Origin of the sequence: Amycolatopsis sp. NPDC051071, from assembly GCF_040682875.1 — a bacterium.
In the GTDB taxonomy this organism is placed as follows: domain Bacteria; phylum Actinomycetota; class Actinomycetes; order Mycobacteriales; family Pseudonocardiaceae; genus Amycolatopsis.
Window position 1 is genome coordinate 1 of record NZ_JBFBBY010000012.1, and the last position, 94,776, is coordinate 94,776.

At 68.9% G+C, this 94,776-nt stretch carries 80 protein-coding genes, 3 pseudogenes and 1 riboswitch; of the genes and pseudogenes, 42 read left to right on the forward strand and 41 right to left on the reverse strand.

Annotated features, from left to right (window positions below; all coding sequences use genetic code 11):
- The first annotated feature begins 228 nt into the window (after positions 1-228).
- The 4 genes from AB0M65_RS06310 to AB0M65_RS06325 all read left to right on the forward strand — a co-directional run bounded on the left by AB0M65_RS06310 (position 229) and on the right by AB0M65_RS06325 (position 3,299).
- Positions 229-1,113 carry an arginase family protein gene (locus AB0M65_RS06310; protein WP_364022291.1) on the forward strand — a complete coding sequence of 295 codons (885 nt, stop codon included), beginning with the start codon at positions 229-231 and terminating at the stop codon, positions 1,111-1,113.
- Positions 1,110-1,799: a dienelactone hydrolase family protein gene (locus AB0M65_RS06315; protein WP_364022294.1), complete on the forward strand. Its 690-nt coding sequence runs from the start codon at positions 1,110-1,112 to the stop codon at positions 1,797-1,799. The genes AB0M65_RS06310 and AB0M65_RS06315 overlap by 4 nt, the downstream gene beginning before the upstream one ends.
- A 234-nt stretch (positions 1,800-2,033) precedes the next feature.
- Complete coding sequence (locus tag AB0M65_RS06320) at positions 2,034-2,831, forward strand: PIG-L family deacetylase (RefSeq protein ID WP_364022297.1); 798 nt, start codon at positions 2,034-2,036, stop codon at positions 2,829-2,831.
- A gap of 9 nt (positions 2,832-2,840) precedes the next feature.
- Positions 2,841-3,299, forward strand: coding sequence for a YfbM family protein (locus AB0M65_RS06325; protein ID WP_364022300.1), 459 nt, complete (start codon positions 2,841-2,843; stop codon positions 3,297-3,299).
- A gap of 57 nt (positions 3,300-3,356) precedes the next feature.
- On the opposite strand, the gene AB0M65_RS06330 is transcribed toward AB0M65_RS06325, so the two are convergent.
- Positions 3,357-3,755, reverse strand: coding sequence for a RidA family protein (locus AB0M65_RS06330; RefSeq protein ID WP_364022303.1), 399 nt, complete (start codon positions 3,753-3,755; stop codon positions 3,357-3,359).
- A gap of 57 nt (positions 3,756-3,812) precedes the next feature.
- Here AB0M65_RS06330 and mtnA point away from each other — a divergent pair, with 57 nt between their 5' ends.
- Positions 3,813-4,775, forward strand: a complete 963-nt coding sequence (gene mtnA, locus AB0M65_RS06335; protein WP_364022306.1) for an S-methyl-5-thioribose-1-phosphate isomerase — start codon at positions 3,813-3,815, stop codon at positions 4,773-4,775.
- Here the strand turns inward: mtnA and AB0M65_RS06340 are convergent.
- The 3 genes from AB0M65_RS06340 to AB0M65_RS06350 form a co-directional block, all read right to left on the reverse strand.
- The gene (locus tag AB0M65_RS06340; RefSeq protein WP_364022309.1) at positions 4,772-5,977 is read right to left on the reverse strand and encodes a GNAT family N-acetyltransferase; all 1,206 of its coding nucleotides are present in this window, start codon (positions 5,975-5,977) and stop codon (positions 4,772-4,774) included. The two genes, mtnA and AB0M65_RS06340, sit on opposite strands and share 4 nt — an antisense overlap.
- 68 nt (positions 5,978-6,045) lie before the next feature.
- Positions 6,046-6,261 (reverse strand): ferredoxin, encoded by a 216-nt coding sequence (locus AB0M65_RS06345; protein ID WP_364022312.1) that lies wholly within the window; start codon positions 6,259-6,261, stop codon positions 6,046-6,048.
- Between the two features lie 2 nt (positions 6,262-6,263).
- Positions 6,264-7,454, reverse strand: coding sequence for a cytochrome P450 (locus tag AB0M65_RS06350; RefSeq protein WP_364022315.1), 1,191 nt, complete (start codon positions 7,452-7,454; stop codon positions 6,264-6,266).
- A 112-nt stretch (positions 7,455-7,566) separates the two neighbouring features.
- Between AB0M65_RS06350 and AB0M65_RS06355 the strand changes: the two genes are divergently transcribed.
- Together AB0M65_RS06355 and AB0M65_RS06360 are read left to right on the forward strand one after the other, a co-directional pair.
- Positions 7,567-8,133: a TetR family transcriptional regulator gene (locus AB0M65_RS06355; protein ID WP_364022318.1), complete on the forward strand. Its 567-nt coding sequence runs from the start codon at positions 7,567-7,569 to the stop codon at positions 8,131-8,133.
- A gap of 60 nt (positions 8,134-8,193) precedes the next feature.
- Complete coding sequence (locus AB0M65_RS06360) at positions 8,194-8,544, forward strand: hypothetical protein (RefSeq protein ID WP_364022321.1); 351 nt, start codon at positions 8,194-8,196, stop codon at positions 8,542-8,544.
- Here AB0M65_RS06360 and AB0M65_RS06365 read toward each other — a convergent pair.
- The 3 genes from AB0M65_RS06365 to AB0M65_RS06375 all read right to left on the reverse strand — a co-directional run bounded on the left by AB0M65_RS06365 (position 8,471) and on the right by AB0M65_RS06375 (position 12,986).
- A complete protein-coding gene (locus AB0M65_RS06365; RefSeq protein WP_364022324.1) occupies positions 8,471-9,727 on the reverse strand; it encodes a cytochrome P450 in 1,257 nt (418 codons plus the stop codon). The two genes, AB0M65_RS06360 and AB0M65_RS06365, sit on opposite strands and share 74 nt — an antisense overlap.
- Before the next feature lie 238 nt (positions 9,728-9,965).
- Positions 9,966-12,734, reverse strand: coding sequence for an FAD-binding and (Fe-S)-binding domain-containing protein (locus AB0M65_RS06370; RefSeq protein ID WP_364022327.1), 2,769 nt, complete (start codon positions 12,732-12,734; stop codon positions 9,966-9,968).
- A 78-nt stretch (positions 12,735-12,812) separates the two neighbouring features.
- Positions 12,813-12,986 carry a hypothetical protein gene (locus AB0M65_RS06375; RefSeq protein WP_364022330.1) on the reverse strand — a complete coding sequence of 58 codons (174 nt, stop codon included), beginning with the start codon at positions 12,984-12,986 and terminating at the stop codon, positions 12,813-12,815.
- 198 nt (positions 12,987-13,184) lie between these two features.
- Between AB0M65_RS06375 and AB0M65_RS06380 the strand changes: the two genes are divergently transcribed.
- Complete coding sequence (locus AB0M65_RS06380; protein ID WP_364022333.1) at positions 13,185-13,460, forward strand: hypothetical protein; 276 nt, start codon at positions 13,185-13,187, stop codon at positions 13,458-13,460.
- Between the two features lie 41 nt (positions 13,461-13,501).
- On the forward strand, positions 13,502-14,068 hold the full coding sequence (locus AB0M65_RS06385) for a GNAT family N-acetyltransferase (protein WP_364022336.1): 567 nt from the start codon (positions 13,502-13,504) through the stop codon (positions 14,066-14,068).
- 116 nt (positions 14,069-14,184) lie between these two features.
- On the opposite strand, the gene AB0M65_RS06390 is transcribed toward AB0M65_RS06385, so the two are convergent.
- Positions 14,185-14,814: a YigZ family protein gene (locus AB0M65_RS06390; RefSeq protein ID WP_364022339.1), complete on the reverse strand. Its 630-nt coding sequence runs from the start codon at positions 14,812-14,814 to the stop codon at positions 14,185-14,187.
- Positions 14,815-15,365: 551 nt separating this feature from the next.
- On the opposite strand from AB0M65_RS06390, the gene gltB reads away from it, so the two are divergent.
- The 4 genes from gltB (at position 15,366) to AB0M65_RS06410 (ending at position 24,101) form a co-directional block, all read left to right on the forward strand.
- On the forward strand, positions 15,366-19,907 hold the full coding sequence (gltB, locus tag AB0M65_RS06395; protein WP_364022342.1) for a glutamate synthase large subunit: 4,542 nt from the start codon (positions 15,366-15,368) through the stop codon (positions 19,905-19,907).
- Positions 19,900-21,351 carry a glutamate synthase subunit beta gene (locus AB0M65_RS06400; RefSeq protein ID WP_364022345.1) on the forward strand — a complete coding sequence of 484 codons (1,452 nt, stop codon included), beginning with the start codon at positions 19,900-19,902 and terminating at the stop codon, positions 21,349-21,351. Before gltB ends, AB0M65_RS06400 begins: the two co-directional genes overlap by 8 nt.
- 250 nt (positions 21,352-21,601) lie before the next feature.
- Positions 21,602-23,005 carry a Dyp-type peroxidase gene (locus AB0M65_RS06405; protein WP_364022348.1) on the forward strand — a complete coding sequence of 468 codons (1,404 nt, stop codon included), beginning with the start codon at positions 21,602-21,604 and terminating at the stop codon, positions 23,003-23,005.
- Between the two features lie 310 nt (positions 23,006-23,315).
- Positions 23,316-24,101 carry a DeoR/GlpR family DNA-binding transcription regulator gene (locus AB0M65_RS06410; RefSeq protein WP_364022351.1) on the forward strand — a complete coding sequence of 262 codons (786 nt, stop codon included), beginning with the start codon at positions 23,316-23,318 and terminating at the stop codon, positions 24,099-24,101.
- Here AB0M65_RS06410 and AB0M65_RS06415 read toward each other — a convergent pair.
- On the reverse strand, positions 24,091-24,984 hold the full coding sequence (locus AB0M65_RS06415; protein ID WP_364022528.1) for an ROK family protein: 894 nt from the start codon (positions 24,982-24,984) through the stop codon (positions 24,091-24,093). The genes AB0M65_RS06410 and AB0M65_RS06415 overlap by 11 nt on opposite strands.
- A gap of 207 nt (positions 24,985-25,191) precedes the next feature.
- Here AB0M65_RS06415 and AB0M65_RS06420 point away from each other — a divergent pair, with 207 nt between their 5' ends.
- Positions 25,192-25,401: a CbtB-domain containing protein gene (locus tag AB0M65_RS06420; protein WP_364022354.1), complete on the forward strand. Its 210-nt coding sequence runs from the start codon at positions 25,192-25,194 to the stop codon at positions 25,399-25,401.
- A 14-nt stretch (positions 25,402-25,415) separates the two neighbouring features.
- A complete protein-coding gene (locus AB0M65_RS06425) occupies positions 25,416-26,249 on the forward strand; it encodes a CbtA family protein (RefSeq protein ID WP_364022357.1) in 834 nt (277 codons plus the stop codon).
- On the opposite strand, the gene AB0M65_RS06430 is transcribed toward AB0M65_RS06425, so the two are convergent.
- Entirely contained in the window at positions 26,230-27,039 is an 810-nt protein-coding gene (locus AB0M65_RS06430) for an SDR family NAD(P)-dependent oxidoreductase (protein ID WP_364022360.1), read from the reverse strand. The two genes, AB0M65_RS06425 and AB0M65_RS06430, sit on opposite strands and share 20 nt — an antisense overlap.
- A gap of 58 nt (positions 27,040-27,097) precedes the next feature.
- Here AB0M65_RS06430 and AB0M65_RS06435 point away from each other — a divergent pair.
- Positions 27,098-27,658: pseudogene (locus tag AB0M65_RS06435) on the forward strand (TetR/AcrR family transcriptional regulator); the annotation flags it as partial.
- A 33-nt stretch (positions 27,659-27,691) separates the two neighbouring features.
- Here AB0M65_RS06435 and AB0M65_RS06440 read toward each other — a convergent pair.
- Together AB0M65_RS06440 and AB0M65_RS06445 are read right to left on the reverse strand one after the other, a co-directional pair.
- The gene (locus AB0M65_RS06440; protein WP_364022363.1) at positions 27,692-29,149 is read right to left on the reverse strand and encodes a cobyric acid synthase; all 1,458 of its coding nucleotides are present in this window, start codon (positions 29,147-29,149) and stop codon (positions 27,692-27,694) included.
- Complete coding sequence (locus tag AB0M65_RS06445; protein ID WP_364022366.1) at positions 29,146-30,078, reverse strand: cobalamin biosynthesis protein; 933 nt, start codon at positions 30,076-30,078, stop codon at positions 29,146-29,148. The genes AB0M65_RS06440 and AB0M65_RS06445 overlap by 4 nt, the downstream gene beginning before the upstream one ends.
- A gap of 36 nt (positions 30,079-30,114) precedes the next feature.
- Between AB0M65_RS06445 and AB0M65_RS06450 the strand changes: the two genes are divergently transcribed.
- Genes AB0M65_RS06450 through AB0M65_RS06465 form a run of 4 tightly spaced genes read left to right on the forward strand, consistent with a single transcriptional unit; the run spans position 30,115 to position 32,911 of the window.
- On the forward strand, positions 30,115-30,720 hold the full coding sequence (locus AB0M65_RS06450; RefSeq protein ID WP_364022369.1) for a bifunctional adenosylcobinamide kinase/adenosylcobinamide-phosphate guanylyltransferase: 606 nt from the start codon (positions 30,115-30,117) through the stop codon (positions 30,718-30,720).
- Positions 30,721-30,729: 9 nt separating this feature from the next.
- Positions 30,730-31,749 (forward strand): nicotinate-nucleotide--dimethylbenzimidazole phosphoribosyltransferase, encoded by a 1,020-nt coding sequence (gene cobT / locus AB0M65_RS06455; protein WP_364022372.1) that lies wholly within the window; start codon positions 30,730-30,732, stop codon positions 31,747-31,749.
- A complete protein-coding gene (locus tag AB0M65_RS06460; RefSeq protein ID WP_364022375.1) occupies positions 31,746-32,492 on the forward strand; it encodes an adenosylcobinamide-GDP ribazoletransferase in 747 nt (248 codons plus the stop codon). The genes cobT and AB0M65_RS06460 overlap by 4 nt, the downstream gene beginning before the upstream one ends.
- Before the next feature lie 53 nt (positions 32,493-32,545).
- Positions 32,546-32,911 carry a hypothetical protein gene (locus AB0M65_RS06465; RefSeq protein WP_364022378.1) on the forward strand — a complete coding sequence of 122 codons (366 nt, stop codon included), beginning with the start codon at positions 32,546-32,548 and terminating at the stop codon, positions 32,909-32,911.
- On the opposite strand, the gene AB0M65_RS06470 is transcribed toward AB0M65_RS06465, so the two are convergent.
- On the reverse strand, positions 32,892-33,524 hold the full coding sequence (locus AB0M65_RS06470) for a hypothetical protein (protein ID WP_364022381.1): 633 nt from the start codon (positions 33,522-33,524) through the stop codon (positions 32,892-32,894). The genes AB0M65_RS06465 and AB0M65_RS06470 overlap by 20 nt on opposite strands.
- On the reverse strand, positions 33,521-33,796 hold the full coding sequence (locus tag AB0M65_RS06475; protein WP_364022384.1) for a hypothetical protein: 276 nt from the start codon (positions 33,794-33,796) through the stop codon (positions 33,521-33,523). Before AB0M65_RS06475 ends, AB0M65_RS06470 begins: the two co-directional genes overlap by 4 nt.
- 398 nt (positions 33,797-34,194) lie before the next feature.
- Between AB0M65_RS06475 and AB0M65_RS06480 the strand changes: the two genes are divergently transcribed.
- A complete protein-coding gene (locus AB0M65_RS06480) occupies positions 34,195-35,232 on the forward strand; it encodes a DUF222 domain-containing protein (protein WP_364022531.1) in 1,038 nt (345 codons plus the stop codon).
- A gap of 198 nt (positions 35,233-35,430) precedes the next feature.
- On the opposite strand, the gene cobC is transcribed toward AB0M65_RS06480, so the two are convergent.
- Genes cobC through AB0M65_RS06500 form a run of 4 tightly spaced genes read right to left on the reverse strand, consistent with a single transcriptional unit; the run spans position 35,431 to position 40,340 of the window.
- Positions 35,431-36,438 (reverse strand): Rv2231c family pyridoxal phosphate-dependent protein CobC, encoded by a 1,008-nt coding sequence (cobC, locus tag AB0M65_RS06485; protein ID WP_364022386.1) that lies wholly within the window; start codon positions 36,436-36,438, stop codon positions 35,431-35,433.
- On the reverse strand, positions 36,431-37,753 hold the full coding sequence (locus AB0M65_RS06490; protein WP_364022389.1) for a cobyrinate a,c-diamide synthase: 1,323 nt from the start codon (positions 37,751-37,753) through the stop codon (positions 36,431-36,433). Before AB0M65_RS06490 ends, cobC begins: the two co-directional genes overlap by 8 nt.
- A gap of 5 nt (positions 37,754-37,758) precedes the next feature.
- Entirely contained in the window at positions 37,759-38,373 is a 615-nt protein-coding gene (gene cobO, locus AB0M65_RS06495; protein ID WP_364022392.1) for a cob(I)yrinic acid a,c-diamide adenosyltransferase, read from the reverse strand.
- Positions 38,373-40,340 (reverse strand): putative cobaltochelatase, encoded by a 1,968-nt coding sequence (locus tag AB0M65_RS06500; protein ID WP_364022395.1) that lies wholly within the window; start codon positions 40,338-40,340, stop codon positions 38,373-38,375. Before AB0M65_RS06500 ends, cobO begins: the two co-directional genes overlap by 1 nt.
- Before the next feature lie 125 nt (positions 40,341-40,465).
- Here AB0M65_RS06500 and cbiE point away from each other — a divergent pair, with 125 nt between their 5' ends.
- The 5 genes from cbiE to AB0M65_RS06525 are packed head-to-tail and all read left to right on the forward strand — an operon-like array spanning position 40,466 to position 47,254.
- Positions 40,466-41,602 (forward strand): precorrin-6y C5,15-methyltransferase (decarboxylating) subunit CbiE, encoded by a 1,137-nt coding sequence (cbiE, locus tag AB0M65_RS06505; RefSeq protein ID WP_364022398.1) that lies wholly within the window; start codon positions 40,466-40,468, stop codon positions 41,600-41,602.
- Complete coding sequence (gene cobM / locus AB0M65_RS06510) at positions 41,599-42,360, forward strand: precorrin-4 C(11)-methyltransferase (protein ID WP_364022400.1); 762 nt, start codon at positions 41,599-41,601, stop codon at positions 42,358-42,360. Before cbiE ends, cobM begins: the two co-directional genes overlap by 4 nt.
- Complete coding sequence (locus tag AB0M65_RS06515) at positions 42,357-43,367, forward strand: Gfo/Idh/MocA family oxidoreductase (protein ID WP_364022403.1); 1,011 nt, start codon at positions 42,357-42,359, stop codon at positions 43,365-43,367. The genes cobM and AB0M65_RS06515 overlap by 4 nt, the downstream gene beginning before the upstream one ends.
- Positions 43,364-44,116, forward strand: a complete 753-nt coding sequence (locus tag AB0M65_RS06520) for a cobalt-precorrin-6A reductase (protein WP_364022406.1) — start codon at positions 43,364-43,366, stop codon at positions 44,114-44,116. Before AB0M65_RS06515 ends, AB0M65_RS06520 begins: the two co-directional genes overlap by 4 nt.
- Positions 44,117-44,149: 33 nt before the next feature.
- Complete coding sequence (locus tag AB0M65_RS06525; protein WP_364022409.1) at positions 44,150-47,254, forward strand: arabinosyltransferase domain-containing protein; 3,105 nt, start codon at positions 44,150-44,152, stop codon at positions 47,252-47,254.
- Positions 47,255-47,400: 146 nt separating this feature from the next.
- Here AB0M65_RS06525 and helR read toward each other — a convergent pair whose 3' ends face one another.
- Together helR and AB0M65_RS06535 are read right to left on the reverse strand one after the other, a co-directional pair.
- Positions 47,401-49,575: an RNA polymerase recycling motor ATPase HelR gene (helR, locus tag AB0M65_RS06530; RefSeq protein WP_364022412.1), complete on the reverse strand. Its 2,175-nt coding sequence runs from the start codon at positions 49,573-49,575 to the stop codon at positions 47,401-47,403.
- Between the two features lie 104 nt (positions 49,576-49,679).
- On the reverse strand, positions 49,680-53,345 hold the full coding sequence (locus tag AB0M65_RS06535) for a WD40 repeat domain-containing protein (RefSeq protein ID WP_364022415.1): 3,666 nt from the start codon (positions 53,343-53,345) through the stop codon (positions 49,680-49,682).
- 93 nt (positions 53,346-53,438) lie between these two features.
- Between AB0M65_RS06535 and AB0M65_RS06540 the strand changes: the two genes are divergently transcribed.
- A complete protein-coding gene (locus AB0M65_RS06540) occupies positions 53,439-54,068 on the forward strand; it encodes a response regulator transcription factor (RefSeq protein ID WP_364022418.1) in 630 nt (209 codons plus the stop codon).
- Here the strand turns inward: AB0M65_RS06540 and AB0M65_RS06545 are convergent.
- From AB0M65_RS06545 to AB0M65_RS06555, 3 genes are read right to left on the reverse strand one after another with little or no spacing between them, the layout of a single operon-like run.
- Entirely contained in the window at positions 54,059-55,564 is a 1,506-nt protein-coding gene (locus tag AB0M65_RS06545) for a precorrin-2 C(20)-methyltransferase (protein ID WP_364022421.1), read from the reverse strand. The genes AB0M65_RS06540 and AB0M65_RS06545 overlap by 10 nt on opposite strands.
- Positions 55,561-56,184, reverse strand: a complete 624-nt coding sequence (locus AB0M65_RS06550) for a precorrin-8X methylmutase (RefSeq protein ID WP_364022424.1) — start codon at positions 56,182-56,184, stop codon at positions 55,561-55,563. The genes AB0M65_RS06545 and AB0M65_RS06550 overlap by 4 nt, the downstream gene beginning before the upstream one ends.
- Positions 56,181-57,263: a precorrin-3B synthase gene (locus tag AB0M65_RS06555; RefSeq protein ID WP_364022427.1), complete on the reverse strand. Its 1,083-nt coding sequence runs from the start codon at positions 57,261-57,263 to the stop codon at positions 56,181-56,183. The genes AB0M65_RS06550 and AB0M65_RS06555 overlap by 4 nt, the downstream gene beginning before the upstream one ends.
- A 99-nt stretch (positions 57,264-57,362) precedes the next feature.
- Between AB0M65_RS06555 and AB0M65_RS06560 the strand changes: the two genes are divergently transcribed.
- The 4 genes from AB0M65_RS06560 (at position 57,363) to cobN (ending at position 63,678) form a co-directional block, all read left to right on the forward strand.
- A complete protein-coding gene (locus AB0M65_RS06560; RefSeq protein ID WP_364022430.1) occupies positions 57,363-58,271 on the forward strand; it encodes an ABC transporter ATP-binding protein in 909 nt (302 codons plus the stop codon).
- Positions 58,268-59,119, forward strand: coding sequence for an ABC transporter permease (locus AB0M65_RS06565; protein ID WP_364022433.1), 852 nt, complete (start codon positions 58,268-58,270; stop codon positions 59,117-59,119). The genes AB0M65_RS06560 and AB0M65_RS06565 overlap by 4 nt, the downstream gene beginning before the upstream one ends.
- Positions 59,120-59,122: 3 nt before the next feature.
- Positions 59,123-59,368 carry a helix-turn-helix transcriptional regulator gene (locus AB0M65_RS06570; protein ID WP_364022436.1) on the forward strand — a complete coding sequence of 82 codons (246 nt, stop codon included), beginning with the start codon at positions 59,123-59,125 and terminating at the stop codon, positions 59,366-59,368.
- A gap of 602 nt (positions 59,369-59,970) precedes the next feature.
- A riboswitch (cobalamin riboswitch) is annotated at positions 59,971-60,043 on the forward strand.
- Between the two features lie 53 nt (positions 60,044-60,096).
- Positions 60,097-63,678, forward strand: coding sequence for a cobaltochelatase subunit CobN (gene cobN / locus AB0M65_RS06575; RefSeq protein WP_364022439.1), 3,582 nt, complete (start codon positions 60,097-60,099; stop codon positions 63,676-63,678).
- 201 nt (positions 63,679-63,879) lie between these two features.
- On the opposite strand, the gene AB0M65_RS06580 is transcribed toward cobN, so the two are convergent.
- Positions 63,880-64,968 carry a dihydrofolate reductase family protein gene (locus AB0M65_RS06580; RefSeq protein ID WP_364022442.1) on the reverse strand — a complete coding sequence of 363 codons (1,089 nt, stop codon included), beginning with the start codon at positions 64,966-64,968 and terminating at the stop codon, positions 63,880-63,882.
- Between the two features lie 184 nt (positions 64,969-65,152).
- Between AB0M65_RS06580 and AB0M65_RS06585 the strand changes: the two genes are divergently transcribed.
- The 3 genes and pseudogenes from AB0M65_RS06585 (at position 65,153) to AB0M65_RS06595 (ending at position 68,828) form a co-directional block, all read left to right on the forward strand.
- Positions 65,153-66,391: a DUF222 domain-containing protein gene (locus AB0M65_RS06585; RefSeq protein WP_364022445.1), complete on the forward strand. Its 1,239-nt coding sequence runs from the start codon at positions 65,153-65,155 to the stop codon at positions 66,389-66,391.
- Between the two features lie 438 nt (positions 66,392-66,829).
- A pseudogene (locus AB0M65_RS06590) lies at positions 66,830-67,132 on the forward strand (transposase); the annotation flags it as partial.
- 118 nt (positions 67,133-67,250) lie between these two features.
- Positions 67,251-68,828, forward strand: a complete 1,578-nt coding sequence (locus AB0M65_RS06595; protein WP_364022448.1) for an ABC-F family ATP-binding cassette domain-containing protein — start codon at positions 67,251-67,253, stop codon at positions 68,826-68,828.
- Between the two features lie 180 nt (positions 68,829-69,008).
- On the opposite strand, the gene paaE is transcribed toward AB0M65_RS06595, so the two are convergent.
- From paaE to paaZ, 6 genes are read right to left on the reverse strand one after another with little or no spacing between them, the layout of a single operon-like run.
- Positions 69,009-70,094: a 1,2-phenylacetyl-CoA epoxidase subunit PaaE gene (gene paaE / locus AB0M65_RS06600; protein ID WP_364022452.1), complete on the reverse strand. Its 1,086-nt coding sequence runs from the start codon at positions 70,092-70,094 to the stop codon at positions 69,009-69,011.
- Positions 70,094-70,582 carry a 1,2-phenylacetyl-CoA epoxidase subunit PaaD gene (gene paaD / locus AB0M65_RS06605; RefSeq protein ID WP_364022455.1) on the reverse strand — a complete coding sequence of 163 codons (489 nt, stop codon included), beginning with the start codon at positions 70,580-70,582 and terminating at the stop codon, positions 70,094-70,096. Before paaD ends, paaE begins: the two co-directional genes overlap by 1 nt.
- Complete coding sequence (gene paaC / locus AB0M65_RS06610; protein ID WP_364022458.1) at positions 70,576-71,433, reverse strand: 1,2-phenylacetyl-CoA epoxidase subunit PaaC; 858 nt, start codon at positions 71,431-71,433, stop codon at positions 70,576-70,578. Before paaC ends, paaD begins: the two co-directional genes overlap by 7 nt.
- 1 nt (position 71,434) lies before the next feature.
- Entirely contained in the window at positions 71,435-71,719 is a 285-nt protein-coding gene (paaB, locus tag AB0M65_RS06615) for a 1,2-phenylacetyl-CoA epoxidase subunit PaaB (protein WP_005168080.1), read from the reverse strand.
- Entirely contained in the window at positions 71,719-72,678 is a 960-nt protein-coding gene (paaA, locus tag AB0M65_RS06620; protein WP_364022461.1) for a 1,2-phenylacetyl-CoA epoxidase subunit PaaA, read from the reverse strand. The genes paaB and paaA overlap by 1 nt, the downstream gene beginning before the upstream one ends.
- Positions 72,675-74,714 carry a phenylacetic acid degradation bifunctional protein PaaZ gene (gene paaZ / locus AB0M65_RS06625; RefSeq protein ID WP_364022464.1) on the reverse strand — a complete coding sequence of 680 codons (2,040 nt, stop codon included), beginning with the start codon at positions 74,712-74,714 and terminating at the stop codon, positions 72,675-72,677. The genes paaA and paaZ overlap by 4 nt, the downstream gene beginning before the upstream one ends.
- Positions 74,715-74,916: 202 nt before the next feature.
- Between paaZ and AB0M65_RS06630 the strand changes: the two genes are divergently transcribed.
- From AB0M65_RS06630 to AB0M65_RS06640, 3 genes are read left to right on the forward strand one after another with little or no spacing between them, the layout of a single operon-like run.
- Positions 74,917-75,348 (forward strand): hotdog fold thioesterase, encoded by a 432-nt coding sequence (locus AB0M65_RS06630; protein WP_364022534.1) that lies wholly within the window; start codon positions 74,917-74,919, stop codon positions 75,346-75,348.
- Entirely contained in the window at positions 75,345-76,628 is a 1,284-nt protein-coding gene (gene paaK / locus AB0M65_RS06635) for a phenylacetate--CoA ligase PaaK (protein ID WP_364022467.1), read from the forward strand. Before AB0M65_RS06630 ends, paaK begins: the two co-directional genes overlap by 4 nt.
- Positions 76,628-77,218, forward strand: coding sequence for a TetR/AcrR family transcriptional regulator (locus AB0M65_RS06640; RefSeq protein WP_364022470.1), 591 nt, complete (start codon positions 76,628-76,630; stop codon positions 77,216-77,218). The genes paaK and AB0M65_RS06640 overlap by 1 nt, the downstream gene beginning before the upstream one ends.
- 188 nt (positions 77,219-77,406) lie before the next feature.
- On the opposite strand, the gene AB0M65_RS06645 is transcribed toward AB0M65_RS06640, so the two are convergent.
- The 4 genes from AB0M65_RS06645 to AB0M65_RS06660 all read right to left on the reverse strand — a co-directional run bounded on the left by AB0M65_RS06645 (position 77,407) and on the right by AB0M65_RS06660 (position 78,988).
- Positions 77,407-77,670 (reverse strand): hypothetical protein, encoded by a 264-nt coding sequence (locus AB0M65_RS06645; RefSeq protein WP_364022473.1) that lies wholly within the window; start codon positions 77,668-77,670, stop codon positions 77,407-77,409.
- A 111-nt stretch (positions 77,671-77,781) separates the two neighbouring features.
- Positions 77,782-78,492, reverse strand: coding sequence for a hypothetical protein (locus tag AB0M65_RS06650; protein ID WP_364022475.1), 711 nt, complete (start codon positions 78,490-78,492; stop codon positions 77,782-77,784).
- Positions 78,444-78,677 carry a hypothetical protein gene (locus tag AB0M65_RS06655; RefSeq protein WP_364022478.1) on the reverse strand — a complete coding sequence of 78 codons (234 nt, stop codon included), beginning with the start codon at positions 78,675-78,677 and terminating at the stop codon, positions 78,444-78,446. Before AB0M65_RS06655 ends, AB0M65_RS06650 begins: the two co-directional genes overlap by 49 nt.
- A gap of 59 nt (positions 78,678-78,736) precedes the next feature.
- Positions 78,737-78,988 (reverse strand): hypothetical protein, encoded by a 252-nt coding sequence (locus AB0M65_RS06660; RefSeq protein ID WP_364022481.1) that lies wholly within the window; start codon positions 78,986-78,988, stop codon positions 78,737-78,739.
- A gap of 22 nt (positions 78,989-79,010) precedes the next feature.
- Here AB0M65_RS06660 and AB0M65_RS06665 point away from each other — a divergent pair, with 22 nt between their 5' ends.
- Positions 79,011-79,676 carry a helix-turn-helix domain-containing protein gene (locus AB0M65_RS06665; RefSeq protein WP_364022484.1) on the forward strand — a complete coding sequence of 222 codons (666 nt, stop codon included), beginning with the start codon at positions 79,011-79,013 and terminating at the stop codon, positions 79,674-79,676.
- Here the strand turns inward: AB0M65_RS06665 and AB0M65_RS06670 are convergent.
- On the reverse strand, positions 79,603-80,631 hold the full coding sequence (locus AB0M65_RS06670) for an AraC family transcriptional regulator ligand-binding domain-containing protein (protein ID WP_364022487.1): 1,029 nt from the start codon (positions 80,629-80,631) through the stop codon (positions 79,603-79,605). The genes AB0M65_RS06665 and AB0M65_RS06670 overlap by 74 nt on opposite strands.
- 77 nt (positions 80,632-80,708) lie before the next feature.
- Here AB0M65_RS06670 and AB0M65_RS06675 point away from each other — a divergent pair, with 77 nt between their 5' ends.
- Positions 80,709-81,809 carry a winged helix DNA-binding domain-containing protein gene (locus AB0M65_RS06675; RefSeq protein ID WP_364022490.1) on the forward strand — a complete coding sequence of 367 codons (1,101 nt, stop codon included), beginning with the start codon at positions 80,709-80,711 and terminating at the stop codon, positions 81,807-81,809.
- 87 nt (positions 81,810-81,896) lie between these two features.
- Complete coding sequence (locus tag AB0M65_RS06680; RefSeq protein WP_364022493.1) at positions 81,897-83,390, forward strand: NAD(P)/FAD-dependent oxidoreductase; 1,494 nt, start codon at positions 81,897-81,899, stop codon at positions 83,388-83,390.
- On the opposite strand, the gene AB0M65_RS06685 is transcribed toward AB0M65_RS06680, so the two are convergent.
- From AB0M65_RS06685 to AB0M65_RS06700, 4 genes and pseudogenes are all read right to left on the reverse strand, one after another.
- Positions 83,377-84,231: a LysR substrate-binding domain-containing protein gene (locus AB0M65_RS06685; protein ID WP_364022537.1), complete on the reverse strand. Its 855-nt coding sequence runs from the start codon at positions 84,229-84,231 to the stop codon at positions 83,377-83,379. The genes AB0M65_RS06680 and AB0M65_RS06685 overlap by 14 nt on opposite strands.
- A gap of 204 nt (positions 84,232-84,435) precedes the next feature.
- Positions 84,436-84,681 (reverse strand): annotated as a pseudogene (locus tag AB0M65_RS06690) (BTAD domain-containing putative transcriptional regulator); the annotation flags it as partial.
- Positions 84,567-84,947 (reverse strand): winged helix-turn-helix domain-containing protein, encoded by a 381-nt coding sequence (locus AB0M65_RS06695; protein WP_364022496.1) that lies wholly within the window; start codon positions 84,945-84,947, stop codon positions 84,567-84,569. The pseudogene AB0M65_RS06690 and the gene AB0M65_RS06695, both read right to left, overlap by 115 nt.
- Positions 84,948-85,115: 168 nt before the next feature.
- Positions 85,116-86,618, reverse strand: a complete 1,503-nt coding sequence (locus tag AB0M65_RS06700; protein WP_364022499.1) for a glycosyl hydrolase family 18 protein — start codon at positions 86,616-86,618, stop codon at positions 85,116-85,118.
- A 162-nt stretch (positions 86,619-86,780) separates the two neighbouring features.
- On the opposite strand from AB0M65_RS06700, the gene AB0M65_RS06705 reads away from it, so the two are divergent.
- Positions 86,781-89,177 (forward strand): Tex family protein, encoded by a 2,397-nt coding sequence (locus tag AB0M65_RS06705; protein WP_364022502.1) that lies wholly within the window; start codon positions 86,781-86,783, stop codon positions 89,175-89,177.
- Positions 89,178-89,246: 69 nt separating this feature from the next.
- On the opposite strand, the gene AB0M65_RS06710 is transcribed toward AB0M65_RS06705, so the two are convergent.
- Positions 89,247-90,977, reverse strand: coding sequence for an acyl-CoA dehydrogenase (locus AB0M65_RS06710; RefSeq protein ID WP_364022505.1), 1,731 nt, complete (start codon positions 90,975-90,977; stop codon positions 89,247-89,249).
- A 24-nt stretch (positions 90,978-91,001) separates the two neighbouring features.
- A complete protein-coding gene (locus AB0M65_RS06715; RefSeq protein ID WP_364022508.1) occupies positions 91,002-92,327 on the reverse strand; it encodes a serine hydrolase domain-containing protein in 1,326 nt (441 codons plus the stop codon).
- Positions 92,328-92,633: 306 nt separating this feature from the next.
- Here AB0M65_RS06715 and AB0M65_RS06720 point away from each other — a divergent pair, with 306 nt between their 5' ends.
- Positions 92,634-94,460 carry a DEAD/DEAH box helicase gene (locus tag AB0M65_RS06720; protein ID WP_364022511.1) on the forward strand — a complete coding sequence of 609 codons (1,827 nt, stop codon included), beginning with the start codon at positions 92,634-92,636 and terminating at the stop codon, positions 94,458-94,460.
- Positions 94,461-94,776 lie beyond the last annotated feature (316 nt).

The window sequence follows — 94,776 nt, forward strand, 5'->3', positions numbered from 1 at the left end:
GTGTGTGTCGGTGTGTGTCGGTTTGTTTCTTGTGGGGTCCCCATAGGACACTTTTCGTCCTATGGGGACCCCTCATGACACTTGGCGACGGGTCAGGGTCAGGGTCAGGGTCAGGGGGAGCCCGGCAGCGCGCCGTCAAGATGAGCCTTCGCCCACAGTGAGCCTTCGCCCGACCCGACCCGAAGGGATTGACTGCGCGACACCAGGCGTCACTACTACGGTGGGGGCATGGGGAATCTCGTGCTGCTCGACGCACCGTCGAACCTCGGCCTGCGCCCACCCGCCGAAGGGGTGGTTCCTGGCTGCTACAAGGCGCCGGGTGCGCTGCGTGACCATGGTCTGCTCACGCGGCTGGGCGCGACCGACGGCGGAGTGGTCACTCCGCCGCGTTATCTGCCCGACTGGTCGCCCGAAAGCGGTGCCCGCAACGCCGCCGGTATCGCCGGCTACACGGCGGCGCTCGCCGGACGGCTCGCGAAGATCCGTGCGGACGGTGGTTTCCCGGTCGTGCTCGGCGGCGACTGCTCGATCGCGCTCGCCGCGATGCTCACCCTTCGCCGCGAAGGGCGCTACGGGATCGTCTACTTCGACGGTCACGACGACTTCCGGCATCTCGGCAACTCGGGCCACGTCGCTTCCGTCGGCGGTGAGGCACTGGCCGTCGTGACCGGCAGGGGCGCTCCGGAACTGGCCGATGTGGACGGACTTTCGCCGTACGTCCGTGACGAGGACGTCCTCGTTCTGGGCGTGCGTGAGGAAGAATCCGCCGAAGCGCGCGAAGCCGGCCTTCGCACGATCACCAGCCAGCGGATCATGGCCGACGGGACGGACGGCGCCCTCGCCGCCGCACGCGAGGTTTTCGCGCCACTGGACGGTTTCTGGGTCCACGTCGACATCGACACCCTCGATCCGGAGTTCGTGTCCGCTGTGGACAGTCCCGATCCCGGCGGGCTCAGTCCGGACGTGCTCGTCGACCTCCTGCGCGGACTGGTCGCGATCCCCGGCGCGGCCGGGCTGGAACTGACCATTTTCGATCCCGACCTCGACCCCGACGGTACGCAAGCCGCGCTGGTGGCGGAGTGCCTCGTGCGTGCGCTGGAAGGAAAACGATGACCAAGGTGACCGTCGCCGACGGCGCGTTCGAAGCCCCGCTCTGGCTGCCCGAAGCCGGCACCGGCCCTGGCCTGGTGCTGATCCAGGAGATCTTCGGCCTCGACGACTACCTCAAATCGGTCGCCGCCGACCTGGCCGCGCTCGGCTACGTCGTCGCGGTGCCCGAACTGTTCTGGCGCACCGCACCCGGCTGGTCGGCCACCCACGACGAAGCGGGGATTTCGGCGTCGATGGAGGTCGCCGGGAAACTCGACCCGGCACGCGCGGTCGGCGACGTCCTCGCGACCTTGGCGATGCTGCGCTCCCTGCCCGGAACCGGTGGCCGCGCGGGTGTCTTCGGCTTTTGCCTCGGCGGCTCGATGGCCTACGCGGCCGCCGCCGACGGCGACCCGGACGTCGCCGTTTCGTACTACGGCTCGACCGTGCCGGGGCAGCTCCCGTTGCTGGACAAGATCACCTGCCCCATCCAGTTCCAGTTCGGCGGGGCCGATCCGTACATCCCGGTGGAGGGAGTGCGGAAGCTGGCCGACGCGGTGGCTTCCCACGACGGTGCGGAAATCACCATTCACGACGGCGCCGGGCACGCGTTCCACAACCATGTCGCGCCGATGTTCCACCAGCCCGAGCCCGCCGCCGCGGCTTGGGCACTGACACTGGAGTTCCTGGGGCGAACCTTCCCGGCTTGAGTGGCCATGGACCGCTCAGGCGACTGAAGGCGGGCCGCTCACTCGGACGGCTCGTTCACCACCGGGTCACCGAGCCCAGCGCGGCGGAGAACTCCTCGAACGCCAGCAGCCGGGAAGCGACCTCCCGATCCTCCTGGCCACCCACCACGCCGGAACCTCCACAACGACCACCCGGATGCTCGCGGGCTCGGCGCGCACCGGAATATGTCGGTGCCTCCGGGTAGTTTCCCCACCATGGCCACATTGGTAAGTTTTCACGCCCATCCCGACGACGAGTGCATCGTCGCGGGCGGCGTCATGCGTAAGGCCTTCGAGGAAGGTCACCGTGTCGTGCTCGTCGTCGCGACCAGGGGTGAGGTCGGCGAGGTGCCGGACGGGTTCCTCGACGACGGAGAGGAGTTGTGGCAGCGCCGCGTCCAGGAGACGCACGCTTCGGCGGAGGTGCTGGGGGCCAAGCGCGTGGAGTTCCTGGGGTACACCGATTCCGGCATGATGGGCGAGCCGCGCAACGACGTGCCGGGCACGTTCTGGCAGGCCGACGTCGAGGAGGCCGCGCAGCGCCTGGCGACGATCCTGCGTGAGGAGCAGGCCGACGTCCTGACCGTGTACGACGACAACGGCGGTTACGGGCATCCGGACCACATCCAGGTGCACCGTGTCGGGATGCGCGCGGCCGAACTGGCCGGGACACCGCGGGTCTACGAGGCCACCAGCAACAGTGACGAAATGCGCCGCGGGATGGAAGAAGCCGTGCGGACCGGGCAGATCAAGGCCGAGGACCTCCCCGATTTCGACGAGGGCGGCGCGGAGTTCGGCAAGCCGGAAGCGGTGCTGACGGCACGGGTCGACGTCGCCGCGTACCTGCCGCAGAAGCGGGCCGCGATGCGTGCGCACGCCAGTCAGATCAGCGAGGACTCGTTCTTCCTCGCGATGCCCGACGAGGGTTTCGCGCAGGCGTTCGGCGTCGAGTGGTTCATCCGCGCGGGTCAGGGGCCGGGTATCACCGAGACCGACATCATGGCGGGGCTGTAGCCGATGGGGATGTGCGGTACGTACCTACAGGTCACGTCCGAGGAACTGCGTGAGCTGATCGAGAAGCCCGATCGGTACTGGGAGTACGCCGAGAAGGCCCAGGGCACCGAGCGGGCGGCGGATATCGACAAGGCGTGGCACGCGCTGTGGTACCTGACCGGGAAGGCCGGGTTCGAGGTCGATTTCGTGCTGGGCGGGACGCTGCTGGAGGAAGCCGACAGCGATGGGCCGCCGCGGTACTTCACCGCCGCCGAAGTACAGACTGTCTCGGCAGCGCTGTCGAAGACCGGGTTCGACCAGCTTTCGAGCGGCGTCGAACTCGCGGAACTCGACACCAACGAGATCTACCCGCGGCTCTGGGACGGCCCCGAAGCACTGGACTATTTGCGGGGCAACTACGAGGACCTGGTGACCTTCTTCGCGGGCGCCGCGAAGGCCGATGCCCCGGTGATCACCATCATCACCTGACCACCCCGCGATCCGGCACCGGCCAGGACACGGCCCGGCGCCGGATCGCGGCGAGGATCAGGCCGTGGCGGCGGTGACGTCGAGTTCGACGAGCTGTCCGGGGTAGCCGAGCCGCGCGACGCCGAGCAGGGTGCTCGCGGTCGTGAAGGCCGCCCCGATCTCCGACTCGACGAACCGGTCCCATACCGCCGAAAGCACGTCGGCGTCCGGCGTCACCACGTAGATCACCGTGCGCACGACGTCGGCCGGGGTCGCCTTGGCGAAAGCGAGCGCGGCGGCGGTGTTCGCGACGACCTGGTCGACCTGGGCGAGCACGTCACCCTCGACGACCTTGCCGTCTTCGGCGAGCGGGCACTGGCCGGCGAGGTGGACGTCGCGGCGTCCCTCGACGATGGTCACGTGGTGGTAGGTGGGCGTGGGATGCAGACCGGGCGGATGGTGGCGTTCAATGGTCACGAACCGCATCCTCATCGAACCGGCCGAGACCGGACAACTGGATTTCCCGGGGGAACCATGCGCAGAACGATCGACTGGACCGGCGACGCGGTCGCGATCATCGACCAGACCGCGCTGCCCGCCGAGTACCGCGTGCTCGAACTGCGGACGGTCGGCGAACTGGTCGACGCCATCCGGAAACTCGCGGTCCGCGGCGCCCCGGCACTCGGCGCGGCCGGTGCGCTCGGGGTGGTGCTCGCGTCCCGTGCGGGAGGCGACGTCGAGGCCGAGGCGGAACGGGTCGCGAAGGCCCGGCCGACCGCGGTCAACCTGAGCTGGGGCGTCTCCCGCGCACTCGCGAAGCTTCCGGAGGGGCCGGACGCCGTTCTCGCCGAAGCGCTGGAGATTCTCGACGAGGACGAGCGCATCAACCACGAAGCTTCCCGGCTGGCCGCCGAAGTGGTGCTCGAACACTGCGAGCGGCGGCCGTTGCGGCTGCTCAGCCACTGCAACGCCGGACGCCTCGCGACGGTCGCCTGGGGCAGCGCGCTCGGCGTCGTCTGGCATCTGCACACCCGAGGCCTGGTCGAGTCCGTCCTGGTCGACGAGACCCGGCCGCTGCTGCAGGGTGCGCGCCTGACCGCTTGGGAACTGGCCGAAGCCGGTGTCCCGTACCGGATCCAGCCCGACGGCGCGGCCGCCGCGGCGATGGCGCGCGGCCTGGTGGACGCCGTGCTCGTCGGCGCCGACCGGATCGCCGCCAACGGCGACGTCGCCAACAAGATCGGCACCTACGGGCTGGCGATCGCGGCCAAGCACCACGGGATCCCGTTCGTGGTCGTCGCCCCTTCGTCCACTGTGGACAGCGCGATGCCGGACGGCGCCGGGATCGTGATCGAGGAACGCGATCCCGGCGAGATCCTGAACTTCGGTGGCCGGAGGGTGGCACCCGAAGGCGCGGAGGTGTTCAACCCGGCCTTCGACGTGACGCCGAACGCCCTGATCACCGCCGTGGTGACCGAACAGGGCATCCTCCGCTAGAAGGATTCCAGGCAGGACGGCTCACGGTCGGTGGCGAACGCCGCCGTCGCCCGCGACACCGCACCGGCCGTCCGCTGCCGGATCCGCCCGGCCGCGGCCAGCGTGCTCGGCCGGGTCCCGCCGAGGAAGATCGCGCCGAGGTCGATCACGTCCAGTTCGAGATCGGGCGCGTCCTCCACCCGGGTGACAGCGGCGTTGCCGTCGGCGTCGGTGACGAGCCGCCAGTTCCCCGCGTTCCACGGGCAGAACGCGTCCTCGACACCGAACACCAACTCCACCGCGGCGCTGTAGCGGCGGGTCTTCAGCGCGCGGTCGACGTCGACCAGCCGGACCCACAGGGAGTCACCGGCGGAGCGGGAGATCTTGCGGGGATCGGCCAGCAGGTGGATGAGCGGCTCGTCGAGGGCGGCGAACGCCTCGATGGTCGCGATCAGGTCGTAGTCGAGCAGAAAGCGGTACAGCGTCGCGTACGCCTCCGGCGTGGTCGCGACCAGTTCCAGCAGGTTCAGCGTCCCGCGCGGGCCTTCCTCGTGCCAGTCGCTCCGGACGCGATAGATCGCGTACCCGTCCGGCAGGATGGCGAACTTGAGCGCGGTCGCGCCGTGACGCCGGTACTCCGGATCGTCGAGGATGAACTCCCACGCGGACGCGGGCCGGTCGAGCGCGCCGACCCGCAGTGGCGCTTCCTTCTCGTAGATCGCCTTGATCAGCGGGATCGCCTGCTCGCGCGGAACCTCGCGCACGCGCTCGGCTTCGAGTTCGACGCCGGGCCGGTATGCCGCCTTCGCCTGGACCTTCGCCCGGTAGAACTGCGCCGCGAGGCCGTAGCCGAAGCGGGGGTAGATGACCGATTCGGACGCCCACAACGCGGCGATCGGCTCGCCGCCGTCCTCGTGCAGGCCATGCAACTGCGCCCGCATGACGCGGGTGAGCGCGCCCCGCCTGCGATGCCCGGGAGCGACGCCGACCGACGTCACCGCGCCGAACGGCGTCTGCCCTGCTCCGGGAACGGTGATCTTGCGGGTGAGCAGTTCCCCCGTCCCGATCAACTCGTCGCCGTCGAAGACGCCGTGTGAACGGTCGGGCTCGAACACCAGCTCTTCGCGGTGCTTCAGCCCATCCGTGGGATCGCTGAGGAACGCACTCGCGAGCAACTCCGCGAACGCGGGCAGGTCGTCGGTGGTCAGGGTACGGAGGGTCAAGCTGTCATCGCTCACCCCGCCGTATTACGCCCCTCGGCCGACGACCGCCACGCATTAACGGGCGGAAATCAGGGCCGAGGCCCGATCACCTCACCCATTTCCTTGACCTCGATCGCCATCGCCGGGCAGGAATCCGCCGCGTCGAGCACGATCTCGTCCGGCGTCACCTCACCCGTCAAGACGGTCGCCGTGGCACCTTCGAGTTCGAAAACCCCCGGCACCAGCGAAGCGCACATCCCCGAGCCGATGCATGTTCCTCCATCGACCTCGACATTCCAGCTCATCGTCACCATCCGATCGGCATTGAGCGGGGCCCCCGCACCAGCATCTGCGTCTTCCACACGATATCGCCGTCGAGGCGCAGTCCGGGGAGATCTCGCAGCAATGCCCGCAACGCCTCCTGCAATTCCAGCCTGGCCAGCGGCGCACCGAGGCAGTGGTGCACGCCGTGGCCGAAACCGAGGTGGGGATTGGCCTCCCGGCCGAATTCGAGGCTTTCGGCCGTCGTGAACTGGAGCGCGTCCCGGTTGGCGGCACCGATCGCGACCATCACCGGCTCGCCTTCCTTCACCAGCACGTCACCCACCTGGATGTCTTCGCTGGCGTAGCGGGCGAACCCGGCGCCGGCACCCAAGGGGATGAACCGCAGCAGTTCCTCCACCGCGGCCGGGATGAGGTCCAGGTTCGCACGCAGGCGCGCCAGCTGCTCGGGCTGTTCGAGCAGCGCGTAGACGAAGTTGGGGATCTGGCTCGCGGTGGTCTCGTGCCCGGCGATCAGGATGCCGATGCACATGTCGACCAGTTCCAGCTCGCTCAGCCTGTCCCGGACGTCACGCGCCTCGATCAACGCGGTCATCAAGTCGTCCTGTGGCTGGGCGCGGTGCTCTTCGACGAGCCCGTGCATGTACGCGCGCAGTTCCTCCTGGTTGGCCATCATCTGTTCGGTGGTCAGCGGGCTGGTCGACAGTGCGGCGTCGCTCCAGACACGGAACTTCGGCCTGTCCTCGACGGGCACGCCGAGCAGTTCGCAGATGACCGCGACCGGGATCGGCAGCGCGTAGTCCTCGACCAGGTCGGCGGGCTGCCCGGCGGCCTTCATGTCCTCGATGAGGCCGGCCGCCAGATCCGCGACCCTCGGCCGCAGCAGTTCGACGCGGCGCATGGTGAACGCCTTCGCGACCAGTGTGCGAAGCCGGGTGTGGTCGGGCGGGTCCATGCTCAGTATCCCGCCGGGGCGCCTGCCCGGCGCCATCCGCGGCTCGTCCTTGTCCACCGACATCGCGCGGGAGAACCGGCGGTCGCCCAGCACGAAGCGCGCGTCGGCGTACCGGGTGGCGAGCCAGGCGGGCTCACCATGCGGAAGACGTACACGGATCATGCCCTCGGCGTCGCGGGCGGCGGCGTAGGCCTCGTTGAGGTCGAGACCCGCGTCTTCGTTGAAGGGATAGGCGACGGGTTCGGTGTGAGTGGTGGTCATTTGTCCGGAAACCCCCCGGGTGGCAGTTTGTAAGCAACTGCTTACAACGCTAGCCACCATCACGGAAAGCGTCAATGCGCCTACCGTGCGACATCCGGCTAGCCTGTCCCTGATGATGGAAGAACCGCAGGTCCGCAAGCGCGACGCGGCCGCCACCAAGGCCGCCCTGCTCGACGCGGCGGCGGTCCTGTTCGGTGAGCGCGGCTTCGATCGCACGACCGTGCGTGACATCGCGAAACTCGCCGGCGCCAACCAAGCCCTGCTGTTCCGCTACTTCGGTTCGAAGGACGCGCTCTTCGAGGAAGTCCTGGCACGCGGCGGGCGCGAGCAGATCGCCAGCACGCCGCCGGGTGAACTGCTCGGGACGGCGTTGCGCGGCATGCTGGAATCCGACACCCGCCGCGACCGCACCCTCGACGCCTACCTGCGCTCGACCGGGCACGACAGCGCCGCGACCGCGGTCCGGCGGCAACTCGGCGAGGAATACGCGAAGGTACTGGCGACGCTCACCGACGCGGGCGACGCCGACCTGCGGGCCGACCTGATCCTGGCCTGGCTGCTCGGGATCGGCCTCGTCCGCGAGATCACCGGCAAGGAACCCCTTGCCAGCGCGGATCCCGACGACGTCTGCCGCCTCGTGCTCGGCGCGGCGCGGACGCTGCTGGAGCGCAGCGGTTAAGCGGTCGCCGCCCCCGAAGCCGAGTTCAAAGCACTGACCAGGCAAGGCCTGCTCCCGGCGGTGACCTCACTGACCGGGTCGCTCGGCCTCGGCGAGGTCGTCCCGTTCACCGAGGGCTCGCTCCACGACGGCGAACGCCTCCGGCTGGCCGGTCTTTTCGACTTCGAACCGGCCATGCGCGGCGCGGCCGAGTACGACTTCGTCGCCGTCGGGCTGTTCGTTTCGGGTGGGGACAAGGACTTCCTGCGGCGGCTCCTCTCCGGATACGGCGTCACGCCGGACGAGGAGTTCTCACGACGCTGTCTGGCGTACGCGCTTTTGCACGTCTACAGCAACTTCACCTGGTATCTGAGGGTGCTCCCGGCGCCGGAGGAACCGACGCTGGAGAGCCTCGCCCGCGCTTGGTGGTAGCCCACGTCACCGGCACGGCTTCCGGGCCGCGAATCGAAAGCGGCGGGCGCCATACGATCTCCGCGTGCGGGACGGCGACGTCCAGTCCGGGAAGCCCGTCGAGCAGGGTCCGCAACGCGATCTCCCCTTCGAGCCGGGCGAGTGCCGCGCCGAGGCAGAAGTGGACGCCGTGCCCGAAGCCGAGTTGCGGCGCGTTGCGGCGCCGGATGTCGAACCGCGAAGCGCCGGGGAACGCGGTCTCGTCCCGGTTCGCCGCCCCGGTGTGCGCGAGCACGGCCTCACCGCGCCGGACCAGGACACCACCGAGTTCGACGTCCTCCAGCGCGACGCGGAGAAGCGACGCGTCGGCCGGTCCGTCGTAACGCATGATCTCCTCGACCGCACCCGCCGTCAGCCCGGGATCCGTGCGCAATGCGGCGAACTGCTCCGGATTCCGGGAAAGCAGCACGATCCCGGTGGCGATCAGGCTGACCGTGGTCTCGTGCCCGGCCAGCAGAAGCTGCGTGGCCAGATCGATCAGCTCGGGTTCGGTGAGCCTGTCGCCGTCTTCGTCACGGGCGTGGACGAGGGCGCTCAAGAGGTCCTCGCCAGGGGTCTTCCGCTTGACGGCGACGAGGGCCGCCATGTCGTCCGCCCCGTCGCGGCGTGCCTGAGCGACCTCTTCGGGAGTGTGCGAGACCGGCGTGACGATGACCCGCGACCATTGCTTGAACCGTTCCCGGCCACTGAAAGGGACACCGAGGATTTCGCACATGACCGCCGTCGGCAGCGGGAAGGCGAACATCTCGACGAGGTCCACGGGCGGCCCGTGCTCGGCCATCGCCCACGACAATCCGTCGGCGATCTCCTGGATCCGCGGCCGCAGCCCGGCGATCCGCCGGACGGTGAACGCCTGCGCCGACAGTTTCCGCAGCCGCGTGTGGTCCGGCGGGTCCATGTTCAGAATGCTGTGGTCACCGGTGGAGAAATCCCCCGGCTCGATGAGGCACGGCGCGCCGGGGCCGAGCAGGTCGCGTGAGAACCGCGCGTCCGAGAACACCAGGCGGACGTCCTCGTACCGGGTCACCAGCCAGCCTTCGCAGCCGCTCGGGAAAACCACCCGCGACATCGGCGGATACTCGGCGTAGATCGCGCCCACCGGGGTCGCGGCGTACCTCTTGGCCGCGGGATACGTAGCTGTCATGGGCCGATGATGAGCGGTGGGCCGCACCGCCGGAAGGCTCCGGCGGTGCGGCCCACCGAAGAGCCGAAGATCCTTCTCACCGCGTGATAATCCCGCGCGGGGAAGCCCGCACCGGGCTCGAAGGCAGCCGGACGCCGTAGGGCGATCTCGACGAGTTGCCGCGGCGTGTAGGTCGCGTACTCACTCAGCGCCTCGGGATCCTCCGTGTGGTTGGCGACGCCGCCGGTCCGGAAAGGCTCTAGCGAGGAAGCGCTCGCCGGAGCAGTTCCGCCAGATGCAGTGCCCGGCGTCCGTCGAGTTGCTCGATTTGTGTCCGGCAGCTGAACCCGTCCGCGACCACTTCGGTGCCGTCGGCCGCGGCGCGGATCGCGGGTAGCATCCGGTCCTCGGCGCAGGCGACGGAAACGTCGTAGTGCCCCCGTTCGAAGCCGAAGTTGCCGGCCAGTCCACAGCAGCCGGAGTCCATTGTGGAATTACGGACACCCGCGGCCCGCAGCGCGGCCTCGTCGGCGCCGAAGCCGAGGACGGCGTGCTGATGACAATGGACCTGGCTGAGTGCTTCGACGTCCAGTGAACGGAACTCGAGCGGCGAGTCCTCGATGAGTTCGGCGAACGTCCTGGTCTGCTCGGACAGGAGTTTCGCGATCGGGTCGTCCGGCAGCAGCGCCGGAAGGTCGCCGCGGAAGAGGGCCGTGCAACTCGGTTCGAGCCCGGCCACCCGGTAGCCTGCCCGCAAATACGGTTCGAGTACGGAAACCGTGTGGCGCAACACCTTCTTCGCGACGTCGAGTTGCCCGGTGGAGATCAAGGTGAGCCCGCAGCACACGCCGCGATCGGGCAGGACGACGTCGTACCCGGCGGCGGTGAGCACTTCGGCCGCGGCGTCGAGGACGTCCGGGGTGAGGTAGTTGTTGAAGGAGTCCGGCCACAGCACCACCGGCCGGGCGCCGGTCGCCCACCGGCGGAGATCCTCGCGGCGGCGGGTGAACGGCGTCCGCGCGAACGTCGGCAGTTCCCGTTCCGGCGCGATCCCGCCGAGACGTTTCAGCAGACCGGACAACCGCCGCGACATCGTGTTCGCCAGCCGTGGCGCCAGAGCCGCCGCGCGGAACCAGAGCGGAAGCCAGCCCATCGAGTAGTGCGATGCCGGGCGCAGCCGTCCCTTGTGGTGCTGATGCAGGAATTCCGCCTTGTAGGTCGCCATGTCGACATCGACCGGGCAGTCGGACAAGCACCCCTTGCACGACAGGCAGAGATCCAGCGCCTCCGCGACCTCTTCCGAACGCCAGCCATCGGTGATCAGTTCGCCGTTCACCATCTCGGCGAGCAGATGCGCGCGTCCCCGTGTCGAGTGTTTCTCCTCGCGGGTGACGCGGTAACTCGGGCACATCACGCCGGGACCGGTGGTGTCGCGGCATTTCCCGACGCCGACACAGCGTCGCATCGCCTGCCCGAAGCTGCCCTCGTCCTCCGGGTACGCGAGCGCGGTGACATCTTCGAGTTCCAGTGGCGCGCGCCGGACACGCAGATCGGCGTCGACCGGCCTCGGGTTGACGAGGATGCCGGGGTTCATCATCCCCGCCGGGTCGAAGATCCCCTTGAACCGCTCGAAAAGCGCGAGGATCTCGCGGCTGTACATCCGGGGCAGGAGCTCCGAGCGCGCCTGGCCGTCGCCGTGTTCGCCGGACAGCGAGCCACCGTGCGCGGCGACCAGGTCCGCCGACTCTTCCAGGAACGACCGGAAACCGGCGATCCCTCGCGGGGAAAGGAGATCGAAGTCGAGGCGCAAATGGAGGCAGCCCTCGCCGTAGTGACCGTAGACGACACTTTTGCGGCCGTGTTTTCGCATGAGTTCCTTGAACTCATGCAAGTAGGCACCCAGCCGCGCGGGTGGGACGGCGGCGTCCTCCCAGCCGGGCCAGGCTTCCTCGCCACCGGCCAGCCGGGTCGCGAGACCGGCGCCCTCCTCCCGGACGCGCCACAGCCGCTTTTGCGCGGCCGCGTCGTCGAGCAGCGCGGACCCGGTCAGCGCGCCACCCAGCTCGGCGATCAACGCCCGCGCCTTCTCGGGGTCGGCCATCTCGACGAACAGCCAGGCACCACCCGGCGGCAAACCGTCGGCACGGCCGGGTTCGAGCAGCGCGACGAGGTCCGCGTCGACGCCTTCGACGGTCAGCGGCGACCAGGGCAGGATCGCCGGAACGGCGTCGGCCGCGGCGATGTCGGATGCGAAGCCGAGCACCGCGAGCACCTTGCGTTTCGGCTGCTCAGCCAGCGAGACTGTCGCTTCGAGCACCGTCACGCAGGTGCCCTCGCTGCCGACGAGAGCCTTGGCGACGTCGAAACCGTTCTCCGGCAGCAGGTGTTCCAGCCCGTAACCGGACACCCGCCTGCTGAAGGTGGACAGTTCGGTACGCAGTAAGGCCAGGTTGTCCCGGACGAGCGCGCGCAACTCCGAGAAGACCCGGCCCTCGGTGCCGGGCAAGGCCGCACGGGCGTCCACTTCGGACGGTGTGGTCGGCCCGACGGTGAACCGGGTGCCGTCGTAGAGCAGCACGTCCAGCTCGCGGACGACGTCGACAGTGCGGCCGTAAGCCACCGAATGCGACCCGCAGGCGTTGTTGCCGATCATCCCGCCGATCGTGCACCGCGAATGCGTCGACGGGTCGGGGCCGAACCGGAGCCCGTGCGGCGCGGCGAGCGCCTGGAGGTCGTCGAGGACGGTCCCGGGTGCCACCCGCGCCGTCCGCGACACCGGGTCGAGGTCGAGCACGCCGCCGAGGTGCCGTGACGTGTCGATCACGACGCCCGGCCCGCAGGAGTTGCCGGCGACACTGGTGCCGCCACCGCGGACGATCACCGGAAGCCCCGCCTCCCGGCAGGCGGCGACGGCCTCGATCACCTCGTCGACGCTCCGCGGCAGTACAACGCCCTGAGGGACGTGCCGGTAGTTGGAGGCATCGGTCGTGTACAGCGCCAGTGTCGCGGCGTCCGCCAGGATCTCCACGGGTCCATTCAAGACAATGCGGGCCTCGGACGCATAGTGGCACCCTCTCCGGTCGGGTATGTCCCGAAGCTGCCTCCTCTAGGTGAGCTGGTTGTTGGCCGGGCCGACGACGAGAGGTGCGTTGACCTCGGCGCCATGGCCGAGCACCCCGCCGACGGCCGCCGGGATCAGGACGTCGATCAGCTCCACTCCTTCTTGGTGGATCGGTTGTCGAAGCGGAAAGAAATCGCCGGATTCGGCGAGTTCGATCATTTTCCGGCATCTGCGCAAGACCGAGCCGTCACCCCTGCCGCTACGAATATCAGGTGACAACCCCTAGGTCTTCACCCTTGAATACACGACACACCACCCCTAAGTTCGCCCGAAATCCGGGACTTCGCACCGGAGAAGACGGAAACTGTCGGGGGTATGGGTTTCACTGTTCAGAGCGGAACAGAAAGGAGGCGCGCCATGGACGTTCGGACAGAGCTGAACCATCGTGAGCGGGCCACCCTGAGAGCCGTGGCCGATGGCCACGCCGAAATCAGCTGCAGCTGCGAGCCGGACCTGTTCGTCGACGGTCTCGCCTGCTGCGACCAGCACACCGCGCACCGCCTGGCCCACCTCGGCCTGGTGGCACCCGCCCGGGGCGGGCAGTGGGGCGAACGCGTCCCCGCCCTGCTCACCGAGGCCGGAGCGCGGGCCTTGGGGGGCACGCTCGCCACACCAGGGCTGGCCGCCGCCTAAAAGCGTTTGCCGGGGTGCGGCGGGGGCGCCACGATCGGCTGATGCGCGTGTTCCTGGAGACCGAGCGGCTCCTGCTGCGGCAGTTCACCGAGGCCGACGTCGACGAGCTGTTCGCGCTCTACGACGATCCCGGCGTCATGCGGTTCCTCAATGGGGGCAAACCCGCCGACCGGGCGGAGATCATCGAACTCGACCTTCCCGCCTTTCTCGGTTACTACGAGCGCTTCCCCGGTTACGGGTTCTGGGCGGCAATCGAGAAATCCAGCGGGGCATTTCTGGGGTGGTTTCATTTCCGGCCTCTGCGTGGTCATCGGACGGATGACCCGGAGCTGGGCTATCGGCTGAATCGGTCGTCCTGGGGCAAGGGGTATGCGACCGAAGGTTCGCTCGCGCTCCTGGACAAGGGCTTCACCGAACTGGGGGCGCACCGGATCTGGGCGGCGACGATGGCGGTGAACCTGGGGTCGCGGCGGGTGATGGAGAAGATCGGGATGCGGCACGTCCGGACCTATCACCAGGAGTTCGACGACCCGATTCCCGGGACCGAGGAGGGCGAGGTCGAGTACGCCATCACGCTGGAGGAGTGGCAGGCTCGCTCGTCCGGGTGACGGGACCCGGAGCTCGCGTGTTCGCCCGCCAAGCACGCGAGTTCCGCCTCTGAGCACGCGAGTCCCGCCTCCAAGCACGCGAGTCCCGTGCTTGAGCACGCGAGTTCGGTGTCCGCTCACAGGGTAGGGAGCCAGGTCTCCCCGATCTCCTCGGCGAGGGCCTCACCGCCGGTCAGGTCGGCGAGCCAGGCGTGGAACGCGTCCCCCTGGTCCGGCGCGAGCCCGACGTCGAAGTGCGCGACGTCCTCGAAGCGCGTCGCGTGCAGCAGGTACGGCGACGAGCGGATGTCGTTCTCCAGCCGTCCGGCCCGGTCGTAGTCGACGACGACCTCCACCAGCCGCAACCGCCGGTACTCGCGGACCCCGATCACGTCGACGGCTTCGGAGACGGCCTGGCCGTACGCGCGGATCAGGCCGCCGGCGCCGAGCAGCACACCGCCGAAGTAGCGGGTCACCACCGCGACGGTGTCGGTCAGTTCGCGGCGGCGGAGTACCTCGAGCATCGGGGTGCCCGCCGTTCCCGCCGGCTCGCCGTCGTCACTCGAACGCTGTGCGCGGCCGTCGGCGCCGAGGACGAACGCGTGGCAGTGGTGCCGGGCCGCCGGATCGACCCTCTTCCGGGTGGCGATCACCGCACGGGCGGCGTCTTCCGAGGTCACCGGGGCGAGCGCGCAAAGGAAGCGCGAACGCCGGATTTCGATCTCGTGGACCCCGGTGCCCGCCACGGTGAGATAACGATCCGCCATCGGCCAAGCTTCTCAAACCGGGCGCACCGCTCTGCCGTTCGGGCGATTCGGTGGTCACGTCCGGTCACGGCGACAGCGGCGAAACCCACTCCAATGCGCGATCCAAGTCACACTAACGGGGGACGTGAACGACCGTTCACGCAGGTCAGCGCCGTGGTGCCCCACTCAGTGGACATGTCGTTCCAGCCAGTGGGCTGATGAGGTTTGAAGTCAACGCCGACGTGGCATTTCCCACCCCGACCAACCGACGTATGTCGATAACAGCGATTTCACACTATCGTCATAAGACCGGCGAACCCGGGAGTAACACCTGCGCCCCGCCTGCCACCCACCACAACGGCCTGGCGGCACGCGGCGCACTCGCAGTACCGATAAGCGCATCGGCCGCCCAGTGCAGTGCGGCTCTACGAGTCCTGCCCCCGTTTCGCGGGCAGGATCGTTCCCTCTCGACTGACCAATCGCGGTCCCGGACCACTCCGTTAACTGGTTCAGCTACGAACCACCCGAACGGAGTGGTACCGGTCGCGCCGACGCCTGGGAGGCGGCCAGCCGTGACCCCCCGTGCCAGCAACAAGGGCAGCAAGGCCCCCGAAGGCCTGTATGACCCGGAGTTCGAACATGACGCCTGTGGTGTCGCGTTCGTTGCCGACCTCTCCGGTAAACGCGATCACGGCATCGTCGCCAAAGCACTGATCGCGCTGCGGAACCTCGAACATCGCGGGGCCCGCGGCGCCGACCCGGAGACCGGCGACGGCGCCGGGATCCTGATCCAGGTGCCCGACGAGTTCTACCGTGACGTCGCCGGCTTCGAACTGCCCGAACCCGGCGAGTACGCCGTCGGCACGGCTTTCCTTCCCCAGGAAGAAAAGCCGCGCGGCCTGGCGATGACGACCATCGAGCGCATCGCCGCCGAAGAGGGCATGCGTGTGCTCGGCTGGCGGGATCTGCCCGTCCACACCGAACACGTCGGGACGGGCGCGGCCGAGACGATGCCGCATTTCAGCCAGCTGTTCCTGTCCGGTCGACAGGACGCGCTTTCCGGCCTGGCGCTGGAGCGCGCCGCGTTCGTGGTGCGCAAGCGCGCCGAGCACGAGCTGGTCGAGGACGACGTCTACTTCCCGAGCCTTTCGTCGCGTACGATCGTCTACAAAGGAATGCTCACCGAGCCGCAGGTCGGGAAGTTCTTCGCCGACCTCACCGACGAGCGGGTCACCAGTGCCATCGGCCTGGTGCACTCCCGCTTCTCCACCAACACGTTCCCGTCGTGGCCGCTGGCGCACCCATACCGGTACGTCGCCCACAACGGCGAGATCAACACCCTGCGTGGCAACCGGAACTGGATGGACGCACGCGAGGCGCTGCTCGAATCCGACCTGATCCCCGGTGACCTCAAGCGGATCTTCCCCGTCATCACCCGCGGCGCGAGCGACTCGGCGTCCTTCGACGAGGTGCTGGAGCTGCTCCACCTCGGCGGCCGGTCGCTGCCGCACGCGGTGCTGATGATGATCCCGGAGGCGTGGGAGAACCATCAGGAGATGGACCCGGCGCGCCGCGCGTTCTACGAGTTCCACTCGACGCTGATGGAGCCGTGGGACGGTCCCGCGCTGGTTTCCTTCACCGACGGCACCCAGATCGGCGCGGTGCTCGACCGCAACGGCCTGCGCCCCGCCCGGTACTGGGTGACCGAAGACGGCCTCGTCGTCCTCGCCAGCGAGGTCGGCGTGCTGGAGCTGGACCAGGCCACGATCGTCCGGAAGGGACGGTTGGAACCGGGCCGCATGTTCCTCGTGGACACTGAGGCAGGCAGGATCGTCGAGGACGAGGAGATCAAGAACGAGCTCGCCACCGAGCACCCGTACGACGAATGGGTCGAGGACGGGCTGCTCCCCCTCGAAGGACTTCCCGGGCGCGAGCGTGAGATCCCGCCGCACGCCGCCCTCGTACGCCGTCAGCAGGCTTTCGGCTACACCGAGGAAGAACTCGACGTCCTGCTCGAACCGATGGCCCGCACCGGCGCGGAGCCGATCGGCTCGATGGGCAACGACTCCCCCATCGCGTCGCTGTCGAGCCGCCCGCGGCTGCTCTTCGACTACTTCATCCAGCTCTTCGCCCAGGTGACCAACCCGCCGCTGGACGCGATCCGCGAAGAGCTGGTCACCGCGCTCGGCACCCAGCTCGGCGCGCAGCCGAACCTGCTGGAGGCCGACGCGAAGTCGTGCCGCCGGATCGTGCTGCCGTTCCCGGTGCTCGACAACGACGAGTTCGCGAAGCTGGTGCACGCCAACGACGACGGCGACCTGCCCGAGTTCCAGTCGGTCTCCGTGCAGGGCACCTACGACGTCCACGGCGGCGGCGAGGCGCTCGTGCGGCGGCTCGACGAGATCCGCGCCGAGGTGTCCGCGGCCATCGCCGAGGGCGCGCGGCTGATCGTGCTGTCCGACCGCGGGATCGACGAGGACCACGCCGGTATCCCGTCGCTGCTGCTCACCGGCGCGGTGCACCATCACCTGGTGCGTGAGAAGACCCGTACGCAGGTCGGCCTCATCGTCGAGGCAGGCGACGCGCGCGAGGTCCACCACATCGCGCTGCTGATCGGCTACGGCGTCGCCGCGGTGAACCCGTACCTGGCGATGGCGACCGTCGAGGAGATGGCCGACCATGGCCTGATCGCCGGTGCCACCGCCAAGCAGGCGACCGCGAACCTGATCAAGGCGCTGGGCAAGGGCGTCCGCAAGACGATGTCGAAAATGGGAGTGTCCACAGTGGCCTCTTACACCGGCGCGCAGATCTTCGAAGCGGTCGGGCTCGGTGCCGACGTCATCGAGAACTGCTTCACCGGCACCACTTCCCGCCTCGGCGGCGTCGGCTTCGACACGCTCGCGCTGGAGGTCGCCGAACGGCACCGTCGCGCGTTCCCCGCCGACGGGTTCCGCGCGAACCACCGCGAGCTGGAGACCGGCGCGGACTACCAGTGGCGCCGCGACGGCGAGCCGCATTTGTTCAACCCGCAGACGGTGTTCAAGCTGCAGCACTCCACTCGCGCCGGGAAGTACGACGTCTTCAAGGAGTACACGCGGGCCGTCGACGACCAGGCGCAGAAGCTGTACACACTGCGCGGGCTGTTCGACTTCAAGTTCGGCACGCGGCCCCCGGTGCCGGTCGAGGAGGTCGAGCCGGTCTCCGAGATCGTCAAGCGGTTCGCCACCGGCGCGATCTCCTACGGGTCGATTTCGGCGGAGATGCACGAAACGCTGGCCATCGCGATGAACCGCCTCGGCGGCAAGTCGAACACCGGTGAGGGCGGCGAGGATCCGGACCGGCTGTACGACCCCGAGCGCCGCAGCGCGGTGAAGCAGGTCGCGAGTGGCCGGTTCGGTGTCACCAGCGAGTACCTGGTCAACGCCGACGACATCCAGATCAAGATGGCGCAGGGCGCGAAGCCCGGCGAGGGTGGCCAGCTGCCCGGCGCGAAGGTGTACCCGTGGATCGCGAAGACGCGGCATTCCACGCCGGGGGTCGGGCTCATCTCGCCGCCGCCGCATCACGACATCTACTCGATCGAGGATCTGGCGCAGCTGATCCACGACCTCAAGAACGCCAACCCGGCCGCGCGTATCCACGTGAAGCTCGTGTCCGAGGTCGGCGTCGGCACGGTCGCGGCCGGCGTTTCCAAGGCACACGCGGACGTCGTGCTCATCTCCGGGCACGACGGCGGCACCGGCGCTTCGCCGCTTTCGTCCATCAAGCACGCGGGTGGCCCGTGGGAACTCGGGCTCGCCGAGACGCAGCAGACGTTGCTGGTCAACCGGTTGCGCGACCGGATCGTGGTGCAGACCGACGGCCAGCTCAAAACCGGCCGCGACGTCGTCATCGCCGCGCTGCTCGGTGCCGAGGAGTTCGGTTTCGCGACCGCCCCGCTGGTGGTTTCCGGCTGCATCATGATGCGTGTCTGCCACCTGGACACCTGTCCGGTCGGCGTCGCGACGCAGAACCCCAAACTGCGTGAGCGGTTCAGCGGCAAGGCCGAGTACGTGGTGAACTTCTTCGAGTTCATCGCGCAGGAGGTCCGGGAGTACCTGGCGGAGCTGGGTTTCCGGTCCATCGCCGAGGCCGTCGGGCATGCCGAGATGCTCGACAAGCGCAAGGCGATCGACCACTGGAAGGCCGCCGGGCTCGACCTGTCGCCGATCTTCCACGTACCCGACATGGCCCCGGCCGGTCTGCGTCACCAGCAGACGGTGCAGGACCACGGGCTGGAGAAGGCACTCGACAACACGCTGATCCAGCTGGCCGAGGGCGCGCTGTCGTCCGGGGACAAGGTGCGGCTGGAACTGCCGGTGCGCAACGTGAACCGGACCGTCGGCACCATGCTCGGCCACGAGCTCACCAAACGGTGGGGCGGCGACGGCCTGCCGGACAACACGATCGACGTCACCTTCACCGGCACCGCGGGTCAGTCGTTCGGCGCGTTCGTGCCGAAGGGCATCACCCTGCGGCTCTACGGCGACGGCAACGACTACGTCGGCAAGGGCCTGTCCGGCGGACGGCTCATCGTGCGGCCGCCCGAGGTGGCGCGGTACAACGCCGAAGAGCACATCATCGCGGGCAACGTGATCGGCTACGGCGCGACCAGTGGCGAGATCTTCATCCGCGGCAAGGTCGGCGAGCGGTTCTGCGTGCGCAACTCGGGTGCGCTGGCCGTGGTCGAAGGCGTGGGCGACCACGGTTGCGAGTACATGACCGGCGGCCGGGTGATCGTGCTCGGCAGTGTCGGCCGCAACTTCGCGGCGGGGATGTCGGGTGGCATCGCCTACGTGTTCGATCTGCCCGCGCACCGGGCGAACCCGGAGATGGTCGACATCGACCCGCTGGATTCGGCCGACGCGGACTTCCTGCGCGAGACGCTCGAAAAGCATTACGACGAAACGGAATCCGCGGTCGCGCGTGCGCTGCTCGCCGATTGGGACGCCGCCGTCGACCGGTTCGGCAAGGTCATGCCGAAGGACTACAAGCGTGTGCTCGCGGCGCAGGCCAAGGCCGAACGTGACGGGCGTGACGTGAACGAGGCGATCATGGAGGCCGCACATGGCTGACCCCAAGGGCTTTCTGACCACCACGCGCGAGACGCCGAAAAGCCGTCCCGTCGACCTGCGCCTGATGGACTGGCGTGAGGTGTACGAGGACTTCGCGACGTCGAAACTGCAGAAGCAGGCCGGGCGCTGCATGGACTGCGGCATCCCGTTCTGCCACCAGGGCTGCCCGCTCGGGAACCTCATCCCCGAATGGAACACCCTGACCTGGCGCGATGACTGGCGTGAAGCGGCCGACCGGCTGCACGCGACCAACAATTTCCCGGAGTTCACCGGGACCCTTTGCCCGGCGCCGTGTGAGACAGCGTGTGTGCTCGGGATCAACGACGATCCCGTGACCATCAAGCGGGTCGAAATCTCGATCATCGACCGGGCCTTCGAGGAAGGCTGGGTCACGCCGCAGGAGCCGGTCGCGCGTACCGGCAAGAAGGTGGCGGTGGTCGGATCCGGGCCGTCGGGACTCGCCGCGGCGCAGCAGCTCACGCGCGCGGGCCACAACGTCGTGGTCTTCGAGCGAGCCGACAAGATCGGCGGGCTGCTGCGCTACGGCATCCCCGAATTCAAGATGGAGAAGCACCGTCTCGACCGCCGTCTGGACCAGATGCGCGCGGAAGGCACGGAATTCCGGACGTCGGTGAATGTCGGCGTCGACCTCACCGTCGAGGAACTCCGGTCGTCGTACGACGCCGTGGTCCTCGCCGGTGGCGCGACGGCGTGGCGCGACCTGCCGATCGAGGGCCGTGAGCACCAAGGCATTCATCAGGCGATGGAGTTCCTGCCGCCGGCCAACCGCGTCGCGGCCGGCGAGCTGGACGTCTCGCCGATCAGCGCCGAGGGCCTCGACGTCGTCGTCATCGGCGGTGGCGACACCGGCGCGGACTGCGTCGGCACCTCGCACCGCCAGGGCGCGAAGTCGGTGACGCAGCTGGAGATCATGCCGAAACCCGCCCTTTCGCGGTCGGACGCGCATCCCTGGCCGACGTATCCGATGATCTACCGCGTCACTTCCGCGCATGAAGAGGGCGGAGAGCGGCTCTACTCGGTCAACACCCAGGAGTTCGCGGCCGACGCCGACGGGCGCGTGCGTGCGCTGAAGCTGGTCGAGGTGCGCAGCGAAGGCGGCAAGTTCGTCCCGGTGCCCGGAACGGAACGCGAACTCCCCGCGCAGCTGGTGCTGCTCGCGATGGGCTTCGTCGGCCCGGAGCGGGAAGGCCTGCTGGAGGCACTCGACGTCGAGCTGGACCAGCGCGGCAACGTGGCCCGCGACAAGTCGTTCAAGACCAGCGTCGACAACGTGTTCGTGGCGGGTGACATGGGCCGGGGCCAGTCGCTCATCGTCTGGGCGATCGCCGAAGGCCGCTCCGCGGCGGCCGGGGTGGACGCCTTTCTCACCGGGCGCGACGTCCTGCCCGCTCCCATCGCCCCGACGGACCGGCCCCTCTCCTAGCCCTCCCCGCGTTTAGTCCTCTACTTGCGGTAGTTGCACGTGCATCTACCGCAAGTAGAGGACTACTTGCATGAGGTAACCGTGCCGTTAGTTCTTTCGGGTGATAAAGCGGCCGAAAGAGGGTACTTACGGGTGAAGACGGCGACCTTTCGGTATCGGTTGTATCAGGGAGTACGACTCGAACGGCGGTGGGGACCGGCAAGACCTGCCCGGGGCCGCCGCGCGAGTTCCCGGGTAGGGGGTTCCTTGAATGACGATCGACTTGACCGTGCCGTTGGAATGGAAGCTGGCGACCGGCGACGCCGCGGCGATGCTCGAAGAACTACAGCCGAATATTCTCAAGGCACATAGCCGCGACCATTTTTCCGCGCTGTTCCTACGCTTTTCGGAGCCCGCGAGCGCGAAAACGTTCCTTGCCTCGCTCGTCCCGCTGATGAAGTCCGCTAAAACGCATCTGACCGAGGTCGAGCGATTCAAGACCGAGGGTGTGAAGGGTTCGCCGTACGTCGGCGCCGGACTGACCGCCGCCGGCTACCGGTTCCTGGAAATCCAGGCACCGCAAGACGAATCCTTCCTTCTTGGCATGCGCTCGCAGGAGACCCGCGAGAAGCTGAGCGACCCACCTCGTTCCACCTTCGACAGCGGATACCACGACGAGATCCACGCCGTCGTCATTGTCGGCGACGCGGCCGACGCTCCGATGACCGCACGCCGCAACGAGGTTCTCGCACTGATTCCGCCGACCATTTCCGTGGTCGCCGAGGAAACCGGACTCGGCCGGGTGAACGCCCAAGGCGAAGGTATCGAACATTTCGGCTATGTCGACGGCCGGAGCCAGCCGCTCTTCCTCGTCGAAGACGTCCGTGCGGAAAAGGCCGAAACGGACGGGATCACCGTGTGGAATCCAGAGGCCCCGCTGAACCAGGTACTCGTCGCGGATTGTGCGGCCCCCGATCCCGGCGTGCATTTCGGCAGCTACTTCGTTTTCCGCAAGCTGGAACAGAATGTGCGGCGGTTCAAGCAGGCCGAAGCGGATCTGGCCGACACACTCGGTCTTTCCGGCGAGGATCGGGAACGCGCGGGTGCGATGATCGTCGGCCGGTTCGAGGACGGCACCCCGGTGACCGCGCAACGGGAAGACGGCGAGGAAAGCCCGGTACCCAACAATTTCGACTACGGAAGTGACGCCACCGGCTCGAAATGCCCGTTCCAGGCGCATATCCGGAAGACGAACCCACGCGGGAGCGGCGGCGCCGAGGATCCTCCGCAGGAACGCCTGCACCTGATGGTGCGACGCGGCGTGCCCTACGGCGAGCGGGCCGACGACCCGAACGCCGACCTGCCGCCGTCCGCCCGGCCGAGCGGCGGGGTCGGCCTGCTGTTCATGGCGTTCAATGCGGTGCTGGGCAACCAGTTCGAGTTCACCCAGACGGTATGGGCGAACAACGCGTCGTTCCCGGTCCCGCCCGACGGGTTCAAACCGCCGGGCCTCGACCCGGTCATCGGACAGGGCCCGCGGCCGGAGTCCGCCTACACCAGGGAATGGGCGGGCACCGAGACGACGACCGCGGACCCGATCCCGCAGGCGGTGACCCTCAAGGGCGGCGATTACTTCTTCATGCCATCGCTGGCCTTCCTGCGCCAACTGGGCTGATCGGGCCTCCGGGTTCCTCACACGCTGTGGCCGATTCCGGTGATCGGGTGACGGTTATCCGCTAAACGTCACCGGAACGGACGCAAAGCGGATATCGGTCCGGAGTCAGCGGCGATAGCGTGCGAGATGGGCCGGTCCTGGGCGTACCGGCCACGGAGCGGGTGCCGGTCACACTGGGGGTGGCCGGCGCCCGCTCTTCCCATTTCTCCTCGAAGTCCCAAACCTGCCGCTTCCCCTCCGCTCGCATCGCGACGCGTAGTACTTTGTCCGGTGCGGTAAGCGACGGTCGCGCTTCGGGGAGGGAGCTCGAATGAATCGGCATGAACGGCTGACGGCCTTATTGGATATGGTGGGAGAGCGGGAGAAAGTCGACGTCGAGGTCTCGGCGGGCGAACTCGGGGTCTCCCCCGCGACGATCCGGCGTGATCTCGATCATCTGGCGGGCCGCAATCTCGTGGTCCGTACCCGCGGCGGCGCCGTCGCGAGCAATGTCGCCTATGACCTTCCGTTGCGGCACAAAGCCGCGCGCAACGCGCCGGAGCAGCAGCGGATCTCCGCGGCCGCGGCGAAAATGGTCGACCCCGGCATGGTGGTCGGCCTCAACGGCGGCACCGCGAGTACCGAAGTGGGCCGCGCGCTCGCCACCCGGCCGGATATGGGCGAGCCGAGCGGCTCCCCGCTGCTCACGGTGGTGACGAACGCGCTCAACATCGCCCACGAACTCGCCGTGCGGCCGAATATCAAGATCGTGGTGACCGGCGGGGTCGCCCGGCAGCAATCGTTCGACCTGTCCGGGCCGCTTTCACATTTGTTCCTCGATCAGATCTCGCTGGATCTGGTGTTCCTCGGAGTGGACGCCTTCGACCCGGTGCACGGCGCGCAGGCACACCACGAAGGTGACGCGAGCACGAACCGGCTGATGGCTGCCCGAGCGAGACAGGTGGTCGTGCTCGCCGACAGCGGGAAACTCGGCGGGCACGCCTTCGCGAAGATCTGCGCGACCGCCGATGTCGACGTTCTCATCACCGACGGCCGCGCGGATCCCGAGCGAGTGCACGCCTTCGAAGACGAAGGCGTGCGGGTGGTCAAGGCTTGAGCCGGTCCAGCGCGAGCAGCGCCGCGCCGAGCCTGCCCGCCTCGTCGCCGAGCTGCGCGATCCGCAGTTCCGGCATCCGCTGGAACTGCAGGTTCGCCGCCAGCCAGACGCGGACCGGTTCGAGCACGTAGTCACCGGCGGTGAAAAGGCCACCGCCGAGTACGACGACCTCGGGTGCGAGCAACGTGACCAAGGTCTTGATGCCGTGACCCAGCCCTTCGAGTGCGTCGTTCACAACGGAGATCGCGGCCTCGTCGCCATGGCGGGCGGCGTCGACCACCTGCTCGGCGCCTTCGGCCGGACGTCCGGTGTGCTCGTTGTAGCGGCGGGCGATGGCCGACGCCGAGGAGATCGCCTCGAGACAGCCTGTCGCGCCGCATCCGCAGGGCAGCCGGTGGCCGACGTCGATATGCCCGATCTCACCGCCGAGCCCGCCGGCGGCGTACAGCTTCCCGCCGAGCTGGAGCGCGGCCGCGATCCCGGTGCCGACCGGGATGAAGGCCGCGTCGGTGCAGCCTTTGCCCGCGCCGACGCGGAACTCCGCGAGCCCGCCCGCGCGGACGTCGTGCCCGAACGCGAACGGAATTCCCAGCCTGCGGTCGAGCATCTCGCCGAACGGGACATCGCGGAAGTCGAGGTTGGCCGAGAACCGGGCCACCCTGCCGACCTCGTCGACGATGCCAGGGATGACCACGCCGACCGCGTCCGGTTTGCCGGTGCCCGCCTGTTTGCCCAGGGTGTTCACGATCCGCGCGACCTGGTCCGCCAGTGCCTCGCCGTCCGCTCCGCGTGCGGTCGGTTCGCGCAGGCTGGCCAGGTCCTTCAGGTCCGCGTCGTACAAAGCCGCCTTGATGGACGTTCCGCCGACATCGAGTGCCGCCACCGCTGGTGTCATAACCGCGATTCTCACATTGACCGGATGGTTTGCGGAGACCTACTCTCAACCAGCCAGACGACGGCACCCGGAACGCGGTGAGATTCCGCGCGGTCGCGCCACTGTGACCCTGAACCGGACGGTTCGGGGAAGCCAGACCCGGCGCCGTCGTGTCACCCCTGAAGAGGCCGCGCTAGCCCGAGGAGGTCCACCGCAATGTCGTCACAAGCGGTATCCGCAGTTCCCGTCCCGATCCGGATCCCGATCCGCGAGATCCTGCCGTGGGCGGTTCTCGTCATCCTCCTTTCGTTGATCACCCTGTACTTCATCAGCGCCGAACAGGGCGCGGTGTCGGTGTTCGCGAACTCGTACGTCCACGAGTTCGTCCACGACGGCCGGCACCTGCTGGCCTTCCCCTGCCACTAGGCGGCGCGCGCCCCATGATGAGGTCCTTACTGGTCCGCGGCATGCTCGCGGGCCTGATCGCCGGTGTCCTGGCGACCCTTTTCGCGTACTTCTTCGGTGAGCCTTCGGTCGAGACCGCCATCGGTCTCGAAGGCACCGCCGCCCATTCCCACAGTGCTTCCGACGGCCACAGTGCTCCCGACGCCCACAGTGCTCCCGACGCCCACGGTTCGGCGGCACACGATCCGGCGGCACACGGGGCCGCCACCCCCGCCGAACCTGAGGAAGAGGAGCTCGTCACCCGTGGCGTGCAGAGCACCGTCGGCCTGCTGACCGGCGTCGGGCTGTACGGCGTCGCCGTCGGCGGCCTGTTCTCGCTCGCGTTCGCCTTCGTCTACGGACGGCTCGGCACGCTGCGGCCCCGGCTGACCGCCGCCCTGCTCACCGCCGGCGCCTTCGTGGTCGTGTTCCTGGTGCCGTTCCTGAAGTACCCGGCGAACCCGCCCGCCGTCGGGCAGGCGGGCACCATCGGAAGCCGGACCTCGCTGTACTTCGGCTTCGTCGCGCTTTCCCTGCTGATCGGCATCCTCGCCGCGGCGTTCGGCCGGAAGCTGGCCGACAAGCTCGGCGCCTGGCGCGGCGGGCTGCTCGCCGCGGGCGGATACGTCGTGCTGATCGCGGTGGCGGCGGCGCTGCTGCCGTCGATCGACGAAGTGCCCAACGGGTTCCCTGGTTCCACCCTGTGGACCTTCCGGCTGGCTTCGATAGGCACCCAGTTGGTGCTGTGGACCGTACTCGGCTTGACCTTCGGCGCCCTGGTCGAGAAGGCCTTGGGCCGCCAGGAAGTCACTAGCCCGCAGCCCGGCTGACCGATTCCCAGGACCGCCATTCCGTGACGCGCTCCTGGTGCAGTTCCACGATGACGTCGAAGTCCCCGTCGCCGAGCAGCAGGCGGCGGGGCGGCGCGTCGCTCGCCACCAGCTGGAGGATCGCCTCGGCGACCTTCACCGGGTCTCCGGGGACGCCGTCGGCGTATTTCGCCATCAGCGCCACCCGCACCGGGTCGTAGGCGGTGCTCATCGGTGACATCTTCAGGCTGGCGCCCATGAAGCCGGTCGCGTAGATCCTCGGCTCGACCAGGGTCACGTGGATGCCGAAGCCCGCCACCTCCTGCGCGAGCGCGTCACTGAGGCCTTCGAGAGCGAATTTGCTCGCGTTGTAGAGCCCCATGGTCGGCACCGCCATCAAGCCGCTCACGCTCGACATCTGCAGGATCCTGCCCGCCCCTTGCTTCCGCAGCACCGGGAGCACGGCCTGGGTGACCCACAGCGTGCCGAAGAAATTCGTCTCCATGATGGCGCGTGCGTCGTCCTCGCCGACCTCTTCGACCGCGCCCATCAGACCGTGACCGGCGTTGTTGACGACGATGTCGAGCCGCCCGAACGCCTTCGCCGCCTTCTCGACCGTCGCGAAGACCGCGGCTCTGTCCGTGACGTCCAGCGGCAGGATGACCAGTCTGCCTTCGCTCGCGGCCACCAGATCGTCCAGGACCTCGGGGCGGCGCGCGGTGCCGACGACGTTGTCCCCGGCTTCGAGGGCGTGCTCGGTGATGAGGCGGCCGAAACCGCGGCTGACGCCGGTAATGAACCAGGTACGCATGATGACTCCCAGATTTGGCGAGACGGACCGTCTCGTCTCGTTGTGCTACCATACCCGCATGGCTGGAAACGTCAAGGCCCCGGATCCGACCCGGCGTAACGAACGCTCTCGACAGGCCATCCTGACCGCGACGACCGAACTGCTCGGGGAGGTGGGCTACCCGAAGCTGGCGGTGGAGGCGATCGCGTCGCGGGCGGGGGTCGGGAAACAGACGATCTACCGGTGGTGGCCGGACAAGGGCGCGCTGGTGCTGGACGCGTACCTGACGCTCGTCCAAGGCGCGGGCGAGCTGACCTTTCCGGACACCGGCGATCTCGAAGCCGATCTGCGCACGGTGCTCCGGTCCACTGTGGACCCGCTGAACGACGAGGGATACGAGGCGTTCTACCGCGCGTTGCTGACCGCGATCCAGGGCGACGCGAAGCTTTCGGCGGAACTGGACGAGCGGCTCATGCGGCCGTGGCTGGAGGCGACCCGCTCACGGTTCCGGGTGGCCGCCGCGGTGGGGTTGATCAACGGGGAGGACATCGAGGCGGGGGTGGATCTGTTCTACGGGGCGGTTTACTACCGATGGCTGCTGAGGACCGGGCCGCTCACCGAGGAGTTCGGCGAAACGGTGGTCCGGCTGGTGCTGCGCGCGCTGGAGCCAGGGTCAAGCGCCGGGCGGCACGAAGGGCAGGTCAGCAGGGACGCCCGTCTCGATCAAACGCAGGAGACTCCCGGTGTCGACATGGTCCTCGACGGCGTCGGCGAGCCGTTCCAGCATGCTCTCCCGGAGCAGGCCGAAACCAGGAGCACCGTCGACCGGTGACCAGTCGGCGACCTCGCCGAGCCAGGCACGGCGGAAGCCGTCGTTCTCGAAGGCGCCGTGCCACATCGTGCCCCATACCGGCCCCCGCCGGTAGCCGTCCAAAAAGGACTCGGCGGGTCCGGTGGCCGAGACGGCGCCATGGTGGATCTCGTACGCCTCCACCGGCTGACCACGCCATTCACCCGACGGCCGGGCCAGCACCTTGTCGGCACTGAACGAGACCTTGGTCGGCAACAGGCCGAGACCGGGCACGACTCCGGCACCCGACTCGACGTCGTCCTCGATCTCGGCGGCCAGCATCTGGTAGCCACCGCAGATCCCGAGCACCGGGTGGCCGGCTTCGGCCCGTGCTTGGACAGCGGCGGCCAGGCCCCGGGCACGCAGCCACTCCAGGTCGTCCACGGTCGCGCGGGAACCGGGCAGGATCACCACATCAGCGGAAAGGACCGTGTCCGGATCAGCCGTCAGCATGACCGAGACACCGGGCTCGGCGGCCAGCGCGTCGACGTCGGTCGCGTTGGAGGCACGAGGGAAACGCACGACAGCGACGCGCAGGGAACCGCCGGTGGCGCCCCAGCCCGCGGCGGCCAGCGCGTCCTCGGAGTCGATCCACACCTGGTCGAGCCACGGCAGGACACCGAAGACCTCACGGCCGGTCAGCTTCTCCAGCGTGTCCAGCCCGGGCCGGAGCAGGCCGACATCACCGCGGAACTTGTTGACCAGCCAGCCCGAAACCAGGGCCTGGTCTTCGGCCGACAGGAGCGCCAGCGTGCCGAACATCGCGGCCATCACGCCGCCGCGGTCGATGTCCCCGACGACCACCACCGGCAGGCCGAACCGCCGTGCCAGGCCCATGTTGACGTAGTCGCCCGCACGCAGGTTGATCTCGGCCGGGCTGCCCGCGCCCTCGCAGAGCACGACGTCGAACCGCTGTTTCAACGAAGAAAACGTGTCGAAGGCGATTTCGGCGAGTCCGGCGCGGCCGGTCGCGTACTCCCCCGCTTCCAGCGTGCCGAACGGTTTCCCGAGCGCGACGACGTGACTGCGCCGGTCGCTGCCGGGTTTGAGCAGCACCGGGTTCATCGCGGCTTCGGGCTCGACCCTGGCCGCCCGCGCCTGCAGCCATTGCGCGCGGCCGATCTCCGCGCCGTCCGCGCACACCATCGAGTTGTTTGACATGTTCTGCGACTTGAACGGCGCGACCCGCACCCCGCGGCGTGCGAGCCAGCGGCAGAGCGCGGCGGTCACCAGGCTCTTGCCAGCGTCCGACGTCGTCCCGGCGACAAGCAGTCCGCTCACCGCGTGACCGCCACCGCGACGGCGAGCGCGGCGAGACCGACAACCTTCGACAGCCGGACCGCGCGACGCACGTCCACCGGCTCCGGCTCACGGCCGTCGCCGAGGACGCCGCGGCGTTCGGTGCGGCCGTCGTAGCTGTTCGTCCCGCCGAGCCGGACGTCGAGCGCGCCGGCGAAGGCGGCCTCCACCTGGCCCGCGTTGGGGCTCGGATGGTGCTTGCCGTCGCGGCGCCAGATCCGGAACGCGGACTTGGCGAACCCGCCCGCCAACGGCGCCGACGCCACGGTCAGCGCCGCGCCGACCCGGGACGGCACCAGATTCGCCAGGTCGTCCGCCCTGGCCGAGGCCCAGCCGAAATTGGCGTACTTCGGCGACCGGTAGCCGACCATCGCGTCGAGCGTGTTGAGCGCGCGGTAGCCCAGCAGGCCAGGGATCCCGGCGACGGCTCCCCACAGCAGCGGCGCGACGACGGCGTCCGAGGTGTTCTCGGCGATCGACTCGGTGGTCGCACGCGCCAATTGTTCCGTGTCGAGCCCGGTGGCGTCGCGGGCGCAGAGATGCGAGAGCCGCTGTCGTGCCCCCGGCAGATCGCCGTCGTCGAGCAACCGAGCCATCCGCGTGCCCTCGGCCGCGAGCCCCCGGCCGCCCAGGACCACCCAGGTGGACGCCGCCGTGAGCGCGAATCGCGCGAACGGGTGTTTCCGGGTCAGGAATTGGGCGGCGACCCCCATTCCGGTGACGGTCCCCGCGCAGACGGCGGTGTACGCCGCGCCCCGTATCTTCGAATCAGCCCATATCCGCTGCTCAACGGCTTGCGCGGCCCGGCCGAAGCCCGCGACCGGATGCCCGCGGCGTGGATCTCCGAAGACGGCGTCGGCGACATAACCGGTAACGAGTCCGGCTGCGGTGGCGGCTTGTCGGAGTGGCACGTGGCGAACGGTAGCGCGTGCACGAGAATGCGGGGTATGACCAAGCTGACGCATCGCCTCGCGGGGTATCTGGAGACCCTCGCGCGGGCACTTCGCCGCTATTCGCGCGACGACGGCAAGGTGCTGATACTGGGCGGCGTCCGCTCTGGGAAATCACACCACGCCGAGCGGCTCGCGGCTCGCCACCCGCACCTGACCTACGTCGCGCCCGGGTTGCCGCCGAGCGCCGACGATCCCGAGTGGGCCGCCCGGGTGGCCGCGCACCGCGCGCGGCGGCCGGGCAACTGGAAGACAGTCGAGACCACCGACCTGGCCACGGTGCTGCGGACGGCGACCCATCCACTGCTCATCGACTGCCTCGGCACCTGGATCAGCCGCGTGCTCGACGAGGTCGGCGCGTGGGAGCAGCGCAAGGGCTGGGAACGACGGCTCGACGACCGGCTGGAGGACTTCCTGGCGGCGTGGGCGCAGGCGAACGTGCCGGTGATCGCGGTCAGCAACGAGGTCGGCAGCGGTGTGGTGCCCGCGACGGTGTCCGGGCGAGTGTTCCGTGATGTGCTGGGCGCGTTGAACAACCGGGTGTCCGCCGAAGCCGACCGGACCGTACTGGTCGTCGCCGGGCGGCTACTCGATCTGCCTTAAGGAGCAACCATGCGCTTCACCATCGCCACCCCGGACGCCGAAGCCGCGGCAGCCGCGCGGACCAGGCTGGACGGCCTGGTCAAACCGCTGGGGTCGCTCGGGCGGCTCGAAGACCTCGCCGCGTGGCTCAGCGCCGCACACGGCGCCGTCCCACCTCGGCCACTCGACGACGTCCGGGTGGTGGTGTTCGCCGGGGACCACGGTGTTTCCGGGATGTCCGCGTATCCGCGCGAGGTCACCGCGGCGATGGTCCGGGTGTTCCTGGCAGGAAAGAGCGGCGTCGGCGTCCTCGCCGGGCTGGCCGGGGCGAAGGTGCGGGCGCTGGACATCGCGGTGGACTGGGACGGCGCGGACGTGCCCGCCGAGGTCACCGCGCACAAGGTGCGCCGGGGTTCCGGCTCGATCGACGTCGAAGACGCGCTGGACGCGGGCGAAGCGGTGAAGGCGTTCGAGCACGGGCTCGCGATCGCGGACGAGGAGATCGACGGCGGCGCGGATCTGCTCATCCCCGGCGACATGGGGATCGGCAACACGACGATCTGCGCGGCCGTGGTCGCCTCGGTGCTCGGCATGGCGGCAGACGATGTCGTCGGCACGGGCACGGGGATCGACGAAGACGGGCGGGCGCGCAAGGTCGCCGTCGTCGAAGCCGCGCTTCAGCGGGCCGGCGCGGTGGAGGATCCCTTCGCGTTGCTGACCGCGCTCGGCAGCGCCTGTCTCGCCGCCACGGCGGGTTTTCTGGTGCAGGCGGCCGTTCGTGGTGTACCGGTACTGCTCGACGGCGTTTTCTCCGGTGCCGCGGCGCTCGTCGCGCGTGCGATCGCGCCGGGTGCCGAGCAGTGGTGGCTGGCCGGACACCGGTCGACAGAGCCTTCGCAGGCGTACGCGTTGAAGGCGCTTGGCCTGGAGCCGATCCTCGACCTCGGGCTGCGGCTCGGCGAGGGAAGCGGCGCCGTGCAAGCGGTACCGACGCTGCGGGCGGCGCGGGCGATCCTCGCGGAGATGGGTCTGCTGGCGGATCTCACTTGATCTTGGACGCACTGAAAATGGCCGTCGGCACGCTGACGACGGTCCGGGTGCCTGCGCCGGGAGTGATCGACCGGCGGGTGGCGGGCGGCGCGATGGTGCTCGCTCCGCTGGCCGTCCTCCCTCTCGCTGTCGTCGCTCCCGTACTCGTCTATTCAGGGGAACTGGTCGGGCTGCCCGCGTTCGCGTCGGCGGCGCTGGCGTTGGGTGCCGTCGCGCTCGGGAGTCGCGGGCTCCATCTCGACGGCCTCGCCGACACCGCCGACGGGCTCGGCGCGTCCTACGACCGTGAGCGCGCGCTCGAAGTCATGCGACGGGGTGATTCCGGGCCGACCGGGATCGCGACCCTGGTGCTGGTGCTGCTCGTCCAAACCGGGGCTTTGTCCGGGGCGATCTCGGCCGGGCACGGGATAGCGGCCGCCGCGATCGCGATCGCCGCCGGACGTGGCGTGCTTTCCCTGTGCTGCGCGCGCGGCGTCCCGTCGGCCAGGCCCGAAGGGCTGGGCGCGACCGTCGCCGGTTCGGTGCCGGTGTGGGCGTCCGTGGCGGTGTTCGCCGTACTCGCGGGTTCGGCGGCACTGGCGCTCCCGTGGTGGCAGGGGCTGATCGCGGTGGCGCTGGCCTATCTGGCGGCGTCCGCGCTGCTGGTGCGCTGTGTCCAGCGGCTGGGCGGGGTTACCGGGGACGTACTCGGGGGCTGCGTCGAAGTCGCCGTCGCGGGGGCTTTGCTGGCTTTGTCGTTCTGAGGAGGCAACTTCCCGGGCCGTTCACGCGTGGACGCGGTGAACGGGAGGGTCCGATGCGCACGGTCAGGTGGCTCTTGGCGGCGTTCGCCGTACTGGTGCTGGTGGGCGCCTTGATGGCGCTGCCTCGCACCGAAAAGGTGCCGGAAAGCCTCCCGGTCGCGGTGTTCCCCGCCGAGGAGAGATCGCTCCCGTTCGACCTGTACACCCATTGCGGCGTCGACGAAGCACGCGTCGACAACGTCTACTTCGAGGCCGAGCGGCCACTGTCCGGCCCGCCGAACGATTGGGGTAACCCCTATCAGCACGGCACGATGACCTTGCCGCGGCCGGGCCGGGCGGTGTTCCAGGACTCCCTCGGGCACGAAGTGACGTTCCGCGCGCGGCCGGGAGCGACCGGGTTCAAGCAGACTTGCGACTGACCTCGTCCGCGGTCAGCTTCTCGTCGATTTCGGGGAGCCAGAAGCACAGTTCGAAAGTCTTCATCCCGGCCCAGAGGGCGAGTTTGCGTCCCTGTGAGACCAAGGTGAGCGACGCGAGCAGGAGCAGCGCCGCCATCCCGGCGGCGATGAACGGATGCCTGCCCGCGAAGATTTCGACGATGGCGGCGATCGCCCCGAACAGCAGTGGTGGCGCGCAGTTGCGGACCATCAGCCCGGACGCGCGCAGCCGCGAAACGTCGACCGCGATGTCCTTGTCGTGCAACTGGATCGCCCCCAGCAGGAGATGCGGGCTCTCCTTGAGGTACAAGCGATCCTTGGCCGACGGCATCCGGCGGACGAACTCCTCGGCCGCGTTCCGCCTTCGCCTGCGCGGCACCACCCGCTCCAAGGCCTCGCCGAGCGGATAGGCCAGATAGCCCAGCAGGAAACTCAGCACCACGATCACGACGACCAGCACCACGGTGGGCACGCCACCGACGCTCGCCGCGGTCAGGACATGCAGTTTCGCCCCCAGGTAGCCGAAGAACGCCATGTAGAGCGCGCCGGGGATGGTGTAGGCGAAAAGGTCGAAGACGCCGATCGCGAAGTTCACCGGCTCATCCAACCACCATCGCCCCCGCCGCGGTCAGGAGCGGACGTCGTACTCCCTGTGATAGTCGGCATGGATGTCGTCGGCCGTGCTGTCGTCCAGTTCGCCAAGGTCACCGGCACCAGGCCGGTGACGGTACGGCGGACGGTTTCGCTGCGGGACATGTCATGCGGTCCGGAGATCGTGGTGCCGTTGACCCGCAGGACGACGTCGTCGCGCGTGTCAGTGTCCTGCCGGTTCAGACAGTTAAGGCTCTTGATAGGCAGTTCGGCCATTTTTCCTTCTTCGGATTCGGCGAGAATGGGTGTTCTCTCTGGAGAAAGGGGCTGAGCCCCGTGGCTGGATACACGATCCGGGGCGCTGCGAGTTCGCCTAGATCCGGGGGGGATCCGGTGCGGCAGAGAGGTTCGACCCTACCTCAGCAGCAAGGGCGCACCTCTGGTCATGCCGAAATCCACCGTTCACTCTCCGCGTAAAGCCGATCACAGATTCAGTCGACGTCGAACGTACGTTCGAGTATGATCAAGGCATGACCCAAACACTCATCCATAATCCGAAGGCCACTCGCTTTCTGGACGCCGCGTTCGCCGAAGAGGTTGTGCTTCGGCAGGCGCAGGGTCGTCAGGTGCGTGCGCTAGCCGAGTTCGCCGCGCTCGGTGGATCACGAAGATCGGTGACCGAGGAGGTCGCTTTGCGCTTCTCGGTCTCCCGCAATCAAGCGTTCCGGCTACTCGAAATCTCGCGCGAACTGGTCTCCCGACTGCCGAACACGTTGGCAGCCCTGGACTGCGGCGACATCGACCTGTTCAAGGCCTCCAAGGTCACGCTCCTCACACGGGAGGTCTCCGACGAGGTCGCCGCCCTGGTGGACGCGTTCATGACCACACGTCTTGCCGGACGTAATCCCGGAGCGATCCGCGGCTCGGCCAACTACGCGATCCAGAAATACGATCCCGCCGGCTATCGGGAACGGGCCGCGAAGAAACGCGCGCTGCGGCATATCTCGCTGAAACACGACGACGAGACCATGTCCACGCTGTCCGGATACCTCCCCTCGGAAGTCGCCAGCTCCATCTACGCCTCCATGGACCGCGCCGCGCAAACCCGGCGGGACAAGGACAAATCCCGCACCCTCGACCAGCACCGCGCCGACATCTTCGCCGAACGCCTCCTCGCCGAAGACGGCCACGGCAAACCGCGAGCGCACATCCACGTCTATGTCGACTTCCTGACACTCGTCGGTGCCCGCAACGACCCCGCGACCCTCGCGGGCTACGGCCCGATCCCTGACTGGCTGGTCCGCGAGATCGCCTCACAACCCGAATCGACCTGGTCCAGGTTGATCACCGACCCCGCCACCGGCCAGCTCCTGGAAGCCGGACCCGACAAGTACCGATCGCCGGCCTCACTCGCCCGACTCATCAAAGCCCGAGACCGCGAATGCACCCAGCCAGGGTGCCACCGCCCTGCCGAATTCTCCGAGATCGACCACATCATCACCTGGGCACAGAACGGCAAAACCAACCACCACAACTGCCACGGCCACTGCGAAATCCACAACCAGCTCCGCAACGAACCCGGCTGGACAGCCCAACCCACCGGCAACGGCGGCATGATCATCACCACCCCGTCCGGCCACACCTACACCACAGAACCCGAACCACTCCACGACCCACGACCCGAACCCGAGACTGACGAGCCGTCGTCCTGAGAACCCCTGCGACCAAACGAGTCCTCAGGATGATCTTCCAGGCGCGAGGCCCCATCGGAGCCGCTCCACGTGACCAGTCGCCACTGGGATCGCACTCGATCGCGTTCTTCCACGACGACCGGCTCATTCGGCTTCTTTTCCGACCACGCCGCCGACGGTGACGACACCTTCGGCTCTTGTCCCCCAAAGCATCTCAACTCACAGCACAGCAGCGAGGGCCGCCAAGAACCCGTCCACCGTCTCCCGGTCCCGAACGGCGATCCGAAGGTACCGCGAGTCCAACCCCGGGAAGGTATCCCCTCGCCGTACCGCGAACCCGTTTTTTCGCAAGCGGATTCGGACCTTGTCCGCGCTGGGTAGCCGGACGAGCACGAACGGCCCCCTCGGCTCTCCCAGCACCTCGACCCCCACCGCGGTCAGCCCCGACACCAGGTACTCCCGGTCCGACTCCGCCGCCACGGCCAGCTTTTCGGCTTCCTCCAGCGCCGCCGGACGGGAGCAGGCCACCACGGCGACGGCGGCGAGCGAGGACACCGACCAGGGTGGCTGCACTGCACGCAGACTGTCCACAACGGACTCATCGGCCAGGATGTACCCGGCGCGCAGCCCGGCGATCCCCCAAGTCTTCGTCAGGCTGCGAAGGACGGCGAAGCCCGGTTGCCCCGCGACGCTTTCGGTCTCGCCGGGGACGGCGTCCAGGAAGGCCTCGTCGACGACGACCAACCGGCCCGGACGGCCGAGGGCGAGCAAGTCCGCGGCGGGGTGCAACACCGACGTCGGGTTCGTGGGGTTGCCGATGAAGACCAGGTCCGCGTCTTCGGGAACCTGCCCCAGTCGGAAGCCGTCCTCGGGCGACAGCACCGCCCTGCGCACAGGGTGACCGGCCGCGCGGAGAGCGGCTTCGGGCTCGGTGAACTGGGGATGCACGACCGCCGCTTGGGCGGGACGCAACGCGTTGGCCAGCAACGTGAAAGCCTCGGCCGCCCCGGAAGTCACCAGGACTCGCGACACCGGAAGCCCGTGCCGCTGGGCGACCGCGGCGGTGGCGGCCGTGACATCGGGATAGGCAGCCAGGTCGTCCAGGGCCGCCGCGAGTTCGGCGCGCAGCCAGGCGGGCGGGGCCGGGAGCCGGACGTTGACGGCGAGATCGACCAGACCTTCGCCGACCTCGCGATCGCCGTGGTGCCCGAGATCGTAGTCAGCCATGAGCGTGTACCGCGGCAGCGAACCGCTCGGCGAGTTCGGGATACCCCGCCCAATGAACGTGCAGGTAGGAGGCATGCAGTGACGCCGACGCGAACCCGTCGGGGGTGCGATCCCAGCCCCAGGCCGGGGTCGGGCCGCTGCCGGGTTCGATGACCGTGCGGTGGAACTCGTGCCCGGTGACCCGCTGCCCGGCGACGGTCAGCACGGTGTCCGCGGGCGAGAACGCCTTGCGATAGCCCAGTTTCCCGCGTTTGGTCATCGAAGCCGACGCGTCGAGGACGCCGGTCATCGGCAGCCCGTCGATGTCCTGGCACAGGTAGAGCAAGCCGGCGCATTCCGCCACGACGGGCATTCCGTCGCCGATGGCTCGCGCGACCGCTGTCCGCAGCGGGACGTTCGCCGACAGTTCCTCGGCGTGTACCTCGGGGAAGCCGCCGCCGAAGTACAACCCGGCGCACCCGTCGGGGAGTTCTTTGTCCTGCAAGGGATCCACGTCGACGACGTCGACACCGGCGGCGGTAAGCAGTTCCACGGCCTCGGTGTAGCGGAAGGTGAACGCCGGACCGGCCGCGGCGGCGACCACGGTGCGCGGACCGTCGTGGGAGAGCGAAGGCCGCCAAGGCTCACCCGAAAGACGAGACGCCGAACGCGCGATCCGGACGATCTCGCCGAGGTCGACGCCTTCGCTGATCCACCCGGCGAGTTCCGGCAGCAGCCGCTCCGATTCGGTCGCCCGCTCCGCCGCCGGGACGAGACCGAGATGACGGCTCGGCGCGTGGATCTCTTCGTTGCGGTACAACGTTCCCAGCAGCGGGACGCCGGTCGCTTCCAGCGCGGTGACGATCTCGTCCGCGTGCCGCTGCGAGCCCAGCTTGTTGAGGATCACGCCCGCCAGCCGGACGCGGGTGTCGTACTGCGCGAACCCGAGCACGGTCGCCGCGACGCTGCGAGATGCCGCCGAGGCGTCCACGACGAGCACGACCGGCGCGTCCAGCAGCCGTGCGACATGCGCTGTCGACGCGTAGCCCTCGGTGCCGAGCGCGCCGTCGAAAAGGCCCATCACGCCTTCGATGATCGCGACGTCCGCCCCGGCGGATCCGTGCAGCAGCAACGGGATCAGCTGCTCTTCGCCCTGCAGGAACGGATCGAGGTTGCGGGCGGGCCGCCCGGTCGCGAGGGCATGATAGCTCGGGTCGATGAAATCGGGACCGACCTTGTGCCCGGACACTGCGAGTCCCCGCGCGCGCAACGCCGCCATCAGCCCCGCGGCGATCGTGGTCTTGCCGTGTCCGGATCCGGGTGCGGCAATGACCACGCGAGCTACCACTCGATCCCCCGCTGGCCCTTTTGCCCGGCGTCCATCGGATGCTTCACCTTGGTCATCTCGGCGACCAGGTCCGCGGCCTCGATCAGTTCCGGCGGCGCGTACCGCCCGGTGATCACCACGTGCTGGTGCCCTGGCCTCGACGTCAGCGTCGAGACGACGTCGTCCACTTCGAGCCAGCCCCATTTGAGCAGGTAGCTGAACTCGTCCAGGACGTAGAAGTCGTGGGTCTCCGCGGCCAGGCGGCGTTTGATCTCGGCCCAGCCCTCGCGCGCGTTGGCGGCGTGGTCCTCGTCGGATCCGGACTTGCGCGCCCAGCTCCAGCCCTCGCCCATTTTGTGCCATTCGACCGGCCCACCCTGGCCGGTGTCGTCGTGCAGCTTGCCGAGCGCGCGGAACGCGGCTTCCTCGCCGACACGCCACTTCGCCGACTTCACGAACTGGAACACTCCGATCGACCAGCCCTGGTTCCACGCGCGCAACGCCATCCCGAACGCGGCCGTGGACTTGCCCTTCATGTCGCCGGTGTGCACGGCGAGCAGGGGACGGTTGCGTCGCTGACGCGTGCTGAGTCCGTCGTTCGGCACGGTCTCCGGTTTGCCATGAGGCATTACGCGGCCCTCCCCGAGAGGCGAGTGCGGACGGCGCCAGCGAGCGTGTCGGCGGCGACTTCGGCGACCGGAACGTGTTCCGCGTCCAGGTGTCCGGCCAGTTCGGCGGCGAGCCCGAGCCGCATTTTCCCGCTCTCGCAGTCCATCACGACCGCAGTCACGTTCCCGGCCAGCAACCCGGCCGCCTGCTGTGCCCGCTTCACGGCGTCGGCTCCGCTGGTCGCGCGGCCGTCGGTGACGACGACCAGCAGCGGACGGCGCCGCGGATCCCGGACCGCCTCGATCCGCAGAACCCGCGCGGCCTCAAGGAGTCCTTCCGCCAGCGGGGTCCGGCCGCCGGTGGCGAGACCGTCCAAACGGGACGCGGCGGCGTCGACACTGATCGTCGGCGGCAAGGCCAATTCGGCTCCCGAAGCGCGGAAGGTCACCAGGCCCACCTTGTCCCGCCGCTGGTAGGCGTCGAGCAGCAGCGACAGCACGGCGGTCTTGACCTCACGCATCCGCTGCCGCGCACCCATCGAGCCGGACGCGTCGACACAGAACAACACCAGGTTGCCTTCGCGCCCTTCTCGCCGTGCGAACCGCAGGTCCTGCGCCCGCACCACGAGCCCGGCGCCACCGCGGCCGCGGGAACGCTGATGCGGCGCGGCCGCGCGTACGGTCGCCAGCAGATGCGGATGACCCTCCTTGACCCCGGCCGGCTGGACACCGATCGTCCGCCCGTTGTCGGTGATCGCGCGGGACCGCCGTCCGGCGGCGCCTTCCCCGGTGCCCTTGACCTCGAAACGCCTGGCTCGGAAGGTGTCCCCGGCACGGACCGGTTTCTGGTCCCCGCCGCTTTGCCCGCCGCTCGATGGCTCCTTCTGTGGCGACTCGGCGCCGTCGGCGTCACCTTCTGAAGGAGGCGGCGGGGTGCCCGAACCGGGGCCGTCGTCGTCCGGACCTTCGGGGCCTTCCGGCTCGGCGTCCTGCAATGCCTGCTCCAGCTGCTCCTCGGAGATCCCGGGCGCGTCGAAGGGATTCCGGCGACGGCGATGCGGCAGCGCAAGCCGGGCCGCGACCCGGATGTCCTCGGTGATCACCTCGGTGCGCCCGGCCCAGGCGGCGTGCGCGACGGCGGTCCGCGCGGTCACGATGTCGGCCCGCATGCCGTCGACCTCGAAGGACGCGCAGATCTCGGCAATTTGCCGCAGCGCGTCGTCCGGCAGCTTCACCGACGGCAGAAGGCGTTGCGCCGCCTCGATGTCGGCCGCCAGCCCGGCGTCGGCCGCGGCGTACTGGCCGGCGAAGCCGTCGGGATCCGCCTCGTAGGCGAGCCGCCGCCGGACGACCTCGACGCGTAGTTCGGGATCACGGCTGGAGGCGACCTCGACGGTGAGCCCGAAGCGGTCCAGCAACTGCGGCCGCAGTTCGCCTTCCTCGGGGTTCATCGTGCCGATCAGGACGAACCGGGCGGCGTGCGACACCGAGACACCTTCGCGTTCGACCGTCGCGCGCCCCATGGCGGCGGCGTCGAGCAGCGTGTCGACCAGGTGGTCGTGCAGGAGGTTGACCTCGTCGACGTACAGCAGCCCGCGATGCGCGGCGGCCAGCAGGCCGGGCTGGAAGTCGGTGACGCCGTCGGCCAGCGCGCGTTCCAGGTTCAGTGAGCCGATCACGCGGTCTTCGGCCGCGCCGACCGGCAGTTCCACCAGCCGCGCGGGACGGCGATGTGCGGGTGAGCCCTCGGCGTGCGGACCGTCCGGACAGGCGGGGTCGGGTTCGACGGGGTCGCACGAGAACCGGCACGCGTCCACGACGTCGACGCCGGGCAGCAGACCGGCGAGCGCCCGCACCATCGTCGACTTCGCCGTGCCCTTCTCGCCGCGCACCAGCACGCCGCCGATGGCAGGTGAAAGGGAGGAAAGCACCAGCGCCAGGCGCAAATCGGGCATCCCCACAACGGCGGAGAACGGGTACGGCTTCACAGCACTCCCTCGCGTCGACGACCTCTGGCCGATCATCGCATAGGAAAAGCGTCATCTAACCCCGGTCCCCGCCCCACCGCCGCCCTCAACGGAACTGCTTCGCATCGCCGGACTAGTTTCCAAGCGTGCGCGAAAAATCACCACTGACCGTCGTCGGGATCGGAGCCGACGGCTGGTCCGGCTTGTCCGGCCAGGCACGGGAAGCGGTGTTGCGTGCCAACGTCGTCGTGGGCTCGCCGAGGCAACTCGCGTTCCTGCCCTCGGAGGCGAATTCCGAGCCATGGCCCAGCCCCTTGCTCCCCGCCCTGGACGACTTCCTCGCGGAAAGAGGCCGGGTCTGCGTGCTGGCCAGCGGCGATCCCCTCCTTTCGGGCATCGGCACGACGCTCATTCAGCGCGGCTACGACGTCGAAATCCTGCCGACGCTCTCCTCCGTGACGCTCGCCCGCGCGAGGCTCGGCTGGTCGGCGGAGGAGACCGAGGTGGTCACCGTCGTCGGCCGCGCGATCGGCCGGGTGAGCCGGGTGCTGGCGCCGGGCCGCCGGATCCTCGTCCTCGGGGCGGACGCCGAAGGCCTGCGTGACCTGCTCAAAGCCCGCGGTTACGGCCAGAGCCGCGTCACCGCCCTGTCCGACCTCGGCGGCCCGGACGAGCGGATCGGTCCCGGCGCGCTGACCGTCTTCGCCGTCGAGGCCGACGGACCCGCGCTCCCGCTGACCGGCCTGCCGGACGACGCCTTCAAGCACGACGGCCAGCTCACCAAACGCGACCTCCGCGCGTCCGCGCTGGCCAGGCTCGCGCCGTCACCCGGCGAACTGCTGTGGGACGTCGGCGCGGGCGCGGGCAGCGTCGGGATCGAGTGGTCCCGGACGCATCCGCTGAACCGGGCGATCGCGATCGAACGGTCACCGGAGCGGGCCGCCCGGATCACCCGGAACGCGGACGCGCTCGGTGTCCCGGAACTCGAAGTGGTGATCGGTGCCGCGCCGGAAGCACTCGAAGAACTGAGCCGGCCGCACGCGATCTTCCTCGGTGGCGGGGTGACCGTTCCGGGTGTGCTGGACGCCTGCCTGGCGACCGGTGCGCGGCTCGTCGCACACGGCGTCACGCTCGAATCCGAGCAGGCCTTGGCTCGCGCTTACACCGAACACGGTGGCGAGCTGATCCGCGTCGGCGTCGAGCAGGCCGCGCCATTGGGCGGGTTCACCGGCTGGACCCCCGCGCGGGTCGTCACGCAATGGAGCTATCGGAGCAAGGCATGACAGTCCACTTCATCGGCGCGGGCCCCGGCGCGGCCGACCTCATCACCGTGCGGGGCCGCGACCTGCTCGGCCGCTGCGAGACCTGCCTGTACCCCGGCAGCATGACGCCGACGGCACTCTTGGAGTACTGCCCGGACGACGCGGCACTCGTCGATACCGCGAATCTCGACCTCCCCGCGATCGTCGAGCGGATGGTCGAGGCCCACGCGGACGGCCACGAAATCGCGCGACTGTGTTCCGGGGATCCGTCGCTCTACAGCGCGGTCGCCGAGCAGATGCGCCGCCTCGACGCCGCCGGAGTCCCCTACGACGTCACTCCCGGCGTCCCCGCGTTCGCCGCCGCGGCCGCGTTGCTCAACCGCGAACTGACCGTGCCGGAGGTGGGCCAGAGCCTGGTCATCACACGGGCGCAGGCGCGGTCCACCGCCATGCCACCGGGTGAAACGCTGGCGAACTTCGCACGCACCGGCACCACCCTCGCACTGCACCTGGCGATCAACCGCATCGAGCAAGTAGTCGACCAATTGCGTCCCTTTTATCGAGACGACTGCCCGGCGGCGGTGGTGGCGCTGGCGAGTCAGCCGGGTGAGCAAGTGCTGCGCGGGACGCTCGGCACGATCGCCGCCCAATCCCGTGAAGCCGGGATCAGCCGGGCGGCGATGATCTTCGTCGGAGAAGTCCTTGCGGCTGAAGGGTTTCCTGACAGTTTCCTGTACTCGGCCACACGTGATCGCGCCACTCAACCGGAGTCCTTGTGAAACTGGGTCAGCTTAAAAGCCTGCGCTGGGGCCTCCTGGCCGCCGGGAGCATCGCCGCCGAGTTCGCGGCGGGCGTCGAAGAGAGCAAGCACGGCGTCCTCGAAGCCGTCGCCGCACGCTCGGGCGACCGGGCGGCCGAGTTCGCGAGCCGCTTCGAGATCCCGAAGTGCTACGGCTCCTACGAGGACCTTCTCGCCGATCCGGACGTCGACGCGATTTACATCTCGACGCCGCATCCACTGCACGGCGAATGGGCGATCCGCGCGGCCGAAGCCGGGAAACACATCCTGTGCGAGAAGCCGCTGACCGTCTCCGTCAGCGAAGCCGAGAAAGTCATCGAAGCGGCCCGCGTCAACGACGTCTTCCTCATGGAGGCGTTCATGTACCGGCTGCATCCGCAGATCCGGCGGCTGGCCGAGCTGATCTCCTGCGGTGCCATCGGCGAGGTCCGCGCTGTCGACGTCGCCTTCAGCTACAACTTCGTCGTCCCCCGCCTGACCGATCCGGCGCTGGGCGGCGGCGGGATCTTCGACGTCGGCTGTTACTGCACTTCGCTCGCGCGGCTGGTCTCGCAGGCCGCGACCGGACAGGAGGTCGTCGAGCCCGAAGAGGTCCTCGGGATGGCGAAGCTCGACGAGAACGGCGTCGACGAGGTCGCGTTCGGCCTGCTGCGGCTGCCCGGCGACATCGTCGCGCAGGTGGCGTGCGGTTTCCGGCTGACGCAGGACGACCACATCCGCGTCTACGGCTCGCAAGGACAGCTGTACATACCGAAGCCGGCGTGGATCCCCGAACTACGCAAGCCGAAGACGTCGCAGATCATCCTGACGCCGGAAGGCGGCGAGCCCGAGGTCATCGAGGTCGAAGCGACGCAGGGCCTCTTCGCTCGCGAAGCCGACCATGTCGCGACGCATCTCGAAGACCGTCAGGCGCCGGAACTCACGTGGGCGGAGACGCTCGCCAACCTGCGCACTCTCGAACGCTGGCGTGACGCCGTAGCCCGATGAGAGTGCTGATCCTCGGTGGCACCGGCGAAGCACGGGAACTGGCGAAGGAACTGGTCGCTCGCGGCGAGCACGTCGTTTCGTCGCTTGCGGGCCGCGTCGCAAGGCCGAAGCTGCCGGACGGCGAAGTCCGCGTCGGCGGCTTCGGCGGCCCGGAAGGTCTCGCGCGCTGGCTGACCGAGAACGACGTCGAGGCGGTCATCGACGCTACGCACCCCTTCGCCGAACGTATTGGCGCGAACGCGGCCACGGCGGCGCGGGAAACGAACACGCCCCTGCTCAGGCTCGCCAGACCGGGCTGGACCGAAGAGCCCGGCGATGACTGGCACTGGGCGGACGACCTCGAACACGCCGCGAGTCTGCTCCCGAAACTCGGCGCACGCGTATTCCTCACCAGCGGGCGGCAAGGACTCGCCGCCTTCGCCGGGCTGGATCTCTGGTTCCTCATCCGCTGCGTCGATCCGCCCGAGGCACCGCTCCCCCGGCGGCACGAAGTCCTGCTGGACCGAGGGCCCTACACGGTGGAAAGGGAACGCGCGCTGATGCGGCGGCACGGCATCGAGGTCCTCGTCACCAAGGACAGCGGCGGCGCGATGACCGCGGCGAAACTCACCGCGGCCCGCGAACTCGGCCTCCCGGTGGTCGTCGTCCGGCGGCTCGAGGGTCGCCGACGCCCCGAAACGGGCAGCGTAACGACTGTTCAGGACGCCTTAACCTGGCTCAGCGGCACGAGGAAGGGCAGCCCTGCGTAAGCCGTTCGGACCAGACCCGTTAGCGTTGCGCCGATGCGTCTGATCGCTGTCACGCTGGGGTTGCTGTCCGCCTTGTGCGCGTTGGCTTTCCCCTTCCTGCCGGTGGTGCAGGACACAGCGGAGGTCGTCTGGCCAACGGGCGGCGACACCCGCTCCGTCAACGCGCCCTTGACCGGGTATTGGGCCCAGGATCTCCGCGTCGATCTGCCGTGCACGGCCGTCCGTTCGCTGGACGCGCGTTCGCAGGGACAGGCACTGCTGTTCTCCACCGTGCCCGACGGCCGCACCGACCCGCGTGCGGGTAAGGGTGTCGGCCTGCAACTGCGGATCGACAACGGCGTGCTCCTCGCCTCCAGCCAGGGCCAGCAGATCGCGCAGCAGCCGCTGCCGGAAAGCAACTGTGACGTCAAACTGGTGGCGGACGCCAACCAGATGACGCTGTCGGTCGCCGACACCGTCGTGTTCCACGCCGACGGCGACGTCCGGCCGCGGCTGGTCGGGATCTACTCCTCGATCAACTCCGGCAAGGACCCGATCGCCGGGCTGCACGTCTCGGTCGTCCCGGACACCCGCTACCAGACGTCGCCGACGGTGCTGAAGTGGATCATCGGCCTGCTCGCGGCGCTGTCGTTCATCGGCTGCCTGATCGCGGTGTGGCGGATGGACTCCGGCTTCGCCCGCCGCGCGCCGCGCTGGGCGCCGGTCGGCTGGTGGCGGCTGACCGCACGCGACGCGACGGTGATCGTCGCGCTCGGCGCCTGGGTTTTCATCGGCCCGGTGACCTCGGACGACGGCTACATCCTCACGATGTCGAGAGTGGCCGAGGACACCGGCTATCTGACCAACTACCACCGCTGGTTCGGCGTCGCCGAGGCACCGTTCGGCTGGGTCTACCACGTGTATCAGCTGATGGCGCACGTCAGCACGGTGCCGCCGTGGATCCGGCTCCCGTCGTTCCTGCTCGGGGTGCTGAGCTGGCTGCTGATCAGCCGCGAGGTCATGCCCCGCCTCGGCACGCAGGTTCGCAGGAGCCGCGCGGCGGGCTGGGCCGCCGCCGCCGTGTTCCTGGTCTGGTGGATGCCGTTCAACAACGGTGTCCGCCCGGAACCGGTCGCCGCGCTGGGCTCGCTGCTGGCGATCTGCGCCGTGGAGCGCGCGCTGGTGACACGACGTCTGCTGCCGCTGGCCCTCGGTCTCACCGCGGCCGGGTTCACCCTTGCCGCGACGCCGACCGGGCTGATCGCGGTCGCGCCGTTCCTGGTCGCCGCCCGCCCGCTGTTCAAACTGGTCCGCCAGCGCGCCGAGAACGGCTGGCTGCCGGTGCTCGCGCCGGTGCTGGCCGCCGGATTGCTGGTGCTGGTCGTGGTGTTCGCCGACCAGACCTTCGCCACCGTGCAGGAAGCGACCCGGATCCGCACGCAGGTCGGCCCGAACCTGTCGTGGTTCCAGGAACTCGCGCGCTACCAGTTGCTCTTCGAAAGCCTGCCGGACGGCTCGATGCCACGCCGGTTCCCTGTGCTGCTCGTGTTGCTGTGCACCGGGACCTGCCTGGTGGTGCTGCTGCGCCGCGGCCGGATCCCCGGTGCCGCACTCGGCCCCAGCCGCCGCCTGATCGGCACGGTCGCCCTGTTCTTCCTGCTGCTGGCTTTGACCCCGACCAAATGGACGCACCACTTCGGCGCGTTCGCCGCGGTCGGCGCGGCCATGGCGGCGCTGACCGCGCTGGCGACCAGTTCGACGGTGCTCCGGTCGAGGCGGAACCGGGCGGCGTTCCTCGCCGGGTTGCTCGTGGTCGGCGCGCTGGCCGCGACCGGGCCCAACTCGTTCTGGTTCGTTTCGAAACTCGGCGTGCAGTGGACCGGGGTGGCGCCCTCGATCGGCGGGCTCCCGCTGTCGACGATCCTGCTGGTCGCGGCCGCGATCTCCGGGATCTACGCGTTCGTCGAGAACGTCCGCGCGCACCGGCCGGGTCTCCCCGCGGGTCCGCAGGAAGGCCGGAGCCGGTCACTGCGGCTCGGTTCGCTCTCGCTGGTGGTCGTCTGCGGTCTGATGGCGACAGGTGAATTCGTCAGCATGGCGTGGGCGATCCACAATCAGGCCGGTTCCTACAGCCTCGGCGCCGCGAACTTCGGGCATCTGTCCGGCAAGAGCTGCAACCTGTCCGACCACGTGATGGTGGAACGGGACGCCGCGACCAGCATCCTGCGTGCCCAGCCGGAACAGCGGACGGTGCCGGTGAAGAAGGAAGAGCCACCCGCCGGGCAGACCCCGCCGCCGCTGCCGAATCCCGATCAGGACAACGGCCGCGTGCAGACCGGGTTCCACACCCGCGCGCTCGACGACAAGGACCCGATCGCCGAACCGCCACACGGCTTCAAACCCGAAGAAGTGCCCATGTGGAGCAGCTTCCTCGACACCGAGACGCGTGCCGGACGGCTTCGCAGTGACTGGTACGCCCTCACCGAAAGGCCATCCGACGGCCAGATCGTGGTCGCCACCGCGGGTGCGTCCCGGCGGCCGACGTCGGTCAGCCTGGACTACGGCGTGAGCACCTCCGAAGGCGTGAAGGTCCTCCGCAGCCAGTTCATGCTCCCGCCGGGCGCGGGGACGAACGGCTGGAACGACACCCGGATCAACCTGCGCGACCTTCCGCCCGAGACGACGTCGGTGCGGATCAACATCGTCGACAACGACCTCACCGAGGACGGCTGGATCGCCGCGTCCGCCCCTCGCGTGCCGACGTTCACCACGCTGACCGAGAAGATCGCGGGCAAGCCGGTGTACGTCGACTGGCCCGCGTCGTTCGTCTACCCGTGTGTGCAGCCGGTGACCTCGCACGACGGCATCTCGAAGATGCCCGAATACCGGATCACCGCCGGCGCCGTCGCCGACGAGGCGAACTGGGCGTCCAGCACCAACGGCGGCCCGATCGGCTGGCTCGAAGAGGTCGCCGGCGAACCCGAGGTGCCCAGCTACCTGATCGGGCAGCCGAGCCAGTCCTGGGGCCAGCTGCTGCAGGTGGAGCCGTTCACCGAGGGGATCGCGCCGACGATCATCCACGGTGAGAAGGTCGTCCCCGGCTGGTGGTCGCCGGGCCCCGGACCGCGGCAGCCGAACGGCAAGGACCCGACGCGCTAGAGACACGTGCCTGAACTCGCAACTCGCGTGCTCGGAGGCGCAACTCGCGTGCTTGGAGCCGTAACTTGCGTGCTTGAAGCCGCAACTCGCGTGCTTGAAGGCGGAACTCGCCGATGCACGCGAGTTACGGGTTCCAAGCACGGGGGTTACGGGGCCAGTCCTGACAGGGCCGTCGGCAGCGGCCCGTCGTGCAGGACGCCGAGACGCTGCGTAGCGCGAGTGAGCGCGACGTAGAGCTCGGCCGCGCCGCGCGGGCCGTCGGCGAGGATGAGCTCGGGTTCCACGACGAGGACGGCGTCGAACTCGAGGCCCTTCGTCTCCGAAGCGGGCACGGTGCCGGGCGTCCCGGGCGGTCCGATCACGATGCTGGTCCCCTCGCGTCCGGCCTCGTCCTTGACGAATTCCGCGATGGCGAACGGCAACGAGTCGCCGGTGACCTTCCGTGCCCACGGCTGGACACCGCAGGAGCGGACCGACTCGGGTGGTTTGACCTCAGGCGCGAAGCCGGCCAGTACCGAAGCGGCGACCGCCATGATCTCCGACGGCGTGCGGTAGTTCACCGTCAGCGACCGGTACATCCAGCGGCCGGGCACGTACGGCTCCAGCATCGAGCCCCATGACCGCGCCCCGGCCTCGGACCGGCGCTGCGCCAGGTCGCCGACGACGGTGAACGACCGGCTGGGACAACGCCGCATCAGCACCCGCCAGTCCATTTCGGACAATTCCTGTGCCTCGTCGACGACGACGTGCCGGTAGGTCCAGTCCCGGTCCGCGGCGGCGCGTTCGACGAGGCTGCGGGTGTCGTGCTCGACGAAGCGATCGGCGAGTTCGTCGGCGAAGAGAAGGTTCTCGGCGGACAAAAGAATGTCCTCGTCCATCTCCTCGCGGTCGAGTTTCATCGTGTCCAGCACACCTTCGGCGTACTCGGCCTCGGCCTTCTTCTCCCGCGCGACGGCTGCCTCGGCCGCCTTCTCCGCGACGACGTCCCGGCCGAGGAGGTCGACGAGTTCGTCGAGCAGCGGCATGTCCGACACCGTCCAGGCCTCGCCGTCGGTACGCAGCAGCGTCTGATCCGCACCGGCCGCGCGGAGCCGTTCCGAGGACGAAAGGAGCGACCCCAGCAGAGTTTCCGGCGTCAGGATCGGCCACAGTACGTCGAGCGCGGCAATGAACGTCTCGCTCTCCGCCAATTCCTTGAGCAGATCCTTCCGCAGCCGCTCCCATTCGTCGCGGTCGTCCCGGCTCAGCCAGCCGCGGCCGATCCGCGCGATCGCGCGTTCGGTGAGCACGTAGGTGACGATGTCGGTGAACACCGGGCGGGCCTCGTTGTGCGGCAACCCGCTCTTGCGTGCCTCTTCCCGCGCCCAGTCCGCGGTCTCGGCGTCGATCCGGACCGTGACGTCGGCCAGCTCGATCGGCATCGGTTCCTCCGGCAGCCGCTGCCGATCGGCGACGGCCGCCGCGAGGACGTCCAGGATCTTCAGCGAGCCCTTGAGCCGCGCGGCTCCGGGGCCGTCCTCCGCGACGACGTGTTTGCCGGGCACGAAGTCGCCGGTGGTCATGAACACGACATCGGTCTCACCCAGCGACGGCAGGACTCGGCCGATGTGGTTCAGGAACGCCGGATTCGGCCCGACCACGAGTACGCCGTGGCGTTCCATCCGCTCGCGCTGGGTGTAGAGCAGGTAGGCGACGCGGTGCAGTGCCACCACTGTCTTCCCGGTACCCGGCCCGCCCTCGATCACCAGCACGCCAGGGTGCTCGTGCCGGATGATCTCGTCCTGCTCGGCCTGGATCGTCGCGACGATGTCACGCATCCCCTCGCCCCGAGGCGCGTTGACGGCGGCGAGGAGCGCGGCGTCACCCTGCGCGTCGCCGCCGGGGCGGCCGAACACCTCGTCGGTGAACCCGGTCAGCTGACGACCGCGGGTGTGGAACTGACGGCGGCGCCGCATTTTCTCCGGCGTCGCGCCGGTGGCGGTGTAGAACGGCCGCGACGCCGGTGCCCGCCAATCGAGCAGCACCGGTTCGTAGTCGTTCTCCTCGTCGAACAGGCCGATCCGGCCGATATAGGAACGCTCCCCCGCATCGCTGTCCAGCCTGCCGAAACACAAGCCGTTGTCCACGACCTCCAGCCGCCGCGACTCCCGGTCGAGCGCACGCACCTCGACGTCGCGCTCCATCGCCGTCCCGCCGGTTCCCCCCAGCGCCGCCTTGAACTCGCCCTTCACCCGTGCACGCTCGGCGTCGAGGCGCGTGTACAGCCCGGCCACGTAGTCGCGTTCGGACCGCAGTTCTTCTTCGTACCCCTGAGTGGTCACAGACTCCCATTTCCGCAGGTTTCGGCTACGGCGTGTGAGTTTGAAGCATCACCGGGGGCTTGTGGCAAGTCCCCCCATGCGCTATATGTTTAATAGGGAGAGAGTTATGGACTACACGGCGGCGAATATTCGAGCCCCGGAAAGTACCTCTCCCACTCTTCTCTCGTGATCCTCGGCGTCGCCAGCAGGCAGATCTCGTCGCCCACCCGCTCCGGATCCGTCTCCCACAGCTGTACGCCGCCGCTGCCGATGGCGAGCGTATGCCCGTCCTCCCGGTACGCCACCGAGTTGATCGTCGCCGCGAAGCCGGTGAGCTGCGCCTTTTCGAGGGGATTCCGGGGATCGGTGAGGTCCCAGACACGCACCGTCCGGAAGGCCGAGGTCGCCAGTTCCCGGCCGGTCGGGCCGAACGCGAGCTGGCCGACGCCTTCGGGATGGCCGCCCAGTTTCGCCAGCCGCACCACATGCGCGCGGTCGGTGATGTCCCACAGGTAGGCGTTGCGGTCGCTGCTGCCCGCGGCCAGGGTGCGCCCGTCGGGGCTGAGCGCCATCTGGAACAGGGCACCGCTGTCGGGACGCGACGTGGACACCAGCGTGGGCCGCCGGGGATCGGCGACGTCCCACAAGGTCACCGCGGCCGAGGCGAGGCCCTGGACAGCCGCGAGCGTGCGCCCGTCGGGTGTGAACGCGAGCGACCACACCGTGCCGTCGCCGACCGGGACGGTCCGCGGGTCGGCGAACCGTGTCGGATCGCTGACGTCCCAGAGCTGGATCGGCCCGTCGTCGTAGCCGGAGGCGAACGTCCGCCCGTCCGGGCTGAACGCCACCGAATACGTCGGCGGGACCCCGGTCGACGCCAGCAGTTTCGGTGCCGCCGGATCGCTGATGTCCCAGCGCTGGAGCACGAAAGCCCCGGCGACACCGGCGCCGTCGTGTGCGGCCAGCGCCAGGCCGCGCCGGTCCGGGCTCAGCGCGACGGCGGTGACGGTGGCCGGGCCGGGGAGCTTCGCGAGCTGCCTCGGCGCGCGGGGGTCGTCCATCGCCCAGAGCCGGACGTCGTCCCCGCCGGTGACGAGGATCCGTCCCTTGCCGGTGAACGCGGCGGCGGTCCACCCGGCGCTGGAAGCCAAGGCCAGCTCTCCGACGTCCTGCAGCCGGACGGTCCGGTCGGCGCTGGTGGACACGATGGTCTTGCCGTCCGGGGAGAACGCCGTCCACCAGATGGCGTTCGTATGCCCGGCCAGCGGCGGCAGTTCCTTCGCCGGTCCGGTGACGTCCCAGAGCCGCACGAACTGGTCGTCCCCGGCGGTGACCACCAGCCTGCCGCTCTGGCTGAACCCGGCCGCCCAGACGACGGCCGGGGTGTTCAGCGTCGACAACGGCCGCGGCGCCGCCGGGTCGGCGACGTCCCAGAGCTTCGAGGTGCGGTCCCAGCTGGTGGTGAGCAGGCGGTGCCCGTCGGGGCTCCACGCCGGGGCGAGCTGCAGATCCCGGTGTCCGGAAAGGACCGAACGCCGCTGGGGAGCGGACGGCGTGGTGACGTCCCAGAGTTCCGCCGTCCAGTTCGTGTTCGTGATCGCGAGGAACCTGCCGTCGGGACTGAAGACGGCGCGGGCGAGCTGCTCGGACGGGGTCCCGCCGAGTACCGCGACCGGTTTCGGCGTGCCGAGGTCGGTGACGTCGGTGAGCCGGACGGTGCGGTCCTCTGAGCCGGTGGCGAGGAGCCGTCCGTCGGGGCTGAAGTCGGCGGAAAGGACGACCTCCCGGTGCCCGGTGACGTCGGCCTTCCGCACCGGGTTCCGCGGATCTCCCAGATCCCAGAGCCGGATCACGTTCGCGCGGGTGACGGTCGCCAGCGAACGCCCGTCCCGGCTGAACGCGAGCGGCCCGCGCACCTCCGTCGAACCGGGCAGCGTCGACAGGAGCACCGGCCGCCGCGAATCGGCGATGGACCACACCTGCGTCGCCTGATAGGAGTCGGAGGTGACCATGAGCGACCCGCTCAGCGCGACCGTGATGTCGCCGGGGTCGAAGGTCATCCGGGTGGCGAACGGTGCCGCCATGGACGCGAGCAGTCCGTCGTGGGTCTCCTGGATCGGCGCGAGCCGGTACGCGGCGAGGCTGAGCTGTGTCGACAGCGCCGGGTTCGAGTCCCGCAACGCCTTCGCGTCGGCGACGGCCTTGCGCGCGAGCGCCACGTTCCGCTGATCGGTCGCGGTGTTCCCGGCATCGACGGCGTAAACGCCGGCCGCGACCGCCAGTACCAGCAGCACGTGGAGGAGCACGACGAGTCTTCGCAACCTTCGGGTCCGCTTGCGGCCGACGGCGGTCTCCTCGGCTTCGGCGTCCAGTCCGGCCCTCAGGAATTCCTGCTCGCGAGCGCTCAGCGCGTCCGGCGACCGGGCCGCGAATTCGGCGGCGAGACCGAGCCGGGTGCCGCGGTAAAGGCTGCCGGTGTCCCGCTCCATGGCGTCCCAGAGGTCGGTCGCCTCGGCGAGCTGACGGTGCAGCCGGTGCCCTTCGCGGTCTTCGGCGAGCCAGTCGCGCAGCCGGGGCCAGCTGCGGATGAGGGCCTCGTGGGCGATCTCGACGCTGTCGCGGTCCAGGACGAGCAGGCGCGCGTCGGCGAGGCGTTCGAGGATTTCCGTCGTGGCCGGGTCGTCGTCGAGTTCGCGCCGGTTGAGACGGCGCTTCGTGTCTTCGGTGCCTTCGCCGAGCGCGGTCAGGCGAAGGAAGATCTGCCGGACGACGGCCTGACAGCCCGGTTGCAGACCGGTGTAGACGGTCTCCGCGGTCTGCGCGATCGCGTTGTGGATCCCGCCCGCCGCCTCGTACGCGGCACTCGTCAGCGTGATCCCTTGACGCCGCCGCCAGGTTTCCAGCAGTGCGTGCGACACCAGCGGGAGCATCGCCGGCTGACCGGTGGCGTCGGCGACCAGCGTCGTGACCAGTGCCGCCTCGACCCGGCAGCCCGCGCGGACGGCGGGTTCGACGATGGCGGTCCGGAGTTCGTCGGCGGTCATCGGGCCGACCATCACCTGCGCGTCGGTGAGGGCCTCGACCAGCCCGGCGTGACGGCAGAGGTGCCCGTAGAAGTCGGCGCGGACGCCGAGGACGACGTGGGTTCCGTGGTCGTCGTGGGCCAGCGCGAGCAGTTTGTCGATGAACAGCTGACGTTCGGCCTCCTCACGACAGAGGGTGTAGACCTCCTCGAACTGGTCGACGATCAGCAGCCGCCCCTCGACGTCGAGGTCCTGCTCCAGCGGATGCGTGCCGGGTGTGCGGAGTACCGAGGGCCGCCCGCTCGCCAATCCGGCCCGCAGCACGGACGATTTGCCCGAGCCCGAAGCGCCGAAGACGCCGACGAGGCGGCGATCCGCGAGTTTGGCGGTCAGTTCGGCGACCAGCCGCTCGCGGCCGAAAAACCGGGCGGCGTCACCCGGCTGGAAGGCGGCCAGCCCCAGATACGGCAGCTCGGTGTCGTCGCGTCCGCCGTCGGCCGCGGCGCGTTCGGCGGCGATCGCGCGCCAGCGGTCCTCCCACGCCGGGACGTCGCCCCCGCACGCCGTGACGTACGCGGCCGTCACCGCGAGGCCGGGCAGTTTCCGGCCGCCCGCCGCCTCCGAAAGCGCGGCGGCCGAGTAGCCCGCACGCGTGGAAAGCTCGCGGTAGGTCGGGCTTCCGGCCTTCTCGCGAAGCAGGCGAAGATCCGCCGCGAACCGTACGACGACATCGTCGCCCGGTCCCAGCGGGCGCTCGCGTCTCGGCACCGGGCCCCCTGATCATCGAAGCGTTATCGAATGGTCATTGTTCACCGAAAACGGCCGGACACTGTACAAAAGTTCTGCGCTACAACCGATGGCGTGCCGATTCGAACCCAAGTGGTGACAGTGGTCTTCGCCGGCGTCCCCGAGCCGCCCGCGTCCCCGGAGCTGGAGGTGGTCGCCCACGCGGCCGACGAACGTGACGCCGTCTCGCACACCACCGCACTGCGCCCGGACGTCCTCGTGCTGACCGTGCGGCCACCCGGCCTCGACGGCCTCGCCGTCACACGCGAGGTGTCGTCCCGCGTACCGGGAACCGCGGTGCTCGTGCTGACCCCGCCCGGCGACAACGAACTCTGGGCGGCCGCGATCCGCGCGGGCGCCCGCGGCGTCGTGGCCGGGAGCGCGGGACCCGAAGACCTGGCCCGCGCCATCCACGGTGTCGCGGCGGGTGCCGTGGTCTTCGGCGAGCACGCCGCGAACCGGCTCTACGGGCTGCTCAGCGCGTCGCGGCCGATCCAGGTGTTCCCGCAGCTCACCTCACGGGAGCACGAAGTCCTCGATCTGCTGGCGGGCGGGCTGGCGATCCCGGCGCTCGCGCGACGGCTGGGACTGGCGCCCAAGACCGTCCGGAACATCGTCTCGGCGATCCAGGCCAAAGTGGGCACGGACGACCGCGAAGTACTGCTCGGACAGGCACGCAACGCCGGGCTCGGCCATCATTCGTAACCGCGCGGCGTCCAGACCACGCCGTCTTCTGCCCTGGTCTTCGAGGAGCCCACGATCAGCAGGCAGCGCATGTCCACGCTCGCCGGATCCAGTGTGCCGAGGGTGACGACGCGGATGTCCTCCTCGGGACCGCCGACGTCGCGCGCGACGACCACCGGCGTCTCCGGCGCGCGGTGCCGGAGCAGCACGTCGCGGGCCTGGGCGAGCTGGGTGGTCCGCGTGCGGGACGCCGGGTTGTAGAGCGCGAGCACAAGATCCGCGGCACCCGCCGCGTCGAGCCGCTTCTCGATGATCTCCCACGGCTTGAGCCGGTCGGACAGCGAGAGGACGCAGTAGTCGTGCCCGAGCGGGGCGCCGACCCGGGACGCGGCCGCCTGCGCGGCGGTCACCCCCGGCACGATCCGCACCCGCGTGCCCGCGCCGTGCCCGGCGGAGACCTGCTCCAGGACGGCCGACGCCATCGCGAACACCCCCGGGTCACCCGAGGACACCACCGCGACCTTGGCGCCGTTCGCCGCCAGCTCCAGTGCCTCGACGGCACGTTCGGCCTCGACCCGGTTGCCCGACGCGTGCCGCCGCTGGCCCGCGCGCTGCGGCACCCGTGCGACGTACGGGCCGTAGCCGACGATGTGCTGGGCCGCCGCGAGTTCCCCGGCGGCTTCCGGGGTCAGCCAGTCCGGTCCGGCGGGACCGAGGCCGACGACCACGACTTCGCCGCCGGTAGGCGTTTCCCCGGGCTTGGGCGGCTCCGGCTCCCCCGCCAGCCGCGACGCGTAGGCCGGGCTGGGCAGCAGTGCCAGCGAGAAGTACGGCACCGTCTCCGGGTCGACGTCGGCGAGCGGCTCGACGCGCTGCGCCTGCCAGGTCGCCCGTTCGATGTAGAAGGCGTCGTCGAGCTTTCCCGCCTCGGCCAGCGCCTCCCGGACGTTGCCGAAGGTGCGGCCGAGTTTGAGCACCGCGGCGGCCTGCGTGTCGGCCAGCCGTCGCGCGAGTTCCGGCGCGGGCAGCGTGCCGGGCAGGATGGTGAGGACCTCGTCGCGCTGCACCAGCGGACGGCCGAGCACGGACGCCGCCGCGCTCACCGACGTCACGCCGGGCACCACCGTCGCCTCGTAGCGATCGGTGAGCCGCTCGTGCATGTACATGTAGGAGCCGTAGAAGAACGGGTCACCTTCGCAGAGCACGACCACGTCGCGGCCGGCGTCGAGGTGCTCGGCGAGCCGTTTCGCGCTCAGCTCGTAGAAATCGGCGATCGCGCCCTCGTAGCCGCCGGGGTGATCGGTGGTCTCGGTGGTGACCGGGTAGACCAGCTTTTCCTCGATCTGGCGGTCCCGCAGATACGGCTCGGCGACCGACCGCGCGATGCTCCGGCCGTGCCGCGCGCTGTGATAGGCGACGACGTCGGCCTCACCGATCAGCCGCGCGGCCTTGACCGTGATCAGCTCGGGGTCACCGGGGCCGAGCCCGACACCCCAGAGTTTGCCCAGCGCGCTCATTCGACCTCACTCGCCATCGCGTTGATCGCGGCGACGGCCATCGCGCTGCCGCCACGGCGTCCGTGCACCACCAGATACGGCGCGGGTGCGCGCTCGGCGAGCTCCACTTTGGACTCGGCGGCACCGACGAAACCCACCGGGACACCGATGATCGCCGCCGGCGCGCCGACCCCCTCGTCCAGCAGTTCCAGCAGCCGGAACAACGCGGTGGGCGCGTTGCCGATGGCCACCACGGAGCCGGGCAGCTTGTCGCGCCAGAGTTCCAGCGCGGCCGCCGAGCGGGTGGTGCCCATCCGCTCGGCCAGCCCCGGCACCTGCGGATCGGACAGCGTGCACAGCACCTCGTTGGCCGAAGGCAAACGTTTGCGGGTCACCCCGGAGGCGATCATGTTGGCGTCGCACAGGATCGGCGCGCCTGCCTCCAGCGCGGCACGGCCCGACTCCACCACGTCGAGGCTGTAGCGGAGGTCGTCGACCAGGTCGACCATCCCGCAGGCGTGGATCATCCGCACGGCCAGCACCGCGACGTCGCCGGGGAGGATCGCGAGATCCGCCTCCTCGCGGATGGTGGCGAACGAATGCCGGTAGATCTCGGCACCGTCCCGGAGGTAGTCGATCACTGTGTTCCCTTCTGTGCCAACGTCCTCGCCAGCTCGCCGGTGGGGACCCACGTCCCGTCGACCAGATAGCCGTCCTCCGCCGCGAGCACGTCGACATGCTCGCGGGCGGGTTTTCCGCATCGCCGTTCACAACCGGCGAAATGCACTCGCGGCGTGTGCCCGATCCGGGCCGCGTCGGCACGGACGTCGGCCAGCGACTTCGCGCAGCCGGGCCGTCCGATACAGGCGCTGACGCCGAGTGACGGCTCGTCCGGATCGACGATCAGGCCGGGGTTTTCGCCGAGGGTTCCGAAGACGAGGATCGAGCGCCACGGGGTGACCACGGCGTTTCCTGCCTTCGCGATCACTCGCGCCTGCTCGGACGTCAGACGGCCGAAGACCGGCGCGACCCCGACGGCGTCGTCCCCGATCGGCCCGATGGGTAGACCCGGCTTGGTGGTGAAGGTCTCCGGTTCCACGGTTTCGCCCGGTATGTCACGAAGAAGTGGTTCCGTGGCCGGGAGTTCGCCGATCCGCCAGGCGGTTCCCCGGATCCGGAGGAAGCTGCGCGCGACCGAGATCAGCGCTTCGACGGCGTGCTCTTCGGTGACGCGCAGCCCGGTGTCGGTGCCGTCGAGCAGCAGCGCGCCGTCACGCCAGCAGACGTCGGCGCCTTCTCCGGCGACGTCGCCGCTACCGCCGTCGATGGCGAAGAGGAAGCGTCCCGGCAATCCGGCCAGCTCAGGAACGGCGCACAGGGCTTCGTCGAGCGCCGGGGCGAGCTCTTGGGCGAGGTCACTGAGGGGTGAGGCGAGGATGTTGCGGACGCGTTCGTGCGACGGCGCGGGCAGGAGACCGGCCGCGGACAACCTCGTCGCGAGGCCGGGCCGGGTGACGCCGCGAAGCTGGACGTTGCCACGGGAGGTCAGGTGAAGCGCGCCGTCACCGAGGTCGTCCGCGGCGTCCGCGAGGGCACTGAGCTGGGCTTTCGTGATGGCGCCGCCAGGCAGCCGGACCCGGGCGAGCGGACCGTCCTCGGCGTCGTGCGTGGCGAAAACGCCAGGGCACGCGTCGGCTCGGACACGCGCGCTCGTGGACATGCGCTCACTTTAGATGCCTCGTTTCGGTGTTAGCACCCGTCGGATCGAATGTAGTAGGTGTGCTACATTTAATCGCAGCACTGAGATGGGGGTGACCTAATGAGAGATCCAGAAGACCTGATGATCTCCGTCAAAGATCTTCGAATGCGTTACGGGACGAACGACGTCCTCCACGGCGTGGATTTCACCGCGCACCGGGGCGAGGTGATCTGCCTGCTGGGGCCGAACGGAGCGGGTAAGACCACGACGATCGAGATCCTCGAAGGCTTCCGGATGCGGTCGGAAGGCGAGGTCAGCGTGCTGGGCATCGACCCGGCACACGCGGACGAGCACTGGAGGGCGCGACTGGGGGTCGTCCTCCAGGCTTGGCGCGACCACGCGAAATGGCGGGTGCGTGAACTGCTGGCGCACCTCGGCGGCTACTACGCGCCGTACTCCACCGATCGCATCAAACGGCCGTGGGATCCGGACGAACTGGTCGCCGCGGTCGGGCTGACCAAGCACGCGGACAAGCGGATCCGGATGCTCTCCGGCGGGCAGCGGCGCCGTCTCGACGTCGCGATCGGCATCGTCGGCCGCCCGGAACTGCTGTTCCTCGACGAGCCGACCGCCGGGCTGGATCCGGAGGCGCGGCGTGAGTTTCACGAACTCGTGCACCGGCTGACCGATGACGACGACACGACGATCCTGCTGACCACGCACGACCTCGACGAGGCCGAGAAGCTGGCCGACCGGATCCTGATCCTGAACCACGGCCGGATCGTCGCCGACGGTTCCGCCGACGCGCTGAGCAGGCAGATCGCCGGCGAGGCCGAGGTGCGCTGGACGCTGGACGGCCAGCGGTTCGTGCACTCGACCACGGAATCGACGAAGTACGTGCACGAACTGTTCAAGCAGCACGGCGACGCCATCGGCGACCTCGAGGTCCGCCGCGCGTCGCTGGAAGACACCTACATGACCCTGGTCCGCAAGGCCGAGACTCCCCTTGTGGAGGTGAGTGCGCGATGAACGCGGTACAGCACAGTGTCCGGCTGGGTGTCCAACGCGGCTGGCTTGAAATCCGTCAGATGATGACCAACCGCGAAGACCTCTTCAACACCTTCATCTTCCCGGTCATCTTCGTGGTCGTCATGTTCTTCATGCGCGACGCGAAATTGCCCGGCATGGATTTCTCGCTCGGCGCCGCCACCGTGCCGAGCGTGCTGGGCGCGTCGATCGTGTTCACCGGCATGCTCGGCATGGCAGGCGTCCTCGCCGTCGAACGCGAGGACGGCACACTCCTGCGTGCCAAGGCCACCCCGAACGGCATGCTGGGCTATCTCGTCGGCAAGGTCGTGACGACCTCCTTCGGCACGGTCGTCGGGACCCTGCTGGTACTGATTCCCAGCCTGTTCCTGTTCGACGGCATCGCGCCCGGCGGGCTGACGTCGTGGCTGGGCCTGCTGTGGGTGCTGGCGCTCGGCCTGCTCGCCACCATGCCGATCGGGGCGATCTTCGGCTCGCTGACCACGAACGCGCGCAGCATCGGGCTGATCATGCTGCCCACCCTTGGCCTTGGCGCGATCTCCGGGGTCTTCTACCCGATCACCGCGTTGCCGGAATGGCTGCAGGGCATCGCGCAGGTGTTCCCGATGTACTGGCTCGGCCTCGGCATGCGCTCGGCGCTGCTGCCGGACTCGACCGTGCTGATCGAAATCGGGCAATCGTGGCGGCCATGGGAGACCCTCGGCGTGCTGACCGCATGGGCCGTGATCGGATTGGTACTGGCCCCGGTGGTCCTGCGGCGTATGGCGCGGCGCGAGTCCGGGTCCTCGGTGGCGGCACGACGGGAAAAGGCGATGCAGCGAATTGGCTAGCTCATGAGCGAAGTCGTTTACAACCGGATCGCGATGCTGCGGGCGGAACGGGGCATCTCCCGCCGCGAGCTCGCCGATGCGCTGGGCGTGCACTACCAGACCATCGGCTACCTCGAACGCGGCGAGTACAGCCCGAGCCTGTACCTCGCGCTGCGGATCGCGACGTTCTTCGAGGTGGCGGTGGAGATCATCTTCTCCACCGCCCCCTTCCCGCGGATCGGTGACTCCTCCTCCGAGCGTTCGGCGTGAAAGTGGCGGAGCGGGCGCACGCGCACGCGGTGCGGCTGGGGCGGGACCGGATCGGCGGGGAGGAACTCCCGCTGGCGCCCTCGGCCAACCCTTGGCCATTACCGAAAAACGGCGACGGCTGAACCCTCTCGCCATCGACCTAAGCGCCACAGGAAAACGAGCCCCACGGCGCCTCAACCCGATTCGCGTCACCCAAGGAACCCGCCAGTCACGACGGCGGCGCGCCCCGGCATGCCCACCGGACCACACCGAGGCAAGCAGGGCTGCGAGTGGCAATTCGGACTACCGAGGAGACGTGGCGTCCCCCAGGCTGCCTGCCTCGCCGAGCCCTCGGACGCCATCCTGGTTCGCAGCCGCGCGTTCACAGCCACTACGCGGCGACAGCCCACCCACGCGGCCCACCAGCCAGCCCGAGCCCGACGAGCCGACCAGCCAGCCGAACCCGACGAGCCACCCCCAGAGAACCCTCGGCCAGACGTTCCCTCGACCAGACGTTCCCTCGACCAGCGCCCACCCGCTCCCGACCCACTTGACGGGCACATCACCTTGACGCCGGGCCGAGCCGCACCGGAGAGTGAGCGGGACCCACGCGTCGGCAGGTGGAGGAACCCGGTGAGAGTCCGGGGCGGTCCCGCCACTGTCACCCCAGCGAACATGAGGGGGAGCCAGGAACTCCGGCCGGCGCGACCGCACGACCCGGGGCGCGGACACCCCGAGTGAGGACTGCCGTGATCCTGCTTCTGTCCACATCGGACACCGACCTGCTCAGCGCACGGGCCACCGAGGCCGACTATCGGCTGGCCAACCCTGCCCGGCTCGATCTGGCGGAGCTTCCCGCGCTGCTCGACGGCGCCCGGATCGTCGTCGTCCGGATTCTCGGGTCGGAGCGCAGCTGGTCCGACGGGCTGGACACGGTTCGCGCGAGTGGCGCGCATGTGGTCGTCCTCGGCGGCGAGCAGACACCGGACGCGCAGCTCATGAAGCTTTCGACGGTTCCGGCGGGGACGGCGGCGGAGGCCCACGCGTATCTCGCGCAGGGCGGGCCGGAGAACCTCGCTCAGCTGCACCGCTTCCTGAGCGACACGCTCCTGCTCACCGGTGACGGCTTCGAGCCGCCGGCGGTGCAGCCGCTGTGGGGCGTCCTCGAGCGAAAGACCCGCCAAGAAAAAGGCCCGGTCATCGCGATTCTCTACTACCGCGCGCATCACCTGTCCGGCAACACCGAGTTCGTCCACGCTCTCTCCGACGCCATCGAGGACGCCGGTGGCCGCGCGCTCCCGATCCACTGCGCGTCCCTGCGCAGCCGCGAGCCGGAGATGATGGCCGAACTGGGCAAGGCCGACGCGCTCCTGGTCACGGTACTGGCCGCCGGCGGCACCAAACCGTCCGAGGCCGGGGCGGGCGGGGACGACGAGGCGTGGGACGTCGCCGAGATGGCCGCGCTCGACATCCCGATTTTGCAGGCACTGTGCCTCACCAGCGATCGTGAGACCTGGTCGGCGAACGACGACGGCCTCTCCCCGCTCGACGCGGGTAACCAGATGGCCGTTCCCGAGTTCGACGGCAGGTTGATCACCGTCCCGTTCTCGTTCAAGGAGATCGACGACGACGGCCTCCCCAAGTATGTACCGGACGCCGAACGCGCGTCGCGGGTCGCCAAGATCGCACTCGCCCACGCCCGCCTGCGGCACACGCCGCCCCAGGAGCGCAAGATCGCGCTGATGCTGTCCGCGTATCCGACGAAGCATTCCCGCGTCGGCAACGCCGTCGGCCTCGACACGCCCGCGTCCGCGATCGAGCTGCTGCGTCTCATGCGTGACCGAGGCTACGACCTCGGTGACGATCCGTTCCCCGGCGTCGAGCCCACCGGCACCGACCAGCCCGACGGCGACGCGCTGATCCACGCGCTCATCGCCGCGGGCGGTCAGGATCCGGAGTGGCTGACCGAGGAGCAGCTCTCCGGCAACCCGATCCGCGTAAGCACGGCCCGGTATCGCGAGTGGTTCGCCGAACTGCCCGCGGAACTCCGCGAAGGGATGGAGGAGCACTGGGGCCCGGCACCCGGCGAGCTCTACGTCGACAACGGTGACATCGTGCTGGCGTCCCTGCGGTCCGGCAACGTCATCCTGATGATCCAGCCGCCTCGCGGGTTCGGCGAGAACCCGGTGGCGATCTACCACAATCCGGACCTTCCGCCGAGCCACCATTATCTGGCCGCCTACCGCTGGCTGGAGCAGGAGTTCGGCGCGCACGCCGTCGTCCACCTCGGCAAACACGGTTCGCTCGAATGGCTTCCCGGCAAGACCGCGGGCCTCTCGGCCTCGTGTGCGCCGGACGCCGTCCTCGGCAACCTGCCGCTGATCTACCCGTTCCTGATCAACGACCCCGGCGAGGGCGCGCAGGCCAAACGGCGTGCGCACGCCACGATCGTCGACCACCTGATCCCGCCGATGGCCCGCGCCGAGAGCTACGGCGACCTGGCGCGGCTGGAGCAGCTTCTCGACGAGCACGCCAACATCGCCGCGATGGACCCGGCGAAGCTGCCCGCGGTCCGCGCGCAGATCTGGACGCTGATCCAGGCCGCGAAGCTCGACCACGACCTCGGTATCGAGGAACGTCCGCACGACGCGGAATTCGACGACTTCCTGCTGCATATCGACGGCTGGCTGTGCGAGGTCAAGGACGCCCAGATCCGCGACGGCCTGCATATCCTCGGCGCCGCGCCGGAAGGCGAGGCGCGGATCAACCTCGTCCTCGCCATGCTGCGTGCCCAGCAGATGTGGGGTGGCAAGCAGGGCGCGGTCCCCGGTCTCCGCTCCGCGTTGGGGCTCAAGGAGAACAGCGACGCACCACTGTCCGAAGTGGACGCCATCGAGCAGAAGGCGCGGTCTCTCGTCGAGGCGATGGAGGCCCGTGGCTGGTCTCCCGCCGCCGTCGCCGAGGTCGTCGCCGACGTCCCGGAGCACCAGGACGTCGCCAGGGTGCTCACCTTCGCCGCCACCGAAATCGTGCCTCGCCTGGCGGGCACCAGCGGCGAACTCGACGCGGTGCTCCACGCACTCGACGGCGGCTACATCCCGGCCGGTCCCAGCGGTTCTCCCCTGCGCGGCCTGATCAACGTCCTCCCGACCGGCCGCAACTTCTACACCGTCGACCCGAAGGCGATCCCGAGCCGTCTCGCCTGGGAGACCGGGCAGGCACTCGCCGACTCGCTTCTGCGCCGCTACCGGGAGGACACCGGGGACTGGCCGAGTTCGGTCGGCCTCTCGGTCTGGGGCACGTCGGCGATGCGCACTTCGGGTGACGACGCCGCGGAAGTCCTCGCCCTCCTGGGTGTCCAGCCGGTCTGGGACGAGGCATCGCGCCGGGTCACCGGGATCGAGGCGATCCCGCTCGCCGAACTCGGCCGCCCGCGCATCGACGTCACCATCCGCATCAGCGGGTTCTTCCGTGACGCCTTCCCGCATGTGATCACCCTGATGGATGACGCCGTCCGCCTCGTGGCGAACCTCGACGAACCGGACGAACAGAACTTCGTCCGCGCCCACTCCCGCGCCGATCTGGCCGCGCACGGTGACGAACGCCGCGCCACCACCAGGATCTTCGGCTCCAAACCGGGCGCGTATGGCGCGGGGCTGCTGCCGTTGATGGACTCGGGAAACTGGCGTGACGACAAGGATCTCGCCGAGGTCTACGCGGTCTGGGGCGGCTTCGCCTACGGTCGCGATCTCGACGGCAGGCCCGCACGCGAGGATATGGAGAACTCGTACAAGCGGATCGTGGTCGCGGCGAAGAACACCGACACCCGTGAGCATGACATCGCCGACTCCGACGACTACTTCCAGTACCACGGCGGCATGATCGCGACGGTCCGCGCGCTCACCGGGACCGCTCCGGCGTCCTACGTCGGCGACAGCACCACCCCGGACGCGGTCCGCACGCGCACCCTCGGCGAGGAGACCGCCCGCGTCTTCCGCGCCCGCGTGATCAACCCGCGCTGGCTGGCCGCGATGCGCAAACACGGCTACAAGGGCGCCTTCGAGCTGGCGGCGACGGTCGACTACCTCTTCGGTTTCGACGCCACCGCGGGCGTGGTCGGCGACTGGATGTACGAGAAGCTCACCGAGTCCTACGTGCTCGACGAGGTCAATCAGGAGTTCCTGCGCCAGGCCAACCCGTGGGCGCTGCGCGGCATCATCGAGCGCCTGAACGAAGCGGCCGAACGGGGGCTCTGGGCGGAGCCGGACGCCGACCTTTTGGCTCAGCTGCGCGAGGTCTACCTCTCGTTGGAGGGGGACCTCGAATCCTGAAGTCACCCGCTGGAGCAGCCTCTTGGCCCGCCCGGCGGTACCACTGTCGTATGCGCAGAACTTAGCGTGACAGGGGCGGTGGGACGACAACGATCGGGAGGACAGCGATGATCAAGCGTCTGTTGAAGGTCGTGCTTCGCCACGGTTGCTGCTCGGCGTGCACCGGTCAGGGCTGCGGCTGCTGCGACGCCTGCAAGTAGGTCAGTGGCGGACACCCGCGAGATGGGTGTTCGCGCGGCGGACGTCGGCGGCGAGGGCTGGTACCTCGATCACCCGGCGTCCGGCCGCCTCCAGTGTCTCGGCGCCGACGCAGTCGACGAACACCGACGGCTCGCGCCAGGCGAATACGACGCGCGGGACTCCGGCGTCGAGGATGAGCTGCGTGCAGCTTCGCGGATGTGACGTCCGGGAGCTGCACGGCTCCAGCGAGGTGTACATCGTCGCCCTCGCCAGCCTCGGGTCTCCCGGTTCGAGTTTGGCGAGGGCGGCTTCTTCGGCGTGGTTCGCCGGATCGCCGTCACCCGAGTAGCCGGTGGAGATCACCTCGCCGTCGGCGTCGGTGATGACCGCGCCGACGCGGAACGTGCGCGGCGGGCAGTTCTCGGCCAAGGCGATGGCTTCACGCAGCCGCAGAATGTCCACTTCGGACGGTTCCGGTGTCGCGTGGTACTCCAGCACGGCGATGTCACCCAAACGCGTGCTTTCGACGAGGGCCAGCCCACGTGGGAACGCGCCGGGGCCGGCGAAGCGCGGCGCACGCGGGTCGCCGACGAAGAACGGCGCGATGGCCAGGTGCAGTTCGTCGACCAAACCCTCGGTGAGGAACTGCGTGTGGATCGCGCCGCCGCCCTCGACCATCAGCCGCCGCACGCCGCGCGCGTGGAGATCGGCCAGCATCGCACGCAGATCGGCCAGTTCGACGACGGTCGCCTTCACCCCCGTGACGACGCCGGGCGGGGCGTAGACCAGCTTCTCCGCGTCACCGACAGTGAAGAACTGGGCCGCCGGATCGAGTGACCCGCTCCGCGTGAGCGTCACCTTGACCGGTTGTTCCGGCCTGCCCGCGGCGACCCGTTCGGCGACCAGCTCCGGCGAGCGGACCAGCAATCTCGGGTTGTCCGCGCGGACGGTGTTCGCGCCGACCAGGATCGCGTCCGAGGCCGCGCGCAGCCTGTCGACCCTGGCCCAGTCGTCCTCAGTGGACAGCACCAGCCGGGTGTCGGTCGCGTCGTCGAGGTAGCCGTCCAGCGAGACCGCGGCGGAGAGCAGGACGTGAGGGCGTTCGATCACGTCCGCCAGTATGCCCCGCTCAGTCGCGGGTCGCCGAAGTGCGTTGCTTACCACTACCGGGCGAACATCACCAAGCGCGCACATCCCGAATTTCCCTTGCCACGACTGGCATTACCGAATATCGACGACGGTGGTGGCAGTCGCATGATCCAGAACTGTCGGTGGGGAATTGTAGGTTCGTTGGGTGGACACTTACCGCGCCACCACTGTGGCGCTACTCGAGGAAATCACCTGCCCCGACAACCTCAAGGCCATCAATACCGCCGCGGATTCGTTGGACGACAACGAATCCGTCGCCCTCGCGAAAGCGGCGTCAGTGGGTATCGCCCGGCTGGAAGCGATCCGTTACCGTGCCCTGTCCCAGCTGAACCGGCATCGCGAAGGCGCGCGTAGCGTCACTCAGGAAGTCGCGTTCGCCCTGTCGGTGGGCGACAAGTACGCGGCCGGGTTGGTCGCCGCTGCCGACGCGTTGACCACCAGGCTGCCCCGCACCCTTGGTTTGATGGACAAAGGCCAGGTGGACGGGTTCGGCGCGATGAAAGTCGTGACGGCCACGGCGTGGCTGTCCGACGAGGACGCGATCGCCGCCGACGCCCTGCTGGAAGACCGGTTGCCCGGTAAAAATGCCGAACAGATCCGCAAAGCGGCAAACCACGCGGCGACGACGGTCGATCGTGAGGGCGCGGACAAGCGCTGCGAGCAGGCCCGCGAAGGCCGCCGGCTCGTGGTGAGTCAGGGTGAGGCAGGCGTGGCCTCGCTGGAGATCGAGGACGGCCCGGTGGAGAAGGTCACCGCCGCTTACAACCGGATCAACCGGGAGGCCCGCGCGCTCAAGACCGGCGACGAGACCCGCACTCTGGACCAGCTTCGCGCCGACGTCGCCCTCGACCTCCTGTTGGGCGGCGACGGCGGGAAACGTGAACGCGCCGAAGTATTCCTTTACATGGACTTCTTCACCTACCTCGGCCTGAACGACGACCCGGCGGAAATGGCCGGACACGGCCACATCCCGGCGTCGCTGGCGCGGCATATCGCGAGCGGGCCCGACACGGTGCTGCGACGGATCATCACCGACCCGCTGTCAGGTCAGGTCGCGGACCTCGGCCGGGACCGATATCGCCCGACGGCCGGTCTTGACGAGTTCGTCCGTGTCCGCGACCGCGAATGCCGTCGACCAGGGTGCCATCGGCCCGCTCAGGCCTGCGATCTCGACCACTCCATCCCATGGCAGTTCCAGGGGAACACCGATGCCGCCGACCTCATCGACTTCTGCCGCCGCGACCATCGGCTCAAGGACGAACCCGGTTGGATCTACCGGCTGGCACCGGACGGAACCCTGACGATCACCACACCAACCGGCCAGACCTACGACAGTACGCCTCCGCCTCTGCACACACCCCGTACCGAGAAACCACCGTTCTGACCCCGTTGCCGCGAAACGGCAACCGGCCTCCCACGCGGACCGTGTTCGCGCAGACGGTGGCTGGCTTCCGTGGTTCCGCCGGTGGTCGTGGACCGGTCGTTGGGGCCGGAGGTGACGGCTCTCGTCGCGGCGCTGCGGGTCGTGAGTGTTTTGGGTCGTTAGAACGACCCAAAACACTCACGAGAACCACCGCCTCACACCCCAAAGCCAGTACGACGACGGCGATCCCGCCCGCCAGGATCTCGCCGTGGCCAGGATCACCGAGCGCGAATCCGTCCACAATGTACCGTCCTAGCCCGCCGCCGTCCTTGACGACAAGGAACGCGCCCGACGCCGATCACGTCCGCCAGGCTGTCCCCGCTAAGGGCTCTTAACAGAATGATCTTGGGGTGTGGTTTGGTGTCGCGTCTCGTTGTTCTTCGGTGAGGGGTGGGCGGGGTGGGGCAGCGGCGTCCGTGGGAGGTCGATGATGGTCTGTGGGAACGGATTGAGCCGTTGTTGCCGCGGGTGGAGCGTCGGTTTCGGTATCCGGGGCGTAAGCGGTTGGACGACCGCAAGGCGTTGTGCGAGATCATGTTCGTGTTTTACACGGCGATTCCGTGGGAGTTCCTGCCGCAGGAGAGGGGCTACGGGTCGGGCATGACGTGCTGGCGCCGGTTGCGGGACTGGACTGAGGCGGGTGTGTGGCGGCAGCTGCATGAGGTGTTGCCGGCGGAGTTGCCTGCGGCGAACTTGCTGGATTGGCCGCGGGCGGCGCCCCTAAATCAGTCGCACCGGAGCCGCCAGACGGCTAGGCTGGCCTGATGATCTTCTGAGACGAACCTGCGCCCTTGTTCGCACCTCCTTCGCAGGGAGTCTCATGTCTAATTCCACGTCTAGTTCACTGACGCTTTCCGACGTCACCTTCACCTGGCCCGACGGCGGCCCGGTCTTCGAACACCTCTCGCTCACCATCGGCACCGGCCGCACCGGCCTGGTCGGCACCAACGGTTCCGGCAAGTCCACGCTGCTCAGGCTGCTCGCCGGTCGGCTGGAAACCACGTCGGGATCCATCACCGCACCGGGGGAAATCGGCTACCTGCCGCAGAACCTGGCCCTGGACACCGGCCGCCGCGTCGACGACGTCCTCGGCGTCACCGCGATCCGCGCGGCGATCAAGGCCGTCGAAAGTGGTGAGGTCACCGAGGAGCGGTTCGCCGTCATCGGCGACAACTGGGACGTCGAGGAGCGCACCCGCGCGATCCTGGACCGGCTCGGCCTCGGCGCCGTCCGGCTGGACGAGCGGGCGGGTGAACTGTCCGGCGGGGAACTCACCCTGCTCGGGCTGGCCGCCCTGCTGCTGCGCCGTCCGTCCGTGCTGCTGCTCGACGAGCCGACCAACAACCTGGACCTGCGGGCGCGCGAACTCGTGCACCGCGAGGTCGAGGGCTGGAGCGGGATTCTCGTGGTGGTCTCGCACGACCGCGAACTGCTCCAGCTGGTCGACCGGATCGACGAGGTCCGTGACGGTGAAATCACCACGTACGGCGGCAACCTCGCCGACTACGAGCACGCCGTCGAGACCGCGCAGGAAGCCGCGCGGCGGCATGTGCGCGCGGCCGAGTCCGACGTCAAACGGCAGAAGCGGGAGCTGATCGAGGCGGGGGTCAAACTCGCCCGGCGGGCCCGCTACGGCCAGAAGATGTGGGACCAGAAACGCGAGCCCAAGGCCCGGATGCGCAAACGCCAGGAGGACGCGCAGATCTCCGCGGGCAAGTACCGGAACCTGCATACGGACAGGCTGGAGGGCGCCGTCGAAGCATTGAAAGCCGCCGAGGAACTGGTGCGTGAGGACGCCGAGATCCGCGTCGAACTGCCGGAAACCCTTGTCTCCACCGGAAGCGATGTGCTCCGCATCGACGCCGTGCCGCGCTTCGGCCCGCCGGTGGACCTCCACATCATGGGACCTGAACGGCTCGCACTCGTCGGCCCGAACGGTTCGGGGAAGACGACGCTGCTCCGCACGATCACCGGCGAACTCCCGCCGCGATCGGGCGAGGTGGGGCTGTTCGTCCCCGCCCGGCTGCTCCCCCAGCGGCTCGACATCCTTGACGACGAACTCTCCATTGTGGACAACGTCCGGCTGGTGGCGCCGTCACGGACGGACAACGAGATCCGCGCCCGGCTGGCGCGGTTCCTGTTCCGTGGCACGAAGGCCGACCGCGAGGTCGCGTCGTTGTCCGGCGGGGAACGGTTCCGCGCGGCACTGGCGACCCTGCTGCTGACCGAACCGACGCCGAAACTGCTGCTGCTCGACGAGCCGACGAACAATCTCGACCTGGCGAGCGTGCGGCGGCTCACCGAGGCGCTGCGGGCCTATCAGGGCGCGCTGATCGTGGCGAGCCACGACCGGCCGTTCCTGAAGGACATCGGCATCACGAGGTGGCTGGAGATCTAAGTGGTTGGTTTCGGAAGTCCTTCGTGGGTATCGGCGGATCCAGGTTTCCGCTGGGCGTGCGGCCGGAAGACCCTCGTACCGGGTTGTACTCGGGCCTTTCGGCCGTACGTCCAGCGGGAAGCTGGGCCGTCGAAACCCCGAAGGAGTTCCGAAACCAACCACTAAGCCCGCCGCAGGCGTTCAGGCGTCGTAGTCCACGGTGACGGCTTCGGAAACCGGCACGGATTGGCAGGTGAGCACGAAGCCGGCGTCGACCTCGGCCTTCTCCAGTGCGAAGTTGCGCCGCATGTCCACCTTGCCGTCGCAGATCTTCGCCCGGCAGGTCCCGCAGACCCCGCCCTTGCAGGCGAACGGCAGGTCCGGACGGTACTTCTGCGCGCCGTCGAGCAGAGAGGAGGCCCGGGGCAGCGTCATCGTCGTCGACCGGCCGTCGAGGACCAGCGTGACCTCGCTGGAAGCCCCCACGACGGCCGGGTCGACGTGGTGCACCGGCTCCGGCGGAGTGTCCACATAGAACAGTTCCTGGTGGATCTTCTCGTCGGGGACGGCAAGGGAGCGCAACAGCTCCTGCGCGCCGGTCACCATTGCGAACGGTCCGCACAGCCACCAGTGCGCGACGTCCTCGACCGGGATCAGCACGGTGCACAGGCGCCGCAGCTTCTCGACGTCGAGGCGGCCGGTGAACAGTTCGGCCTCGCGTGGCTCGCGGGAGAGCACGTGGACGAGTTCGAGCCGTGCCGGGTAACGGTCTTTGAGGTCCGCGAGGTCGTCGGCGAACATGACGGTGTCCGTGCGACGGTTGCCGTAGAGCACGGTCACCGTGGCGTCGGCGTCACTGAGCAGCGAAGAGGCGATCGACAGCACCGGCGTGATCCCGGAGCCTGCCGCGACCAGCACGTGGTGCCCGGCGGCTTCCAGATCCGGGGTGAAGTGCCCGGTCGGCGCGGCGACCTCGATCTCGTCGCCCGGCCGCACGTCGTGCACCAGCCACGACGAGAACAGCCCGCCCGGCACCGCACGGACGCCGACCCGCGGCGCCGCACCGGCGGGTGCGCAGATCGAGTACGAGCGGCGCTCGTCGCGGCCGTCGACCTCGCGGCGCAGTGTCAGCGACTGGCCTGCCTTGAAGCGAAAGGTGTCGGCGAGGTCTTCGGGCACGTCGAAGGTCACCGCGACGGCGTCGTCGCACAGGCGCTGGACGTCGGACACCTTCAGGGGGTGGAAGCCCGTGCGGCGCTGCGCAGTCGAGGGAGAGGTCGCGGTCACTAGATCTCCTTGACGTGTTCGAACGGTTCGAGGCAGAACCGGCAGCGGCGCAGGGCTTTGCACGCCGTCGCACTGAACCGCGACTGCTCTTCGGTATCCGCGGAACCGCAGTGCGGGCAGCGGACCGAGGACACCGGCGGGCTCAGCGTGAGCGGGATCGGGCCGGTACTGACCGGTGCCGCACCCGGCGGCGCGATCCCGGCTTCGGCCAGTTTCCGCTTGCCGTCTTCGGTGATCCAGTCGGTGGACCACGCCGGCCGCAGCACCGTGCGGACCTCGACGTCGTCATAACCGGCGCCGGTCAGCGCGTGCACGAGGTCGTCGCGCATGGTGTCCATCGCCGGGCAGCCGGTGTAGGTCGGGGTGATCGCGACGACCACGCGACCATCGGATTCGGACACTTCACGCAGCACGCCGAGATCGGCGAGGGTGAGCATCGGCAGTTCCGGATCGGTGACCGTGGCCGCCACGGCGTACGCGGTCACCATGTCGCGTCCGGGTGTTCCCTGGCGACACTTTGCAGTTCCGCCAGCAGGAAGCCCATTCGCTCGGTGTGCACGCCGTCGCGGCCCATCCGGCCCGACACCCCGGCGAGCGCGCCGGCCTCGGGCCGTGTCAGCCGGGCGGCGGCGAGCACCTGGTCCAGGATCGCGTCGAACTCGGGCCGCAGCGAAGGCGACTCGACGAATTCGACCTCGTGGGCGGCGAAAAGCTCGCCGACGTAAGGCCAGACCGCGTCAAACCCCTCTTGCATGCGGGAATGGGACAACTCGGTCCCGTCGCCCAGCCGGACGGCCCACTGCGCGGCGTAGTCGCGGTGGTAGGCGACCTCTTTGACGCCCTTGTCCGCGATGGCCGCCAGCACTGGGTCCACACTGGACTGAAGCCGCTGCAATAAAGCGAGCCGCCAGATGGAGAACACCAGCAGCCGCGCGATCAGATGCCCGAAGTGGCCGCCCCCGAGTTCGGCGAGCCGGACGTTGCGGTACTCCTGCTCACTCCGGAAGAAGGCGTAGGAATCCTCACTCCGCTCGCCGTCGTCGGCTTTACCCGCGCGAGCCAGCAGCAACCGCGCCTGTCCGAGCAGGTCGAGCGCGATATTGGCGATCGCGACCTCGTCCTCGAGTTCGGGTGCGTTCGTGCACCATTCCTGCAGCCGGTGCGAGAAGATCAGCGCGTCGTCGCCGAGCATCAGGCAGTAGGCCGCGAGCCGCGCACCGTCCACACCGGACGGAACTTTTGTGTCCACACCGGACAGTGGATCCTCGAACCCGGTGCCGAAAGCCCAGCGGGAGTCGTTTTCCTCAGTGATCGCCTCGTAGGCGTTGTCGAAGCTCATGTCAGATGTGCGGAACGTTGTCGGGGATGTCGTAGAACGTCGGGTGCCGGTACACCTTGTCGCCGCTGGGCGCGAAGAACGGGTCCTTCTCGTCCGGCGAGGACGCCGTGATGTCCGACGCGCGCACGACCCAGATCGACACGCCCTCGTTGCGGCGCGTGTAGAGATCGCGGGCGTGGTGCAGCGCCATGTCGTCGTCCGCCGCGTGCAGCGAGCCCACGTGCACGTGGTTCAGGCCGCGCTTGCCACGGACGAACACCTCGTACAACGGCCAGTCGTGCTTCATCACGAAGCCCCTTCATTTTCAAAGACACGCTTCTTCGCTGCGTGCGCCGAGGCCGCCTCGCGCACCCACGCGCCGTCTTCCTGTGCCCGGCGCCGGTGCGCGACGCGCTGGGCGTTGCAGGGACCGTTGCCCTTCAACACGTTCTTGAACTCGTCCCAGTCGACGGCGCCGAAGTCGTAGTGCCCACGTTCGGCGTTCCACTTCAGGTCCGGATCCGGGAAGGTGACGCCGAGCGCCTCGGCCTGCGGGATGGACATGTCGACAAAACGCTGGCGCAGCTCGTCGTTGGTGTGGCGCTTGACCTTCCACGCCATCGACTGCGCGGTGTTCGGCGAATCCGCGTCCGGCGGGCCGAACATCATCAGCGACGGCCACCACCAGCGGTTCACCGCCTCCTGCACCATCGCACGCTGCTTTTCGGTACCACGCATCATGGTCATCAGCAGTTCGAAGCCTTGCCGCTGGTGGAAGGACTCCTCCTTGCAGATGCGGATCATGGCGCGGGCGTACGGGCCGTAAGAGCTGCGGCACAACGGGACCTGGTTGCAGATGGCGGCGCCGTCGACCAGCCAGCCGACCACGCCGACGTCGGCGAAGGTCAGCGTCGGATAGTTGAAGATCGACGAGTACTTCTGCTTGCCGTTGATCAGCTTGTCGGTCAGATCCGCGCGGTCGGCGCCGAGCGTGGCCGCCGCCGAATACAGGTACAGCCCGTGCCCGGCCTCGTCCTGCACCTTCGCGAGCAGGATCGCCTTGCGCCGCAAGGAAGGCGCGCGGGTGATCCAGTTGCCCTCCGGCTGCATGCCGATGATCTCCGAATGCGCGTGCTGCGCGATCTGGCGGATCATCGTCTTGCGGTAACCCTCGGGCACCCAGTCGCGTGGCTCGATGCGCTGGTCGCGCTCGATGGTGTGCTCGAAGTGCCGTTCGAGATCGTGTTCGGAAACTGTGGCTGTCATGACTGCTCCTTCGCCACCAGGGTCAGCACGTCGTACTTCGCGACCGAGTCCCCGTCTGAGTTGGTCACGTCGGCGTCCCAGCGGACCTCGCCGTACTCCTGGTCGATACGCGGGGTGATCTGCTTGGCGGTCAGGGTCACCGTGAGCGCGTCGTCGACCTTGACCGGGGTGAGGAACCGCAGGTTCTCCAGGCCGTAGTTCGCCAGTACCGGGCCGGGTTCCGGCGAGACGAACAGGCCGGCGGCGAAGGAGACCACGAGGTATCCGTGCGCCACGATCCCGCCGAACAGCGGGTTCGCCGCCGCGGCTTCGGGATCGGTGTGGGCGTAGAAGGTGTCGCCGGTGAACTCGGCGAAGTGGTCGACGTCGGACTGCAGGACCGTGCGCGGACCGGCGACGACGGAGTCGCCGATCTTCAGCTCCGCCAAGGACTTCCGGAACGGGTGGACGTCACCCTCGGTCCTCGGCGCACCCGCGACCCAGCGGCCCGTGACCGTGCTGAGCACCTTCGGGCTGCCCTGGACGGCGGTGCGCTGCATATGGTGCAGCACCCCGCGGATGCCACCCATTTCCTCGCCACCGCCCGCGCGGCCGGGGCCGCCGTGGACCAGTTGCGGCATCGGCGAACCGTGACCCGTCGACTCCTTGGCGTCGTCGGCGTCGAGCACCAGCAGGCGGCCGTGGTACGGCGCGACACCGAGGACGACCTCACGCGCGAACTCCGCGTCCGCGGTGACGATCGACCCGACCAGGCTGCCGCCGCCGCGTGCGGCGAGCTCGATGACCTGCTCCGTCGAGGTGTAGGGCAGCAGCGTCGACACCGGGCCGAACGCCTCGACCTCGTGCGGCTCGGAGCGCTCCGGGTCGGCCTTCAGCAGCACCGGCGAGATGAACGCGCCGCGTTCGGCGTCCGCGCCGACGACCTCGACCTGCTCCGGGTCGCCGAAGACGAGCGTGCCGGCGTCCAGCAGCGCCTTCAGCGACCGCCGGACCTCCTCACGCTGCTCCAGGCTGGCCAGCGCACCCATGCGGACACCCTCGGCCGTGGGGTTGCCGACGGCGACCTTGGCCAGCCGCGCGCTGGCGGCCTCGGCGACGGCGTCGAGCAGGCCCGCCGGCACGAAGGCGCGGCGGATGGCGGTGCACTTCTGGCCCGCCTTGACGGTCATCTCCGTCGTGAGCTGCTTGACGAAGAGGTCGAATTCGGTGGTGCCGGGTTCGGCGTCCGGGCCGAGGATCGAGCAGTTCAGCGAGTCGGCTTCGGCGTTGAACCGGACGGAGTTGCGCACGATCGCCGGATGCGTGCGGAGTTTCCGCGCCGTCGACGCGGAGCCGGTGAACGAGACGAGGTCCTGTGCGGTGACGTGGTCGAGCAGGTCGCCGACGCTGCCCGCGACGAACTGCAGCGTGCCCTCGGGCAGGATGCCGGATTCGATGATGATCTCGACCAGCCGCGCGGTCAGGTAAGACGTCTGGCTGGCTGGTTTGATCAGGCTCGGCACGCCGGCGAGGAACGCGGGCGCGAATTTCTCCAGCGGGCCCCAGACCGGAAAGTTGAAGGCGTTGATCTGGACGGCGACGCCACGCAGCGGGACGGCGATGTGCTGGGCGACGAAGGTGCCGCCCTTGGACAGCGGCTCGACGTTGCCGTCGACGTAGACGGTGTCGTTCGGCAGTTCGCGTTTGCCCTTGCTGGAGTAGGCGAACAGCACGCCGATGCCGCCGTCGATGTCGACCATCGAGTCACCCTTGGTCGCCCCCGTCCTCGCCGACAGCGCGTACAGCTCGTCGCGGTGTTCACGCAGGTGGGAGGCCAGGGCCTTGAGCAGCGCGGCACGCTGGTGGAAGGTCAGCTCACGCAGCGCGGGGCCGCCGGTGCGGCGGCCGTACTCCAGCGCGGCGGCGAAGTCGATGCCCTCGGACGAGACCCGGGCGACCTCCTCGCCCGTCGAGGCGTCGTGCAGCGGCACTCCGGCAGAGTCACCGTTTTCCGCCGTGTGCCATCCGCCGGAGACGTAGCTGCGCAGCAATGCCATGGGGCGACCCTTCACTGATGGATTAACAGACCGTCCGTTCAGTAATTCACTGTAGCCGGAGACCGGGCGCTTGCAAACCCCCGGACGGCGGTGGACCCTTGACATTCGACCGAAAAGGCGCCTTTACTGGCGCGACCCTTTTAACAACCGTCCATTCGGTCAGTAATCAGGCGGTGTGATGACGACCAACGCGGCGCACGCGATGTTCGCCGACGACCAGGCGTCGAACGCGCTGGGCATCGAGCTGCTCGAGGCAGCCGAAGGGCATGCCGTCGCCACCATGAAGATCACCGAGACGATGGTGAACGGCCACGACATCGCGCACGGCGGCTACGTTTTCCTGCTCGCCGACACGACGTTCGCCTGCGCCTGCAACTCTGTCCATGCGCCCTCGGCGGGAGAAAGTACCTCGGAACGGCACGGCCCGGTCACCGTCGCCTCCGGCGCGGAGATCTCCTTCGTCGCCGCCGGACGCCTCGGCGACCACCTCATCGCCACCGCCACCGAGCGGACCCGCTACGGCCGCAACGGCATCTACGACGTCACCGTGCACCGGGAGACCCCCGAGGGGCCGGAGGTCGTCGCCGAATTCCGCGGCCGCAGCCGCACCATCGAGAAGGCACGCAGACGATGACTTTCAGCGACGACGCCGAGAACCTGACCATCGACGAACTCAAGGCTTTGCAGCTGACGCGCCTTCGGTGGACACTGCGGCACGCCTACGACAACGTGCCGTTCTACACCAGGAAGTTCGACGAGGCGGGTGTCCATCCGGACGATTGCAAGGCGCTGGAAGACCTGGCGAAGTTCCCCTTCACCACCAAGCAGGACCTGCGCGACAACTATCCGTTCGGCATGTTCGCCGTGCCGGAGGCGGAGGTCAGCCGGATCCACGCGTCCAGCGGCACCACCGGGAAGCCGACCGTCGTCGGCTACACCTCCGGCGACATCGACACCTGGGCGACGGTGATGGCGCGGTCGATCCGCGCGGCGGGCGGGCGGCCGGGCGACAAGGTCCACGTCGCCTACGGGTACGGGTTGTTCACCGGCGGTCTTGGCGCCCACTACGGCGCGGAAAAGCTGGGCTGCACGGTGATTCCGGCCTCCGGCGGTATGACGGCGCGCCAGGTGCGGATCATCACCGACTTCAAACCCGAGATCATCATGGTCACCCCGTCGTACATGCTCACGTTGCTCGACGAGTTCGAGCGACAGGGCATCGACCCGCAGGCGAGTTCGCTCAAGGTGGGCATCTTCGGCGCGGAACCGTGGACCGAGCAGATGCGCACGGAGATCGAGGAGCGCGTCGGCATCGACGCCGTCGACATCTACGGCCTGTCCGAGGTGATGGGTCCGGGTGTCGCGCAGGAATGCGTCGAAACCAAGGACGGGTTGCACATCTGGGAGGACCACTTCTATCCCGAGGTGATCGACCCGTTCACCGAGAAGCCGACCGACGAGACCGGGGAACTGCTGTTCACGTCGCTCACCAAACAGGCGTTGCCGATCATCCGGTACCGCACACGCGACCTGACGCGGCTGCTGCCGGGCACCGCGCGGCCGTCGTACCGGCGGATGGAGAAGGTGACCGGACGCAGCGATGACATGATCATCCTGCGTGGCGTCAACGTCTTCCCCACGCAGATCGAGGAAGTCGTGCTGGTGACCCCCGCGCTCGCGCCGCATTTCCAGCTGATCCGGTCGACGAAGGGCCGGATGGACCAGCTGACGGTCCGCGTCGAGGCCCGGCCGGACGCGACCATCGAGCAGCGTGAACAGGCCGCCGTCCGGCTGATCGCCGGGGTCAAGGACGGTGTCGGTGTGAGCGTCGCCGTCGAGGTGGTCGATCCGGACACACTGGAGCGCTCGCTGGGCAAGATGCGCCGCGTACTCGACGAGCGGGACCACGGGTGATGACCACCCCCGCCCGCCGGGGCCGTCCCGGCTACGACCTCGAGTCACTGCTGCAGGTCGCCGTGAAGCTGTTCAACGAACGCGGCTACGACGGCACCAGCATGGAGGACCTTTCCCGCAAGCTCGGCATCACGAAATCCGCGATCTACCACCATGTGCCGAGCAAGGAGGAACTGCTGCGGCTGTCGGTCGACCGCGCACTGAACGGCCTCTTCGCCGTCGCCGCCGAGACGGAGTCCTTCGAGGGCAAGGCGATCGAGAAGCTGGAACATCTGGTGCGGGGCAGTGTCCTCGTGCTGGTCGACCAGCTGCCGTTCGTGACGCTGCTGCTGCGTGTGCGGGGCAACACCAAGGTCGAGCGGGCGGCGCTGGCGCGACGGCGTGACTTCGACCGGCTGGTGACGGATCTGGTGAAACAAGCCGAAACCGAGGGCGACGTACGGCCCGACATCGATCCGGCGGTCACCGCGCGGCTGCTGTACGGCATGGTGAACTCGCTGATCGAGTGGTACCGGCCGCGCCGGGGTTCGGCGGGCACGGAACTGGCCGACGCGGTCTGCAAGATCGCTTTCGACGGCCTTCGCGCGTAGGGCGTGTCTACTCCCCTGCGGCCTCAGTGGTTGGTTTCGGAAGTCCTTCGTGGGTATCGGCGGATCCAGGTTTCCGCTGGGCGTGCGGCCCGGAAGGTCCTCGTACCGGGTTGTACTCGGACCTTTCGGCCGTACGTCCAGCGGAAAGCTGGGCCGTCGAGACCCCGAAGGACCTCCGAAACCGACCACTAAGGCGGACGTCGTGCCTGCCAGATCAGCGCGTCCCGCAACTGCTGGATGAGCTGTTCGTCGTCGGCCTCTGACGGGTCGACACCGAGCGGGATCCACCGCTCCCCGACCGTCGTGCCATTCTCGAAACTGGTGATCTCTATCCCAGCGTACGAGACGCATTCGTCGCCGATGTCACCCTGGATCCGGACGTCACGGTGCCGCAGCCGCACACTCACCCAGCGGCCGACACGCCGGACCGGTTCGCGCTCAGCACTCGCCATTCGTCCCTACCCATAACACCGGTCCCCCCGTCCCCAACGTCGCGACGAGGGCCTCCGGGGTTACCGGCGGGTTGTTCCGGTTCAGTAACGGCAAGGCCTCACCTGAAACGGTTACGCTCGGCCCATGAGCAGGCGATGCTCAGCCCATCGCCGCGCGGCCGTCACCAGCGCGGCGCGCATCGGCAGTGGGTCGGTGTGGTGCAGGTAGGTCCACATTCCCAGGAGTGCTACCGAGAACGCGGTCAGCGCCTCGGCTGAAGCGGTGGGCCAGGCAAAGGTGGTGGCCGCCCAATGCTCGGCGGTTTCCGGGTCGTGGCCCTGGTCTATCAGGCGGACCACCAGCTGAGCCGCGTCGATCCAGCCCGCACCGGTTCGTGACCAGGCCCAGTCGATCACCCACGCACGACCACCGCCGACCAGGATGTTGAGCTGGTGCAGGTCGGAATGGATCAGGCTGTTCCCCGCCGCCGACTCGATCCCCTCGGCCTCCAGTTCCACGAGAAGGTCGAGCCGGTCTCGGCTCCACTGATCCAGTCCGGCCGGCGGCTGATGGCGCAACCGCCGCCAGCCCGCCAGCCACGCCATTTTCTCGGACAGCGCCGGGACAGCCGGCGCGGCGAAGTCGGCCAATTCGCGAGCCAAGGTGGAAACGGCTTCGACCACGAGCGGCAAGTCCTCCGATCCGGGCGAAAGATCAGCGTGACGCCCGGTGATGTGGTGGAAGCCGAGCATGAGCCAGCCGCGAACTTCGACTCTCCACAGCAGGCGTGGCGTCACCACCGGAGGCAAATACGGGGCGATGTCCGCTTCGTGGCGGTGCATCGCTCCTCGTTGCCTTCGGCGTCGACGATGCCTTTGCAAAACACCGCTCCACGCTGCGTGAACAGGGTCGCGGCGAAGTCGGAGTTACGTCCGGCCGCCGGTACCTCGACGCGGCTCACCGGGCCGGTCTCGGCTTCGATCGCGGCGCGCACGGTGCGAGGGAGGTCGTTCCAGGTAGGGCGCATCTGTCCTCAGCCAGCGGGCGGCGGGTCGTCCGAACACCCGTTCTTGCATTGCGAGCAGTTCACGGCACCAGAGTGGCGTAAGCAGCCTCCCCCGACGCTTTTGGATCCCCATCCGAGGTGGGCACGTGATGCAGGAACCGGCCCGCGATCCGAGCACAGAAGTCGGCGTAGTCGCGCGTGTGAAGGACAAAGGTGTGCCAGCCGATGCCCACCGGATCGCTGGGGGCGAGGCGGGTACCGGTATTGCGGGCACACGCGGCCAGGAATGCCAGCGCCTGATCGCGGCACACCACGGCGTTCTTTGAAGTCACCTGAAACGGTTACGCTCGGCCCATGAGCACCGATCCGGAGATCCGGCGCCGTCGCCTCGAACCGGCGGCCAGGCGTGCCGAGATCCTGGCCGCGGCGCGGCGGCTGTTCGGCGAGGGCACGTATGCCTCGGTGTCGACCTCGGACATCGCCAAGGACGCGGGTGTGGCCAGGCCGCTGATCAATCACTACTTCGGCGGGAAACGCGAGCTGTATCTGGAAGTCGTCCGGCAGATGATGATCGTGCCGGCGCCGGTGATCGAGAATCTGCCGGACGCGGGCGCCGAGGAGCGGCTCGCGATCAGCGTCCGGCATTGGATCGAGGTCGTCGAGCGCAACGAGCAGGCGTGGCTGACCGCGATCGGGCACGAGGCGGTGGGCCATGACCCGGATATCGAGCGGATCATGCTGGAGGCCGATGAGATCGCCGCCGACCGCGTGCTCGCGGCCGCGTTGATGAGCGACGTCACCGAGGGTCGCGAAGAACTCCGCGCGATGATCCGGTCGTACGGCGGGATGCTGCGCGCCGCGTCACGCGAATGGCTGATCCGCGGCACGCTCGGCCGGGAAGAGCTGCGGATCTTCCTCACCGGTTCGATCCTGCATTTGCTGCGGGTCACCTACCCGGCCGTGCTCGCAACGCGTTCCGGCGGGCGTAGGCCGCCGGCGTCATCCCCTTCCAGCGTTTGAAGGCGTAGATGAAACTCGACGCCTCGGCGTAGCCCAGCCGCAGCGCGACGTCCTCGACGCTGAGCGCGCCGGTGTCGAGCATTTCCTCCGCCAGCGCCTGGCGGACCTCGTCGAGCAGCGCGCGATACCCGGTCCCCGCCTCGGAAAGACGCCGTCGCAGTGTCCGGGGGCTGAGCGCGAGCCGTCGCGCGACCTCGTCCATCCCGGCGTCGACGCCGCCGAGCCGCACCAGCCGTTCCCGGACCTGCTGGGCGATCCCGGACCGCTCGCGTTTACGGGAAACCAGCAGATCGCAGTGCGCCGCGCAGACCGCGACCGTTTGATCGTTGGCCTGCGGCAGTGGTTTGTCCAGGAAAAGCGGGTCGAGGGTGGCGGTATGTGACGCGGCGGAGAACGACGGGCCCAGCCCGAACGTCCGGCCGTATTCTTCCACAGTGGACGGACGATCGTGCCGGAACGCCAAGGAGCTCAAGGAGATGTCCGGCAGGATGTCGCGCATCACGGTGTGGATGGCGCCGAGGTCGCGTAGCACCAGGAACCGCGCGACGTCGGCAGGGACCCGGCCGTCGTCCATGGTCAGCGCGATCCGCCCGGCCTCGAAGGTCACGTGCGGGATGCAGAAGGTGAAACTCAAGTCCAGATAACGCAGCGCGAACCGCATCGCGTCGCCGAGGGTCGGGCTGCTGATACACGCGAAGCCGAAGATGCCGAACGCGCTGACGCGGTACCGCCTGCTCAGCCGCAAAGCGACGGCGTCTTCCCCGCCGACCCCGCGGATGACGGCTCGGACGACGGCGAGTTCCTGACGGGCGTCGACCTGGCCGTCCACGGGGGCGTTCTCATACGACTCCAGCCCCTCGACACCGTGCTCGGCGGCGAAGCGGGCCATGAGCACGATGCTCGCCGTGCCGCGGGGGTAGTCCCAGTCGCGGATCACCGGCGGCGGTAGTTCCATGGCCGGGATTATGGATCCCGGCAGTGCTTCCCGCATTGAGGACCGTAGTTGTCCTCGATCTCGATTAGGGTGACCGCATGTCCGACACCTTGAGCACGCGCGCGCTGAACCGCGCCATGCTGGACCGGCAGCTGCTGCTCCGGCCTTCGAAGATGACCGCGCTCCAGGCGGTCGAGCACCTCGCCGGACTGCAGGCGCAGGCACCGAACCCGCCGTATTTCGCGCTGTGGACGCGGTTGCACGACTTCCGCCAGGAGGACCTGGCGAACCTGCTGCTGGACAAGAGTGTCGTGCGGATCGCGCTCATGCGCAGCACGGTGCACCTGGTGACGTCGTCGGACGCGCTGGCGTGGCGGCCGGTCATGCAGCCCGTCTACGACCGCTCGATGTACAACACCCAGTTCACCCCGGAGATCAAGGACTTCGACCACCAGGAGATCGGCCGCTTCACCCGCAAGCTGCTCGGCGAGCGGCCCCTGTCGTCGGGCGAACTCGGCGCGGAACTCATGAAACACTGGGAAGGCGCGGGACGGTCGGCGCTGGTGCATGTCGCGCGGGCGATGGTGCCGCTGGTGCAGATCCCGCCGCGCGGCGTCTGGGGCAAGTCGGGCCAGCCGACGTTTCAAACCATCGAGGATTGGCTCGGCGCCGAACCGGACGCGACGCCGTCTCCCGATCGGATGTTCCGGCGCTACCTGGCCGCGTTCGGGCCCGCCACCGTGCAGGACGTGCAGGCCTGGGCCGGGATCACGAAACTCGGCGAGGTCGCCGAGCGGCTGCGTCCGGAACTGCGGACCTTCCGTGACGAGAACGGACGTGAACTGTTCGACCTCGAAGACGCGCCCCGGCCGGACCCCGACACCCCCGCCCCGGCGCGGCTGCTGGGCCCGTTCGATCAAACGGTCCTGTCCTACGCCGACCGCACCCGGGTGATCAGCGACGAGTACCGCAAGGTCGTCATCACGCAGAACGGCCTGGTCAAGGGCACCATCCTGATCGACGGGTCGGTGAAGGGCTTCTGGGACATCAAGGTGATGAAGAAGGCCGCGACGCTGTCGATCACGCCGTTCGAGCGTGTCCCGAAACGCGATTTGGACGCCCTCGAAAGCTCCGCCCACCGTCTTTTGGCCTGGGCCCACCCGAAAGCCGAGACCCACTCGGTGCAAGTAGTCCTCTAGTTGCGGTAGTGGCGTGGCCGGAAATCTCGATTGAGTGGCCGGTGGGGTACTTCCGGGCGGGGCGACCCCTCGGTAACTTCGGTCGTCATGGGCACTGGGTCAGCGAACACGGGATCAGCGAAGACGTCGGTCGTGATCGTCGGCGCCGGGTTCGGCGGGGTCGGGACGGCGATTGAGCTCAAACGCGCCGGCTTCGACGACTTCACCATCCTGGAAAGTGCCGCCGAACCGGGCGGCGTCTGGCGGGAGAACACCTATCCCGGCGCCGGGTGCGACATCCCGTCGCCGCTGTATTCGTTCTCCTACGAGCCCAATCCCGACTGGCCGAAGCGGTTTTCACCGCAGCCCGACATCCACGAGTACCTCAAGCGCGTCGTGCGCCGGTACGGGCTGGAGCCCCACATCCGCTTCGACACGCGGGTGACCAGCGCGGCCTTCGACGAGGAACGCGGGCTCTGGCGGGTGGAGACCGCAGGCGGCGAGACGTACGAAGCAAACGTCTTCGTCCCGGCCGTCGGACAGCTCTCCCGGCCCGTGCTGCCGGACATCCCCGGCCAGGAAACCTTCGAGGGCCCCAGTTTCCACTCCGCGCGGTGGGAGCACGACGTCGACCTGCGTGGCAAGAAGGTCGCCGTGATCGGCACCGGGGCGAGCGCGATCCAGTTCGTACCCGAGGTCCAGCGCCAGGCCGCCGAACTGACGGTGTTCCAGCGGACCGCGCCCTACATCATGGCGAAGAAGGACACCCGCTACCGGCGCTGGCAGCAGCGGCTGTTCCGGCGCCTCCCGGCAACGCAACTGCTCGGAAGGCTCCGGATCTTCCTCCTCGCCGAGTACGCGACGTACGCGATGACGAAACATCCCTTGCTGGCCAAGGTTTTCGAACTGCGGACGGCCCAGTTGCGCCGCCGGTACATCAAAGATCGGGCGCTGCGCGAGAAACTCACCCCTGACTACCCGCTGGGCTGCAAACGGATCCTGTTCACCAACGAGTACTTGCCCGCACTCGCCCAGCACAACGTCGCGGTGGAGACCCGCCGCATCAGCGAGATCACGCCGTCGGGCGTACGCACCGAGGACGGCGTCGACCACGAGGCCGACGTCCTGATCTATGGCACCGGATTCGCGGCGACGGACTTCCTCGGCGAACTCAAGGTCCAAGGCCTCGGCGGCCGGTCGCTGTCCGACGCGTGGTCCGGCGGCGCGCGGGCGTTCCTCGGCATGACCGTGCCGGGATTCCCGAACCTGTTCTGCGTCTACGGGCCCAACACCAACCTCGGCGCCGGCTCCATCATCTACATGATCGAACGCCAGGCCCGCTACATCCGGCAGGCCGTCGAACACCTCAGCCGTCCCGAAGTGTCCTATATGGACATCATTCCCGAGGTGGAAGAGCGCTACGACAAGGAGATCCAGCGTCGGCTCGGGCACAGCGTCTGGACTACGTGTGCGAGCTGGTACCGGCAGGACGACGGCCGCGTGTCCACCAACTGGCCGGGTCTGGTGACCGAATACGACCGCCGCACGAAGGCACTCGACCTCGGCGACTATCGGACGGCGGGACCGTTCACGCCACGCTGAGCGAGGCCACGAAAGCGCGGATCAGGTGGGTTTCCCCGGCCGCACGCCACACCGGGACGACGACCATCGGCGGCAGGTCGGTGACCGGGACCAGCGTCAGCCCGGGGAACGGGTACCGGTCCAGCACCGACGCGACGGTGAGGTGCACCCCGTAACCCCGCGCCACCAGCGCGAGGACGTCCTCCGCGCCGATCGAGCGGCGGCCGACGAGGTCGGTCAGATCGTCCTCGGTGAGGCGGACGCGGCGTCCGGACGGCGTCACCGACGGGGTCCACAGGTCGCGGGCGAGCGGGTTCAGCGCCTTTCCCGGATCGATCACCTCGAAGTCCGCGAGGTCTTCGACGCTGATCGACGTCCGCCGCGCCAGCGGATGGCCCGCCGGGACGACGACGGCCCGCTGGACCTCGCGGATCACCGGTCCCACGCTGAGCCCCGGCAGCGCCAGCGCCTGCCCGTCACGGCCGGGAGACCAGTGCAGCACCAGGTCGAGGTCGTCCTCGGCGAGCAGTTCGCGGCCGGTCGAGCCGGTGCCGATCCGCGTCGGGGTCAAGCTGACCCGGCAGCCGGGATTACGCCGTTCGAATTCCGACGCCAGGTTCGCCGCGAAGTCGCCGCCGATACTGGCGACGTAGCCGATTCGCAGCCTGCCGCCGGTCCGGCGGGCCGCCACACGGCATTCCGCGATCGCCGCGCCGATCCCCGCGACGCCGCCGCGGACGCCTTCCCGCAACGTCTCCCCCAGCGCGGTGAGGGTGAATCCGCCCCGCTCCAGCAGCAGGCCGCCGATCCGGTCCTCCAGCAGATCCACCTCGTCGGCGATCAGTTCCGCCTTGCTCAGCACCCGGTTCGCCGCTTCGGCGAACCCGCCTTCCGCGACGACGATCAGCAGGACCGCGACGGCGCGGACGAGCGCGAGTTCGATGACCGTGTCACGTACCGGCGCGCACTCCCGGTCCGACGGCAGGTCGAGTTCGGGATCGGAACCCAGGATCAGCGAATACAGCCGCCGCAGCCGCGGCCCCGGATCGGTGCCGAGTGAATCGGCCAGTTCCCGGCGCGTCTTTTCGTAATGCTCCAGCGCGTCCGCCTGCCTGCCACTGCGGTAAAGCGCGAGAATCAGTTGCGCGGCGAGGCGTTCGTCGAACGGGTTCTGCTCGGCGAGCGGAGGCAGCACACTCAGCAGGCCGGCGTGCCTGCCCAGCCGCAGTTCGATGTCGTTGCTGTCGAGGCGCGCCGCGTGGCGTTCGGATTCGGCGACTTCGCGAATAGCGGCCAGCCATGGCGAATCGAGACCGGAAAACGCCTCCCCGCGCCAAAGTCCGAGCCCTCCGGCAGCGTCGCACGCATTCTCGACAGATAACTGCGCAAGGTTCCCGCCGCGCGGTACGGCGGCCGGTCACCCCAGACCCGGTACGCCAATTGGCCGAGCGAAACCGGCCTGTTGGCCTCGGCCAGCAGAACGGCCAGCACAGAGCGCTGTCTCGCATGACCCAATTCCAGTGGAACACCACCGGAATTCGCCTCGAGCACCCCGAGAACTCCGAATTCCACGGTCATCCGCGAATACCCCCACCAGCGGATTCAACGAATTCACATCGTTTCTCCACCTCGTGGGAAGCAGTGTAGGTCACGTGACAACGCGCCCCTGCCGACAGCGCGGTCACTCCGGGGGAAATGGAAGGGGCGGGTGCTCCTCGTCCGCGCGACGCCGGCACCCGCCCCGGTCTAGGACGGGAGGCCTGCCAAGCCCGCGCTCACCGTGTTCGACCACGAGTAGTTCTGCGAGGCGTCCCAGTTGATCGACCAGGTCATCGCGCCCCGGATCGTCGGATAGGTCGCCGCCGGTTTGAACGAGCCGCAGCCCGTGCCCTTCGCCAGGCAGTTCAGCGCGTTCACGGTGTTGCCGGGTGCCTGGTAGCCGCCACCCGCCGCGGAGCCGGAGGCCGGCAGGCCGAGCCCGACCTGATCGGGCCGCAAACCGCTCTGCAGCTGGATGCAGGCCAGCCCGGTGAGGAAGTCGACCGTGCCCTGCGAGTACACCTTCTGATCGCAGCCGAGCATCGCGCCGCTGTTGTAGTACTGCATGTTGACGATCGTCAGGATGTCCTTGACGTTCAGCGCCAGCTTAAAGTACTCCGTGCCGGTGCTCTGCATGTCGATCGTCTGCGGCGCCATGGTGATGACGGTGCCGCCACCGGCGTGGATGGCCCGCAGCGCCTGCGCCATGTACGTCGAGTTGACGCCGTTCTCCAGGTCGATGTCGACGCCGTCGAAGCCGTAGGACGAGATGAGCGTCTTCATGCTGTTGGAGAAGTTGGTCGCCGCGGCCGAGGAGTCGACGCGGATCGTGCCCTTCTCGCCGCCGACCGACAGGATGACCTTCTGGCCGCGTGCCTGCGCAGTCTTGATGTCGGCCTTGAACTGCGCGTCGGTGTAGCCACCGAGCTGGCTCGACAAACCAGGATCGAGGGTGAAGGTGACCGCGCCCGGCGTGGTCGTCGCGTCCGCGAAGGACACCGCGATGACGTTGTACTTCGTCGGGACGTCGGCGAGCTTGAGTGCCTTCGCGCCGTTGTAGAAGTTCTGCCAGTACCCGGTGATCACGTGCTTGGGCAGGTTGCCGGCCGGCGGGTTGGTCGTCGTGGTCGTCGGCGGGAGGCTGGTCGTCGGGTTGCTCGTCGTCGTGGTGGTCGGCGTGGTCGGTGTCGTCGGTGTCGTGGTCGGCGAGCCGCCGGGGCCGTCGAGGTTGACGTCGTCCGCGAAGTAGGCGGGCTGGCCGTACCAACCATGCAGGTAGATGTCGACGCTGGTGGTGGACGCGCCGGTGGTGAAGCTCAGCGAGAGCTGGCTCCAGCTGCCGGTGCCCGGGGTCCAGGTGTTCTTGTCACCCGTCCCGGTGCCCGTGACGCCGAGGTAGGTGTAGCTGCCCTGCACCCAGGCCGAAAGCGTGTACGCGGTGTTGGCCTTCACCGGCACGCTCTGCGAGCAGCGGGCGTTGTCCTGCCCGGCCGGGGTCGCGCTGAGCGCGCGGGTGCCCGAGTGGACCGGCGTGGTGACCACCGAGGACGTACCGGAGCAGGTCCAGCCGCTCGTGGTCCCGAGTTCGAAGCCCGGGTTGGTCAGGATGTTGGCGGCCGAGGCGCTGCCCGAGACCGCGAAAGTCACCCCCAGGCAGACGGCCAGTGACGACAGCAGGGCGAGGAACGCGTGTTTCGGCTTGACTTTCACAGGTGGCCTCCACGAACGGGTGATGTCGGCCACATCAAAGTGGACTAGACCAATACAACTGTCAAGGGTTCGGTTAGGGGAGGCCATACGAAAGTCGGCTCGGTGCGAGCGGCAGAATGCAGGGTCCGAGAGCACCCGAGGGCGGATTTCAGGAGCGTGGGAGTGAGCGTGCAGGGCCTGCAGACAGTCGAGCAGAAGATCGCCGAAGAACTCGGTGTGCGCGAGGGGCAGGTCAAGGCGGCCGTCGACCTGCTGGACGGCGGATCCACCGTGCCGTTCATCGCCCGGTACCGCAAAGAGGTCACCGGGATGCTGGACGACGCCCAGCTGCGCACCCTTGAGGAACGCCTCCGCTACCTGCGGGAACTCAACGAGCGCCGGGTCGCGGTGCTGGAGTCGATCCGTGGTCAGGGCAAGCTGGACGAGGCGCTCGAAGCGTCGATCATGGCGGCGGACACCAAGTCCCGCCTCGAAGACATCTACCTGCCGTACAAGCCCAAGCGGCGGACGAAGGCGATGATCGCCCGCGAGGCCGGTCTCGAACCGCTCGCCGACGGGCTCATGAACGACCCGGACACCGACCCGCACGCCGCCGCCGCGGTGTTCGTCGACGCCGACAAGGGTGTCGCGGACGCGCAGGCCGCACTCGACGGCGCCCGCGCGATCCTCGTCGAACGCTTCGCCGAGGACGCCGACCTGATCGGCGAACTCCGCGAGAAGATGTGGTCGCAGGGCCGTCTGGCCGCCAAGGTCCGGGACGGCAAGGCCGAGGAGGGTGCGAAGTTTTCGGACTACTTCGACTTCTCCGAGCCGTACACGAAGCTCCCCTCGCACCGGATCCTCGCGATGCTTCGCGGCGAGAAGGAAGAGATCCTCGACCTCACGATGGAGTCCGAGGAGCCCTCAGAGGAACCGCGCACCGGGCCGACCGAGTACGAGACCCGTATCGCGCACAAGTTCGGCGTCAAGAACGAGGGCCGTCCGGCCGACAAGTGGCTCGGCGACACCGTCCGCTGGGCATGGCGCACGAAAATCCTGCTACACCTGGGCATCGACCTGCGGATGCGGCTGCGCCAGTCGGCCGAGGACGACGCCGTCCGCGTCTTCGCCTCGAACCTGCGCGACCTGCTGCTCGCCGCCCCCGCGGGCACCCGCGCCACGATGGGCCTCGACCCGGGTTTCCGCACCGGGGTCAAGGTCGCCGTCGTGGACGCGACCGGCAAGGTCGTCGGCACCCACGTGATCTACCCGCACCAGCCTGCCAACAAATGGGACGCCTCGATCGCAGAACTGGCCGCGCTGTGCGCCCGCCACAAGGTGGATTTGATCGCGATCGGCAACGGCACCGCGTCACGCGAGACCGACAAACTCGCCGGTGAGCTGATCAAGAAGCATCCGGAACTGAAGCTGACCAAGGCCGTCGTCTCCGAGGCCGGCGCGTCGGTGTACTCGGCGTCGGCGTTCGCGTCGCAGGAACTGCCGGGTATGGACGTGTCACTGCGTGGCGCGGTCTCCATCGCGCGGCGGCTGCAGGACCCGCTGGCGGAACTGGTGAAGATCGACCCGAAGTCGATCGGCGTCGGGCAGTACCAGCACGACCTGTCCGAGATCTCGCTGTCGCGTTCGCTCGACGCGGTGGTCGAAGACTGTGTGAACGCCGTCGGCGTGGACGTCAACACCGCGTCGGCGCCACTGCTCACCCGCGTCTCCGGCATCACGACCGGGCTGGCGGAGAACATCGTGGCGCACCGCGACGAGAACGGTCCGTTCAAGACGCGGAGCGGGCTGAAGGAGGTCGCGCGGCTCGGCCCCAAGGCCTTCGAGCAGTGCGCGGGCTTCCTCCGGATCCCGGACGGCGACGACCCGCTCGACTCGTCCTCGGTGCACCCGGAGGCCTATCCGGTGGTGCGGCGGATCCTGTCCTCGACCGGGACCGACATCCGCGCGCTGATCGGCAACTCGCGGACACTGCAGGCGCTGAAGCCGTCGGAATTCGTCGACGACACCTTCGGGCTGCCGACGGTCACCGACATCCTCGCCGAACTCGACAAGCCGGGCCGCGACCCGCGTCCGGCGTTCAAGACCGCGACCTTCGCCGAGGGTGTCGAGAAGATCGGCGACCTCAAGCCGGGCATGCGGCTGGAAGGTGTCGTGACGAACGTGGCCGCGTTCGGCGCGTTCATCGATGTCGGCGTGCACCAGGACGGGCTCGCGCACGTCTCGGCGCTGTCGAAGAACTTCGTCAAGGACCCGCGTGAGGTCGTGAAGCCGGGCGACATCGTCAAGGTGAAGGTCCTCGAAGTCGACGTGCCGCGCAAGCGGATCTCGCTGACGCTGCGCCTGGACGACGAACCCGGCGCGGGTGGCCAGCAGGACCGGCGCGGTGGCGGCGGCGGTCGTGACCGCGGTCAGGGCGGCGGTCAAGGTGGCGGCCAGGGCGGCGGGCAGCGCCAGGGCGGTGGCGGACAGCGTCAGGGCGGTGGCGGCCGGGGCGGGAACTCCGGCGGCGGGAGCGGCTCGCTGGCGGACGCGCTTCGCAAGGCGGGTTACGGCAAGTAGTGGGCCAGTTGTAGGGCTCGTGAGTGATTTGGGTTGTTAGAACGACCCAAATCACTCACGAGCCTCAGCTCACGGGTTCATCGCGTAGGCGCCGGAAAGATCCCGCACCAGCGACCACACGTGGTCGAAGCGGGCCGCGTCGACGACGGGCTTCCGGATCGAGGCCAGCGCGAGTGCCTGCTGCGCCTCGGTCGAGGACGACTTCCCGTGCAGGTCGATCGCGGCGACGCTGAAGTCCTGCACGAGGACGCCGAAGATCTGGTCGACGACCTCAATCTCGATGCCGGTGATCTCGGCCTGCTCCAGCACCAGCTGCCCGTAGACGACCAGTGTGAACAGTTCGGTCAGCGCGAGCCCGAAGTCGAGGTCCTGCTGCTGCGCCTCGTCCGGGGCGGCGTCGGTGAACAGCTTCACCAGCGCTTCGGCCTGCTCAGTGAACCGGGCGACGTTCGGGATCGCGGACGCCTTGGCGTAGGCCTCGCGCCAGTCGTGGAACCGCACCTTCGACAGCCCGCGAGCCGGGCCCTGGCGGAACAGGAACTCGTCGTCGGCGGCGTCGGAGCGCGTCGGCACCGGCTCGTAGGCCTTCGGCGCGAAGAGGTACGCGGGGACGAACTTCGCGATCAGCGCGAGGTTCACCGCCACCGTACCTTCGAGCTTCGGCAGGCCGTCGATGTCGTTCTTCGACATCGCGAGGTAGGTGTCGGCCTCGAAACCCTTGGCCGCCACCACATCCGCGACCAGGCCGATGACCTTCTGTGCCTCTGTGGTCACCTTCATCTTGGTGATCGGGTTGAACAGCAGGTACCGGCGGTCTTCCGGACCGGCCGAGCGGAAGTAGTCCACGGCGCGGTCGGAGAACAACTTCATCGCGACGAGCCGCGTGTACGCCTCGACGAATTCACGGCGCACATGCGGGAAATCAGTGACCTTCTTGCCGTAGAGCACCCGGTTGTGCGCGTGCGTGATCGCCTCGTACAGCGAATGCGTCGACATCCCGATGCCGCCGAAGCACAGGTTGAACTTGCCGATGTTGACCGTGTTCAGCGCGGCGGAGAACGCCTCGGCACCCACGTGCAGAATGTCCTCTTCGGACACCGGATAGTCGTCGAGGCGGAATTCGGCGACGTACATCTGTGACGGCACAACGTTCTTCACGACGTGGTAGTTCGGATGCTCCGAGTCCGCGTAGAAGAACACGTACTGATCCGGGCCCTCGACGCCGTCGATACGGCCGAACACCGAAACCGTCCGGGCGACGTTTCCGTTGCCGATGTAGTACTTCGACCCGTTCGCGCGGTAACCGCCTTCGCCGTCCGGGGTCAGCACGAGGTCGGACGAGTAGATGTCGGCGCCGTGCTCCTTTTCGGACAGTCCGAACGCGGCGACGCCGCCGTTCGCGAGCGAGTCCGCCGCGCGTTCGCGGGCGGCCTCGTTCGCGCTCTGCCACACCGGGCCAAGGCCGAGGATGGTGACCTGCCACGGGTACCAGTAGTTCAAGCCGTAGAAACCGAGGATTTCCGACAGTGCCGCGACGCGCGCGGTGTCCCAGCGCTTGTCGGGGTTCCCGTCGGCGTCGGCGGCGGGAGTGAGGAACGTCGAGAACAGGCCTTCCTTGCCCGCGAACTCGATGAAGTCCGCGTAGAAGGTCCGCTCGTGATAGTCCTCGACGAGCTTGCGTTTGCCACGCTGTTCGAACCATTCGATGGTGGCACGCAGCAGGCGACGCGTCTCCGGGTCGAACTGCCGTGGGTCGTACCCACCCGGGTTCAGCAACAACGCGGTCGCCTTTTCGCTCATCGTCACTCCTGGTCGCCGAAGTTACTACCCGGTAACCGTAGCGCGCCGCCTCGCCGTCCGGCCACCGAACTCGACCGATGTCACCTCCCCGTGCTCGTTCCGCAGGAAGCGAGCGGTGGGCGCGCGGGTGTCGGCGGCCGGGGCGATCGCGTCGTCGGCCACGAAGACGGCCTCGAACGGCGGTGGCGACGGGAAGTCTTCGACGTCGGCGACCAGCTGGGCCCAGAGAGCACCGTCGCGGTCGGTGACCTCGAAGGCGAGCTGCCCTGTCTCGTACCGTCCGCTGTATTCGCCGAGGGACGGCGTCGGCCGCGGCGGCAGGCTCGCGACCGGGGGAACGCCGACCAGCTGTTCCAGGCACCAGTCGACGACCTTCCGGCCCAGCTCCGCGCCTGCCGCGCTGTTGGTCAGCACGGTGACCGCGAAGTTCTCCTCAGGCAGGGTGACGAACTCCGAAAGCTGCAGGTTGCTGACGTTGCCACCGTGCCGGACGAGCCTGGCGGGGCCGTGGGTGGTGTGCAGCCAGCTCAGGCCGACCTCCTCGAAACGCAACGCGGCCTTGCGCTGCGGCGACCGCATGAGGTCACGAGCCGCGGCACTGAGCGGCGGCTCGCCCGCAGACTCCCCCGTCAGGAAGAACCGCGCCCATTTCAGCTGGTCGGCCGCGGTGGACCACAGGCCGCCGCTCGCGCTGTCCGCGCGGGTCAGGCCGACGGTGTGGGCGACGGCCTGATCCACATGACCGACGGCGTGACGGCGGGTGAGCACGTCCCACGGCAGGTAATACGACTCGGTCATGCTGAGTGGTTCGAGCAGCCGGGCGCGGACGACGTCTTCGAAAGGCTCGCCCGACACGACTTCGACGACCCGGCCCACCAGCTGGAAACCGGCGTTGCAGTAGGAGAAGACCTCGCCGGGCGGGAAGATTTGCGGCAGGTCGCCGAACTGCTCGACAGCCCGCGCCAGCGCGTCGTCGCCCCAGCCTGTGTCGAGGTCGACGTCGCCGAGGAACCCGGCCGAATGCGTGAGCAGATGACGCAACGTCACCGTCTTCCGTGCCACGGGATCGGCGAGCTTGAGTCCGGGCAGGTACTCGACGACCGGCTTGTCCAGGTCCAGCACGCCGTCTTCGACCAGCGCCAGCACGGCGGCCGCGGCGAACGTCTTGCTGGTGGAGCCGATCATGAACAACGTCCCGGCGTCGACGGCGAGTCCGGTGTCCACACTGGACACCCCGGTGGTGAGCACCGACTCCCGCCCGTCGTGCAGGACACCCACCACGGCGCCGGGCACCCCCGCCTCACGCGCCCACTCGTCGAGCACGCCTTGCAAATCCTGAACGTCCGGCACTTGTGTCCCCTTTCGTACTGGTCCGGCCAGCGTTCCACCATGACGAGCCGGGGAACCGGTGGAGATGGACGAACATCGGCGGCCGGTTTCGTCGGTTCCGGCAAGCCGTGCGCGGGGTGCGGGCGATATCACGTAGCCCGCGAGATCATGGAGGACGTATACTGATCGTGCGGTCCGCTCAGTTCTGCCTCGGGCCGCGTTTCGTTGTCGAATGACCACGCGCCGCGGCCCTCGAGGTCTGCGCCGGGCAGGACAACCGTTCCTATTCTTACGGAGATACCAGGGCGCACACGCGCCCATACGCTTATGAGTACACCTACTTTCACCGAACTCGGCCTGCCCAAGACCCTCGTGGACTCGCTCGCCGAACAGGGCGTCACCAGCCCGTTCCCGATCCAGGCCGCCACGCTGCCGCATTCGCTGGCCGGCCGGGACGTCCTCGGCCGCGGCCGCACCGGCTCCGGCAAGACCTACGGTTTCGTGCTGCCCGTGCTGGCCCGGCTCGCCGCCGGCCCGACGCGCCGCCGTCCCGGCCGTCCGCGTGCGCTGGTACTGGCGCCGACCCGTGAACTCGCCACCCAGATCGAGGCGTCGTTCCTGCCGCTGGCCAAACCGCTCGGGCTCAAGGTCACCACCATTTTCGGCGGCGTCAGCCCCAACCCGCAGATCACCCGGCTGCGTGACGGCGTCGACATCGTCGTCGCCTGCCCCGGCCGGCTCGCCGACCACATGCGTTCGGGTGAGGTGAAGCTCGACAACATCGAAATCACCGTGCTGGACGAGGCCGACCATATGGCCGACCTCGGCTTCCTGCCGGACGTCCGGCGCATCATGGGCGAGACACCGGAGCGCGGCCAGCGACTGCTGTTCTCCGCGACCCTCGACGCGGGTGTCGACGTGCTGGTCAAGCGCTTCATGCACGACCCGGTCACGCACAGCGTCGACTCGGCCCAATCGCCGGTGTCGACCATGGAGCACCACGTGCTGCATCTGGAGGAGACCCACCGCCTGCCGGTGCTGATCGATCTGACCGCGGCGCCGGGCCGCACCCTGGTGTTCACCCGGACGAAGCACCGCGCCAAGCAGCTCACCCGCAAGCTGATGGCCTCCGGGGTCCCGGCGGTCGAACTGCACGGCAACCTCGGCCAGACCGCGCGGACCCGCAACCTGGAGGCGTTCTCCTCCGGCGCGGCGAAGACGCTGGTCGCGACCGACATCGCCGCCCGCGGCATCCACGTCGACGACGTCACGCTCGTCATCCACGCCGACCCGCCGGTCGAGCACAAGGCGTACCTGCACCGGTCCGGCCGGACCGCGCGCGCCGGGGCGTCCGGCACCGTCGTCACGCTGATGACCGACGCCCAGGTCTCCGACGTCCGCGACCTGACCCGCAAGGCCGGGATCAAGCCGACCACCACGCAGCTCGGCCCCGGCCACCCGCTGCTGGCGAAGCTGGCCCCGGGCGAGCGCTCGTTCACCGCGTCACCGCGGCGGCCGATCGTGGACACCCGGCCGAAGAAGGTCTCCGCCAGCGGCGAGGCCATCCTCGGCAAGGGTGAAGAGGACGACCGTCCGGCGAACCGGGGCCGTGGCACCCGAGCCGGTCGCGGCCGTGGCCCCTCCGTCGGTGGCCGCGGTGCTTCCGGCGGCGGCCGAGGCTCCCCCGGTGGCAGCCGTGGCTCTTCCGGTGCCGGTGCTTCCGCTGGCGGCCGTGGCTCTTCCGGCGGCCGCAGTGCTGCCGCTGGCGGCCGCGGCTCTTCCGGTGCCGGTGCTTCCGGCGGCCGCAGTGCTTTCGGCGGCAGTGCTTCCGGTGGCAGTCGCGGTGCTGCCGGTAGCGGCGCGCGTCGCGGCTCTGGTGGTACTGGTGGCTTGTCAGAGGGCCGTTCGCGTCAGCCCCGGGCCGAAGGTGACCGCCGTGGCGGCGCACCCGCCGGTCAGGGCCGTCGTTCGGCCGATGCCGCCGGTGGACCTCGCGGTGGCGCCGAGTCGCAGCCGCGTCGCAGCTCCGGTGCCGGTGCTGGTGCCGCGAAGTCGCAGTCCTCGCGGAACCAGTCCGGTGGGGCTCCGGCCCGCCGCGGCGGTGCCGCCGCCTTCTCGTCGGGAACCCGCGCGGGATCCCGCCGCTCCCGCTGATCCGTCTTCAAGCACGCGAGTTACGTCCCCAGGCACGCGAGTTACGTCTTCAAGCACGTGAGTTACGTCTTCAAGCACGCGAGTTCCGTCTTCAAGCACGCGAGTTCCGTCTTCAAGCACGCAAGATCCGGCGGACCACACGACACGCCGAGCTCACCTCGGCGTGTAGTCCGGCGGAACTCACGTGCCTGGGGACGTAACTCGCGTGCCTAAAGGCAGGACTCACGTGCCTGGGGACGTAACTCGCGTGCCTAAAGGCAGGACTCACGTGCCTGGGGACGTAACTCGCGTGCCTAAAGGCAGGACTCACGTGCCT

Excerpts from the sequence above, each read along its gene's own strand:
- AB0M65_RS06655 (WP_364022478.1), bottom strand. The coding sequence starts at position 78,677 with ATGCGCCCTACCTGGAACGACCTCCCTCGCACCGTGCGCGCCGCGATC.
- AB0M65_RS06680 (WP_364022493.1), top strand. The coding sequence starts at position 81,897 with ATGGGCACTGGGTCAGCGAACACGGGATCAGCGAAGACGTCGGTCGTG.
- AB0M65_RS06545 (WP_364022421.1), bottom strand. The coding sequence starts at position 55,564 with ATGAGCGCGCTGGGCAAACTCTGGGGTGTCGGGCTCGGCCCCGGTGAC.
- AB0M65_RS06695 (WP_364022496.1), bottom strand. The coding sequence starts at position 84,947 with ATGACCGTGGAATTCGGAGTTCTCGGGGTGCTCGAGGCGAATTCCGGT.
- AB0M65_RS06595 (WP_364022448.1), top strand. The coding sequence starts at position 67,251 with ATGTCTAATTCCACGTCTAGTTCACTGACGCTTTCCGACGTCACCTTC.
- AB0M65_RS06560 (WP_364022430.1), top strand. The coding sequence starts at position 57,363 with ATGAGAGATCCAGAAGACCTGATGATCTCCGTCAAAGATCTTCGAATG.
- cobC (WP_364022386.1), bottom strand. The coding sequence starts at position 36,438 with ATGGCTGACTACGATCTCGGGCACCACGGCGATCGCGAGGTCGGCGAA.
- AB0M65_RS06390 (WP_364022339.1), bottom strand. The coding sequence starts at position 14,814 with ATGGCGGATCGTTATCTCACCGTGGCGGGCACCGGGGTCCACGAGATC.
- AB0M65_RS06380 (WP_364022333.1), top strand. The coding sequence starts at position 13,185 with ATGGACGTTCGGACAGAGCTGAACCATCGTGAGCGGGCCACCCTGAGA.
- AB0M65_RS06465 (WP_364022378.1), top strand. The coding sequence starts at position 32,546 with ATGCGCACGGTCAGGTGGCTCTTGGCGGCGTTCGCCGTACTGGTGCTG.
- AB0M65_RS06315 (WP_364022294.1), top strand. The coding sequence starts at position 1,110 with ATGACCAAGGTGACCGTCGCCGACGGCGCGTTCGAAGCCCCGCTCTGG.
- AB0M65_RS06320 (WP_364022297.1), top strand. The coding sequence starts at position 2,034 with ATGGCCACATTGGTAAGTTTTCACGCCCATCCCGACGACGAGTGCATC.
- AB0M65_RS06420 (WP_364022354.1), top strand. The coding sequence starts at position 25,192 with ATGTCGTCACAAGCGGTATCCGCAGTTCCCGTCCCGATCCGGATCCCG.
- AB0M65_RS06565 (WP_364022433.1), top strand. The coding sequence starts at position 58,268 with ATGAACGCGGTACAGCACAGTGTCCGGCTGGGTGTCCAACGCGGCTGG.
- paaD (WP_364022455.1), bottom strand. The coding sequence starts at position 70,582 with ATGGTGACCGCGTACGCCGTGGCGGCCACGGTCACCGATCCGGAACTG.
- mtnA (WP_364022306.1), top strand. The coding sequence starts at position 3,813 with ATGCGCAGAACGATCGACTGGACCGGCGACGCGGTCGCGATCATCGAC.
- AB0M65_RS06720 (WP_364022511.1), top strand. The coding sequence starts at position 92,634 with ATGAGTACACCTACTTTCACCGAACTCGGCCTGCCCAAGACCCTCGTG.
- AB0M65_RS06375 (WP_364022330.1), bottom strand. The coding sequence starts at position 12,986 with ATGATCGAACTCGCCGAATCCGGCGATTTCTTTCCGCTTCGACAACCG.
- AB0M65_RS06665 (WP_364022484.1), top strand. The coding sequence starts at position 79,011 with ATGAGCACCGATCCGGAGATCCGGCGCCGTCGCCTCGAACCGGCGGCC.
- AB0M65_RS06450 (WP_364022369.1), top strand. The coding sequence starts at position 30,115 with ATGACCAAGCTGACGCATCGCCTCGCGGGGTATCTGGAGACCCTCGCG.
- AB0M65_RS06430 (WP_364022360.1), bottom strand. The coding sequence starts at position 27,039 with ATGCGTACCTGGTTCATTACCGGCGTCAGCCGCGGTTTCGGCCGCCTC.
- AB0M65_RS06365 (WP_364022324.1), bottom strand. The coding sequence starts at position 9,727 with ATGACAGCTACGTATCCCGCGGCCAAGAGGTACGCCGCGACCCCGGTG.
- AB0M65_RS06350 (WP_364022315.1), bottom strand. The coding sequence starts at position 7,454 with ATGACCACCACTCACACCGAACCCGTCGCCTATCCCTTCAACGAAGAC.
- AB0M65_RS06475 (WP_364022384.1), bottom strand. The coding sequence starts at position 33,796 with ATGGCCGAACTGCCTATCAAGAGCCTTAACTGTCTGAACCGGCAGGAC.
- AB0M65_RS06525 (WP_364022409.1), top strand. The coding sequence starts at position 44,150 with ATGCGTCTGATCGCTGTCACGCTGGGGTTGCTGTCCGCCTTGTGCGCG.
- AB0M65_RS06520 (WP_364022406.1), top strand. The coding sequence starts at position 43,364 with ATGAGAGTGCTGATCCTCGGTGGCACCGGCGAAGCACGGGAACTGGCG.
- AB0M65_RS06385 (WP_364022336.1), top strand. The coding sequence starts at position 13,502 with ATGCGCGTGTTCCTGGAGACCGAGCGGCTCCTGCTGCGGCAGTTCACC.
- AB0M65_RS06710 (WP_364022505.1), bottom strand. The coding sequence starts at position 90,977 with ATGAGCGAAAAGGCGACCGCGTTGTTGCTGAACCCGGGTGGGTACGAC.
- AB0M65_RS06410 (WP_364022351.1), top strand. The coding sequence starts at position 23,316 with ATGAATCGGCATGAACGGCTGACGGCCTTATTGGATATGGTGGGAGAG.
- AB0M65_RS06345 (WP_364022312.1), bottom strand. The coding sequence starts at position 6,261 with ATGAGCTGGAATGTCGAGGTCGATGGAGGAACATGCATCGGCTCGGGG.
- AB0M65_RS06670 (WP_364022487.1), bottom strand. The coding sequence starts at position 80,631 with ATGGAACTACCGCCGCCGGTGATCCGCGACTGGGACTACCCCCGCGGC.
- paaB (WP_005168080.1), bottom strand. The coding sequence starts at position 71,719 with ATGAAGCACGACTGGCCGTTGTACGAGGTGTTCGTCCGTGGCAAGCGC.
- AB0M65_RS06645 (WP_364022473.1), bottom strand. The coding sequence starts at position 77,670 with ATGGCGAGTGCTGAGCGCGAACCGGTCCGGCGTGTCGGCCGCTGGGTG.
- AB0M65_RS06675 (WP_364022490.1), top strand. The coding sequence starts at position 80,709 with ATGTCCGACACCTTGAGCACGCGCGCGCTGAACCGCGCCATGCTGGAC.
- cobT (WP_364022372.1), top strand. The coding sequence starts at position 30,730 with ATGCGCTTCACCATCGCCACCCCGGACGCCGAAGCCGCGGCAGCCGCG.
- AB0M65_RS06640 (WP_364022470.1), top strand. The coding sequence starts at position 76,628 with ATGACCACCCCCGCCCGCCGGGGCCGTCCCGGCTACGACCTCGAGTCA.
- paaC (WP_364022458.1), bottom strand. The coding sequence starts at position 71,433 with ATGAGCTTCGACAACGCCTACGAGGCGATCACTGAGGAAAACGACTCC.
- paaK (WP_364022467.1), top strand. The coding sequence starts at position 75,345 with ATGACTTTCAGCGACGACGCCGAGAACCTGACCATCGACGAACTCAAG.
- AB0M65_RS06555 (WP_364022427.1), bottom strand. The coding sequence starts at position 57,263 with ATGTCCACGAGCGCGCGTGTCCGAGCCGACGCGTGCCCTGGCGTTTTC.
- AB0M65_RS06310 (WP_364022291.1), top strand. The coding sequence starts at position 229 with ATGGGGAATCTCGTGCTGCTCGACGCACCGTCGAACCTCGGCCTGCGC.
- AB0M65_RS06325 (WP_364022300.1), top strand. The coding sequence starts at position 2,841 with ATGTGCGGTACGTACCTACAGGTCACGTCCGAGGAACTGCGTGAGCTG.
- AB0M65_RS06405 (WP_364022348.1), top strand. The coding sequence starts at position 21,602 with ATGACGATCGACTTGACCGTGCCGTTGGAATGGAAGCTGGCGACCGGC.
- cobO (WP_364022392.1), bottom strand. The coding sequence starts at position 38,373 with ATGCCTCATGGCAAACCGGAGACCGTGCCGAACGACGGACTCAGCACG.
- paaA (WP_364022461.1), bottom strand. The coding sequence starts at position 72,678 with ATGACAGCCACAGTTTCCGAACACGATCTCGAACGGCACTTCGAGCAC.
- cobM (WP_364022400.1), top strand. The coding sequence starts at position 41,599 with ATGACAGTCCACTTCATCGGCGCGGGCCCCGGCGCGGCCGACCTCATC.
- AB0M65_RS06355 (WP_364022318.1), top strand. The coding sequence starts at position 7,567 with ATGATGGAAGAACCGCAGGTCCGCAAGCGCGACGCGGCCGCCACCAAG.
- AB0M65_RS06650 (WP_364022475.1), bottom strand. The coding sequence starts at position 78,492 with ATGCACCGCCACGAAGCGGACATCGCCCCGTATTTGCCTCCGGTGGTG.
- AB0M65_RS06630 (WP_364022534.1), top strand. The coding sequence starts at position 74,917 with ATGTTCGCCGACGACCAGGCGTCGAACGCGCTGGGCATCGAGCTGCTC.
- paaZ (WP_364022464.1), bottom strand. The coding sequence starts at position 74,714 with ATGGCATTGCTGCGCAGCTACGTCTCCGGCGGATGGCACACGGCGGAA.
- AB0M65_RS06400 (WP_364022345.1), top strand. The coding sequence starts at position 19,900 with ATGGCTGACCCCAAGGGCTTTCTGACCACCACGCGCGAGACGCCGAAA.
- AB0M65_RS06570 (WP_364022436.1), top strand. The coding sequence starts at position 59,123 with ATGAGCGAAGTCGTTTACAACCGGATCGCGATGCTGCGGGCGGAACGG.
- AB0M65_RS06425 (WP_364022357.1), top strand. The coding sequence starts at position 25,416 with ATGATGAGGTCCTTACTGGTCCGCGGCATGCTCGCGGGCCTGATCGCC.